This is a genomic window from Pseudomonas sp. Van50 (assembly GCF_055390755.1).
Map to the genome: position 1 here is coordinate 4013465 of NZ_AP024343.1, position 115343 is coordinate 4128807.

The window sequence follows — 115343 nt, forward strand, 5'->3', positions numbered from 1 at the left end:
GTTGTTGCTCGAGTGGGTGCAACCGGCTCGAGCCGGATTGTTGGTGGCGGCGATAGCCTGGAGCCTGTGGCTGGGTTGGAAACGCCTGGAACAGACGTCTGCATCGCCCGTTCAGCGACTGCCCGCCATGGCCTGCCTGATAGTGGCCAGCGGTCTGGTGGGTTATGGGTGGTGGTTGCAGTTTTGGGGGTGGTAACACACTAAATCCGGTGGGAGCGAGCTTGCTCGCGATGACGTTGCACAGCCAACATCACTGCAGCTGACCCACCGCTATCGCGAGCAAGCTCGCTCCCACAGGGGTTTGGCAGGCAGGCACTCAAACCTGCAATCCCTCAACTACGCAACACGAACGAAGGAAACAACTCGCGCATCGTGGCCCACAGCTCCGGCTGCGAGGCCTGCGCCGAGACACTGGAAAGATGCGGGTCGAGCATCCGCGCGGTGCGCACCAGTTGCACGGCAAACCGGTTGACACCGCGTTCGCTCAAGCGTCTGGCCAGGGTCAACAGGCGTTCGGGGTCGAACAGATGCCAGTGCACCGTCGTGCGACATTCATAATCAACGCCGCTGTCCAGCAGGTGGTCGAGGCTGCGCCAGTTGGCGGCGCCGCTGCCTTCGACCCGGGTCACCTCCAGGGCATCTTCGGGCAAGGCCTTGATGTCGAACCCCACCCAGTCGGCAAGCCCGACCACTTTGGCGAAGGCCGCCGGCTTGATGCCGGCGCTGTGCAGGCCGATGCGAAAACCCATCTGCCGCACTTGCTCCATGGCCGGCGCCAGGCCGTCCTGCAAGGTCGGCTCGCCGCCGCTGAACACCACGGCGTCGAGCAGGTCCTGACGGCGTTGCAGGAACGCCAACACCCGACACCAATCCACCTCCTCGCTGCCGCGTGGCGGGATCAGTTGCGGGTTATGGCAATAACGACAACGCCAGGCACACCCCTGGCAAAACAGCACACAGGCCAGTTGGCCCGGATAATCGAGGGTGGTCAGGGGCACCATGCCCCCAACCCGTAGCACTCGACTCATGGACGCCCGGCCGCGCGTTCGGTGAAGTGCACCCGCTCACGATGCTCGGATTGCTTACCGGGGTTGAAGGCCGCCACCGGGCGGTGATACCCCATCACCCGGGTCCAGACTTCACAACGTTGACGCTGTGCTTGTGGAAGGCTTTGTGATGCATTCATGGGTGAAGCTCCTTGCGGTCGATGGATCGGATCAGTGAACGCTGCCTGCCAACTGCTGTTGCAGCAGCAAGGCCTCGTCGCATTTGGGGCAGAACTCGTGTTCGCCGGCCAGGTAGCCGTGCACCGGGCAGATGGAAAAGGTCGGTGTGATGGTCAGGTACGGCAGGCGGAAACGTCCCAGGGCCTTGCGCACCAGTTGCTTGCAGGCCTGTGTCGAGGAAATCTGCTCGGCCATGTACAGGTGCAACACGGTCCCGCCGGTGTATTTGCACTGCAGTTCGTCTTGCAACTCCAGGGCTTCGAACGGATCGTCGGTGAAGCCCACCGGCAGTTGCGACGAGTTGGTGTAGTACGGCGCGACCGGGCTGCCAGCCTGCAGGATATCCGGGTAGCGCTTGAGGTCTTCCTTGGCGAAGCGGTACGTGGTGCCTTCGGCGGGCGTGGCTTCGAGGTTGTAGAGGTGGCCGGTTTCCTCCTGGAAACGCAGCAACGTGGCCCGCACGTGATCCAGCAGTTTCAGGGCGAATGCCCGGCCCTGCTCGGTGTGCAGGCCTTGCTGGTCGTCGGTGAAATTGCGCAGCATTTCATGCAGGCCGTTCACGCCGATGGTGGAGAAGTGGTTGCGCAACGTGCCGAGGTAGCGCTTGGTGTAGGGGTACAAACCGGCATCCATGTGATGCTGGATGACCTTGCGCTTGACCTCCAGGCTCTCTTTCGCCAGTTCCATCAGGGTATCGATGCGTTGCAGTAACCCGCTGGTGTTGCCTTTGTACAGGTAGCCCAGGCGCGCGCAGTTGATCGTCACCACGCCCAGGGACCCGGTCTGCTCCGCCGAGCCGAACAGGCCGCCGCCGCGCTTGAGCAGCTCGCGCACGTCCAGTTGCAGGCGGCAGCACATCGACCGCACTTGGTTGGGTTGCATGTCCGAGTTGAGGAAGTTCTGGAAATACGGCAAGCCGTAGCGGGCGGTCATTTCGAACAGCCGGTCGGCGTTCTCGCTGTCCCACGGGAAGTCATGGGTGATGTTGTAGGTCGGGATCGGGAAGGTGAACACCCGCCCTTTCGCATCGCCAGCCTGCATCACCTCGATGTAGGCGCGGTTGATCAGTTCCATTTCCGCTTGCAGGTCACCGTAGGCGAACGGCATCTCTTCACCGCCGATGACCGGGACCTGTTCGCGCAGGTCCTGGGGGCAGACCCAGTCGAACGTCAGGTTGGTGAAAGGGGTTTGCGTGCCCCAGCGCGACGGCACGTTGAGGTTGTAGATGAACTCCTGCAACGACTGGCGAACCTGGTCGTAGCTGAGCCGATCCTTGCGCACATAGGGCGCCAGGTAGGTGTCGAACGAGCTGAACGCCTGGGCGCCGGCCCATTCGTTTTGCAGGGTGCCGAGGAAATTCACCATCTGCCCCAGGGCGCTGCTCAGGTGCTTGGGCGGCCCGGCCTCGACCCGCCCTGGCACGCCGTTGAGGCCTTCATGCAAGAGCGTGCGCAAGGACCAGCCGGCACAGTAGCCGGCGAGCATGTCCAGGTCGTGGATATGCAGGTCCGCCTCGCGATGCGCCTCGCCGATGGCCTGGCTGTAGACTTCGTCGAGCCAGTAATTGGCGGTGACCTTGCCCGATACGTTGAGGATCAGCCCGCCGAGGGAATAGCCCTGGTTGGCGTTGGCCTGCACGCGCCAGTCTTCGCGATCCAGGTATTCGTTCATCGAAGTGGCGACTTCCACCAGCGTACGACGATCCCGACGCAGGCGTCCGTGTTGCTCGCGATAGACGATGTAGGCGCGCATGGACAGGAAATACCCGGCGTCCATCAGAACGCGCTCGACGCGGTCCTGGATCTGCTCGACGTTCAACCGCGACTGCCCTTCCAGCCGTGCCAATACCGCCTCGAGCAACCCTTCGGCCTCGGCTTCGGCATACTCACCGGTGGCCTTGCCGGCGGCGATCAGCGCCTGGCGGATCTTGTCCGCATCAAAGGCGACCACACTGCCATCGCGCTTGTGCAAGCGGTTACACCCTACTGAGATCAACGTGCTCTGCATTTTGGCTCCAGACACTACATATAGGCTTTTTAATTTGTAAAAACACAATATGCAGTGGAGAGTACGGCCAAATGATCGAGTTGCAATTGATCGATATCAAGAATCGGGGGCGACGACCAACCCGCTTGGAAAGGAGCAATGCGCCTCGCACAAGGGGATGGGAGTATGGCTGGGAGAACCAGGTTGGCTGGCAGGCCGCCTTCGCGAGCAAGCTCGCTCCCACAGTTGGATCGGGGTATGACCGTGAGAACCAGGTTGGCTGGCAGGCCGCCTTCGCGAGCAGGCTCGCTCCCACAGTTGGATCGGGGTATGACCGTGAGAACCAGGTTGGCTGGCAGGCCGCCTTCGCGAGCAGGCTCGCTCCCACAGTTGGATCGGGGTATGACCATGAGAGTCAGGTCGGCTATAAGGCCGCCTTCGCGAGCAAGCTCGCTCCCACAGTTGGATCGGGGTATGACCGTGAGAACCAGGTCGGCTGGCAGGTCGCCTTCGCGAGCAGGCTCGCTCCCACAGTTGGATCGGGGTATGACCGTGAGAGTCAGGTCGGCTGGCAGGCCGCCTTCGCGAGCGAGCTCGCTCCCACAGTTGGATCGGGGTATGACCGTGAGAATCAGGTCGGCTGGCAGGCCGCCTTCGCGAGCAGGCTCGCTCCCACAGTTGGATCGGGGTATGACTGTGAGAGTCAGGTCGGCTATAAGGCCGCCTCGCGGTGGTCGTTGATTTCGGCGCCCCGTTAACCACGATGGCCGAACGCAGGCATTGTGGAGTGGGCATCCCGGCATGGATGCCGGGATAGCCGCGCTGGGCCATGGATGGCCCTTCGCGGCGGCCCACGGAGCAATGCCGGAGTGAGGGCACACCGAGCCTAGGCGAGGTGCCGAGTGGTGGGGCATGAGCGCTTTGGTTACTTTCGCGCTTTTCGAAAGTGACCCGCCGTCAGGGCGGAACCCTAAGTGGCCGTTACCGCAGAAACGGATATGTCCCCAACACCCCAACACCCCAGCACCCCAGCACCCAGAACAGGACTGCTACGCAACCCAGCGTGAGCAAGCTCCCTCGCCACGGGGTCCGCGTAAACCCTTACCCCCCACTCATATTCATGAACCGCACAATCTGCACCTCCCCACCCGGGTTGAAGTCATGCCGCAATGGCTTGCCGCGCAACGCCTGCTGCACCGCCTGGATCACCGGTTGATCGTCCAGCGGATAACGTCGCAGCAAGCCACGCAGGTCAAGAGAGTCTTCTTGCCCCAGGCACAACAGCAAGCGCCCTTCGACAGTCATGCGCACGCGGTTGCAACTGGCGCAGAAGTTATGGGTGTTGGGCGAAATGAAACCGATCCGGGTATCCGGATGACGCTCCAGGCGCACATAGCGCGCCGGCCCGCCGCTGCTCTCGGCGCTGTCGAGCAGGCGATAATGGCGAGCGATCTCCGCCCGGACCTCATCGCTGGAACAGAACGACTCACCCCGGGAACGCCCCACCTCCCCCAACGGCATCTCCTCGATAAAACTGATGTCGATGCGTTGATCGATGGCGTACTGCACCAGCGCCGGGACCTCATCGAAGTTGCGTCCTTTCATCACCACGCAATTCAACTTGACCCGCTCGAACCCGGCGACCTTCGCCGCTTCAATCCCTGCCAGCACTTGATCGAGGTTGCCGTTACGGGTGATTGCCCGAAAACGCTCCCCGTCCAGGCTGTCGAGGCTGATGTTCATGCGCTTGACCCCGGCCTCGACCAGCGGCTGGGCCAGTCGCCCCAACTGCGAGCCATTGCTGGTCATCACCAGCTCCCGCAGGCCGGGCAGCGCCGCGATCTCGCGACATAACCCAACGATGCCCGGGCGAATCAGTGGCTCGCCACCGGTCAGGCGGATTTTCTTCACCCCCAGGCCGACGAACAGCCGCGCCAGGCGCTGCAATTCTTCCAGGGTCAAGACTTGCTGACGCGGCAGGAAGGTCATGTTTTTCGCCATGCAATACACACAACGAAAATCACAACGATCGGTCACCGACATCCGCAAATAATCGATCTGGCGCCCAAATCCGTCCTGCAACACCGCGTTCATGAAAATCTCCCGATTGAACCTGTGCTCACTGCACCAGCGGCGAGTCGGCGCCCTGAAGGTGAATACCGCGAATATCCGCCGCACCGATCAGGGTTTGCAGGTATTGCACCAGCGCCTTTTGCCAAACGCCCTGCTGCAACTGCGTACGAATCGCTGTCGCCACGGCCTCATACGGCAACGGCTGGCCATCGATGCGCTGGTCGATGCTGATCACATGCCAGCCGTAGCGACTTTCCAGCGGCTTGCCCGCCAGGCCCGCCGGCAGGGTGAACAATTGGCGCTCCAGTTCAGGCACGGTCTGGCCCTTGCTGATCTGCCCCAGCGACCCGCCCTGCTCCTTGGACGGACACGCCGAATACTTCAGCGCCAGCTCGGCGAAGCTGCCCGGGAACTGGTCCAGCCGCTCCAGCAGCAACTCGGCCTGGACATGGGCCAGGCTGCGGGCCTCGGCATCGTCCGGCGCGCATTCGAGCAGGATGTGCCGCACCGCCAGCAACGGCGCGCTGTGGAAGCGCGCCCGGTTGCTTTCGTAGTAACGCAGGCAGGTGGCCTCGTCACACTGCGGCACCTGCACCTCGCGTTCGAGCAACAGCCGCGTGGCTGCCTCTTCTTCGTTTTCACCGGCACCGACCTGCAACGCCAGGCCCAGCTCGGCGATACGCTGCTGGAGCAATTGGCGGATCACCAGGGCCCGAGCGGCCTGGTACACCGCGTCCTCGCGACTGTCGGCCGGGTGATATTGCAGCTCCTGGGCCATCGCCTGCGGGGTGATCGACACCCCGTTGACGCTGATGATCGGCCACTCCTGCTCACTGCTGGCAATCAACTCTGGCGCTTGATCTTCCACCACCGGCCCGGCCTGGGCCGGCTCGAACTGCACCGCCCCTAGGGGCTCCACATCGACCACCGGCGGCACTTTTGCCGAGGAACCGCAACCACCGCCACCGCTACCACCGCCACATCCGCATCCACTCGCCATGATCTTCTCCTCAGAACTTCTGCCGAACGATTTGATAACGACGTCCCAGGTACCAGACCGGCGCACTGACGATGTGCACGAGACGGGTGAACGGGAATAGCACGAACAGGGTCAGGCCCAGCACCACGTGGAGCTTGTAGACCAGGCCCACCGGCGCTATCGCGGTAGCGGCTTCCACCGGCCGCAACAGCACAGTGTTCTGGGCCCAGTCGGCCAGCATCACCATCACCGAGCCATCCATATGGGCGGTGGATGCGACGATGGTCATCAGCCCCAGCACCAGTTGCACCAGCAACACCACCAGCACGAGGATGTCCGAGACATTGGAGGTGGCGCGCACCCGTGGGTCGGTCAGGCGGCGGTTGAGCAGCATCACCAGGCCGATCAGGCCCAGCACGCCGAAGAACCCACCGGAAACCATCGCCAGCAACTGCTTGTTCTCAGTGCTCAGCACATGGTGGTAGATCGCCGCCGGCGTCAGCAGGCCGACGAAGTGCCCGGCCAACACGAACAGCACGCCAACGTGAAACAGGTTGCTCGCCACGCGCATGCCGCGCTTGTTCAGCATCTGGCTGGAACCGGCTTTCCAGGTGTACTGGGACAGGTCGAACCGTGCCCAGCTGCCGAGCAGGCAAATCGCCAAAGCGACATAGGGGTAGACCCCGAACAACAACAGATCCCATTTAGACATTGCCCACCTCCCCGGCTGGCGCTGCGGCCCGCCCTTCATGCTGAAAATCCACCCAGTGCAACGGCACTGCACTTTCGTCCCGCGCCTTGCCTGGCGCGCTGGGCAGTGAACTGCAACGGTCCTGCTGTTCGGCCTTCATGAAATCCACCTGCTCTTCTTCCCAGATCTTGTCCAGGGCTTCGAGGGAGTCGTCCCGGGGCTCGGCCTTCACTTGCTCACGCAACTCGGCCACCGCCACCTGGGGTTCGGCCCCGGCGATTTGCAACAAGGCCCGGAAGCAACTGGCGTAGACGCTTTCACGCTCGTCCAGGCGCGCCGCGAGCAAGGCCAGCAGGTGCGCCACATCCGCCAGGCCCTCGCGGGCCTCGAGGTCTTCGCGGGTGGAGAGAAACTCCAGGTACAGCGGGATGTAGTCAGGCAACTCTTTGACGCCGATGGCGAAACCAGCCTCTTCGTACTGGGCCATCATGTCCACCATGGCCTGGCCCCGATCACGGGACTCACCGTGGACATGTTCGAACAGCAGCAGCGACAGCGAACGGCCCCGGCCGAACAGCGCGCCGTAGTGTTCCTGGCCGTCCATCAAGTCCTTGCCGCAGATCACTTCCAGCAATTCGAACAGCCCGGCGCGCTGCTGGGGACTGATTTCCCGTGCTTGCGCAATGGCCTGCTCCAGCTCGTCGCGAGCGGCCACCAGGGTCTCGGTCGGATAATCGAGCAGCAACGAAATCACCTTGAGAATGCGCATGTTCATTCCTCCCACAACTGCACGGTTTTGATCACGTCGCGACGATTGGCCTTCTTGCCGCCGAACATGTTGGTGTCGGAGCTGCCGCTGCAGCCGCTGCCGAAGCTGAAACCACAACCGGAGCGTTCGGCGAACGCATCGCTCATGGCGTCTTCACGGTGGGCGCTCGGTACGACGAAACGGTCTTCGTAGTTGGCGATGGCCAGGTAGCGGTACATCTCTTCCACCTGGTTCACGCTCAAGCCGACGTCGGCCAGCACTTGCAGGTCCTGCACGCCATCGACCTGTTCGGAGCGCTTGTAGGCCCGCATCGCCAACAGACGCTTGAGGGCGCGTTTGACCGGTTTTTCGTCGCCGGCAGTGAGCATGTTCGCCAGGTAACGCAGCGGAATGCGCAGGCTGTCGACATCGGGGATCACCCCGTTCATGCCCACGGTACCGGCGGCGGCAGCGTTCTGGATCGGCGACAGTGGCGGCACATACCAGACCATTGGCAAGGTGCGGTATTCCGGGTGCAGCGGCAGCGCAAGTTTCCAATCCACGGCCATTTTGTAGACCGGCGAGCGTTGCGCCGAGTCGATCACCGACTGTGGCACGCCATCGGCCAAGGCCTGGCGAATCACCGCCGGGTCGTTGGGGTCGAGGAAAATCTCCAGTTGCTTCTCGTACAAGTCCTTCTCATCGGCGGTGCTCGCCACTTCGCTGATGCGGTCGGCGTCATACAGCAGCACGCCGAGGTAACGGATCCGGCCGACGCAGGTTTCAGCGCAGACCGTCGGCATCCCGGCTTCGATGCGCGGGTAGCAGAAGATGCATTTTTCCGACTTGCCGCTTTTCCAGTTGAAATAGATCTTCTTGTACGGGCAGCCGCTGATGCACATGCGCCAGCCGCGGCACTTCTCCTGGTCGATCAGGACGATGCCGTCCTCCTCGCGCTTGTAGATCGCGCCGCTCGGGCACGATGCCGCGCACGCCGGGTTCAGGCAGTGCTCGCACAGGCGCGGCAGGTACATCATGAAAGTGTTTTCGTACTCGCCGTAGATGTCCGCCTGGATCTTGTCGAAGTTCTTGTCCTTGCGCCGCTTGGCGAACTCGGTACCGAGGATTTCCTCCCAGTTCGGGCCCCATTCGATTTTCTGCATGCGCTTGCCAGACACCAGCGAACGCGGGCGCGCGGTGGGTTGATGCTCGCCCAGTGGCGCGGTGTGCAGGTGCTGGTAGTCGAAGTCGAACGGTTCGTAGTAATCGTCCAGGCTGGGCAGGTCCGGGTTGGCGAAGATGTTCGCCAGCACGCGGAACTTGCCGCCGATGCGCGGGTTGATCGAACCGTCGGCGTTGCGGACCCAGCCGCCCTTCCACTTGTCCTGGTTTTCCCACTCCTTGGGATAGCCGATGCCCGGCTTGGATTCGACGTTGTTGAACCAGGCGTATTCCATGCCTTCGCGGCTGGTCCAGACGTTCTTGCAGGTGATCGAGCAGGTGTGGCAGCCGATGCATTTGTCCAGGTTCAGGACCATGCCGATTTGTGAGCGAATCTTCATCTCAGTTCTCCTCGATATCAGTCGGCAGTGGACGCGGCAGATCATCGCCACTGGAACCGTCGAGCCAATCGACCTTGGACATCTTGCGCACCACGACGAACTCGTCGCGGTTGCATCCGACCGTGCCGTAATAGTTGAAGCCATAGGCCTGCTGGGCGTAGCCACCGATCATGTGGGTGGGCTTGAGCACCACGCGGGTCACCGAGTTGTGGTGGCCGCCACGGGTCTTGGTGGTTTCGGAACCGGGTACGTTCACGATTCGTTCCTGGGCGTGATACATCATCACCATGCCTTCCTTGACCCGCTGGCTGACCACCGCACGGGCGGTCAATGCGCCGTTGACGTTGAAGCACTCGATCCAGTCGTTGTCCTCGATACCGGCGCGCTTGGCGTCGATTTCCGAGAGCCAGACAATCGGCCCGCCACGGCTCAAGGTGAGCATCAGCAGGTTGTCGCTGTAGGTGCTGTGGATGCCCCACTTCTGGTGCGGGGTGATCCAGTTCAGGACGATCTCGGTCTCGCCATTGCTGCGCTTGCCCTTGACGCCGGCGATGGTGCGGGTGTTGACCGGTGGCCGGTAGCTCATCAGCTGTTCGCCGAACGCCTGCATCCACGGGTGATCCTGATAGAACTGCTGGCGACCGGTGATGGTGCGCCATGGGATCGACTCATGGACGTTGGTGTAGCCGGCGTTGTAGCTGACGTGATCGTCTTCCAGGCCGGACCAGGTCGGGCTGGAAATGATCTTGCGCGGTTGGGCCTGGATGTCGCGGAAACGAATGGCCTCGTGCTCCTTGGAGACGGCCAGGTGGCTGTGGTCGATACCGGTGAATTCCGACAGCGCTGCCCAGGCTTTCACCGCGACATGGCCGTTGGTTTCCGGGGCCAGGGACAGGATCACTTCGGCGGCGTCGATGGCGCTGTCGATTTTTGGCCGCCCTTGGCTGATGCCGGCCTCGACTTCCTTGTGGTTCAGTTCGCCGAGGAATTTCACTTCAGTCTCGGTGTTCCAGTTGATGCCCTTGCCGCCATTGCCGAGCTTCTCGAGCATTGGGCCCAGGGAGGTGAACTGCTTGTAGATGTTCGGGTAGTCGCGCTCCACCACCTGCAGGTTCGGTGCGTTCTTGCCCGGTACCGGCGCCACACCGGCGCTTTTCCAGTCGGTGCCGCCAAAGGGTTGGGCCAGCTCGCCGACGCTGTCGTGCATCAACGGTACGGTGACCAGGTCTTTTTCCACGCCCAGGTGGCCGACCGACATGGCGGAAAACGCCTTGGCGATGCCTTTGTAGATTTCCCAGTCCGAACGCGACTCCCAGGCCGGATCGATGGCGGCCGACAGCGGGTGGATGAACGGGTGCATGTCCGAGGTGTTCATGTCGTCTTTTTCGTACCAGGTCGCGGTCGGCAAGACGATGTCGGAATACACACAGGTCGAGGACATGCGGAAGTCCAGGGTGGTCACCAGGTCGAGCTTGCCGATGGCGCCTTCGTCGACCCACTCGGCTTCGGTGGGCTTGCACTCGGTGCTATGGCCGATGTCTTCGTTCATCACGCCGTTCTTGGTGCCCAGCAAGTACTTGAGCATGTACTCGTGGCCCTTGCCCGAGGAGCCCAGCAAGTTGGAACGCCAGATGAACATGTTGCGCGGGAAGTTCACCGGGCTGTCCGGCTGTTCGCAGGCAAAGCGCAGGGAACCGTCCTGCAGCGACTTGACCACGTAGTCCTTGGGTTCCAGGCCCGCGGCGGCGGCCTCGCGGCAGATGTGCAGCGGGTTGGTGTTGAGTTGCGGCGCGCTCGGCAACCAGCCAGCCCGTTCGGCGCGGATGTTGTAGTCCAGGGCGTGCTCGGGGAACTGCGATTTGTCGGCCAGGGGCGAGAGCACGTCGTGCATGCTCATCTTCTCGTGGCGCCATTGCGAACTGTGGCCATAGAAGAAGCTGGTGCCGTTCATCTGCCGTGGCGGACGGTTCCAGTCCAGGCCGAAGGCCAGGGGCAGCCAGCCGCATTGCGGACGGAGTTTTTCCTGGCCCACATAGTGGGCCCAGCCACCGCCGGTCTGACCGACGCAACCGCAGAGCATGAGCATGTTGATCAGCCCGCGGTAGTTCATGTCCATGTGGTACCAGTGGTTCATCGCCGCACCGACGATGATCATCGAGCGTCCACGGGTCTTGTCGGCGTTGTCGGCGAACTCGCGGGCGATCTGGATCGCCTTCTCGCGGCTCACACCGGTGATCTGCTCCTGCCAGGCCGGGGTGCCGGGCACCGAGGCGTCGTCGTAGTCCTTGGCGACGTTGGCGCCACCCAGGCCACGGTCGATGGCCAGGTTGGCCGCCGACAGGTCGAACACGGTGGCGACTTTCGCCACGCTGCCGTCGGCCAGCACCACGCTGTGCACCGGTACCCGCCGGAACTGCACCGCGTCACCGGCCACATGCTGGAAGTACTCCTGGGCTTCGCCGGCGAAGTACGGGAAGGCCACCTCGGCGACGTCGCCGCCGATCAGGCTCAGCTTGAAGTCGATCTCACGCCCCTCGCCGCCTTCGCGGGGAAGGATGTTCCACTTGCCCTTCTCGCCCCAGCGATAGCCGATGGAGCCTTGGGGCGAGACCAGTTCGCCACTGGCATCCAGGGCGATGGTTTTCCATTCCGGGTTGTTCTCCTGGCCGAGGTTGTCGGTCAAGTCACTGGCCCGCAGGAAACGGTCTGGCTGGTAACCCGCGCCCGGCGCCGCGCCAAGCATCGGCTTGAGCATCACCAGCACTGGCAGGTCGGTGTAGCGCTTGGCGTACTCGGTGAAATAGGCGCTGGGCTTGTCCAGGTGGAATTCTTTGAAGATCACATGGTTGAAGGCCTGGGCCAGCGCGGCGTCGGTGCCCTGCTTGGGGTTGAGCCACAGGTCGGTGAGCTTGGCGACTTCCGAGTAGTCCGGGGTGATCGCCACGGTCTTGGTGCCCTTGTAGCGCACCTCGGTGAAGAAGTGGGCGTCGGGGGTACGGGTCTGCGGGACGTTGGAGCCCCAGGCAATGATGTAGTTGGAGTTGTACCAGTCGGCCGATTCCGGCACGTCGGTCTGCTCGCCCCACACCATTGGCGAAGCGGGCGGCAAGTCGCAGTACCAGTCATAGAAGCTCAGGCACACGCCACCGATCAGCGACAGGTAACGCGAGCCGGCGGCATAACTGACCATCGACATGGCCGGGATCGGCGAGAAGCCCACCACCCGGTCCGGGCCGTGCGTCTTGACGGTGTAGACGTTGGCGGCGGCAATGATCTCGTTGACTTCTTCCCAGTTGGAACGGATGAAGCCACCCATGCCGCGCTTGCTCTTGTACGAGTCAGCCTTGGCCTTGTTCTCGACGATGCTGGCCCAGGCTTCCACTGGCGGCAAGGTCTGCCGGGCTTCGCGCCACAGCTTGAGCAATGGCTTGCGGATCTTCGGGTACTTGAGCCGGTTGGCGCTGTAGATGTACCAGCTGTAGCTCGCGCCACGCGGGCAGCCCCGTGGTTCGTGGTTGGGCAGGTCATTGCGGGTGCGCGGGTAGTCGGTCTGCTGGGTTTCCCAGGTGATCAGGCCGTTCTTGACGTAGATTTTCCATGAGCACGAACCGGTGCAGTTCACCCCATGGGTGGAGCGCACGATCTTGTCGTACTGCCAGCGGGAACGGTAGACGTTTTCCCAGTCGCGGGACTCCTTGCGGGTCTCGCCATGGCCGTCTGAAAACTCGCCTTGCTTGCGGTTGAAGAACCGCAGTTGATCCAGTAAATGACTCACAGTGTCTTCCTCTCAGGCTTGCTCCGCGGGGTCTGCGCCCCGCCCACGCAATAGTTGAATTCGTCTTAGCAGGGTGTCGCCGCGCCTTTGCGGGCGTACCACCACCAGGTCACCACGATGCAGCTCAGGTAGAAGCCGACGAACATGTAGAAGGCCATCTCCGGGCCGCCGGTCAGGGCCATCGAAGAGCCGAATGATTTAGGAATGAAGAACGCACCGAAGGCGCCCATGGCCGAGCTGAAACCCAGCACCGCCGCCGACTCCTTGCCCGCGTCCTTGATGGCTTGCTCGCGCACCTCGGGCTTTTTCCCCAGGGCGGCTTTTTCATGCAGGGTGCGGAAGATCACCGGGATCATGCGGAATGTGGAACCGTTGCCCACGCCGGTGGTGATGAACAGCAACATGAACATGCCCAGGAAGCCGTAAAAGTTGCCGCCCTGGCCACCTTGGGGCAGGAAGTGCAAGACGCCGAACACCATCACGATCATCAGCACGAAGTTCCACAGGGTAACCTTCGCACCGCCGAGCTTGTCCGCCAGCCAACCGCCCAGCGGCCGTACCAGCGCGCCCACCAGCGGGCCAAGGAAGGCGAATTTCAGGGCGATGACGTCCGGGAACGAGGTCTTGATCAACAGCGGGAACGCGGCGGAGAAACCGATGAACGAACCGAAGGTCGCCAGGTACAACCAGCACATCAGCCAGTTGTGCTTGCGCTTGAAGATCACCGCCTGCTCGCTGAACGACGCGCGAGCGCTGGACAAATCGTTCATGCCGAACCAGGCAATCAAGGTGACGGCGAGGATGAACGGTACCCAGATGAAACCGGCGTTCTGCAGCCACAGCGAGCTGCCATCGGCCAGCACCTGAGGCTGGCCGCCCATGAAGCCGAACACACCGAAAGAGATCACCAGGGGCACGCTGAACTGCATCACCGACACGCCCAGATTACCCAGCCCGGCGTTCAGGCCCAGGGCGGTGCCCTGTTGAGACTTGGGGTAGAAGAAGCTGATGTTGGACATGCTCGAGGCGAAGTTGCCGCCACCAAAACCGCAGAGCAGCGCGATCAGCACGAACACGCTGTAGGGCGTGGCCGGGTTCTGCACCGCGAAGCCCATCCACAGCGCCGGCAGCAGCAACGACGCGGTGCTCAGGGCCGTCCAGCGACGGCCACCGAAGATCGGCACCATGAACGAATAGAAGATGCGCAAGGTCGCGCCGGACAGCCCCGGCAGCGCCGCCAGCCAGAATAACTGGTCAGTGGTGAAGCTGAAGCCGATGGCGTTGAGGCGCACGATCACCGTGCTCCAGACCATCCAGACCGCGAAGGCCAAGAGCAGCGCAGGAATCGAGATCCACAGGTTGCGCCGGGCGGTCAGCTTGCCGCTACTGCCCCAGAAAGCAGGGTCTTCCGGACGCCAGTCATGAATGACCGGGCCTTTTTCAGGCGTTTGCAGAACGGACATGTTCTTCTCCTTGGGCAATGCTGGAAAACGGGGATTGGCTGGCCGGCGACTGTTTACCCAGCAGCGGGCGCTTGCGCATTTCGCTGAAGTACATCCAGGTCAGGGAGACCCAGACCACGCCGTACATCAACATGAAGCAGGACGAGCGCACGCCGGTGAGGTCCACCAGGGCGCCGAACATGATGGGTAGCACGAACCCGCCCAAGCCGCCGGCCAGGCCGACGATGCCGGACACTGCGCCCATGTTTTTCGGGTAATCATTGGCGATGTACTTGAAGACCGAGGCCTTGCCGAACGCGAAGGCGATGCCCATCACGAACAGCAGCACGGTGAACAGCGTGGCGTTAAGGCCGATATGGAAGTCGACGATGCCGTTGACGGTTTGCACTTGCAGCTGGGTCTGGGGGTAGGACAGCAGGAACAGACAGATCCAGCTCACCCACAACACCCACCAGGTCACGCTCTGGGCGCCCCAGCGGTCGGACATCCAGCCACCGACCGCCCGCAGCACGCCGCCAGGCAGGGAGAAACAGGCCGCCAACAGCGCGGCGCTTTGCAGGCTGAAGCCGTATTCCTGCACGTAGTACTTGGTCATCCACAAGGCCAGGGCCACGTAGCCGCCGAACACGATCGAGTAGTACTGGCAGTAGCGCCACACGGCCGGCTCTTTCAGGGTTTTCAACTGCTCGCGCAAGGTGGCGCCGCCGGTGCCGCTGTGTTCCTTTTTCTCGGTGGTGAGAAACCAGAACAACAGCGCGGTGATGAACAGGATGGCGCTGAACACCTTGGGCACCAGGTGCCAGGAGCCGAACGCGATCAGGGCCGGGGCGAGGAACTTGGTCACCGCCGCACCAGCGTTGCCGGCACCGAAGACGCCCATGGCGAAGCCCTGGTTCTGCTTGTCGAACCACTTGGCGACGTAGGCGATGCCCACCGAGAACGACCCGCCGGCCAGGCCGACGAACAGGCCCAGCACCAGGAATTGCCAGAAGGCCGTGGCTAGAGTGATCAAGTACAGCGGCAACACACAGGCCAGCATCAGCAGGAAGAACACGATCCGTCCGCCGAAGCGGTCGGTCAGAAGCCCCAGGGGCAAGCGCACCAGCGAACCGGTCAGCACCGGCGTGGCGGCCAGCAGGCCGAATTGGGTTTCGTTGAGGGCCAGCAGTTCCTTGATCGGAACGCCGAGCACGGCAAACATCATCCAGACCATGAAGCACACGGTGAAGGCCAGGGTACTCATCCCTAGTACCAGCCCTTGTTGCACTTGCGCTCGCATCACGATGCACTCCGTCAGTTCGATTGAGCGCAGCCTAGTGACAGGAACCCCGCGAAAACTTGACCTGGGTCAACGTGCCTCGGGGCGGTACAGGCCTATGCTTGGCCCGTCTACCTCCAAGGAGGTAGACCTGGATATCGATGAAACCCCTTGTTTATCAATATCTTGATCCAGTTGGCCGAGGCTTTTATGGAAACGGAACGGCCAGCAACTCTTTAGAGGTAGTGCGCCCAGGATCGGCTGCTACACCCCCCGGTCCAGGGCGCCCCCTATGTTCGGTTCACCGTTTTGCCTTCCCGGCCCACGTCGATGATGGGTTGGCTGCGCAGTTCCCTGCCCGCTCGCGCCGGGCTGGCGGTGATCCTGATCGCCATCCTGGCCCTGGCCAGTTCCTTGAGCGCCGGGTTGATCGCCTGGTTCAGCCAGGGCGACGCCGCCGCCATCAACACCGCCGGCTCCGTGCGCATGGAGACCTACCACCTGAGCTGGAAACTGGCGGCAGGGGCCAACGACGACATCCCGGCGATCATCGACAGCCTGCAACAACGCCTCGACAGCCCGGCCCTGCGCGCCGTGCTGGAAGATGGGCCGGAAACCTCCCTGCACAAGAGCTATCGCGACCTCATCCAGCGCTGGAACCAGACCTTGCGCCCGGCCATCGAGCGCGGCGATTCGGCGTTTTTCCAAAGCAGCGCCCCTTCTTTCGTTGAGCAACTGGACCAGTTCGTCACCCTGCTGCAACGCCAGAGCGAACACAAACAAGGCTGGCAACAGACGATCCAGGGCATGGCGCTGTTCAGCACCATGATCATCCTGCTGATCGGCCTGTATGAATTGCAGTACGGCGTGGTCACGCCCTTGCAGGAACTGGTGGACGCCACCCAGCGCTTTCGCCGTGGCGAATTCCAGGTGCGGGTCAACCATCAGTCCGAGGATGAACTGGGGCAGTTGGCGACCAGTTTCAACACCATGGCCGAGACCATCGAGCAATCCCACCGCACCCTGGAAAACCAGGTCCAGCAAAAGACCCTGAACCTGCAACAGGCCAACGCTGCCCTCGAACTGCTGTACCAGAGCAGTCGCAGCCTGGCGACGCGACAGGCCAATGCCGAAGGCCTGGATGAGCTGATCCGCCGATTCCAGCAGCGCTTGCCGGGGTTGCGCCTGACGCTGTGCCTGCAAGGGCAATTGCAGGCCCCGGCCAGGCACCTGCTGGCCCTGCATGGCGCCGCCAGCCGCCAGGTCTGCGCCAGCAGCGATTGCGCCAGTTGCCACCGGCATAACGCCGCCCGCCCGCAGGCCTTCAGCATCAGCAACCAGGGCACCGAACTGGGTGAGCTCAAGGCGCATTTCGTCGATGGCCACGCGGCGCAACCCTGGGAAACCGCATTGATCCAGGCCCTGGCCAACCTGATCGGCACGTCGCTGTCCCTCAAGCGCCAGCGCGAACAGGACCATCGCCTGCTGCTGCTCGACGAACGCACGATCATTGCCCGCGAGCTGCACGACTCCCTGGCCCAGGCCTTGTCGTACATGAAGCTGCAAGTCAGCCGCATGCAGACCCTGATGCGCCGGGGCGAACCGGTGCAAACCCTGGAGACCGTCACCGGCGAGCTGCGCGAGGGGCTGAACAATGCCTATCGGCAACTGCGTGAGCTGCTCACCACCTTCCGCCTGCAAATCCACGACGACGGCCTGGTCGAGGAACTCAAGGACACCGCCGAAGAGTTCTCCAACCGCGGGGACTTCCAGGTGCACCTGTTCGTCGACACCCTGGCCTTCGAGCTGTCGGCCAGCGAGCAGATCCACATCCTGCAGATCACCCGCGAAGCCCTGTCCAACTGCCTGCGCCACGCCCATGCCGAGAACACCTGGCTCGAATTGCGCCAGGAAGGCGAGACCGTACGCCTGTCGATCGAAGACGATGGCCGGGGCTTCAGTGGCGAGGTCGACCAGCGCGAACACCATGGCCTGAACATCATGAACGAGCGGGCCCGTAGCCTGCACGGCCAACTGCAGATTCACTCCCGTACACCCCAGGGCACCCGTATCCAGGTGCATTTCCAACCGGAATTCCTGGGCCAACCCACCGAAGGCATCGCAACATGAACGCCCCCCCTGCGTCACACCCTGCTACTGGTCGACGATCACCCGATGATGCGTCGCGGGATCCGCCAGATGCTCGAGCTCGAAGACGACTTGCAGATCGTTGGCGAAGCCAGCCACGGCGAAGAAGCCCTGAGCCTGATCGAACCGCTCAAGCCCGACCTGGTGTTGCTGGACAACAACATGCCGCAGATGAACGGCATCGAGACCCTGCGCCGGCTGCGCGCCATGCACTACACCGGCAAGGTGTTGTTGTTCACCGTGTCCGATGCCGAGGACGACATCCGCGATGCCCTGCGCCTGGACGCCAACGGTTACCTGCTCAAGGATATGGAGCCGGAGCTGCTGATCCAGTACATCCGCGACGCCCTCAACGGTGCCCTGGTGATCAGCCCCGGGCTGACCCGCGTCATGGCCCAGGCCCTGCGCTCGCCACCGCGCCAGGCCGATGTGGAACTGACCGAACGCGAACGCCAGGTGCTCAAGACCATCGCCGGCGGCTACAGCAACAAGGTCATCGGCCACAAGCTGGGCATCACCGAAGGCACGGTCAAGGTCCATGTGAAGAACCTGCTGCACAAGCTCGGCCTGCGCTCGCGGGTGGAGGCGGCGGTGTGGGCGATGGAACATTTACGCGGGGCCGGTTAGATCAACTCAACACATTTCCCCCTGTGGGAGCGAGCTTGCTCGCGATAGCGGTGGGTCAGCCTACGGCGATGTCGTCTGTGCCGTCTTCATCGCGAGCAAGCTCGCTCCCACAGGGGTTTGTGCCTTGATCGAGAGGCCCTCCCTCTTCCGAGGTAGGCCTGCGGAGGCATAGGCCGGCGGCGTATTGGGCCCTACCATGACGGCACGCGGAGGTACGCCATGCTGACCCACCCTTCCATCGTTTTACTGTTGCGTCGTCATCACCTGTTCAGCCAGTTGCCGGAGCGGGTCTTTGAAGATGTCTGCAACCTCGCCGTGCTCAAGCGCCTGGCCTGCAACAGCACACTCATGCACCAAGGCGATCCGGCCAAGCGGTTTTTCTTGCTGGTCAGCGGCCAGATCAAGCTGTTCCGGGTCACTGGCGAGGGCCAGGAGAACCTGGTGGAAATCATCCAGCCCGGGCAGACCTTCGCCGAGGCCCTGCTGTTCAGCCAGGCCCGTTGCTACCCGGTCAGCGCATCGGCGATCAAGGAGAGTGTGCTGGTGAGTATCGAAGGCACCCATTACCGCAAGGCCCTGGAGGACCAGCCCAAGGTCTGCCTGGCGATCCTGGCGAGCATGAGCATCCACCTGCACCAGCGTCTCAAGGACATCGATAACCTCACACTGGCCAGCGCCAGTCGGCGGGTCATCAACTTTTTGCTCCAGGAGCGCGACCCACGGGACGGCCAGGTGGTCCTGCAGGTTTCCAAACGCCTGGTGGCCTCCAAACTGGGGATCCAGCCGGAAACCTTTTCGCGGATTCTTCATCGTCTGGTGGACGGCGGCCTGATCGCCATGGAGCGGCGCAACATTCGCATCCTGGCCGAAGAGGCGCTGGAGGCTTACCAGCAGTAGGAGCTGTCGAGTGCAACGAGGCTGCGATCTTTCCCCAGACACTTGAGTCTCAAGCAAAAGATCGCAGGCTTCGCCAGCTCCTACAGGACCCAGCGGGAGCAAGCTCCCTCGCCACGGGATCGGTGTTTGGCTCAGGGGCTTTGATCACCCCCTATCATCGCTATCAACCGCTCGAACAACACATCCCCCTCCTCTTGCGAGCAATCGACCCCAAAACGCTTGCGCCAGCCCAACTGACTCAAAATCACATGCACATCCGCCTCCAGGTCATGCTGCTGCAAACACGCCTGCACGCACTGTAACGGGCAACCATCCAGGGCAATGATCCGTCGCCCCGACCGCGCCTTGTTGACCAGTGGCGCCACATGCCCACCCACGCCAACGATGCAGGACATCTCGGCCAGGCCGGCGCGGTCCAGGCGCAGGGCGACGGTGTTGGCCAGTTGCGCCACGTTGGAACAACCGGAACAGGAGTACACCAAGGGCAATACGCTTGGGGCTTTCATCACACTGCTGCCAACCCCTTGCCCGCCCGTTCCAGATTGCGCCATAACCACGGCGGCAAAACGTCCGGGTCGAGGCTGTCGATCAGGTTCTTCAAAGCCAGCCCCAGTTCGGTGTCGCCCTCGATCACCAACCGCCGCCGGAAGAACAGCGTATCGGGGTCCTCCTGACGGCTGGCCAGCAACAGAAACTCACGCCAGTTGCCACTGATGGTGACCTGGGCCTCGGCGCGCTCGGCGATGCGCAATCCATCCCGCGCCAGGGTCAGGTACCAGCACAACTTCAAGTCGGGCACCCGCAGGCACAACCAGCGCCCGCGTAGCACATCGAACCCGCCATCGCGCAGCGGCTCGGCCAGGCAGCGATTGAGCGCCTGCTGCAACGCCAAGCGCTGCACCACGAACGGCACCTTGCCCACCAGGGGCAGCAAGCGGTCAGCGCCCTTGAGCACCCACTTCTTCGGACTCAACACAGGCCTGCCTCCTCTACCTTCAACATGCCGGCATGGCCGTGCCAGTAACCGTTGCACCCTTCGACGAACAGCGGCGGTGCCTCGCCCTGGCGAACCTTGTCGAAGGCCGCGACCACCTCGGCCATGCCCTGGGCGCGCGGGCTCAGCCGCAGCAGGTCGGCACCGCAGGCCAGCAGCGCGTGGTAATCGGCCAGCAGGTTGGTCACCTCGCCGGACATCGTCTGGATGCCGTTGAGGGTGAACAACTGTTGGCCTTCCTGACTGCTCAACGCCAGGCCGTCGGGGTAGTTGATGCAACAGAACTGACAGTCGTCCTTGGGTCGGTTTTCGGCCCGGGCGGTAAAGCAGCGCGCCGAGTACGCCAAGGGCAGATGACCATAGGAAAAAATCTCCACTTCAGGCACCTCGCGGTCCATCTCCCGCACCTGCTCCAGCACGTCGCCGATCAGCGCCGCCGAGCACTCCACCGGTGGCACCCAACGGATCATGCCGCTGTCGAGCAATTGCCCCAGGGCGTGACCGTTGTACAAATTCAACGCCGGCCCGCCGACAAAGGGCAGCTTGCGTTCGGCCAGAAACTGCACCGCACCCATGTCGTTGGCTTCCACCAACAATTGGCCGTTGTCACACAGGCGTCGCAGCGAAGACAGCTCCGAAGCCGCCTCGATCAACGTCAGGCTCGACAACACAATCTGCGCCTGGCTACACGTTTGCAGCTCGCGCCCCAGGCCCAGCCATTGATCCAGGGAAAACGCCCGGCGCTTCGAGCACACGGTTTCCCCCAGGTAAATCACGTCCAGCGGCAAGGCCGACATCTCGGCATAGAAATTCCCCAGTTGCGCTTTGTCCCAATAAAACAGGACCGGTCCCAGGCTGAGTTTCATCTGGCCTCCTTCATTGCCATGATCGATGGTAGGCGCCCAGGGTGGTCTGGCTGCCTTCGGACAGACCAGCCAGCACCTGGCGCCATTCTTCCCGCACCCGGAACCGCTGCGGCGCGGCCTGGTGGGCATCCAGCGCGGCGCGCCAGACCCGGGTCACCTGTTCAACGTAGGCCGGGCTGCGTTGACGGCCTTCGATTTTCACCGCTTCAACGCCGATGGCGGTCAGTTCCGGCAGCAGGTCGAGGGTGTCGAGGCTGGTGGGTTCTTCCAGCGCATGGAAGCGTTTGCCACCCACCAGGAAGCGGCCCTTGCACAGGGTCGGGTAACCGGCCGGTTCTTCGGGGGTGTAGCGGTCGATCAGCACCTCGCTCAAGCGTGCGCTGAGGCCTTGGGCGTCCTCGCTCCAGCGCACCGCCTTGGCGGGCGAGCAGACGCCGCACAGGTTCGGCGATTCGCCGGTGATGTAGGAAGACAAGTGGCAACGGCCCTCGGCCATGATGCACAGGCTGCCGAAACCGAAGACTTCGATAGGCACCGGGCTGCCCGCCGCCACCTGCCGCACCTGGGCCAGGGACAGTACCCGCGGCAGCACCGCGCGACGGATGTCATAGCGCTGGGCGTAAAAAGCCAGGGCCGCGGCGTGGGTCGCCGAGCCTTGTACCGACAGGTGCAGCGCCAGTTTCGGATGGCGCTGGCTGGCGTAGCCGAGCACGCCGGGGTCGGCGGCGATCAGGGCGTCCACGCCGAAATCGGCGGCACGGTCCACGGCCCGTTGCCAGCGCTCCCAGCCCTTGGGTTGCGGGTAAGTATTGACCGCCACGTACAGTTTGCGTTGGTGCTGACGGATATGCGCGACTGCGGCGTCGAACTGTTTGTCGTCCATATTCAGCCCGGCGAAGTGCCGGGCATTGGTGTCATCGCGAAAGCCGACATAGACGGCATCGGCGCCTTGGCGCACCGCCGCTTTGAGGGCAGGCAGATTCCCTGCCGGGCAAACCAGTTGCATGGGGCATCCTCGTGAGAAAACTAAGGCCGCCGCCAGTCTAGCCAGCCCTCGGCCGGCGACCTTGACGGCAATCAATTGCCGTCAATGCATCAGGTCAGTGAATGGCAGGTACAGCACCTTGTCGTGCTTGTGCAACTGCGCCTCGCACTCCACCACCGCCAGCCCATCGGCCCAGCACGCGGCCGTCAGCATCGCCGAACTTTGCTGCGGGTGCAGCGTCACGCACAGGTGACCGTTGGCATCCGCCACCAACCTGGCGCGCAAGTACTGTCGACGCCGGTTGCGCTTGAGCCAGTCGAACCCCGCCGGCAGTTGCAACGGCACCGGCAGGACATTCCCCATGCCCTGGGCCCGAAACAGGAACGGCCGTACGACGATCAGCGCGGTAATCAACGCCGCCGACGGATTGCCCGGCAGCCCGAGCCAAGGCTTGCCTTCCACATCGCCAAAGGCCAGGGGCTTGCCCGGCTGGATCGCCAGGCGCCAGAGGTCGATGCTGCCCAAGGCTTCGATGGCTTGCTTGAGGTGGTCCTCTTCACCCACCGAAACACCGCCCGATGTGATCAGCACATCGCATTCGGCCGCGGCCAGGCGCAACGCTTGCCGACTGGCCAATAACTGGTCGGGCATGACCCCGAAGTCATGCACCTCGACGCCCCAGCCGCGCAACAGCGCGGCGAGGCTATGGCGATTGCTGTTGTAGATCTGCCCCGGCGCCAGTGGCTCGCCCGGCTCGCGCAGCTCATCGCCGCTGCTGAGCAAGCCCACTTGCAAGGGGCGATAGACGTCCACCTGAGGGACTCCGGCACCGGCGAGCAAACCCAACTCCTGGGCGCGCAGGCGCGTGCCGGCTTCAAGCAGCCGGTCTCCTCGACGCAGCTCCTCCCCTTCCTTTCGCACATGCTCACCGCCGTTGACCGACGGCAACCAGACCCGCTCGCCATCGACCTGGCAGCGCTCCTGTGGCACCACCGTGTCGGCCCCCGGTGGCAGCGGCGCACCGGTAAAAATCCGCACGACCTGCCCGTCCTGCAACGGTTCGCCCGGCTCGTCACCGGCGGCGATGCGCCCGGCCAACGCCAGGTAGCCGCCGTCAACCGGCAGGTCAGCGGCCCGCAGGGCATAGCCGTCCATCGCGCTGTTGTCCCAGGCCGGCAGATTCATCGGGCACAGGATATCGGCAGCCAACACACGCGCCAGGGCCTGGTCCAGGCCGACCCGTTGCACGGGCGGTGGCGGCGGTGCCTGGTCGAGCAAATGCCGGATCGCCTCATCCACCGGCATCAGCACGCCGCTGTCGCACACCCGACCGCTCACGAGCGCGTCTCGCATGCGGCAGGGGCGATGCCGTCCTGGGGCTTGAGGTGCGGAGTGAAATTGCACGGGCCGGTGCGACTGTCCAGTTGCCCGGCCAGGATCTGCTCCCAACCGGTCCGACAAGCCCCCGGCGAGCCTGGCAAGCAACACACCAGCACGCCATTGCTCATGCCCGCCAATGCCCGCGATTGCAGGGTGGACATGCCGATCTGCGCCAGCGACACCTGGCGGAACAGCTCGCCGAAACCGTCCACCTGCTTGTCCAGCAACGGCGCCACGGCTTGGGGGGTGTTGTCGCGCGGGGTGAAACCAGTGCCGCCGGTCATCAACACCACCTGCACCTTGGGGTCGGCGATCCATTGGGAGACCTGGGCGCGGATCTGGTAGATATCGTCCTTCACCAGCCCGCGGTCGATGAGCACGTGCCCAGCTGTTTGCAGCAGGTCCGCCAGGGTCTGGCCCGAGGTGTCGGTGTCGAAGGTTCGTGTATCGCTGATGGTAAGGACCGCGATGTTCAGCGGTTGAAAGAGGCGTTGCGTCAGATGGGCCATGATCAGCCGTCCTGTCAGAAAAGATGGCCCAGCCTGAACCGCAATCGTTGCCGGGCCTATTCCTCCTTGGAGGTACCTCCCTTGGCGTCAGGGTGCCAGGCGGCTACGCTGCCAGGCGCCATCGCGCAGGCGGTAGTCGAGGCGATCGTGCAAACGGTCGGCGCGGCCCTGCCAGAACTCCAGGCGTTCGGGCCGCAGGCAATAACCGCCCCAATGGTCGGGACGCGGCACGGGGTGATCGGCGAAGCGTTGTTCCGTCTGCGCCAGCAAGGTTTCCAGCGCGGCCCGATCTGCCAGTGGGCGACTTTGTGGCGACGCCCAGGCACCCAGGCGACTGCCTGCGGAACGGGACTCGAAATAGGCATCCGACAGCGCCGGATCGAGTTTTTCGACCGGCCCTTCGATGCGTACTTGCCGCTCCAGCCCCGGCCAGAAAAACGTCATGGCCGCCCAGGGATTCGTCGCCAGGTCCTGTCCCTTGGCGCTTTCATAGTTGCCGAAAAACGAAAAACCCTGGGCGTCGAAACCCTTGAGCAACAGCACCCGACAATGGGGCCGGCCCTGCTCGTCCACCGTCGCCAGGGCCATGCTGTTGGCTTCCACCGGCGGGCTTTCGGTCTCGCGGGCTTGTTGCATCCAGAGCCCGAACAGGATCAGGGGATCGTCCGGTGCCTGGGCTTCATCCAGGCCGTCGAGGGTGTACTGGCGGCGCATTTTGGCCAGGGAAAGGGGCATGAGGGTGATCTCCACTATGGGTTTGGGCCAGTGTGGAGTCGACTGCGTTGGCGGGCCTTGATCGTTGTCAATGCCGGTTCTTGTGGTGAGTTGTAGGGCGCTATCGCGAGCAAGCTCGCTCCCACAGGTGATCTGCTGTGTTCACAAGATCCCTGTGGGAGCGAGCTTGCTCGCGATGAAGACAACGCGGTCCAACAGATCAACGGCTACTTGAGCCCCAACCGCCGCGCCAGCTTATGCAAGTTGCTCGGATCCACTTCCAACAGCCGCGCCGCCCCCGCCCAGTTCTGCCCGCAACGCTCCAGGGCGTTGAGGATCGCCTGTCGCTGGCAACCATCGACCGCTTCGCTCAACGGCTGGATCGGTGCATCGGGCGCCTCCAGGGGTGCCTCCAGCAGTGCATGGACCGTGGCGGTATTGGCGTTGACATCCAGGTCCAGCACCTGCGGCTCCAGGGTCATGATCAGGCTGCGACTGGCACCACGACTCAGTTGCTTCAACGCGGCGCGACTGATCACGTGTTCCAGTTCCCGCACATTACCCGGCCAGCTGTACGCCAATAGCGCCTGTTCGGCCGCCGGTGACAGGCGCAAGCCGCGCAGGCCCAGTCGCGTGCGGTTCAGTTCGAGAAAGTGCCCGGCCAACATCAACACATCGTGGCCGCGCTCGCGCAACGGCGGGATCGGCACCGGGTAGACCGAAAGCCGGTGGTACAGGTCGGCGCGAAACAGCCCGTCGCGAATGCTGTCGGGCAAGTGCCGGTTGGTGGCGGCGATGATCCGCACATCGACGTGCAGCGGCTTGTCCGCCCCCAGGCGCTGGATCTCGCCGTTCTGCAGAGTGCGCAGCAACTTGGCCTGTACGCTCAACGGCAATTCACCGACCTCATCGAGAAACAGCGTGCCACCGTTGGCCGCATCGAAACGCCCGGCGCGGTCGGTGGTCGCCCCGGAGAACGCGCCTTTGACGTGGCCGAACAACTCGCTTTCGGCCAGGGACTCGGGCAACGCCGCGCAGTTGACCTGGACCAGCGGCTTGTGACCGCGCCGGGACAGGCGATGCAAGCGGCGGGCAAACAGCTCCTTGCCCACACCGGTTTCCCCCAGCAACAACACCGGCAGTTCGGAGTCGGCCAGCACATCCAGCTCGTTGAGCAGTTGCTGCAAACCTTCACTGCGCCCAAGGATCTCGCCCTCCTCGGCTGGCAAGCGCAGGTCCGTCTGGTCGCTGCGCGATGCCCGCAGGCTACGGTTTTCCTGTTCAAGTCGAGTGACCCGCACCGCCGCCTCAATCTGCAAGGTACAGCGCTTGAGTTCCTCCCGGGCGCGGCTGTCGAAGGTGCCGGCATGCAGCGCATCCAGGGTGATCGCGCCCCACAGCCGGCCTTCCACGTACAGGCTTACGCCCATGCAGTCATGCACCGGCAGCGGTTCACCAACGTGGTTGTCGAGCAAGCCGTCATAAGGGTCCGGCAAGCGACTGTCAGGCTCGAACCAGGTGGGCTCGCGCGAGGCCATGATCGCTGCCAGGCGCGGGTGCTGGGCAATCACGAAGCGCCGTCCCAGCGCCTCGTGGACCAGGCCCACGGTCGCCACGGGCCTGAGGCTGTCATCGTCCAGGCGCAGCAACCCCACGGCGCCACTGTTGAAGTATTCGCGCAGGGTCTGCACCAGGCGCTGCAATCGCACCGCATTGGGCAGCTCGACGATCAGGTCGGCGGCCAGGCTTTCACGCAGCATGGTTGTGATGACCCTCCAGGGTTCGTTTGACCCTTCGCAGTCAGGGTGACAATCACCCTGAAAAAAATTATTCGTTTATTTTCAGCCAGTTAAATCTGGCACGCCGGCTGCAAAGTCCACTCGTCTGTCCCTCCCGGGATTCAACCCAAGGAAACATGATGAGCCTCGAATTGCTGGACCAAAGCCTCGGCCAACTGGCCTGCGACATTCCCGGTGCCACCCGTACCTTCCATCATTACAACCTCGACTTCTGTTGCGGCGGGCAAAAATCCCTGCGCGAAGCCGCCCTGGTCAAAGGCCTGAACCCGCTGCTGATCGCCGACGCCCTGCGCACCCTGCAAGCCGCCGGCGAACTGGGCCATGACTGGCGCGACGAACCCCAGGCACTGTTGATTGCCCACATCCTGGAACGCTACCACGCCCGCCATCGCGACCAACTGCCGGAACTGATCCGCCTGGCCCGTCGCGTCGAGCAGGTCCATGGTGCGCGGCCCAGTTGCCCCAACGGCCTGGCCGATCACTTGCAGGACATGTATCAGGAACTCGAAGGCCACATGCTCAAGGAAGAACAGGTGCTGTTCCCGATGCTGCAACAGGGCCTGGGCGAACGGGCCTCGGCGCCGATCCAGGTGCTGCGCTACGAACACGACCAGCACGGTGAAGCCCTGGAAACCATGCTCGCCCTGACCGACCAGATCACCCCGCCCGCCGACGCCTGCAACACCTGGCGCGCCCTGTATCGCGGGCTGGTGGAGTTTCGCGACGACCTGATGCAGCACATCCACCTGGAAAACAATGTGCTGTTCGTCAATGCGATGAAGCCCACTCGCTAACCCTCAAACATTGCCCATTACGCCTGTGGGAGCAAAGCTTGCTCGCGATAGCGATGGATCAGTCAACATTGATATCGACTGACACTGCGCCATCGCGAGCAAGCTTTGCTCCCACAGGCATTCGTTGCTCTCATCCCTACTCAAAACTGCCAATAGAACATCGCCTTGGCCAGCACCACGATCAACACCATGTGCCCCAGGATACTGCGGCGCAACCAGCAGGCTCGGTTCGGCGTCAGGCGGCCGCTCTTGAGCCAGTACGCCAGCCACAAATAGTGACCGATGATGCTCAGCGCCAGCAGGATCTTCAGGCTCAGCAGCAGGCCGAAGCTGTTGCTCAGCGGCTGGCTCAATGCGCCGCGATGCTGCCAGGCCAGGGCCATGCCGGCGCCGTACAGCAACAGCACCACGCCGTGCAGGACGTGTCGCGAGCGCTTGGCGATGGCCTGGTCGGCGGCGTCCTTGACACCTTGGGCCAGGGGCCGGCGGGCGGCATGCCAGATAAAAACCTCGAAAAACAACGTGCCAATGAAGGCGATGGCCGCCAACAGGTGCGTGACCAGCAAGACGCCGTACATCATCGATCCCCTGCGCCCCCACGACTCATCCCGGATGCCCATCCACCCGGGCCTTCAGCAGCATCGGCCCGTAGCGCCAGGCGTATAGACCGAACGCCAATGTCCAGCACAGCCCCGCGAGCCACAGCCCGGCCAACGGCAACAGCAGCACCAACAGCACGCGGCTCAGGCATGCCAGGTTCAGCAGGATGAACGCCAGGGTCATGCCCGTCGGTGGCTCCAGGGCTCGCCCGGTATGGCCCAGGCTGACGCGGGCAATCATCGCCAGGATCAACCCGGCCATGGCGCCGATGGTCAGGCCGTGCACCGCCAGGCTCGGGTTCACCGGCACGCCGAAGTGCCACAGCGCCATGCCCAGGCAGGCCACCGCCAGCCAAGCGTAGGCCAGGTGCAACGACCACAGCAGCGGCACCCGCCACAAGTCCCGATCATGCCAACGCACCAGTCGAACCCCATGCCCCACCGCCAATGCAGCGAACAACAGGCCGACCCAGGCGCTAGCCACCAGTGCCGGGCCGAAGGCATACAACAACGCCACCAGCGCCGACCCCGCCAGTAACAGGCGATCGAGCCACGGCCAAGGGGCCACGCCCTCGACCCGACCGAGGCCACGCTGGGTAAAGAATGGAATCACGCGCCCGCCGATCAACCCCATCATGGCGGCCACCAGCCACAGGCCGGTGAGCACGCTCTGGCGCTGCAAGCCCTCGTTGTGCTGCACCAGGCCGTACACGGATAAACCATCAGCGCCGGCCAACAGCAGCAATACCAGGACAATCGGGTAATTGCGCTTCTGCCGCACACGCCACAACGTCAGCCCCATCAACGCGGCGACCGCCAGGGCAAACCCCAGTTCCAGCAGCGTCAGCAACGGCCAGGGTGCATCGACCAGCCAAGCCAACCGCGCGCCCAGCCACAGCAGCGCCAGCGTGGCCAAGCGCTTGCCGCTGAGCCCCGGGGTGCCGGTCCAGGTCTGCACCGCCGTCAGCAGGAACCCGGCGATGATCGCCAGGCCGAAACCGAACAACAGTTCATGGCGGTGCCAGGCCAACCAACCGCCGGCTGGCTGCCAGGCCGACAAGCGCCCGGTAAACGCGGCGAGCCAAAAGGGAATGGCCAGCAGCGCCAGCACGCAACCGGCCAGAAAGAACGGCCGAAACGCCAGGCGCCACAGCGGCGCGATGGCCATGGCCTTGCGACGGTCAAGCACTTGCATACACCACTCCTTTGCCTCGCTGAACCGTCAGCGAGGTACGACAAACCAGGGTTCGAATGATCGGCTATCGACGCTGGCAGGCCTTGTCTCAGATCAAGCCAACCAGGTGCCTCGACCAGACACTTGCAAGGGGCTTGCCGAACCGGGTCGAGCCGCTCGCCAAATACCTCTGCCCCCCCTGTGGGAGCGAGCTTGCTCGCGATGGCGGTGGCTCAGTTGCACTGATGTTGGATGTGCGGCCGTCATCGCGAGCAAGCTCGCTCCCACAAGGACTGTAGCTGAATAGGGTATTTATGACCCTTTCATGGTTGTTTTTACCCTGTCGCGCCAGGGTCATTTTTACCCTCTCCGCCCCAACGCCCCACCAATCAAAGCCTCCAGCCCTGGCCCGGCTCTTGCTCAGCCACGGCATCACCTTTCTTGCCGGGGCCATCCATGAAATCCGTCGTTCTGCCGCTTACCTGGTTCGTCATGCTCTCCTGCGTCGTGGCGCTTGCCAGCGGCCTGTCCCTGAGTCTGGTCTGACCCCGCCCCCTCTTTAGCCATTACAAGGATCCATGCCATGGTGCTCCACCGTGTCCATCACCAGATTCTGCGCAGCCATCATCTGTTCGAGCCCTTGAACGAAGAACAGCTCGACGAGTTGATGAGCAACAGCCAACTGCTGAGCATCGACAAGGGCGACCCGTTGTTCCGTCAGGGGGAGCCGGCGCAGGCGTTTTATTTCGTGATTTCCGGGGCGGTGAAAATCTACCGGCTGACCCCGGACGGCCAGGAAAAAGTCTTCGAGGTCATCGGCGAGCGCCAGACCTTCGCCGAAGCGATGATGCTGATGGACACGCCCAACTACGTCGCGTCCGCCGAAGCCGTGGGCCCGACCCAGCTGTATCGGCTGTCCAACGCCACCTACATGCGCCTGTTGCAAAGCAATAGCCGGCTGACCTTCGCCCTGCTCGGCAAGCTCTGCGTACGCCTGCACCAGCGGGTCAACGAGATTGAAACCCTGTCGCTGAAAAACGCCACCCATCGTGTGGTGCGCTACCTGCTGACGCAACTGGTGCGCCTGCAAACCGTGGACAGTCAGTTCGAACTGCCGATGGCCAAGCAACTGATCGCCGGGCACTTGTCGATCCAGCCGGAAACCTTTTCGCGGATCATCCGGCGCCTGATCGATGAAAAAATCATCACCCAGGACGGTCGCCAGATCGCCATTCTCGATCGCCTGCGCCTGGAGCAATTCGAATGAGCGCGCAGCCCACTTGCCTGTATTGCCAACTGGCCAACCCTGTCGATACCACCGAATGCCGCCAGTGCGGCATGCCGTTGCCAGCCGAGGCGGCAAGGGCCGACGAGCGCCGGCTACGGCGCTTCGGTTGGTTCTGTGGCGGGCTGACGATCTTCTGCATCGTCATGTTCTTCTGGCTGCCTCGCAGCATCGTCTGAACCCTCAATCCTGAGTCAATTGCCGGTACAACTGCGGTAGACGCAGCGGCAGTTGCTCGGGCTGGCGAATCAAGGTGTAGCCGTTGGCCCCGAACATGTACGGCAGGTAATCCCCCGCTTCGCGGTCGATGGTGATACAGAACGGTGTCAACCCTTGGCGCCGCGCCTCGAGCACCGCCTGGCGGGTGTCTTCCACGCCGTAGCGTCCCTCGTAGAGGTCCAGGTCATTGGGCTTGCCGTCACTGAGCAGCAACAACAATTTGCGCCGGCGTTTGCAGCCAGCCAACTGTTGCGTGGCCTGGCGGATCGCTGCGCCCATGCGCGTGTAGTAACCAGGCTTGAGGCCCTGGATGCGTCCGCGGGTGTGATCGTCGTAACGCTGGTTGAAAGCCTTGAGCTCATGCATGCGCACCTGCTGGCGGCGCAGGGAAGAGAACCCGTACAGAGCGAAATCATCCCCCAGCACCGACAGGGTTTCGCCGAACAGCAACAGGCTGTCGCGGATCACATCGATCACCCGGTGCTCGTCATTGAGGTGGGCATCGGTGGACATCGACAGGTCGGCCAGCAGCAGGCAGGCCAGGTCGCGACGGGTTTGGCGCTGGTCCATGAACAGCCCGCGTTCGCTGCACTGGCCATGCTGGCGCTCGACATGAAAATCCAGCCAGGCTTGCAGGTCCAGCTCCAAACCTTGGGTTTGCTGGCGCAACCACTGGCGATCGTTGCGCAAGTGTTCGAACTGGCGACGCAGGCGCTGGGCCGAGCTTCGCAGGCGTGCGGGCAACGGCAGGGGCTGGCAATCGCGGGGGTGAAGGTTTGCAGGCTGACGAAGTCGTCCTGCAGGCGTTGCTTGCGGTAATCCCATTCCGGCAACAGGATGCCTGCGCCCAACGGGATGTCGTCCACATCGGCCGGGGGCAGGTCCAGGTGCAGTTTCAAACCACCGCCCTTGCGTATGCGGGTGCGTGACAAGGTCAACTGGTCCAGGTCCTCGGCGACGCGAGCGGCGTCCGGGTCTTCGCTGTCATCGGCCCAGCGATCCAGGTCCACGTGTTCGGTCCAACTGAACAGGTTTTCCAGGCGCACGATCAGCAGCCCACCGTCACGGGTGGTGTCATCGATTCGCTCGGCGCGCTTGCGCCCACCTTGCTGTTCACCGGGTGGCGTCGCCAGGTATTGCTCGGACTCTTCGAGATTGGCGGCCTGGGGATTGGCCAGGTGTTGGGGTGGGTAGAGCCACAGCGGCAACGGCCAGGCGGCCCGCTCGCTGCGGGGAAAATGTTCGACACTGCCCGGTTCGCGCAAGGCTTGGCACAACGCCCGCTCCAGGGCGGCTTCGACCGGGTTGAGCGTGGCGGGATCGGGGCGCAGGGACAGGTGCGCGTCCACCAGCCGCCGGTAGCGAGGGCGCAGCGCCGGGTAGCGCGTCAACACCGCTTGGGTCCAGCGCTGATTGTCTCGCCCCCAGTGCATCATCGGTCCCGACTGCGCGGCCAGCAAGGCGAGCCAGCGATACAGCTCTTGGTTGAGCCCGATATCGGGGAACGCCGCCAGGCTCGCTGGCAGACGCAGGTTGTCGCCGTCGCAGCAGGCCAGGGGCACTTGCTTGCAGGTGCCGGCGATCTGCTGCAACAGGTTGCGACGCAGCAGCAGGTCGCGGTCGCTGACCGCTTCCACCCCCAGGTGAGGCGCACCGCCGGTGGCGCGGAACAGTACCTGGAGGGCGCGTTGCCGGGGAATCAGTTCGACCCGTGCTTCAGGAAAATCGGCGCTGGCCCGACGGGTGATGAAACGGTGCCAGACACTGCCGACCCATTCTTCCAGCTCGAGGGTGAATGCCATGGTTGTTCTCCTCTTAAGCCGAACCCATTGTGGCGAGGGGATTTATGTGGGAGCAAGGCTTGCTCGCGAAACAGGCGCCTTGATCTCTGGAAGACCGCATCGCCCCCATCGCGGGCAAGCCTTGCTCCCACATAAATCCCCTCACCACAAATGAGTTCGGCTTAGTCGTTGTGGCGACTCATGAAGGCACCACCGCCGCCGGTGCGCGAAGGGCCGCACGACCACGTTGACGGAAGCTGAACAGGTAGCAGAGCAACCCGGCCAGGAACCCGACGCCGCTGACCAGTCGCGCCCAGAACAGCGGCTTCAAATGGTCCATCGTCGCCATGAACGGCAAGGCACTGCCATCCGGCATCCACCGCTGCAACCACACCTGGACCACACCGGCGGCGGTGAGGAACAAGGTGATCATCACCATCGACAGGGTCATCAACCAGAAGCCCCAGATCTCCAGGCGCTGGGAGCGTTCGTCCGCCGCTTCACCCAAGCCCCGCAAGCGCGGCATGGCGTAGCTGATCAGCGTCATCACGATCATCGCGTAGGCCCCGTAGAAAGCCAGGTGACCGTGGGCCGCGGTCAGTTGCGAACCGTGGGTGTAGTAGTTGACCGGTGCCAGGGTGTGCAGGAAACCCCAGACACCCGCGCCGAAGAACGCGGTGACCGTGGTGCCCTTGGCCCACAACGTGGCGGCACGGTTCGGATGCTGCCGACGGCGGTTTTTCACCATGCTGAAGGCGAAGACCACCATCGCCAGGAACGGCAGCGGTTCCATCGCCGAGAAGATCGAGCCGACCCACAACCAGACCTCGGGCGCGCCGATCCAGAAGAAGTGGTGACCGGTGCCGATGATCCCGGTGATCAACGCCATGGCGATAATCACATAGAGCCATTTTTCTACCACTTCCCGGTCCACGCCGGTGATCTTGATCAGGACGAAGGCGAGCATCGAACCCATGATCAGTTCCCAGACGCCTTCCACCCAAAGATGCACCACCCACCACCAGTAGAACTTGTCGCGTGCGAGGTTTTCCGGGTTGTAGAAGGAGAACAGGAAGAACACCGCCAGGCCGATCAGCCCGGTCATCATCACCATGCTGACCGTGGTCTTGCGCCCCTTGAGCAGGGTCATGCCGATGTTGTAGAGGAACCCCAGGCATACCACGACGATGCCCATCTTGGTGATGGTCGGCTGTTCCAGGAACTCGCGGCCCATGGTCGGTAGCAGGTCGTTGCCGGTGAATTTCGCCAGCGTGGCATAAGGCACCGAGAGGTAACCCAGGATCGTCGCCACGCCTGCGGCGGCGAATACCCAGAACAACACGAGCGCCAGTTTCGGGCTGTGCAGTTCGCGGTCGGCCTCCTCCGGTATCAGGTAATACGCCGCGCCCATGAAGCCGAACAGCAGCCAGACGATCAGCAGGTTGGTGTGGACCATGCGGGCCACGTTGAAGGGGATCAGCGGGAACAGGAAGTCGCCGACCACGTATTGCAGGCCCATGATCAAACCGAACAGCACCTGCCCGAGGAACAGCATCAGGGCAAACACGAAATAGGGTTTGGCGACAGCCTGCGAGGCGAATTTCAGATGCGGATTAGCCATGCTCATCTCTCAGCCCTCCTTGTTTGGCGGCCAGCCATTGGTATTGATTTTCGAGCTCCACTTGAGGAACTCGGCGATGTCGTCGACCTCCTGCTCGCTCAGGTTGAATTGCGGCATGGCCCGACGTCCCGGAACGTTCAGCGGCTGCATTTTCATCCACGCCTGCAGGAACGGCTTGAAGGCCTCGTCGCCACCACGCCGGTTCACGACGTTGCCCAGCTCCGGCGCAAAATATGCGCCCTCGCCCAACAGCGTATGACAGCCGATGCAGTTGTTGCGCTCCCAGACGCCCTTGCCGCGTATCACCGACTCCGTCAATTGCGCCTGGTTGCTGCGTTCGGGAAAGGTCTGTTCCGTGTGGTAGGTCAGGGCCAGGAATATCAGGAAGAAGAAGATGCTTCCCCCGAAGTAAATATTCCTGGCCATGCCTTTGGTGAAGGTATCTGACATGGTCACTTCCTCATTGCTTGGCGTGACCATTTTAGGAACCGAGGGGGCTGAAACCGCTTGATGGCGATCAAGAATCTCCGATGGTTTTGGTAGGTTGTTCCAACACAGCCCGAAAGGCAGATGAGCTTTTGTGGCGAGGGAGCTTGCTCCCGCCGGGGCGCGAAGCGGCCCCAGGCAAGTTGATCGCGGTCAGCCTGATACACCGGGATGCCTGGCCTTGGGGCTGCTGCGCAGCCCAGCGGGAGCAAGCTCCCTCGCCACGGTTATGTGCCAGACATGAGTGTCGAGGCAATCAGCACGGCCAATAGTGCGGCCCAACTCAATATCAACCGCCGCCACAGGCGCGGCGCATGGCGCAGTTCCATGAAGCCGTCGGCGATCAGCCAGGCCTTGGTCACCGCGACCGCCAGGATGGCGATGGACACCAGTGCGCTGGCGGCGACCTGGCCCAGGGCGACGGTGCCGGTGCTCAGCACGGCCAGCGCCATCCAGCAGGTGATCAAGACACGGGAAGCCGACATGAGCATCTCCGCTCAACCGAGAATGTAGACAACCGGGAACAGCAACACCCAGACCAGATCGACCATGTGCCAATACAGCACGCCGGACTCCAACCCGCTGTGTTCCTGCGCACCATAGCGCCGACGCCGGCAACCCTCGGCCAGCCAGGCGAGGATCACCATGCCCAGCAGCACATGGAGAAAATGAAACGCGGTGAGGATCCAGTACAAGGTGAAGAACGTGTCGTGCTCCATCCCCAAGCCGTTCGCCAGCAGATGGGCATACTCAGTGAGCTTGATCGCCACATAACCGCAGGCGAGCAACAACGCCCCGCACAACAACAGCGCGGCGCGACGCGGCCGGTCCCGCCTGACTTGCTCCTGGGCCAGGGCGGCGAACAGCCCGGCGGTGATCAGGCTCAGGGTCATGGCCAGGCCCGTGGAGCGGTCCAGCAACTGCCGGCCCTCGCTGAACATCTGCGGGTGCAACGCCTGGGCGACGGTGAATGCCAGGATCAACAGCGCGAACACCGACAACTCGGCGAGGATGAAAAACCACATCGCCAGATCCCCGGGCAACCGCCGGGGCACGCCAGCGGTTTCAGCCGAAGTGGACATCGACCACATCCATCAAAGCGGCAACGGTCTGCGGGTCGTCACTCAACGGCTCGGCCAGGCAGGCCAGACAGGCTTGGCGCGGGTCCATGCCGGAGCCGATCATGCGCGCGGCGAAAATCAACAGGCGCGTTGAGGCGACTTCCTCCAGGTCATGTTGATCGAGCCGGCGCAGCGCCTGCCCCAGCCGCACCACCTGGGCCGCCAGGGCCAGGTCCACACCCGCCTCGCGGGCGACGATGCGCTCTTCATCGGCCACCGCCGGATAGCCAAAGCGCATCGCCACGAAACGCTGGCGCGTGCTGGGCTTCATACCCTTGAGCAGGTTCTGGTAACCGGGGTTGTACGACACCACCAGCATGAAGGACGGCGGCGCCTGCAGCACTTCGCCGGTGCGTTCCAGGTACAGCTGCCGACGATCATCGGCCAGCGGGTGCAGCACCACCGCCGTGTCCTGGCGCGCTTCGACCACCTCATCCAGATAGCAGATGCCGCCCTCACGCACCGCCCGGGTCAAGGGACCGTCCTGCCACCAGGTGCCCTGGGCGCCAATCAGGTGACGGCCCACCAGGTCAGCCGCGCTCAAGTCATCGTGGCAGGCGACGGTGTACAGCGGCAGTTTCAGGCGGTGAGCCATGTGCTGGACGAAACGGGTCTTGCCGCAGCCGGTGGGGCCTTTGATCAGCACCGGCATGCCGTGATGCCAGGCCTGTTCGAACAGCGCCTGCTCGTTGTCCTGGGGTTGATAAAAGGGTTCGTCGGGGTGCTGCAAAGTGTGGATAGCGTTCATGGCGAGGGCCTGATCAGACAACACGATTGCCGGCCACGCTACGGCGCCCTGCGACAACCTGGCAAGGCCGGCGGCCAGCAAACTTGATCGCCGTCAAGCGGCTCACCACCGCCCTGGGCATAGCCTTGCATCGCACCAAGAACCTGCGCGCCGAACGTCAATTACAGCGCAGCGCGGGTCATGCCTGAGGAGAAATGGAATGCTGATCAGCCACAAAAAAACGTGGGCCCTGAGGGTGACGGCGCTGTGTACAGCGCTGGTTGCTCCCTACGCCTTCGCCGACCAACCCACCACGCCGGAACCGTCCCGCGTGGTCAAGACCGAAGGCGCGCCGGACCTGAGCCAGGCCGATTTCGACTCGGCCAAGGAAATCTATTTCCAGCGCTGCGCCGGCTGCCACGGGGTCCTGCGCAAAGGCGCCACCGGCAAACCGCTGACACCCGACATCACCCAGTCCCGCGGCCAGGCCTACCTGGAGGCGCTGATCACCTACGGCTCGGCCGCCGGCATGCCGAACTGGGGCACCTCCAACGCCCTGACCAAAGACCAGATCACGGTGATGGCCAAGTTCATCCAGCACACCCCGCCGACACCGCCGGAATGGGGCATGGCCGAAACCCTAAAGACCTGGAAGGTCCTGGTCAAACCCGAAGACCGTCCGACCCGGCAGCTGAACAACCTCAATCTGCAAAACCTGTTTTCAGTCACTCTGCGCGACGATGGCAAGATCGCCTTGATCGACGGCGATACCAAGAAGATCGTCAAGCTGATCGACACCGGTTATGCGGTGCACATCTCGCGCATCTCCGCATCGGGGCGCTACCTGCTGGTGATCGGCCGCGATGCCAAGATCGACATGATCGACCTGTGGCCGAAAGAGCCGACCAAGGTGGCGGAAATCAAGGTGGGCATCGAAGCCCGCTCGGTGGAGACCTCCAAGTTCAAGGGCTACGAGGACAAGTACACCATCGCTGGTTCCTACTGGCCGCCGCAGTTCACCATCATGGACGGCGAGACCCTGGAGCCCAGGCAGATCGTCTCGACCCGGGGCATGACCGTCGACACCCAGCAATACCATCCCGAGCCACGGGTCGCGGCCATCATCGCCTCCCACGAATGGCCGGAGTTCATCGTCAACGTCAAGGAAACCGGCAAGGTGATGCTGGTCAACTACCAGGACATCAAGAACCTCACCATCACCAGCATCGACGCCGCGCCGTTCCTCCATGACGGCGGTTGGGACAGCAGCCATCGCTACTTCATGACGGCCGCCAACAACTCCAACAAGGTCGCAGTGATCGACTCCAAGGAACGCAAGCTCACCGCCCTGGTGGATGTCGGCAAGACCCCGCACCCGGGGCGCGGCGCCAACTTCAACCACCCACTCTACGGGCCGGTCTGGGCCACCAGCCACTTGGGCGACGCCGGGGTTTCCATGATCGGCACCGACCCGATCAAGCATCCGCAATACGCCTGGAAGCAGGTCGGTTCGCTCCAGGGCCAGGGTGGCGGCTCGCTGTTCATCAAGACCCACCCCGCCTCGCGCCACCTGTATGTCGACACCACCCTCAGCCCGGACGCCAAGCTCAGCCAGTCGGTGGCGGTGTTCAACATCGACAAGCTCGACGCCGGCTACACCGTGCTGCCGATCGCCGAATACGCCGGCATCGAGAAAGGCGCGCTGCGCGTGGTGCAACCGGAATACAACAAGGCCGGCGACGAGGTCTGGTTCTCGGTCTGGAGTGGTCAGGAAGACGAGTCGGCGCTGGTGGTGATCGACGACAAGACCCTCAAGGTCAAGAACGTGATCAAGGACAAGCGCCTGATCACCCCGACCGGGAAATTCAACGTCTACAACACCCAACACGACATCTATTGAGCCCCATCAATAAGAGGAAAAACCATGAAGCCTATTCTGATTGCCCTGGCCTTGACTGCCGCCTACAGCCTGCCGGCGTTGGCGCAAGACGGCCCGACGCTGTTCAAGAGCAAACCCTGCGCCGCCTGCCATTCCATCGACACCAAGGTGGTGGGCCCGGCGCTCAAGGAGGTCGCGGCGAAAAACGCTGGCGTCGCCGGGGCCCAGGACGTGCTTGCCAAGCACATCAAGGAAGGCACGCAAGGCAATTGGGGACCGATGCCGATGCCGGCCAACCCTGTGACGGAAGAGGAAGCCAAGATCCTGGCTGCGTGGGTCTTGACCCTTAAATAACCACACACCCGTGGCGAGGGAGCTTGCTCCCGCTGGGCTGCGAAGCAGCCCCTTGGGTTTGCCTGACACACTGAGTCGTCAGGTTGCTATTGGGGCTGCTGCGCAGCCCAGCGGGAGCAAGCTCCCTCGCCACAAAAAGCTATAGCCGATGTTTTGTCTTGATCAGGAGGACGTCATGGAACGACACAACACCGCAATCTCGATGACCACCCTCCTCTTCGCTTTCTCTTCCTGCGTGCTGGCCGCTCCCGACAGCCAGCGCCAGGCCCAATTGCAACATCTGCTGGACCAGGACTGTGGCGCCTGCCACGGCCTGTACCTGACCGGCGGCCTCGGTCCGCCCCTGACCCACGAAGCCCTGGCCGGAAAATCCCGCGACAGCCTCATCGCCACCGTCACCCTCGGACGGCCCGGCAGCGCCATGCCCGGTTGGGCAGCGTTGCTTGCGCCCGACGACATTCGCTGGCTGGTGGACCGGCTCCTTCAAGGAAAACCCGCCTCATGATCCGTTCCTTCCTGTCCTCCACCGCCATCGCCCTGCTGCTCTGCGGTTGCGCCCAGACACCGTTGCGCGGTACCGGCGATTTGGGCGTGGTGGTGGAGCGCGCCAGCGGCAGCCTGCAAATCATCGAAAGCGACACCCGCACCGCCCTGGGCCGCGTCGAAGGCCTGGGCGACTTGTCCCACGCCTCGGTGGTGTTTTCCCGCGACCAGCGCTACGCCTATGTCTTCGGCCGTGATGGCGGCCTGAGCAAGGTCGACCTGCTGAGTGCGCGCGTCGAACGCCGGATCATCCAGGGCGGCAACAGCATCGGCGGCGCGATCAGCCAGGACGGCAAACTGATCGCCGTTTCCAACTACGAGCCCGGCGGCGTCAAGGTGTTCGATGCCCGGACCCTGGAACAGATCGCCGACATCCCGGCCACGCCGTTGCCGGGCGGCCAAAAGCGCTCACGGGTGGTGGGCTTGGTGGATGCGCCGGGACAACGCTTCGTGTTCAGTCTGTTCGACACCGGCGAAATCTGGAGCGCCGATTTCAGCCTGGGCCTCACCCCGCGCATCGAGCGTTTCACCGCCATTGGCCAGCAACCCTACGACGCCCTGATCACCCCGGACGGGCGTTATTACATGGCCGGACTGTTCGGTGAAGACGGCATGGCCCAACTCGATCTCTGGCACCCGGAACGCGGGGTGAAACGGGTACTGGGGCATTACGGGCGCGGCCAGGAGCGGCTCCCGGTGTACAAGATGCCGCACCTGGAAGGCTGGGCCATCGCCGACCGGCAAGCCTTCGTGCCCGCCGTCGGGCATCACCAAGTGTTGGTGATGAACGCCCAGGACTGGCAACAGACCGACGCCATCGCCGTGGCCGGTCAACCGGTGTTCGTCACAGCGCGACCGGATGGCCGACAGTTGTGGGTCAACTTCGCCTACCCGGACAACGACCGCGTCCAGGTCATCGACACCCAGACCCACGCCATCGTTGCCGACCTGCGGCCGGGTCCGGCAGTGCTGCACATGGAGTTCACCGCCCGAGGCGACCAACTGTGGCTGTCCGCCCGGGATGGCGGTCAGGTGCAGGTCTGGGACCCTTATCGCCTCGAACGCCTGGGCAGCTTGCCGGCCCTGAGCCCCAGCGGCATTTTCTTCAGCAGCCGCGCCCACAAGCCGGGGTACTGACCATGACACTCAACTCACTGGCCCGGCGCCTGATCGATCGATTCCAGCATGGCCTGCCGCTGTGCGCCGAGCCCTATCAAGCCATGGCCGAGGCCTTGGGCTGCAGCGAAGCCCAGGTCATCGACTGCCTGCACCATCTGCAAGTGGCCGGGACCTTATCGCGCGTCGGCCCGGTGTTCGAACACACCCGGGCCGGGGCCAGCACCCTCGCCGCCCTGGCCGTGCCCGAAGACCGCTTGCACCAGGTGGCGGCACGCGTCAGCCAATACCCGGAAGTCAATCACAACTATGCCCGGGAGCATCGCTACAACCTCTGGTTCGTACTGACCGGCCCCAACCGGGCCCACCTGGACAACATCCTCCAGGAACTGGAACACGACACCGGTCTCACGCCACTGGACCTGCCCATGCTCACCGCCTACCGCATCGACCTGGGCTTTGCCCTGGAGGCCACCCCATGAAAAACGCCCTGAGCGAGCAACAGTCACTGGCACTGCGCCGTCTGCTGGAAACCGGCCTGCCCCTGACATCGCGGCCTTTCCAGGCCCTGGCCGAGCAGATCGAGGCCAGCGAGCCCCAGGTGCTCGAGCAGGTGCAGCGCTGGCACGAACAGGGCCTGTTCCGGCGCGTCGGCCTGGTGGTCAACCATCGCGCCCTGGGGTTTGCCGCCAACGCCATGCTGGTGCTGGACGTGCCGGATGCCCTGGTCGATGAAGTCGGTCGGCGCCTCGGCCAGGCCCCCGGCATCAACCTTTGCTACCAGCGCCCGCGGCGCCTGCCACAGTGGCAATACAACCTGTTCTGCATGATCCACGGTCGCCAGCGCGACCGCGTCGAAGCCCAGGTCCAGGCGCTGCTGGAAGAACACTTGCTGGACGACCTGCCCCATCAATTGCTGTTCAGCACGCACCTGTTCAAGCAATGCGGCGCACGTTACGCCGCACCGGTCGGAGCCCGTATCGATGGATGACCTCGACCGCCGCCTGATCAATCGCCTGCAACTGGGCCTGCCGCTGGTCCGCCATCCTTGGCAAGCCCTGGCCCAGGAACTGGACAGCAGCAGCACTGAATTGCTCGACCGCCTGCACGAACTGCTCAACGACGGCGTACTCACCCGCTTCGGCCCGATGTTCGACATCGACCGCCTGGGCGGCGCGTTCACCCTGGCGGCGCTGGCGGTGCCCGAACCGCGCTTCGAAGCCATTGCCGAGCTGCTCGCCGACATGCCCGAAGTGGCCCACAACTACCGCCGCGAGCACACCTGGAACATGTGGTTCGTGCTCGCCTGCCCCAGCGAACAGGCGATCGACGACACCCTGCGGCGCATCGAACACCTGACCGGCCTGGTGCCACTGAACCTGCCCAAAGAGGAGACCTACCATGTCGGCCTGTATTTCCCCGTCTGAGGCTGCGTGGCAAGCGTCGCCACGGCTGGATGAAACGCCCTTGGCGTTGCGCCTGGTGGAACTGACCCAGGCCGGCCTGCCCTTGCTCGAAGACCCCTGGGCCTGGCTGGCCGAGCAACTGGGCTTGAGCGTGGAATCCACCCTCGACCTGCTCAAGCGCCTGCAGGTCGAAGGGGCGATCCGGCGCATCGCCGCCGTGCCCAATCACTACCGCCTGGGTTATCGCCACAACGGCATGACGGTCTGGGACGTGGCCGACGCCGACATCTCGCGCCTCGGCGCGCTGCTGGGGGCGCAGCCCTTCGTCAGCCACTGCTACCGGCGGCCGCGCCGGCCCGGCTGGCGCTACAACCTGTTCGCCATGGTCCACGGCCGCAGCCGCGAAGAAATCGACAGCTACCGCGAACACCTGCGCTACCTGCTGGGGGACGCCTGCGCCGCCGACGACATGCTGGTGAGCAGCCGCATCCTGAAAAAAACCGGCCTGCGTCTGACGCCTGTGGGAGCAAAGCTTGCTCGCGAAACAGGGGCGTCGGTTTTATGAAGGAGCGCATCGGCTTCATCGCGGGCAAGCCTTGCTCCCACCAAAGCCTTGCTCCCACAACGCGGGGATAAGCCGCGCTGAACCCGCACGTCGATCGAAATCGAAGGAGCGCTTTATGTTGAGGATCAGCCACTATCTGCGAGCCCTGGCCGGGCAATGCCCCGCCCCACGCGTCGCGCCACCGGGCAAGCACCGCCCGCCGGTGGTGATCTGGAACCTGCTCAGGCGTTGCAACCTGACCTGCAAGCACTGCTATGCGACATCGGCCGACAGCGTGTTTCGCGACGAACTGGACACCGCGGCGGCGCTCAAGGTCATCGATGACTTGCATGACGCCGGGGTGCGTGTGCTGATCCTGTCCGGCGGCGAACCGCTGCTGCGCGACGACCTGTTCCAACTCAGTGCCTATGCCCGCAGCAAGGACTTTTTCCTGGCCCTATCCACCAACGGCACACTGATCGACGCCTCCAATATCCAACAGATTGCCGCGGCGAACTTCGATTACGTCGGCATCAGCATCGACGGCCTGGAAGCGACCCACGATGAGTTCCGCCAGCTCAAGGGCAGCTTCGCCAGCTCCATGGCGGCCATCCGGCTTTGCCGCGAGCAAGGCATCCGGGTCGGATTGCGCACCACCCTCACCCAGCACAACCACGCCCAGTTGCCGCGCTTGCTGGACTTGATGGATGAGTACGACGTACAGAAATTCTATCTGTCGCATCTGAACTACAGCGGCCGGGGCAAGCGCAGTCGCAAGCTCGATGCCCATCAGCAGATGAGTCGCGAGGCCATGACCCTGATCTTCGAGCAAGCCTGGCACGACATCGAACAGGGCCGCGACAGTGACTTCGTCAGCGGCAACAACGACGCCGATGCGATCCTGTTGCTGCAGTGGGTATCCCGGCGCATGCCCCAGCACTACGCCGCACTGGAGCAGATGCTGCGGGCCTGGGGCGGCAATGCGTCGGGCAGCGGCATCGCCAACATCGACAATACCGGCGAGGTCCACCCCGACACGTACTGGTGGCAGCATTCGGTGGGCAACGTGCGCCAGACGCCGTTCAAGACACTCTGGTCAGACCGCCCCGATACCCTGTTGCTGAAGCTGCGCGAACATCCACGGGCCGTGGGCGGCCGTTGTGGGCAATGCCGCTGGCTGGACATCTGCAACGGCAATACCCGCACCCGCGCCTGGGCCGACGGCGACCTGTGGGGCCAGGACCCCGGCTGCCACCTCAGCGATGACGAAATTGGCCTGCACGCGATTCCCAGCGTTGCGATGCCCTGCGCCTGATAAACCGACGGCGAACCTGATGACGAACCAAGGAAGTCCCATGCCTGCCTCCATCGTTTTGCCCGCTGCCCTGCAATCACCCTTCAGACCGGGTGAGGTCGCCCTGGTCGGCGCCGGCCCCGGTGATCCGGGCCTGCTGACCTTGCGCGCCTGGAGCCTGTTGATGCAGGCCGACGCGGTGGTCTACGACCGCTTGATCAGCCCGCAACTGCTCAACCTGATCCCCCTGCCCTGCGCCCGGCACTACGTCGGCAAGGCCGCCGGCTGCCACAGCCTGCCCCAGCCACAAATCAACGAACTGCTCGCCGACCTGGCCGACCTGGGCCAACGGGTGGTGCGGCTCAAAGGCGGTGATCCGTTCATCTTCGGTCGCGGTGCCGAAGAGCTGGAGTATCTGCTGGCCCGGGGTATCGATTGCCAGGTGGTGCCCGGCATCACCGCCGCGGCCGGTTGCAGCACCTATGCCGGGATTCCCCTGACCCATCGCGACATGGTCAATTCCTGTCGTTTCATCACCGGTCATCTGCAACGCGAAGGCGACTTGAACCTGCCCTGGCAAAGCCTGGCGGATGACAGCCAGACCCTGGTGTTCTACATGGGCTTGTCGAACCTCGGCACCATCGCCACGCAGCTGATCGCGGCGGGCCTGGCGGCCGACACGCCAGCGGCCTTGATCAGCAACGGCACGCGACCCGACCAGCAGGTCCTGCGTGGCACCCTCCAGCAATTGCCGGAGATGGCACTGACGTGCGCCGAAGGCCTGCCGACCTTGACGGTGATCGGCAAGGTGGTCGGCTTGTTTGCCCATCAACTGCTGGAGCATCCAGCGCGCCTGCACCCGGGCATACCGCTCCAGCCCGGTATCGCGAGGGTGGCATCATGAGAATCGGCTGGCTTGCCCCGTTGCTGTGGATCAGTGCCGTCCACGCTGCCACGGCGCCTGAATCGGACCTGGCATTGGCCGAACGCAACTACCAGCAACACTGCCAGCAGTGCCACGGGGTCAATCGCATCGGCGCTGCCGGGCCGGCGTTGTTGCCCCAGAGCCTGAGCCGGATCAAGCCCGACGAGATTCGCCAGGTGATCGAGCATGGACGCCCGGCCAGTCAGATGGCGGCATTCGGCGCGGTGCTGGAGCCCGTGCAGATCGATGGCCTGACCCACTATCTCCAACGTCCGCCCGCCGTCGAACCGACCTGGAGCGAGGACGACACTCGCCGCAGCCATCGCCTGCTGGCGGATGTCGCCACCCTGCCCGATAAACCCCAGCACCACGCCGATCCGCTGAACCTGTTCGTGGTGGTGGAGGCTGGCGACCATCACGTCGATATCATCGACGGGGATCGCTTCGAGGTCCTGGCGCGCTTCGCCTCACACTTTGCGCTACATGGCGGACCGAAATTTTCGCCGGACGGACGCTTCGTCTATTTCGCCTCCCGGGATGGCTGGATCAGTCTGTATGACTTGCACAACCTCACGCTCATCGCCGAGGTGCGGGCCGGGCTCAATACCCGCAACCTGGCGGTGAGCAAGGACGGGCGCTGGGTGCTGGTGGGCAACACCCTGCCGGGCAACGTGGTGGTGCTGGATGCCCGCGACCTGTCGCTGGTCAAGACGGTTGCAACGGTGGGGCTGGACGGCCAGGCCTCGCGGGTCAGTGCGGTCTATACCGCGCCGCCGCGCAACAGCTTCATCGTGGCCTTGAAGGACGTGAAGGAGGTCTGGGAGCTGTCCACCGGGCCGAACCCGGACTTCGTGCCCAGGCGGATCGAGGCCGAGGATTATCTCGACGACTTTTCCTTCTCGCCCGACTACCGGCAGTTGCTCGCCACCTCGCGCAAGGCCCAGGGCGGCCAGGTGATCGACCTCGACACAGGGCGGATCGTCACCGACATCGCGCTGCCGGGCATGCCGCACCTGGGCTCGGGGACCTATTGGAAACGCGATGGGCACTGGGTGTTCGCCACGCCCAACATCAGCAAGGGGCTGATCTCGGTGATCGACTTCGACACCTGGAAAGTCATCAAGCAGATCCCCACCCTGGGGCCGGGTTTCTTCCTGCGCAGCCATGCCAACTCTCGCTACGCCTGGACCGATGTGTTCTTCGGCCCCGACAACGACGCCATCCACCTGATCGACAAACAGACCCTGGAAATCGCCCACACCCTGCGGCCCATGCCCGGCAAGACCGCCGCCCACGTCGAGTTCACCCGCGACGGGCGCTACTTGCTGCTGAGTATCTGGGACACCGATGGCGCGCTGATCGTCTACGACAGCAACACCCTCAAGGAAATCAAGCGCCTGCCCATGAACAAGCCTTCGGGCAAGTACAACGTCGGCAACAAGATCGAGTTCGCCGAGGGGACATCCCACTGAAAAAAGGGGGCTGATGCGCAGCCCCCGGGAGCAAACTTCCCCGCCACAAAAGACTGCGACGGTGTCCAGTTGGAATGACTATTGTGGCGAGGGGATTTATCTGTGGGAGCAAGGCTGCCCGCGATGAACGATAACGCGGTTCATCTGTTCGAATGCGGCGCGGCTATCGCGGGCAAGCCTTGCTCCCACAGACGGCGTCGGACCCAAAGGATCCAACTCTTACCAGGTGAGCACCGCGCCCACCGCAAAGGTGTCGGTGTCTTCGTTCTGCGCACTGGTGTCGTGGCCGTTGATTTCGAACTGGTTGTACTCGGCCACGAGCTTGAGGTTGTCGTTGATATCGTGGAACAGCGCGATGCCCCGGGTTTCGTAATCGGCGCCACTGCCTACCACGCCGTTGCCGTCGTCATCGGTCTTGCCGTAGGACAGCGCCAGACGGTTCTTGCCCAGCTTGTACGAGCCCTGCAACAGGTAGCCCTTGCTGTCGACATTGCGCAGGGTGGCTTCGCCGGCGTTGTTGGTGAAGAACGGGTTGATGCCCTTGGCCTGGAACCCCGAACCGGTGAGCGACAACCCACCCATCTTCGCCTGCACGCCATACCCCAGGCCTTTGGAAGTTACCGACTCGACGGTGGAATCGGTGTTGTCCGAGGTCTGGTAGCTGCCGTTGAGCCAGCTGTAGATCTTCGCCCCGCCCAGGTCGAACTGGTAGGTGATCTCGCTCTCGGTGCGCGGGTTTTCCTGATAGGCCTTGCCGGTAGCGCTGTTGTCGTTGGTGTCCACCGGGTCCATGATCCCCACCGCCACCCGCAGCCCGTCCATCACGGGTGTGCGGTAGGTGATCTGCGAGGTCGGGAACGGGTACGGGTAACCGCTGCCGATGTTGCCGAACGACACGCCACCGCCGTCCACCAGCCCCAGGGTATCGCTGACCTGACCATAACCGGCGAGCAGTTCGTCCAGCAGGATGTTGGAGCGGGCAAACAGGCCGAAGTCCTTGCCGATCAGCACTTCGCCCCACTCCGGGTTGGCCACGGTGCCGTAGAACTGGCGCACGTCGATGGCGGTGTCGGTGCCATTGGTTTCACTGTCGTTGATGGTCACCCAGAACGAAGCCCGGGCGCCGAGCTTGAGGTCATCGACCTGCTTGCCCATGTTGAAGCCCAGGTAGTTGGGCAAAAAGCCCATCTTGACCCGCGCCTGCCGACGGTCGTACTGCTCACCCGCGCGGTCCACGTCGCTGTTGACGTAAAAGGCGTTGATGTAGCCGTCGGTGGAAAAAGTGGTCTGGTCCTTGTCGTACAGCATGATTTCAGCGTTGGCCCAAGACGTCAGGCCCAGACTGGAAAGACCGGCGATGACCGCAGGCAAAAAACGCAGGCAGGTATTTTTATTGTTGTGCATGGCGCGCTCCGCAACAGGGGACGGGATGTCGGAGGCGATTATCGAAAGGTGCCAGGGCGCGTCATACGCTGCCTTGGAGGCAATTGGCGAATGCTTTGGCAGCGCCGGCCCGGCGCGGCAGTTTGGGTGTAAGACGGCGAGGTCGAGGGGCGCGACAGCTTGGGTGTAAGACTGCCTTGCCGACGGGTGCGATACTTTGGGTGTGGGCCGCTGGGTGGGCTGGGAGGATGTTGGGTTGGTGCTAAATACCACTGACCTTGTGGCGAGGGGTATCTAAGGGAGCAAGACCTGTAGGAAGCCTGTGGGAATATCTGTGGGAGCAAGGCTTGCCCGCGATGAACGATAACGCGGTTCAGCTATTCGACCGCGGCGCGGCTATCGCGGGCAAGCCTTGCTCCCACAGACCTTGCTCCCACAGGACCCTCTGCGATGTATCAGAACCTCGGCTTGACGGTCTTCCACTCCGGCCGGTAGCGCTGCATCTGCCGCACATCGTCGCGCTGACGGATACCGCAACTGAGAAACTGGTCATGCAGCTTGCCCAGCTGATCCCGGTCCAGTTCCAAGCCAAGGCCAGGCGCCCGGGTGATCTTCACGCAGCCGTCGACAATCGGCAGTTTGCCGCCCTTGATCACTTCTTCATCCGGCTCCTGCCACGGGTAATGGGTGTCGCAGGCGTAGTCCAGGTTCGGCACCGCGGCCGCCACGTGGGCCATGGCCATGAGGCTGATGCCCAAGTGCGAGTTCGAATGCATCGACACACCCAGGCCGAAGGTACTGCACATTTTCGCCAGGGCCTGGGTGTCCCGCAGACCACCCCAATAATGGTGGTCGGCCAAGACGATCTGCACGCTGTCCAGGGCCACGCTACGGCGGAACTCATCGAAATCGGTGACCACCATATTGGTCGCCAGCGGCAGCCCCGTGCGCTTGTGCAGCTCGGCCATGCCTTCCAGCCCTGGCGTCGGGTCTTCGTAATACTGCAGGTCATCCCCCAGCAGCTCGGCCATGCGAATCGAGGTCTCCAGGGACCAGTTGGCATTGGGATCGATGCGCAACGGGTAGCCGGGAAAGGCCTGTTTCAGCGCCTTGATGCACGCCACTTCATGTTCCGGATCGAGGGCGCCGGCCTTGAGCTTGATGCTCTTGAAGCCATAGTCCTGGATCATCCGCCGGGCCTGGGCGACGATCTGCTGCTCGTTGAGCGCCTCGCCCCAACTGTCGGGCGGGTACGGCGAATCGATGTGCTCGGCGTACTTGAAAAACAGGTAGGCACTGAACGGGATCTCGTCGCGAATCGCGCCGCCCAGCAGGTCCACCAGTGGCACGTTCAGGGAGTGGGCCTGCAAATCCAGGCAGGCCACTTCGAACGCCGAGTAGGCATTGCTCACCGCCTTGCTCGCATGGGAGCCCGGTGCCAGTTCGGCACCGGCAACGCTGGCCGGTTTCTGCGCGGCGACGGTCGCCTGGACGATGGCCCGCAACTGATTGAGGTTGAACGGGTCCAGGCCGATCAACTGGCTCTGCAACTGCTGCTGGATCGCCAGGGCCGGGGCATCGCCGTAGCTCTCCCCCAGGCCTATGTAACCGTTGTCGCTCTCGATCTCGATGATCGAGCGCAGCGCGAACGGCTCATGGATACCGCTGGCGTTGAGCAAGGGTGGATCGCGAAAAGCGATGGGTGTCACGGTGACGCGTTTGATCTTCATACAGCGGCTCCCGATGGGCCAGGTTTCAAGGCTTGCGATTTTTCCGGCTGATTCGCTTCGGCAACGGTTTCGGGCCGGCCGGACAGTGAGTTCGGGGTGTCGCGCTTCGGCGCGGTGCGGGCGAAAAAAATCACCACGGCGGCGACAAGCGAGGTCGCGGCCAGCCCATACAGGCCGCCCTCGATGGAGCCCGTGGTCTGTTCCAGGAAACCGAAAGCCGTGGGCGCGACGAAGCCGCCGAGGTTGCCGATGGAGTTAATCAAGGCGATCACCGCCGCCGCGACACGGGCATCCAGGTAACTTTGGGGAATCGGCCAGAACAACGCCGACGCGGCCTTGAAACCGATGGCCGCGAAACAGATCGCCACGAAGGCAAAGATCGGCCCGCCGGTGGTGGACATGAACATGCCGAACGCAGCGATCACCAGCGTCACCGCGACCCAGGCCTGCTGGAATTTCCATTTACCGGCCAGGGCGGCAAAGCCGTACATCGCGACGATGGAAATGATCCACGGACTGGAATTGAGCAAACCGACCTGGAAGTCCCCCAGCCCCCCCATTTTCTTGATCATGCTCGGTAGCCAGAACGTGGCGCCGTAGATGGTCAGGGCGATGGAGAAATAGATGAAGCAGAACAGCGCGATCTGTCGGTCGGCCAGCAACTTGAACATCGACGGCTTGATCACTTGCGCGGCTTCCCGGGCCCGCTGCTCTTCGGCGATGGCGGCGATCAATACGGCTTTCTCTTCAGCCGTCAGCCATTTGGCCTGGCTCGGGTGCGATTGCAGCCAGAACCAGACAAACCCGCACAGCACGATGGAGGCAAAACCTTCGATCAGGAACATCCATTGCCAGCCATGCAGGCCCATCCCGCTGATGTGCAGCAAGGCGCCAGACACCGGGCCGGAAATCACCGAGGCGATGGCCGAACCGCTGAGAAAGATCGCCATCGCCTTGCCGCGCTCGTTGGCAGGCAACCACTGGGTGAAGTAGTAGATGATGCCGGGAAAGAAGCCCGCCTCCGCGGCGCCGAGAATGAAGCGCAGCACATAGAAGCTGGTCTCACCTTGCACAAAGGCCATGGCCATCGCCGCCGCGCCCCAGGTGAACATGATGCGCGTCAGCCAGGCCCGTGCGCCGTAGCGTTGCAACAGCATGTTGGACGGGACTTCGAACAGCGCGTAGCCGACGAAGAACAACCCGGCCCCGAGCCCGTAGGCCGCGGCACCGATGCCCAGGTCGGTTTCCAGGTGACTGCGCACGAAACCGATGTTGACCCGGTCGATGTAGTTGACGATGAACATCACCACCACCAACGGCAGTACATGACGTTTGACCTTGGCCGCCGCGAGCGCCAGGGTGCTGTCATGGGTGGAGTCCGTTACGTTATTCAAGGGGTGCCTCCCGATCATTGTTTTTGTGGGGAACGGGACGATGATGGACGCGGTGGATTGTTCCCGTCTAATCTAACTTGGCACTTGATTGATACCTGGATTGAATCAATGTTTGAACTGGCCCAGTTGCGCTGCTTCACCACCGTGGCGACCGAACTCAACTTCCGTCGCGCCGCCGAACGCCTGAACATGACCCAGCCACCGCTGAGCCGGCAGATCCAATTGCTGGAACATCACCTGGGCGTCGAACTGTTCACCCGCAGCACCCGCAGCGTGGCACTCACCGCCGCCGGCCGGGCGTTTTTCATCGAAGCGCAGAACCTGTTGGAACAGGCACAACAAGCCGCCGTGGCGGCCCGGCGTTTCGCCCAGGGCGACATCGGTTCGGTGACCATCAGCTTCGTCGGCAGCGCGGTGTACGAGTTCTTGCCCAAAGTGATTGCCGAGGCCCGGCTGAAACAGCCCCAGGTCAAAATCGTCCTGGCGGAGATGAACACCTACCAGCAGCACGAAGCCCTGCGTGCCCGGCGCATCGACCTGGGCATCGTCCGCTCGCCGCTGCTGGAAACCGGCTATGCCACCGAGTGCCTGGTGCGCGAGCCCTTCGTGCTGGCGGTACCCGCCGGACATCCCCTGGCGACTGCCGACACGGTGAGCGTCCAGGACCTGGACGCCCAGCCGTTCCTCATGTACTCGCACTCCGCCTACCCGCCCTTCAACGAACTGCTCACCGGCATGCTCCGCTCGGCCCGGGTCGCGCCACAATTCGTCCAATGGTTGGGGTCGTCGCTGACGATCTTGGCCCTGGTCAACGCCGGCATGGGCCTGGCCCTGGTACCGCGATGCGCCACCAGCGTGGTGTTCAAGCAGGTGGTGTTTCGTGAGATCGACCTGGGCGAAGGGGTCCAGAGCGAGTTGCACCTGGTGTGGCGCGAGGACAACGATAATCCGGCGTTTACCATGTTGCTGGAGGGGATTCGTGGGGCGGTGCGCGAAGGGTTGTGAATGCGCCATCACGGCTAAAGAGTCTCCTGTGGCGAGGGAGCTTGCTCCCGCTGGGCTGCGAAGCAGCCCCTGGAATGGGTGCCGAGGCGTGTCAGGTTCATTGAGTTGTTTTTTTGGGGCTGCTGCGCAGCCCAGCGGGAGCAAGCTCCCTCGCCACATTGTTGTCGATCCCCCGAGGTGCTTTTGACCAGGCCAGGTTGATTTCGCACATTGCCCAACGACTCGGCTATTCCCGTTATCTTCGACAAGTTGTACGATGACAGACGAGAGCGACCAAGCCCTCATACGCTCCGGATACCTACAACAACAAGGAAATCCCCATGAAAAAAGCGACATTGATCGTCAGCTTCTTGTGCCTGTTCAGCGGTTACGCAGCGGCAGCCACGTCATCGGCCGAGCAGGAAGTGGCCCAGGCCGTCGACCACCTGACCCAGGCCATGCTGCATAAAGACATCCCCCAACTCCAGGCACTGGCCGCCGAAAACCTCACCTACGGGCACTCCAGCGGCAACATCCAGGATAAGAAAGCCTTCATCGCCGACATCGAAACGGGCAAGAGCGCATTCAAGACCCTGGAAATGCAAAACCAGAAGATCACCTTGTCCGGGGACACTGCGCTGGTGCGCAATCACTTCTCGGCACAGGCGCTCAAAGGCACGGAAGTGGTGCCAACGGAAATCGAGAACTTCCAGATCTGGCAGAAGCAGAAAGACGGCAAGTGGTTGCTGATCGGTCGTCAGGCGTTTCGGTTCTGATCGCTGGCTGAACGCAAAACTGATGTGATTCATTGTGGGGAGGAGGTTTTGTCAGGCTCCGGACCAGTGCTGCCGGTACTCCAACAGGAAGTCCACGAAGGCACGCACCCGTTGCGGCACATACCGGCCATGGGGATACAGCAAGGTAAACGGACGCGAGCGCCCCGCAAAAGGCGCAAGTACCTCCACCAATTGCCCATTGGCCAGCTCCTGCTCCACGATGAATTTGTAGGTCTGGAACAAGCCGGCGCCATGTTTGGCCAGCGTCACACCGCCGAGCACGTCGTCGGAACAGCAATACCCTCCTTCGCCGAACACCTCCTTTTCCTTGCCCTCGACATTGAACAACCAGGATATCCGTCGCCCGCTGCTGGGCAATTCGAACTGGATGCACTCGTGGTCGTCCAGGTCTTCAAGAACCTGCGGCGTGCCGGCCTTGCGCAGGTAATCCGGGGACGCGACCACCACCAGTTTCGCGTCTTCCAGCAGACGGGCGATCATCGACGAGTCCGGCTGGGCCCGCACCCGGATGGCGAGGTCATAACCTTCGGCGACGAAATCGATGTTTCGATTGCTCAGGTGCAGGTCCACGCTGACTTGCGGGTACAACGCCCGAAAGGCCGGCAGCAAGGGCAGGATCCGATGATGCCCGTAGGTGGTGGGCAAGCTGATGCGCAGTTGCCCGGACGGCACCGATTGCGCGCCCATCATTTCCTGTTGCGCCTCGACCAACTGCGTCAGCGCTTGCCGGCATTGTTCGAAATAGGTCTTGCCGGCTTCGGTCAGGCGGATGCTGCGGGTGGTGCGCACGAAAAGCCGTGAGCCCAGGCGCTCTTCCAGGCGAAAGATCGAGCGGCTCACCGCCGCCGGGGTAACCCCCGCCAACTGCGCCGCGGCCGTGAAACTGCCCGCCTCCGCCGCGAGGCAGAACAGTTCTATGCTACCCAACTGCAGGTCTTCGAAATGCCGCTTCATGATTCGTTACACCGCGTATCAACTGAAGTTTCCAAAGGCCTGTTTATCAGCCCGTGGCGTATAAATACAGTGGCCTTGCAACACGCGGGCGTTGTCCTGCGTCCATTTCCCATCAGCTGGAGTGCAACATGCCTTTCGTCAATGTGCGAATTACCCGAGATGGCGTCACCCGTGAACAGAAAGCCCAGGTGATTGCCGAAATCACCGAAACCCTCCAGCGCGTGCTGGGCAAGGACCCTCACTTGACCCATATCGTGATCGAGGAAGTGGATACGGATAACTGGGGTTATGCGGGGATGACGACCACCGAGTATCGAAGTCTTCCCAAGGAATAATCTCCCACCCTTGCGAGCCCGGTCCGATTGACCGGGCTTTTTTCTGCCTGCCAATCCGACAACCCAACAACACTGTGGGAGCGAGCTTGCTCGCGATGGCGGCGTGTCAGTCAACATCACTCCCGACCGACCTGACGCTATCGCGAGCAAGCTCGCTCCCACAGGGGTTATGTGCTGCCCCTGCCATTGATTACATGACGTATCAACTCAAGTACCAGAAGCCTTATTTATCAAACCCTGAGGCATCAATACCCTGATCTCAACCACCGCCATACAGGCGCATCGGTTCCATTCAATGCGATCAGGAGTCAATCATGAGCCTCAACAAAACCGTCATCATCACCGGCGCTTCCAGCGGGATCGGCCTGGGTTTGGTCAAGGCGTTCCTGGCCCGGGGATACAACGTGGTGGGCAATGCCCGCTCTCAGTCCGGGCTGGACGCTGCCGCCGCCCAGCTCGGCCACCCGGCCGGTTTCATGGCCGTGGCCGGCGACATCGCTGACCCGGCCACTTCAACCGCCCTCATCGCCCAAGCTGTCGAGGCGTTTGGCGCCGTTGACGGGCTGGTGAACAACGCCGGTTTCTTCCTGCCGAAACCCTTCGTCGAATACAGCCCCCAGGACCTGGACGCGCTGCTGGACACCAACCTCAAAGGCCTCGTCTACGCCAGCCAGGCCGCAGCGGCGCACATGATCGGGCGCCAGCGCGGCTTCATCATCAACATTTCAGCCGCCGTGGCGCTGCAACCGAACATCCAGGTGCCGGCTGCGCTGCCCGTGTTGATCAAGGGCGGCGTCAACCAGATGACCCGTGCGCTGGCCCTGGAACTGTCGCCCCACAACATCAAGGTCAACGCGGTCGCCCCCGGCATCATCGACACACCCATGCATGACCCGGCGCACCGCGACTTCCTCGACAACCTGGCCCCGGCCGGTCGCGTGGGCACCATCGAGGAAATTGCCGAGGCCGTGTTGTACCTGGCGGGCGCTGATTTCACGACTGGCGCGATACTGCCGGTGGACGGCGGGATGAGCACCGGTAAGTGGTAGGAAAAAACTGTGGGAGCGAGCTTGCTCGCGATGGCGTCAGGTCAGTCGGGATTGATGTTGACTGACACACCGCCATCGCGAGCAAGCTCGCTCCCACCTGGACTGCGACTGCCCGCGGCCTCAAAGGGTGTAGGAAATCCCAGCCTGTACCGTCCGCGGTGCACCTGGATAAGCATAGACGCCACCGAATGCACCCTCTTCGTAGTCGGCGTCAAACAGGTTCTTCAGGTCCAGGTTGAGGCGGATTCGCTCGTTGACCTTGTAGTAGCCGAGCAGGTCCACGACGGTGTAGCTGTCCATGGTAAAGGTGCTGGCCGCGGTATTGCCGGCCCGCTCATCGACGTACTTGGCACCTACGCCAAGACCGAGGCCCTTGAGGCCACCGTCCTGGAACTCGTAGACGTTCAACAGGCTGAAGGAGTTCTTGGGCACGTTGAGCAAGCGGGTGCCGGACGGGATGCTGATGTCCTTGGTCACTTCGGCATCTACATAGGCATAGCCACCGATCACCCGCCATTGCGGCGTCAAATTGCCCGCCACGTTCAAGTCAAATCCGCGACTGCGCACTTCGCCAGCGGCCACGTTGAATGTTGCATCCTGTGGGTCGGGCGTGAGGACGTTGCGCTTTTCAATCTGGTAGATCGCCGCGTCGACGCTCAACTGGCGATCCAGCGCTTCCCACTTGACACCCATTTCGTAGGACTTGCCTTCTTCCGGCTTGAACCCTCCACCCTGGAGTCTGGCACCAGTGTTGGGCTTGAACGAGCGTGCGGTATTGGCATAGACCGCCACGGTGTCGGTCAGGTCGTAGATCATACCCAGGCGTGGGGTGACAGCACTGTCGGTGACGTCCCAGTTCCGGCTACCAGGCGGGTTCTGGGGGACGAAACTCTCATACTGATGCTCGAATCGCTCAAACCGCGCTCCGGCCAACAACTTCAAGCGCTCCGTCAGCGCCACCTGATCCTGGACGAACACGCCAAACGTCTTGAGGTTCTCCTGGTCATCGGTGGGCTTGCGCGTCAGTGCCGGGCGTGGCTGGCCATGCACCGGGTCGAAGATATCGATCGGGTAGGCACCGACAGCGCCGGAGGAACGCTGGATGATGGACTGGTAGTCGTAGTCTTCATACTCGATGCCCGTCAACAACGTGTGCTCAAACCCGCCGGTGGAAAAATGCCCGGTGAGGTTGAGTTGGGTGTCACGGTCGGTCCACTCCAATTTGCGGTAGTTGAAGTTGCGCCCCAGGGTGCGGCCATCGGCGGCGATGCCGTTGCCTTCGACGGCATTGCCCTGCAGGGTGCCGTCGAGCCACTGGGTACCGCCAGCCAGGGTCCAGTCGTCGTTGAGCATGTGCTCGAAGCGCACCTGCAGCATGTTGTTGTCGTTGTGAAGCTTGCCGGCGTCTTTTTCGCCGAAGAACGTATCGCGCGAGGCGGTGCCACGCTGGCCGGCGTAATGGGTCAAGCCACGGTCCAGCGGATGGTTGTTGCGCATGAAATCGCCTTCGAAGGTCAGGCGCGTGGTGTCGTTGACCTGCCAGGAGACCACCGGCGCGACGCCGTAGCGTTCGGTCTCGACGTGGTCGCGGAACGTATCGCCGCCCTCGCCGATCACGTTCAGGCGATAAGCCAGGCGCCCTTCTTCGTCCAATGGGCCGGACGCATCCAGCGTACCGCGACGCATCCCCTGGTCGCTGACCTGGCTGCCCAGGGTCACCGTGCGCTCGGCCAACGGCTGCTTGGACACCACGTTGAAGGTACCGCCCGGATCGCCACGGCCATAGAGCATGGTGGCCGGGCCACGCAGGACTTCCAGCCGCTCGATGGTGTTGGCGTCCGGCATGTTCGGGTAGCCACGGTTGATCGGGAAACCGTTGCGGTAGAACTCCCCGGTGGTGAAACCGCGAACAGTAAAAGTGGTCAGGCCCTGGCCGCCAAAGTTGTTGGCCCGGCCTACGCCGCCGGCGTAATCGAGGGCATCTTGCAGGCGCGTGGCGCCAAGGTCTTCGACCACGTCGCGGGACACCACGGAAATGGATTGCGGGGTTTCATGGATCGCCGTGTCGGTACGGGTGGCACTGGCCGAACGGGTGGCGTGATAGCCCTTCACCGGTCCCTGTGCTGATTCATAGTCGGCGTTACCGACGATATCCGTGGCTTGCAACTCAAGGGAGGCCGGCTTGGCTGGGACTGGCTGTTCGGCCCAGGTGGAAACGGAGTAAGCCTGGAGCACACACAGTGAAACGAGAATCCGACGCATCGATGCACAATCCTAATGGAAAAAAGCCTCCACATCGGGAGGCTGACAAGAATGTGTCGCGAAAGATACAGCAACTCATTGCTGTTTGATATTTATTCCCATTAACGCCGGATATTTCGTAACTATTTAGTCAGCCATCGCGAGCAAGCTTTGCTCCCACAGGGATCTTCAGCGTACAAGTCTTATGATTGGCCGCTACTCTCCCTCAGTGGGAGCAAAGCTTGCTCGCGATAGCGCCAGAACAATCTCCCCACACTCTACTGGCCCGCCCCAATCGATTCCTGTGCGACCCGCTGGAAAAACGTCTGCGCCCGAACATCCTGGGTATACGCCACATTCAACCGCAACCAATCGCACGCCTCCCCCTGGGGCAGGAACGTCGAGCCCTGGGACAGTTGGATCTGCAACTCCCGGGCGATCTGCTGCACCCGTTGTGCCACCAGGCACCGAGGCCTGGCCCAGACGAACATCCCCCCATCGGCTCGGCAAACACCTCCCAGTGGGCCGGGTCCAGTTGGCGCAGCGTACTTGCCATCTGCTTGTTCAGGCGTTGGCGCAAGCGTTGGATCAGCTTGCGATAAGCACCGTTGGCCAGCAACGTCGCTACCACGTTTTCCGCCAGCAGCGAACAACCGATGCCGGTAATCATCTTGACTTCGGCCAGGCGCCGGATGATGTCGGGCTGGGCGACGACATAACCGATGCGCAGCGAACTGGACAAGGTCTTGGAAAAACTCGCCAGGTAGATCACCCGGTCCAAGGCATCCAGGGAAGCCAGGCGGGACGTCGGGCCATTCTGGAAATCGGCGTAGATGTCGTCCTCGATGAGGCGAAAGTCGTGGACCGTCGCCAGTTGCAGCAGACGATAGGCCACGCTCGGCGCCAGGCTGGTGCCGGTGGGATTCTGGTACATGCTGTTGATGAAGAAATACGAGGGTTTGTGCTCGCCGAGAAGCTGTTCCAGGCGGGCGATGTCCGGGCCCAGGGCAGTCCTCGGCACCGCCACGGTCTTGACCCCCTGCAGCCTCAGCAGATTGAACAGGTTGTAGTAGCCGGGGCTTTCCACCAGCACCAGGTCACCGGGCTTGAGCAGGGTTCGCACCAGCAGGTCGAGGCCCTGGCTGGCGCCTTGGGTGGTGATGATCTGTGCCGGGTCGACGTGAATGTCGATCAGGCCCAGGCGTTTTTGAAGGTGCAGGCGCAGATGAGGCGAACCCAACGGGGTGCTGTAGTTGAACAACGCGTGGTTGTCGCTGCGCACCACCTGGCGGATCGCCTGGCCCAGGTCGGTGTCGTCGCGCCAGGCGTCGGGCAGCCAGCCGCAACCGAGCTTGAGCTGCGTCGACTCATTGTCGAACAACCGCCACGACGGGTTATCCGTTTCAGCTATCGGCTCAACCGGCAGGGCCACCTGTTGCGCGACAAAAAAGCCCGCGCCATGGCGAGACTCCAGCACCCCGCTGGCAACCAGTTGGTCATAGGCCTTGATCACGCTCGACAGGCTCAGGCCATTTTCCCGGGCCAGCTGGCGAATGGACGGCATTCGCGCGCCGGGGCGAATGCCATGGGCGTTGATCCAGCCCGTGAGGTGCGTCACGAGCTGCCGGATCATGGGCTCGGCAGTGTTGCGATCAATCTTCAGGTCCACGGCGGGCACTCTTGGCTAAGTGTTCTCGATTTTCTAGAAAACAGTTAAACACAAATGACCGGCGTCTGTTCCTTGTTTGCGTTGTGCCCGGCGGCGATAGTCCCCGGGACTTCATGCGCACCCTTTAAGGAACACTCTTGAACCCACAGCATCGACATGCCTGGGGGCTGGCTTTCGGCCTCTGCCTGATCACCCTCGCGGTCAACCTGCAGGCGCCGCTGTACACCACCTACGCGCAATTGTCCGGCTCCGGGGCCGGGGCCACGGCGGTGGCGTTTTCCGGTTATGTGCTGGGCGTGCTGCCGGTCCTGCTGGCGTTCGGTGGGTTGGCCGACCGGGTGGGCCGCAAGCCGTTGATCCTGGTGGCGCTCGGGCTGTCGATGTTGGCGACGCTGGTGACGTTGCTCTGGCCGAGCCTGGTGGCGCTGGGTGTCGCGCGCTTGATGATGGGGGTCGGCACCGGGCTGGCCTCGGCCACGTCGACCGCCTATATGACAGAGCTCATGGCAACTCGCGATACCCGCTCGCCGGCCAACCGGGTCACCGCCAGCACCTCCCTGGGTTTTGGCCTGGGCGCGGCGTTGACCAGTCTGTTCCTGTTCGTCCATCCCAGCGCCACGCCCGGCAGCTTCTGGCTGCAGCTGCTGTTGGCCGCCCTGGCGATTGTCGTGGTCTGGCGGCTGCCGGACCCGGCGCTGAAAATCAAAGACGCGCCGCTGCTGCGCCTGCCTTTGTTTCCCGCCGGCAGCCTGCCCTACAGCTTTTCCATGCTATTGGCCTGGGCGACTTCGGGCCTGGTCATCGCCATATTGCCGTCGGTGCTGGCAACCCACGACTTGCAGCGTTGGTCGGGCCTGTCGACCTTCACGGTCATCAGTTGCGGCTTGCTCTTCCAGCCTTGGGTGCGGCGCATGTCGCCGGCCAGGGCCACGGGCCTGGGGCTGTTGATCCTGCCGGTGAGCTATGCCTTGCTGGCCTGGGGCGCGAGCGCCGGCTCCCTGCTCGCCGTGTTGCTGGGAGCGCTGGGCGCCAGCAGCGCTTGCTACGGTTTCCTGTACCTGGGTGGGTTGTCGGCCGTCACGGCCATGGCCGGCGCGGAAAAGGCTCGGGTCAGTGCCGGTTTTTTCCTGTTCGCCTATGTCGGGTTCAGCATCCCGGTGGTGGTGACCGGGTTGCTGGCCGATCATTTCGGCGCGGACGTGGCGTTGATCGTATTCGGCCTGGCGTTGTTGGCTGGGGTGTCTGTTACCGGATGGCGCATCGTCCGGACTGAGGCTTATGTGAGCCACCTGTCCCACGGCTGAACACACCAACCTGTGGCGAGGGAGCTTGCTCCCTCGCCACAGGGGGCTGGCTGAAGGATTGGGGGAAGCCTTGGACAGCTCGACACTGCGCTCGGCAAAGTCGTATACCATATCCCCACCTAAGCCGAACGACCCGCCGCCGTGACTTTATCCAAGTTCAACCTGCCTGACCTGGGCAACACCCCTTCCACCTCGGAAATCATCACCCGCCACCTGCGCGATGCCATCGTGGCTGGGCATTTTGCCGAGGACGAGCCGATTCGCCAGGATGACATCGCCCGCCAGTTCAACGTCAGCAAGATCCCCGTGCGCGAGGCCCTCAAGCGCCTGGAGGCCGAGGGCCTGGTGATGTTCCAGCGCAATCGCGGGGCGATGGTGACGCGCATTTCCGAGGCGGAGCTGGCGCAGATGTTCGAAGTGCGCATGCTGCTGGAAGACAAAGTGCTGCGCCTGGCGATTCCCAACATGACCGAAGACACCTTCGCCCGCGCCGAAAGCATCTGCCGGGAGTTCGTCGGTGAAGACGACGTCGGGCGTTGGGCCGAACTGAACTGGCAACTGCACGCCTGTCTCTACGAACCGGCGCAACGGCCGTTCATGGTGAGCCTGATTCGCTCGGTCCACGACAAGCTGGAGCGTTACTTGCGCATGCAGATGAGCCTTTCGGCCGGTAAGGACCGTGCCGATCACGAGCACCGGGAAATCATCAAGGCCTGCCGCGCCGGTGATGTCGAGCGGGCCGTGGCGCTGCTGGACGAGCACATCGCCGGGGTCTGCGAGACCTTGTTCAAGTTCCTGCCTTCCAGCCATTGATGGGCCAACGTTGTGCCGATTTCGTCATCGGCGACAGATAAAACCATCAAGCCTTCAGCCCTGGGCGCGAGCCACGCTTACCGTCACTCACCTGAACGGACGTGGCCCTCCCATGAAACGCATCACCGTGATCGATTCCCATACCGGCGGCGAACCGACCCGACTGGTCACCGACGGTTTTCCTGACCTGGGCCAGGGCAGCATGGCCGAGCGCAAGCAACGCCTGGCCGCCGAGCATGACGCCTGGCGCACCGCCTGCGTGCTGGAACCCCGGGGCAGCGATGTACTGGTGGGGGCGCTGCTCTGCGAGCCGGTGGACCCGAGCGCCTGTGCCGGCGTGATCTTTTTCAACAACAGCGGCTACCTGGGCATGTGCGGCCACGGCACCATCGGCCTGGTGGCGTCATTGGCCCACCTGGGCAGGATCGGCCCCGGCGTGCACAGCATCGAAACCCCGGTGGGCACGGTACAGGCAACCTTGCACGAAGACCGCTCGGTCAGCGTGCGCAACGTGCCGGCCTATCGTTACCGCAAGGCACTGGCCCTGGAAGTGCCCGGCATCGGCCAGGTGGTGGGCGATGTGGCCTGGGGCGGCAACTGGTTTTTCCTGATCGCCGAACATGGCCAGCGCGTGGCCGGCGATAACCTCGACGCATTGACCGCCTACACCTACGCCGTACAGCAAGCCTTGGAGCAACAGGGCTTTCGCGGCGAGGACGGCGGCCTGATCGACCATATCGAACTGTTTGCCGATGACCCGCAAGCCGACAGCCGCAACTTCGTGCTCTGCCCGGGCAAGGCCTATGACCGCTCCCCTTGCGGCACCGGCACCAGCGCCAAACTGGCGTGCCTGGCGGCCGATGGAAAACTGCAGCCTGGGCAGATCTGGCGCCAGGCCAGTGTCATTGGCAGCGAGTTCGAAGGCTCCTACGAACACTCGGGCGAGCGCATCGTGCCAACCATTCGCGGTCGCGCCTACATCAGTGCCGAAACCACCCTGATCATCGAAACCGACGACCCGTTCGCCTGGGGCATTCGCCCGTGAGCAAGGGCCATGTCGCCGACGTGATCGTCATCGGCGCGGGCATCATTGGCGCGGCCTGTGCCCAGGCATTGGCCCGGCGCAACGTCAACGTGTTGGTGCTGGACGCCGGTTGGCACGGCGCCACGGCGGCCGGCATGGGGCATCTGCTGGTGCTGGATGACAACCCGGCGGAACTGGCCCTCAGTCAATACTCCCTGCAACGCTGGCGCGAACTGGCACCGGCCCTGCCCGAGGGTTGTGCCTGGCGCAACAACGGCACCTTGTGGCTGGCGGCCAATGCCGAAGAAATGGCCGTGGCCCAGAGCAAATACCTGAACCTGCTGGCCCATGGCGAAGCCTGCGAATTGATCGGCCAAGCCGCTCTGCATCAGCGGGAACCCGAGCTACGCCCAGGGTTGGAAGGCGGGCTGCTGATCAAGGGCGACGGCATCCTCTACGCTCCGGCAGCCGCCCGCTGGATGCTGGACGCGCCTAACATTCGCCAGCAGCGGGCACAGGTCAGCGAAGTCGACGGTCACCGCGTGCGCCTCGACGACGGTCGCTGGCTGAGCGCCGACGCGGTGGTCCTCGCCAATGGCATCCAGGCCACCGAGTTATGCCCGGAACTGCCGATCGAGCCGAAGAAGGGCCACCTGCTGATCACCGACCGCTACCCCGCCACCGTCACTCACACCCTGGTGGAACTGGGCTACGTCACCAGCGCCCATAACGCCAACGGGCCGTCGGTGGCGTGCAATATCCAACCACGCCCGACCGGACAATTGTTCATCGGCGCCTCACGGCAGTTCGGCAGCGTCGATCCGCAGGTGGAAGGCTGGATGCTGGCGAAGATGCTCAAGCGCGCCGTCGAATACATGCCAGGGTTGGCGCATCTGAACGGCATCAGGGCCTGGACCGGTTTTCGCGCGGCGAGCCCCGACGGCTTGCCGCTGGTGGGACAACATCCACAGCGCAAGGGGCTGTGGCTGGCGGTCGGTCACGAAGGCCTGGGCGTCACCACTGCGCCCGCGACGGCCGACTTGCTGGTGGCGCAGCTGTTCGACGAAACCTCGCCGCTGGCGCCTCAAGCTTACCTGCCGCAGCGTTTCCTTGGAGAGCCGGCCCATGCCTGAAGCCCGACACAAGTTCTTGTGGCGAGGGAGCTTGCTCCCGCTGGATGGCGCAGCAGTCCCCTGGATTGGCCCGACACACCGAGTTGTCAGATCGTTGTCGGGGCCGCTGCGCGCCCCAGCGGGAGCAAGCTCCCTCGCCACGGAATGGGCGTTTGGCGCTGATATCCATTTACCCCAGGGGAATTGTTCCTATGCCTGATCTATTTCTCGACGGCCACCCCTTGTCAGTGGCCAACGGCACCAGCGTCGCGGCGGCATTGGCGCTGGGCGCGGACGGTTGCAGCCGCACCTCGGTCAGCGGCCAGCGACGGGCGCCCTTGTGCGGCATGGGCATCTGCCAGGAGTGCCGGGTGTTGATCGATGGCCGGCGCCGCCTGGCCTGCCAGACCTTGTGCCTCGATGGCATGCATGTGCAGACCCGACCATGAACGAAACCACCGACCTGCTGATCATCGGCGCCGGCCCCGCGGGCATGGCCGCTGCCCTCGCCGCGGCAAGCAGCGGTGCACGCATCGTGCTGCTGGACGACAACCCGCTGCCCGGCGGGCAGATCTGGCGCGACGGCCCCCAGGCCAACCTGCCCGCCGCCGCCCGACGCCTGCGCGATCAACTGCACACCTGCGCCAACGTACGCTGCCATGCCGGTACTCGCGTAATCGCCTGCGCGGCGGATAAAACCTTGTTGGTGGAAGATGCCGAGCGCGGCTGGCAGATCAGCTACGAGCGCTTGATCCTCTGCACGGGTGCCCGTGAGCTGCTGCTGCCGTTTCCCGGCTGGACACTGCCCGGCGTGACCGGCGCCGGCGGGTTGCAGGCGTTGATCAAGGGCGGCTTGCCAGTGCGCGGCGAACGGTTGGTCATCGCCGGTAGCGGCCCCTTGCTGCTGGCCAGCGCCGCCACGGCAAAACATCAGGGCGCACAGGTGGTACGCATCGCCGAGCAGGCCCGTCGCGGCGCTGTCGTCGGTTTCGCCGCGCAATTGCCACGCTGGCCGGGGAAGCTTTTCCAATCGTTCAGTCTGTTCGACCGGCACTACCGCACCGACACCCATGTGGTGGAAGCCCTCGGCCGGGACCGGCTGGAGGGCGTGCGCCTGCAACAGCAAGGCAAGACGATTGAATTGGCCTGCGATCGGCTCGCCTGCGGTTTCGGGCTCATTCCCAACACCCAATTGGGCCAGGCCCTGGGCTGCGCGGTCGAAGACCAGGCGCTGGCGGTGGACGCCTGGCAAGCCACCTCTCGCCGCGAACATTACGCCGCCGGAGAGTGCACCGGTTTCGGCGGCAGCGAACTGGCGCTGGTGGAAGGCGCCATCGCCGGCCATGCCGCCGTCGGCAATAGCACCGCCGCCCAACAGCTGTGGCCCCGTCGCGCACGTTGGCAGGGGTTCGCCCGGGCCTTGAACACGGCCTTCGCCCTCGATCCACGACTCAAGACCCTGGCCACGGCAGACACACTGGTCTGCCGCTGCGAGGACGTGCCGTATGGCGAACTGGCCGGCCATGCCAACTGGCGCGAAGCGAAACTGGCCAGCCGCTGCGGCATGGGCGCCTGCCAGGGTCGAGTGTGCGGCGCCGCCCTGGAACACCTGTTCGGCTGGACTGCGCCCCTGCCGCGCCCGCCCTTCAGCCCGGCGCGGATCGAGACCTTGCTGAACCTGGCAGAAACCCCGCCCACCTGAGCCGGACTGAGATTCTATTGTGGGAGCGGGCTTGCTCGCGAAAGCGGTGGCTCAGCTTGCAACGATTTTGAATGTGCCAACGCCTTCGCGAGCAAGCCCGCTCCCACAGTAGACCGAGTCGGTTTCAGACCTTCCTGCCTCAATGGCTTTGGCTCTATGATCTCTGCGTCCTCTCAGAATCCAGACCATGTACCCCTCGCTCACCGCCCTAGCCCCTTGCGACCTCGACACCCTGCTGCGCAGCCTGCAGCCCATCGCCCCGCTGCTGGACACCCTCGCGGACGTGGTGTTTTTCATCAAGGACCCGCAGGCCCGCTACGCCTTCGTCAACCAGACCCTGGCCCGGCGTTGCGGCTTCAAACACCGTGGCGACCTGCTCGGCCTCACCGCCGACCAGGTGTTCCCCGAACGCTTCGGCCCGCTGTACACCGAACAGGATCGCCGGGTGCTGGCCAGCGGGCGGGAGTTGGCCGACCAGCTCGAACTGCATTTGTATTACGGCAACCAGCCCGTATGGTGCCTGACCCACAAGCTCGCCCTGCACGATCCGGAGGGCCGGATCGTCGGCCTGGCCGGCATTTCCCGCGACCTGCAACTGCCGCAATCGAGCCATCCGGCGTTTCACAAACTGGCGGCGGTGGACGCCCATATCAAACAGCACTTCGCCCGCCCCATCAGCCTTGCCGAGCTGACCGCCATCGCCGAATTGTCGGTGGCGCAACTGGAACGGCACTGCAAGCGCATCTTCCAACTCACACCACGGCAGATGATTCACAAGGCCAGGCTGGAGGAAGCCTCGCGGCTGTTGCTCGACCAGGACCTGCCGATCACCGAAATCGCCCTGCGCTGCGGTTACACCGATCACAGCGCCTTCAGTCGCCAGTTCCGCGCCCTGACCAGCCTGTCGCCCAGCCAATATCGCGAGAATCAGCGCTGATCCATGTTCCCTGATGGGGCGTCGGATCCCGTGGCTGCTCCCATCTGTAACACCACAGGCCAACGTAGCACCCTGCCCTCATACGCCACCGCCCGCCTGGAAAGCCTCTAGGTCAGTCCTCCCACACAATTACTGCGACTCAACCCGAAACAGGCATGCCGATTGCTTATCTAATATCGTATACGAAATCCTCAATACGATATCTCACCGCATTTATTCGACAGCGAGGCATTTATGAAAAACCCTGCATTGGCCGTAGCCCTCAGCGTTGTCCTCACCCCGCTTTTCATCGCCCCGGCCCACGCCGACAAACTCGACGACATCATCGGTTCCGGCAAACTGCGCTGCGCCGTGACCCTGGACTTCCCGCCCATGGGCTTTCGCGACGAAAGCAACAAACCGGCGGGATTCGACGTGGACTATTGCCAAGACCTGGCGAAGGTCCTCGGCGTAGACGCCGAAGTGGTGGAAACGCCGTTCTCCGATCGAATCCCCGCGCTGCTGTCCGGTCGCGCCGACGTCATCGTCGCCTCTACGTCGGACACCTTGGAGCGAGCCAAGACCGTCGGCCTGACCGTGCCCTACTTCGCCTTCCAGATGGTGGTGCTGACCCGCGACAACACCGGCATCAACAGCTACGCCGACCTCAAGGGCAAGGCCTTGGGCAACACCAGTAGCACCTACGAAGCCATCGCCCTGGAGAAGGACCAGAAGAGCTGGGGCAGCGGCAGCTTCCGCGCCTACCAGTCGCAGAACGACACCCTGCTGGCCGTCGCCCAGGGGCACATCGATGCCACCGTGGTGACCAACACCGTGGCCGCCGCGACCATCAAGTCGGGCAAGTACAAGGGCCTGAAGATCGCCGGTGACGCGCCTTACGTCATCGACTACGTGTCCCTCGGCGCCAAGCGCAGCGAGTACGGCCTGCTCAACTACCTCAACCTGTTCGTCAACCAGCAGGTGCGCACCGGCCGCTACAAGGAGTTGTTCGTCAAATGGGTCGGCACCGACATCCCGCCGGCCAACCTGACCGTTCCCCAGGTCTACTACTGAGGATCGGCGCATGCCAAGCACGCCTGTCCGTGTGAAAGGCCGCAGCCTGGTGGAGGGTGCCGCCCAGGGCGCCCTGCTGTTCGCCGAGGTGGGGCTGAGTTTCTGGGGCGGCGTCGATCCAGCCAGTGGCGAGGTCATCGACCGGCACCATCCCTTGAGTGGCCAACGCCTGGCCGGGCGCGTATTGGCGATTCCCAGCGGACGCGGCTCCTGTACCGGCAGCAGCGTCTTGATGGAGCTGATCAGCAACGGCCACGCCCCCGCAGCCCTGGTGCTGGCCGAAGCCGATGAAATCCTGACCCTGGGCGTGCTGGTGGCGCAGGTGATTTTCCAGCGTTCGTTGCCGGTGTTGTGCGTGGGACACGAGGCCTTCAATGGGCTGCGCGGCCAGGGTTTTGTCCGTCTGGAAAGCGATGTCCTGACATTGTCTGGCCGGCCCCTGGACGACGGCTGGCAAGGTTCGTCCGCGGCGTCGCAGCCGCCCACGCTCTCAACCCTGGAACTGACCGGACAAGACCGGGCATTGCTCGACGGCAGCCATGGCAAAGCTGCCCAAGTGGCGATGCACATCGTGCTGCGCATGGCCGAGATCCAGGGCGCCACGCAATTGCTGGACGTGGCCCAGGCCCACATCGACGGCTGCATCTACACCGGTCCCGCCAGCCTGCGCTTTGCCGAACAACTGGTGCAGTGGGGCGCGAAGGTGCGCGTGCCCACCACCCTCAATTCCATCTCCGTGGACCAGCGTCGCTGGCGCGAGCTGGGTGTCGACCCGGCGCTGGGCGAGCCGGCCAGTGCCTTGGGCGACGCCTACATGGCCATGGGCGCCCAGCTGAGTTTCACTTGTGCGCCCTACCTGCTGGACACCGCGCCAAAAGCCGGCGAGCAAATCGTCTGGGCCGAATCCAATGCGGTGGTCTATGCCAACAGCGTGTTGGGCGCGCGCACGCAAAAGTACCCGGACTTCCTCGACATCTGCATCGCCCTGTGCGGGCGGGCACCGTTGACCGGCTGCCATCTCGACGACCCGCGCAAGGCCCGGCTGATCGTCGACGTGCCGGCACTGGGCAAGGTCGATGACAGTTTCTATCCGCTGCTGGGTTATCACATCGGTAGTCTGGCCGGCCGGCGTATTCCGCTGATACGCGGCCTGGAACACGCCGCACCGAGCCTGGACGACCTCAAGGCCTTCGGCGCCGCGTTCGCCACCACCAGCGCCGCGCCGCTGTTCCACATCGCCGGGGTGACACCAGAAGCCCTCGACCCGGCCGATGTCCTGGAGCGCGATGTCGCGTTGCCACAGGAAAGCGTCGATGCCACCGGCCTGCTTGCCAGTTGGCGCGAACTCAACAGCGCCCGAGATAACTGGGTGGACGTGGTGTCCCTGGGCAATCCGCATTTCTCCCTCAGCGAATTCGCCGCCCTCGCGACCTTGTGCGCGGGCCGGGTCAAGCATCCCTATGTGGTGCTGGCAATCACCTGCGGTCGGGCGGTGCTGGAGCAGGCCCGCAAAGCCGGGTATCTGACCGCCATCGAGGCCTTCGGCGCGGTGCTGGTGACCGACACCTGTTGGTGCATGTTGGGTGAGCCGGTGATCCCGCCCCACGCCACCACGCTGATGACCAACTCCGGTAAATACGCCCACTACGCACCCGGCCTGGTCGGTCGCGGGGTGCACTTTGCCGCCCTCGCCGATTGCGTCGAGGCCGCGTGCACCGCCGCCACTCGCGGCCAGCCGCCAACGTGGCTACAACCGAACCGCACCGGGAGCCCGACCCATGTTTGACTACAGCTTCCAATGGCGCCCGGCCTTGCGCGCCCTGCCCGACATGCTCGCCGGGGCCTGGGTGACCTTCGAGACCGCCGCGCTGTCGATGATTTTCGGCGTGCTGATCGCCCTGGTGCTGACCGTGATGCGCCAGGCCCCGAATCGCTTGCTGCGGGGCGCGGGCAATGGCTGGGTGTCCATCGCCCGCAACACGCCCTCGCTGTTCCAGATCTACATCCTCTACTTCGGCCTCGGCTCCCTCGGGCTGCACGTCAGTTCCTGGCTGGCCTTGCTGGCCGGGATCACCTTCAACAACGCCGGCTACCTGGCGGAAAACTTTCGCGGCGGCCTCAAGGCCGTGCCCGGTACGCAAATGCGCGCCGCCCGTTCGTTGGGGATGAGTGCCTTCCAGGCCTACCGGATGATCATCGTCCCGCAACTGTTGCGCATCGTCTTCTACCCGCTGACCAACCAGATGGTCTGGGCGGTGCTGATGACGTCCCTGGGGGTGGTGGTCGGCCTGAACAACGACCTCACCGGTGTCACCCAGGAATACAACGTCAAGACCTTCCGCACCTTCGAATACTTCGCCCTCGCGGCGGTGCTGTATTACCTGATCGCCAAGCTGATCGTCGGGTTGGCCCGGCTGTTGTCCTGGCGGCTGTTTCGTTACTGAGGAGGGTGGGTCATGTTTTCTACAAGCCTCAGCGTCAACGACCTGCTGTATTTGCTCGAGGGGGCCTGGGTCACGCTGCAACTGACCGTGTGGTCGATCCTGCTGGGCACCTTCGCCGGGTTGCTGTTCGGTCTGTTGCGGGCGCTGTTGCCGCGGGCCAGCCTGCCGCTGGCCTGGCTGCTGGACGTGTTTCGCAGTGTGCCGCTGCTGATCCAGTTCGTGCTGTTCAACTCCCTCAAGAGCATCGCCGGCCTGAACCTCAGCGCCTTTGCCGTCGGCTGCATCGTCCTCGGGATCTACGCCGCGGCGTACTTCACCGAGATCGTCCGCGGTGGCGTGCTGGCGGTGCCGTTGAGCACCCGCCGGGCCAGCCGATCGCTGGGCCTGAGCTATGTGCAGGACCTGCGCTTCATCGTCCTGCCGATTGCCACGCGGGTGGCCTTTCCCGGCTGGCTGAACCTGGTGCTGGGCGTGATGAAGGACACCGCGCTGGTGATGTGGATCGGCATCGTCGAATTGCTGCGGGCGTCGCAAACCATCGTCACGCGCATTCAGGAACCCCTGCTGGTGCTGTGCATCGCGGGCCTCATTTACTACGTCATGAGCCTGGTGGTCGCCCGCCTCGGCGCACGCCTGGAAAGAAGGTGGCAGGAAAATGATTGAGATCGAAAACGTACACAAATCCTTCGGTGACCTGGAAGTGGTCAAGGGTGTGAGCCTGACGGTGGACAAGGGCGAAGTGGTGTCGATCATCGGCGGTTCCGGCTCTGGCAAATCGACCCTGCTGATGTGCATCAACGGCCTGGAGCCCATTCAGAAAGGCAGCATCCGCGTGGACGGCATCGAGGTTCATGACCGGGCCACTGATCTCAATCGCCTGCGGCAGAAAATCGGCATCGTCTTCCAGCAATGGAACGCCTTCCCTCACCTGACCGTGTTGGAGAACGTCATGCTGGCGCCGCGCAAGGTGCTCGGCAAGAGCCGGCAGGACGCCGAGGCCCTGGCGGTGAAGCAGCTTGAACATGTGGGCCTGGGGGACAAGCTCAAGGCCTTCCCCGGCAAGCTTTCCGGCGGCCAGCAACAACGCATGGCGATCGCCCGGGCGCTGGCGATGTCGCCGGACTACATGCTCTTCGACGAAGCCACCTCGGCCCTGGACCCGCAACTGGTGGGCGAAGTGCTGGACACCATGCGCATGCTCGCCGAAGACGGCATGACCATGGTGCTGGTGACCCACGAGATCCGCTTCGCCCGGGACGTGTCCGACCGCGTGGCGTTCTTTTGCAATGGGCGGGTCCATGAAATCGGCCCGCCGGACCAGGTGATCGGCAACCCGGTGCAGCCGGAGACGGCGGCGTTTCTCAAGTCGGTGAAATAGCGGATGGCCCTATCGCGAGCAAGCGCGCTCCCACAGGGGAACGCATTTCAATGTGGGAGCGAGCTTGCTCGCGATGAGGCCCGAACAGACAACCCAAGGATTTGACTCATGCGCTCATCCAAAATCATCCATGTAGTCAGTTGCCACGCCGAAGGCGAAGTCGGCGATGTGATCGTCGGCGGTGTCGCGCCACCACCCGGTGCCACGGTGTGGGAGCAGTCACGCTGGATCGCCCAGGACCAGACCCTGCGCAACTTTGTCCTCAACGAGCCCCGTGGCGGTGTGTTCCGTCACGTCAACCTGCTGGTGCCGGCCAAGGACCCACGGGCGCAAATGGCCTGGATCATCATGGAACCGGCCGACACCCCGCCGATGTCCGGCTCCAACTCGCTGTGCGTGGCCACCGTGTTGCTGGACAGCGGCATCCTGCCGATGACCGAACCCCAGACCCGCCTGGTGCTGGAAGCGCCGGGCGGCCTGATCGAAGCGGTGGCCGACTGCCGCGACGGCAAGGTGCAACGGGTCGAGATCAAGAACGTGCCCTCCTTCGCCGACCGCCTCGATGCCTGGATCGAAGTCGAAGGCCTGGGCTCCCTGCAGGTGGACACCGCTTATGGCGGCGACAGCTTTGTCATCGTCGACGCCCAACGCCTGGGCTTTGCCATTCGCCCCGACGAGGCCGCCGAGCTGGTGGCCGTGGGCTTGAAGATCACCCGCGCCGCCAACGAACAACTGGGCTTCGTGCACCCGTTGAATCCTGATTGGTCGCACATCTCGTTCTGCCAGATCGCCGCGCCCATCGTCCAGGAGAATGGGATCGCCACTGGCGCCAACGCCGTGGTGATCCAGCCCGGCAAGATCGACCGCTCCCCCACCGGCACCGGCTGCTCGGCACGCATGGCGGTGTTGCAGGCCAAGGGCTTGATGCAGGTGGGCGAGCGGTTTATCGGCCGCTCGATCATCGGCTCCGAATTCCACTGCCGCATCGACTCACTGACCGACGTGGCCGGACGCCCGGCGATTTACCCGTGCATCGCCGGACGGGCGTGGATCACCGGGACTCATCAGCTGTTGCTCGACCCGGCCGACCCGTGGCCCCAGGGCTATCGGCTTTCCGACACCTGGCCTGGCGCATGAATTTTTTGAACTGGCTTCGCCCCCCTCTGTGGGAGCAAGGCTTGCCCGCGATGAAGATATCGCGGTCTTCCAGGGGAACCGAGCGTCCGCATCGCGAGCAAGCTTTGCTCCCACAAATCCCCTCGCCACATACCGTTAACCACCGGAGACAACCATGAGCAAACGCATCAACTGGAGCGGCGTTTTCCCCGCCGTCACCACGCAATTCAACGATGACTTTTCCATCAACCTGGAAAAAACCCACCAAGTGATTTCCAACGTCATCCGTGACGGTGTTTCCGGCCTGGTGGTCTGCGGTTCGGTGGGGGAAAACACCTCCCTGAGCGCCGAGGAAAAAATCGCCGTGACCGAAGTCGCGGTGGACGCCTCCCGTGGCCGCGTGCCAGTGATTTGCGGCGTGGCCGAGTTCACCAGCGTGCAGGCCGCCAAGGTCGCCAACGCGGTGCGCAAGGTGGGCGTCGATGGGGTGATGCTGATGCCGGCGCTGGTCTACGGCTCCAAACCCTTCGAGACCGCCGAGCATTTCCGCTACGTGGCCCGCCACGCCGATGTGCCGCTGATGGTCTACAACAACCCGCCGATCTACAAGAATGACGTGACGCCGGACATCCTGATTTCCCTGGCCGATTGCGACAACGTGGTGTGTTTCAAGGACTCCTCCGGCGACACCCGGCGCTTCATCGACGTGCGCAACGAAGTCGGCGATCGCTTTGTGTTGTTCGCCGGTCTCGATGACGTGGTGCTGGAGAGCCTCGCCGTGGGCGCCGAAGGCTGGGTCTCGGGCATGTCCAACGTGTTCCCGAAGGAAGGCGAGACCATTTTCCGCCTGGCCCGCGCCGGACGGTTCGCCGAAGCGATGCCGATCTACGAATGGTTGATGCCGATCCTGCACCTGGACGCCCGCGCCGATCTGGTGCAATGCATCAAGCTGTGCGAAGCCATCGCCGGCCGCGGCAGCGCCCTCACCCGCCCACCGCGCCTGGCCTTGCCTGAGGAAGACCGAGTGTATGTGGAGCAGATCATGGCCAAGGCCATGGCCAATCGGCCGGCGTTGCCGGATGTGGGGCTTTGACCCCAGGGCATGGCGCCAACTGGCGGTGACTGGGACGCCGCCATCGCGAGCAAGCTCGCTCCCACAGGGATTTGTGGTGAATACGCGATAGTGAGCCCATGGGATTCAAACGGTGGGAGCGAGCTTGCTCGCGATAGCGGTCTGCCTGAAGCGACTATGCTGAATGTGCCGCCTTCATCGCGAGCAAGCTCGCTCCCACACTGTCGGTGGCGGCCATGACAGGGAGGCTTCCCATGAACTATTTCCTGGCCCAGGCCCTGAACAACCGATGGGCCAACCACAGGCTGCTCAACGCCTGCGCGCAGTTGAGCGAGGCTGACTACGCCGCGCCGCGCACGGGATTCTTCCCGTCCATCCAAGCCACGCTTTGCCACATCCTGGAAGTGGACCGCTATTACCTCACCGCCCTGGAAGGTGACCGGGACGGCCAGATAAAGGATTTCTCCGAGATCCTGCCCTTTGCCCAGCTCATGCAGAGCCAGGCTCAAACCGACCAGCGGCTGGTGGCTTTCTGCGAATCACTGCGAGAAAAAGACCTCGCCCGCTCCGTCGACCTGGTGCGTGCCGACGGGGTGGTGCTCGAACGAATCGACCGACTGCTGTTGCACCTGTTCGAACATCAGATCCATCACCGCGGCCAGGTGCATTCGATGCTCAGCGGCGCGGGTGTCAAGCCACCGCAGCTCGATGAGTTTTTCCTCGACTGCGACCGTAGGTTTCGGCAGCAAGAAGAACAAACACTGCAACTCAACGAAGCAACTGTCTGGCGAGACTATCGGCCCGACTGAAGCGCTACGCCGAAAAAAAGGCGACGACCGCTGCCGGCCATCGCCAAATCGCCCACCCGGGCGCTCTCAGATCCGTGCGGGAGAGACGATGATCTTCACGTTGTGCTCCTTGTTGTTCACCAGTTCCTCGAAGCCCTGCCCGACGATCTCCTCCAACTGGATGCGCCCGGTCACCAGCGGCGAGATGTCCAGGCGTCCGTCGGCGATGAAGGCAATCACATCGGCGAACTCACCGTTGTAAGCCAGCGCGCCGAGCACTTGTTTCTCGGTGGAGACCAGTTCAAAGAAGTTGAACTCGCTCGGTTCCTCGAAAATGCCCACCAACACGCATTTGCCGGCCTTGCGGATCAGGTCGATGGCGAACTTGGCGGTGTGCTTGTTGCCAATGCATTCGAAACTGACATCGGCCCCCAGGCCAGCGGTCAGGCGGCGGACTTCGGCCAGGGCGTCGCACTCGTTCGGATCGATCACATGGCTGGCGCCGACTTCCAGGGCCTTGGCCTTGCGGGCGCCAGACATTTCCAGGGCAATCACCTGGGCCGCACCGGCCGCCTTGGCGCACATGATGGTGCACAGGCCGATGGTCCCGGCGCCGACCACCACCACGTTCTGACCCAACAGGCTGCCGGCCTTTTTCACCGCATGCATGCCCACCGCCAGCGGCTCGATCAACGCACCGGCCTCGGTCGGAAAGTCGGCAGGCAGTTTGTAGAGCAGGTTCGCCGGCACGTTGACCAGCTCCGCGAACGCGCCGTTGTTCATCAGCCCGGTGAAGGCCAGGTTCTCGCAGATGTTGTAGAGCCCGTGGGTGCAGTAATAGCAAGTGCCGCAGTGCTGGCAGGCATCGGCCGCCACCGGTTCGCCGACACTGAAACCCTCGACGCCGGCGCCCAGTTCGACGATCTCACCGCAGAACTCATGGCCGAGGATGCATTGGCCCTTGATCCCGGTCAGCGGGTGCGGCGCGTCCACCGGGATGAATACCGGCCCGGCCACGTATTCATGCAGGTCCGAGCCGCAGATGCCGCACCATTGCACGCGGATCTGCACCCAACCGGCCGGCGGCGAAACCGGCAGTGGCACGTCTTCGACGCGAATGTCGTTGCGGCCATGCCAGACGGCGGCGCGCATGCTGCGGGTCGGCTTGATTGAAACGTTCATAGTTGCCTCCAGAGTATTTTATGGGGCGGCGATTCATCGCCGCCCGCTGGGTCAGTGCTGTGCGATGAACTCGAGAATCGATCGATTGACCTGCTCGGCCGCTTCCATCTGCACCATGTGGCCCTGGCCGGGGAGCACTTCGACCTGGGCAGCCAGCCCTTCGCCGTGGGCCGCCGGGATGATTGCGTCGTCGCTGCCCCAGATCACCAGGGTCGGTACGTGACCGGCCTGCACCACCTCGCGCAGGTCCACCTGCTGGCGGCCGTCGGCGAACAGCGTCGCCGACAGTTGCCGCAGGGCGGCGTCCACGCCTTCCAGGCGCTTGTACTTGAGCATGTCGTCGAGCATCTGCCGCGTGACCAGCTCGGCATTGGAGAACAGTTGCACCAGTGGCGGCTTGAGGGCGTTGCGGTTGGCCGCTTCGACGAAACCTTGCAGGTAGCCGCCGTTGATCTGCGCGCCCAGCCCGGCGCTGCCGATCAAAGTCAGCGACCGTACACGCTGGGGCATCAGGCGCGCGGCATTCAGCGAAACCGCCCCACCCATGGAATGCCCCACCAGATGCACAGCGTTGATGTCCAGGTGATCGAGCAAGGCCAGCACCACGCCGCTCAGCTCGTCCAGGTCGCCGCGTTGCAGGGTTTTCGAAGATTCGCCATGGCCCGGCAGGTCCAGGGCAATGACCCGACGCCCGACGGCCAGTGCTTCATGGTTGAACAGCCAATTGTTCAGGTCGCCGCCGAAACCGTGCACCAGCACCAACGGCGTACCGCCCTCGCCGCGCTCGAAATAGCGAATCACCCGCCCGTCCAACTCGACTTTCTGTGGTGTCGGGCCGCTGTCTTCATCGGCTGAATCACCGGGTACGAAGTTGGATTGGAACTGCTCGATGACCGCGTCGATCTCGGCGTCGCTGGCCTCGCCGTCGACGACGATGCCGAGCAAGGCGCCGACCGCCAGGGTTTCGTCCTGCCGGGCAACCTGCCGACGCAGGATTCCGGAGAACGGCGCCTCGACGCTGCTGGAGATCTTGTCCGTCTCGACGTCCATCACTTCATCGCCCTTGGCGATGGCCTGGCCCTCCTCCTTGAGCCAGGCATCGACCCGGCCCTCGGTCATCGACAGGCCCCACTTGGGCATGGTCAAGGTATGAATCTGGCTCATCAGCGCTTGCTCCACTCGATCACGTTGAGCACGGCTTGCTCGATCTTCGCCGCGTCAGGGATGTACAGGTCTTCCAGGGCATCGGAGAACGGCACCGGCGTGTGCGGCGCGGTGACCATTTCGATCGGGGCCTTGAGCGCGCCGAAGGCCTTTTGCGCCACCAGCGCGGAAACATCGGTGGCCATGGAACAGCGCGGGTTGGCCTCGTCGATGACCACCAGGCGCCCGGTCTTCTCCACGCTTTCGAGGATGCTGTCCTCGTCCATCGGGCTGGTGGTGCGCAGGTCGATGACTTCGCAGTCGATACCGCGTCCGGCCAGGCTGCGGGCGGCGTCCATCGCGGTGTTGACCATGCGTCCATAGGACACCAGGGTCACGTCCTTGCCGTCGCGCAGGAAATTGGCCTCGCCAAAGGGGATGGTGTAGAGCTCTTCCGGCACTTCGCCCTGCATGCTGTAGAGCAACTTGTGCTCGCAGAAGATCACTGGGTCGTTGTCGCGGATCGCCTGGATCAGCAGGCCCTTGGCGTCGTAAGGCGATGACGGGCAGACCACTTTCAGCCCCGGAATGTGCGTCCACAAGGACGTGAGCATCTGCGAATGCTGGGCGGCGGCGCGCAGGCCGGCGCCGACCATGGTGCGGATCACCAGGGGCGTGGAGGCCTTGCCGCCGAACATGTAGCGAAACTTCGCCGCCTGGTTGAGGATCTGGTCCAGGCAGCACCCGGCAAAGTCGACGAACATCAGTTCGCACACCGGACGTACGCCGCAGGTGGCGGCCCCGACCGCCGCACCGACGTAACCGATTTCCGAGAGCGGCGTGTCCAGCACGCGCCCGGGGAACTGGTCGTAAAGGCCCTTGGTCACCCCAAGTACACCGCCCCAGGCGTCGTTTTCACCGGGTGCGCCAGCGCCACCGGCCACGTCCTCACCCATGATGAACACGCTTGAGTCCCGGCGCATCTCCTGGGCCAGCGCTTCGTTGATTGCCTGCTGATAGCTGATTTTTCTCGCCATGATGGAGTTCTCTATTCTTGTTGTTCAGGAGGGCGTTCAGGGATAGCTGACGTAGACGTCGGTCAGCAGGTCCGCCGAGGAAGGCTTGGGATCGGACTTGGCCTTGTACACGGCGTTTTCAATCAGCAGGTCCACTTCCTTGTCGATCTGGTCCAGTTGCTCGACGGTGAGCAAGCCGGCCCGGGTCGTGCGCTCGCGGAACTGCATCAGGCAGTCCTGGTTTTCACGGAAGTGCTTGACCTCGTCGGGGGCCCGGTAGGTCTGGGCGTCGCCCTCGAAGTGACCGTAGTAGCGGGTCAGCTTGACCTCGATCAGCGATGGCCCCTCCCCGGCACGGGCGCGTTCGACGGCGGCCCCGGCGGCTTCATGCACGGCAAAGAAGTCGAAGCCGTCGACAGTCACGCCGGGCATGCCGAACCCGGCCGCGCGGTCGGCGATGTGATCGCAGGCCACCGACCAATTGGACGCGGTGGCTTCGGCGTAGCCGTTGTTTTCCGCGACGAACAGGCACGGCAGGTTCCACACCGAGGCCATGTTCATGGCTTCGAACACCGCGCCCTCGTTGGAGCCGCCGTCGCCGAAAAACACCACGGCGACGCTGTCGGTGCCCTTGAGCCGGGCCGCCAAAGCCGCGCCGACCACCAAGGGCGCGCCGGCGCCGACAATGCCATTGGCGCCGAGCATGCCTTTCTCGAAGTCGGCGATGTGCATCGAGCCGCCCTTGCCTTGGCAAACGCCGGTTTTCTTGCCGTAGATCTCGGCCATCATCCCGTAGACATCCACGCCCTTGGCGATGCAATGGCCATGGCCACGGTGGTTGGAGGCAATGCAATCGTCATCGCCCAGGTGGGCCATGACGCCTGCGGCCGAGGCTTCTTCGCCGGCATACAGGTGGACGAACCCGGGGATTTCACCCGTGGCGAACTCCACGTGCAGGCGCTCTTCGAAGGCGCGGATGGTGCGCATCACCTGATAGGCGTGCAGCAGTTGATCGTGGGTGAGCGGTGTCGACATTTTTATTCTCCTGGGGTGTCTTCTTGAAAATTCAGAGGGTGTTGCGGGTGTTCGCGGCCGATGGCCAGCAAACGTTGTTGCGCGGCGTAGGCCAGCACCGCGTTGACGTCGATGCTCAGTGGACCGCCGGCATCGAGGGTGACCGTGGGCCGGTCATGAACGTTGAATTCGATTTCCCGCTCGCCGTCCAAGGCCAGGGTGCCGCTGGAGAGCGACAGGCCGTGGGCGACACCGGGTTCCAGGGGGCCGGCGGCGAGCACGCCACAGCCTTGCAACAGGCCCGGCGCGAGCGGTACCAGCAGCGCTTCGGGAGATTGCGGGTCCAGGCGCATCCAGGCACCACCCGGTGCCTGGCGTGACACCGGAAACCACAAGCCGCATAGCGCCGACAGGCCGATGGACTGCGGCTCGGCGAAGGTCACGAACACTTCGGCCAAGTCCTGTGCCCGACTGATGGCCCGGGCGCCGACAAACCGCAGGGGCGACACGGCGACGTCCACCAAGGCGACTTCGCGCAGGCCACGTCCGGCGTCGCAAACCAGCAAACGCTTGTTGCGGCGCAAACCGATCTGGGCCGGGACCCGGCCGCTGGCGTACAAGCCACCGGCCAGTCCGGCACTGGTGGCTTCGCGCAGTTCGGGAAAGGCGTTGTTGGTGCCGGTGGACAGGGTCAGCAACGGGATGTCCCCCACTTCGGCGGCCACCGCCTTGTGGGTACCGTCGCCACCGAGCACGGCGATCAGCGCCACCTCGCGCTCGGCCATCAGGCGCGCGGCCTGGCGGGTGTCTTCGACGGTCTGGCGCAGGGTCAGGTCGAGGAACTCCAGGGCCGGCCAGTGGCTGCTGCGGGCCTGGCGGCTGTGGCTGTTCTTCAGCACGGCGGCGGCCATGCCAATCATGTCGGTGGGCATCAACACCCGCTCGATGCCGGTGGCACCGAAAGCGGCCAGCAGGCGCTGGATCACCGAGACCTTGTCGGTGCTGGAAAACAGCCCGGCATTGGCGGTCAGGCGCCGCACGTCGCGGCCCGATGCGGGGTTGGCGATGATGCCCACGGTCAGTGGCCGGCGGCTCATGGTGCCACCGCGGGAGAAACAGGCGAACGGCCTGGGCAGGAGAACATAGGCACCTCGTTGTTATTATTGGATGACCCGTCAGGCGGGCTCCAGGGGTAGAGCAAGGGCGGTGCCAGCTACGGGAAAAAACCAGGAGACAGCCGGACCAGAGCGGTCCAGGCGGGATGTTCGATGCGGCCAAGCGAGCCTCGCTGAGACGCTCCATGTCAGCCTGCACGAGGTAACCGCGAGACGCTGAGACGTGGCGTCTCACATCTGCCCGCACAACCCGTCGTGCTTGTCTGCACCCGGCGAACGGCGCTTAATGTGCGCACAACGACAAGAAGCTGAATCGGAGGCCCCTATGCTTTCCGCTCACTCCCGGGCGCACGTGGATTGCGTCAGCCGCGTGGTGAAAAACGCGGCGCAATTGCCTCAACTGCCGGTCCCGGACCTGATCCTCGACTCCTGGCGTCGCTCCCTGGAGCAACATCACCTGGACCCCGGTTCGCTGCAGGGCCCGCGCATCCTGTCCCAGGACGTGCTCAAGCAATGCCGCGAGCGCTCCGAGCTGTTCCTCAATATCGCCAGTGAAGAAGTGGCCCGCCTCCATGGCCGGGTACGTGATGCCGACTACTGCGTGCTCTTGACCGATGCCCAGGGCCAGACCATCGACTATCGGGTGGAAACCACGATCCGCAATGACTGCCGCAAGGCTGGGCTGTACCTGGGCACATGTTGGTCGGAGGGTGAAGAAGGCACCTGTGGCGTGGCGGCGGTGCTCATGGGCAAAGCCCCGGTGACGGTGCACAAGCGCGACCATTTCCGCGCGGCGTTCATTGGCCTGACCTGCTCCGCCGCACCGGTCTTCGACCCCCAGGGCGAATTGCTCGGGGTGCTGGACGTCTCGGCAGTGCGCTCGCCGGATGATCGACGCTCGCAGCACCTGATCCGGCAAATGGTCGTGCAGAGCGCCCGGGAGATCGAGCAGGCGTTTTTCATGAGCAGTGCCCAGGGCTACTGGGTGCTGCGGGCCCATCGCAACGCCGGCTACGTCGACAGCCAGCCAGACTTCCTGTTCGCCTGGGATGACGACGGTTGCCTGCAAGCCCTGAACCCGGCCGCCCGCCAATACCTGCTGCAGCATTACGGGCAGTTGCCGCAACACATCGGCCAGGTGTTCGACCAGCAACGGCTGCACCGGGCCCGGGACGAAAGCCTCTGCCTCCTCGATCACGCTTTGCATGGCCGCTTGAGTGCGCCCCGCCAGCGGGCCAATCCGCGTCCGCGGGTGGCGATGACCCCGGCCGAGATCGATCCGCGCCTGGCCGACAGCCTGCGCCTGGCGGTACGGGTCAAGGATCGCAACCTGCCGGTGCTGATCCAGGGCGAAACCGGTTCCGGCAAGGAAGTGTTCGCCCGGCAGTTGCACCAGGCCAGCCAACGCCGTGATCGCCCTTTCGTGGCGTTGAATTGCGCCGCCATTCCCGAAAGCCTGATCGAAAGCGAATTGTTCGGCTACGTCGCCGGCGCCTTCACCGGTGCCTCGGCCAAAGGCATGCAAGGCCTGCTGCAACAGGCCGATGGCGGCACCTTGTTCCTGGATGAGATCGGTGACATGCCGCTGGCCTTGCAGACCCGCCTGCTGCGGGTGCTGGCCGAGGGTGAAGTGGCGCCGCTGGGGGCATCCCGCCGCAAGGCCGTGGACATCCAGGTGATCTGCGCCACCCACCGCGACCTGGAGACCCTGGTGGCCGCTGGCGAGTTTCGTGAGGATTTGTATTTCCGCCTCGGTGGCGCGCGTTTCCAGCTACCACCGTTGCGCGAACGCAGCGACCGGCTGGCGCTGATCAATCGAATGCTTGCCGAGGAGTCGGCGCTCTGCGGGGGGACGGTGCAATTGAGCGGCGCGGCGCTGGAATGCCTGCTCGGTTATCACTGGCCGGGCAATATCCGCCAGTTGCGCCATGTGCTGCGCTATGCCTGCGCGGTGTGCGAAGCCAGTGTGGTTCAGCTCAGCCACCTGCCCGAGTCATTGCACCGCGCGGACGCCGCCGATCATGGACCGCAGCCGAGCGCCAGCCCGGAACGCCAGGCGCTGCTCGATGCCCTGGTGCGCCACCGCTGGAAACCCACCGCCGCCGCCCGGGCCCTGGGCATTTCCCGGGCGACCCTGTATCGGCGGGTGCACCAGCACGGTATCGAGATGCCAGGCAGGAGCCCGGCCTGAGGCCTATCGGCGTGCCAGCTCATGACGGACACATTGTTCGTAGTAGGTCTGCTTGACCGCAGCAGGCTTCAGGCGCGAAGCGCTGTTGTAAGTCTGCTCGGTAATGCCCAGGGCGGTCATGCGCATCCAGGGCCGGGGGAACTTGCGCACTTGCAGCTTCTTGCGCGCGCCGTACAGGCTGACGCCGGAAAGCTTCGACGCCTGCGCGCCCGCCGCAATGTCCGAACCCCAGCGGCACACCGACTGCTGGTTCTGCGTCAGCGCCTTGGCCTGGGCCCCAAGCGAGACGGCGGCCAGGAGAAACGTCGTTACGACCCACATAGAAATACGCATAGGTTTGTCGCCCAACTTTCTGAAAGGAAAGAAGTTTGACTGGATGCAAATGAGCAAGGGGCCAGCACCACTACATCGACTTGTGGCGAGGGAATCTGTGGGAGCAAGGCTTGCCCGCGATGAAGTTCGCGCGGTCTATCTGAAACCGAGTCGTCTGCTTCGCGGGCAAGCCTTGCTCCCACAGATTCCCCTCGCACAAGCAAGCTCGCTCTAGTCATCAACCCGCCTTCGCCTCCTGCAACAACTGCTGGATCACCTGCTCCTGCTCGCCGTAGCGCCCTTCGCCAAAGTGGCTGTAGCGCACCTGCCCCTTGGCATCGATGAAGTAATGGGCCGGCCAGTACTGATTGTTGAAGGCGCGCCAGATCGCATACTGATTGTCGATCGCCACCGGGTAGTGGATGTCCAGTTTGCGTACCTGCTCGCGTACGTTGTCGATGATCTTCTCGTAGCCATATTCCGGGGTGTGGACACCGATCACCACCAGCCCGTCCTTTTCATACTTCTTCGCCCAACCGTTCACATAGGGCAAGGTGTGCTGGCAGTTGATGCAGTCGTAGGTCCAGAAGTCCACCAGCACCACCTTGCCCCGCAGTGACTCGCTGCTCAGTGGCGGCGAGTTCAGCCATTGCACCGCGCCGTCCAGCGCAGGCATGGCGCCCTGGGATTCGAGGGCCGGCATAGAGCTTGCGCCAGCCTTGCTCACCACATAGTCAATGACCTTGGGCACGTTCTTCAGCAAGCCTTGTTCCAAGGTGGCCGAGGGTTGGGAGGAAGTCGCCGCCAACAACCGATCGTCCGCCCCGGTGCCAATCGCCACGGCGGCCAGCAACACCACCGCCCCCGTCCCCCGGCGCAACCAGGTGGTGATCGGCAGCGAGAGCTTCAGGCGCCCGACCAGACCACGCCCGGCCAGGATCAATGTACCCAAGGACAAGGCACTGCCCAGGCCGTAGGCGAGCAACAACAGGCTGGTTTGTGCGCTGGCGCCTTGCAGCATCGCGCCGGTCAGGATCACCCCGAGTATCGGCCCGGCACACGGTGCCCAGAGCAGCCCGGTGGCGACCCCGATCAGCACCGAGGCCACCGGCCCGGCCATCCGCCCGGCCCCGGCGTCCAGGCGATTGCCCAGGCTGACCAGCGGCCGCGCCAGCCAGATGCCGACCCGGCTGAAGATCAATGACAAGGCGAACACCACCATCACCACCAAGGCGACTTGCCGGCCGACGCTGCTGGCGCGCACCACCCATTCGCTACTGACCACCGCCAGGCTGGAGACCAGGGCGAACGTCAGCACCATGCCGCCGAGGGTCAGCAGCACCGAGCCACGGGAGCGATCGGCCCGGGCGAACAGAAACGGCACCACCGGAAGAATACAGGGGCTGAGGATCGTCAGGATCCCGCCGAGAAAAGCGATCAGAAGCATGGCAACACCTCAATCTAAAAGGCTGACATAGACCCTGTGGCGAGGGAGCTTGCTCCCGCTGGGCTGCGCAGCAGCCCCCGAAATCGACCTGACAACTGGGTACGTCAGGAAAATAAAGAGGCCGCTTCGCGCCCCAGCGGGAGCAAGCTCCCTCGCCACAAAGCAGGTCAGTTCTGGTTGCTGCAGTTATCGGAAAACTTGCGATAGTCCAGCGCTTGCTCGTGGCCTGCCGAATCCAGGTAGGTCATGTGGGCGTTGACCACGCCGCAGGTCGGCTCGGCATCTTCGGTAAGGGAAAGCACCTTCTGGATGTCCAGGTGGGTGCCGTAGGTGTAGCTGTGCGTTTGCACGTTGCTTTCAGCTCGGGCCGACAGGGTGCAGATGTTCAGCGCGGCGAAAAGGCAGGCGGCGTAGAGGGCTTTGGTGTTCATGGCGATTCCTCGATTCAATGGGGTTTATCTGCCGAGGCTGCGTTGTGTTGCCTCGATGGGTGCCATTGAATGCCGCGCAGGTATCGCGTCTGTATCGAGCCCAGTGGCTTTTTGCATCGCTGTGTATCCGTCGCGCGCCAGATACACTGCAATACAAACCGCCGCGAGCCGGGCCGGCCGGCGCCTGTAGACTGCTCACAACGAAACGCCGAGGAGCTGGACACCATGGATCATGTCGATCACGTGTTGATAGTGGATGACGATCGCGAGATCAGAGAGCTGGTTGGCAACTACCTGAAGAAGAATGGCCTGCGCACCACCGTCGTCGCCGACGGCCGGCAGATGCGCGCTTTCCTGGAAACCACACCGGTGGACCTGATCGTGCTGGACATCATGATGCCCGGCGACGACGGCCTGGTGCTGTGCCGGGAGCTGCGTGCCGGCAAGCACAAGGCCACGCCGGTGCTGATGCTCACCGCCCGCAACGACGAAACCGACCGCATCATCGGCCTGGAGATGGGCGCCGATGATTACCTGGTCAAGCCGTTCGCCGCCCGCGAACTGCTGGCGCGGATCAACGCCGTGCTGCGCCGCACCCGCATGCTGCCGCCCAACCTGGTGGTCACTGAAAGTGGTCGCCTGCTGGCGTTCGGGCGCTGGCGCCTGGACACCACCGCCCGCCACCTGCTGGACACCGACGGCACCATGGTTGCCTTGAGCGGCGCCGAATATCGTTTGTTGCGGGTATTCCTCGACCATCCGCAACGGGTGCTCAACCGCGACCAGTTGCTTAACCTCACCCAGGGCCGGGACGCCGACCTGTTCGATCGTTCCATTGATTTGCTGGTCAGTCGCCTGCGCCAGCGCCTGCTGGACGACGCCCGGGAACCGGCCTACATCAAGACCGTGCGCAGCGAAGGCTACGTGTTCTCGCTGCCGGTGGAGATCCTCGAGGCCTCGGTATGAGTCTGCCGCTGCGTTGGCCACGGACCCTGGCCTCGAGGTTGTCGCTGATCTTCCTGATCGGCCTGATCCTGGCCCAGGGCCTGTCCTTCGGTGTCCAATACTACGAGCGCTATCAGAGTGCCAAGTCGACCATGCTCGGCAACCTGGAAACCGATGTCTCGACCTCCGTCGCCATTCTCGACCGCCTGCCTGCCGCCGAACGCCCGGCCTGGCTGCCGAAACTCGCCCGGCGCAACTATGGCTACCTGCTCGACGAAGGCCAGCCCGGGCAACCGATGGATCTTGCCGATGCGCCGATCTCGGTCAGTTCGATCCAGGAAGCCATCGGCCAGGCCTATGGCCTGACCTTCAAGCAGATTCCCGGGCCGAAAATGCACTATCAGGCGCTCCTGCGCCTGGGGGACGGCAGCCCGCTGACCATCGACGTCCGCCCGGCGATGATGCCCCTCTCCCCCTGGCTGCCGATGGTGTTGCTGGGGCAGTTGGCGCTGTTGATCGGCTGCACCTGGCTGGCCGTGCGCATCGCCGTCGGCCCCCTGACCCGGCTGGCCCAGGCGGTGGAAACCCTCGACCCGAACGCCCACAGCGTCCGCTTGGACGAAAAGGGCCCGACCGAAGTGGTGCATGCGGCCAAGGCCTTCAATGCCATGCAGGACCGCATCGCCGCCTACCTCAAGGAGCGCATGCAGTTGCTGGCGGCGATTTCCCATGACTTGCAGACGCCCATCACACGCATGAAGCTGCGCGCCGAGTTCATGGACGAAGGGATCGAACGGGACAAATTGTGGAGCGACTTGAGCGAAATGGAACACTTGGTGCGTGAAGGCGTGGCCTATGCCCGCAGCATCCACGGTGCCACCGAGGCCAGTTGTCGGATCAGCCTGGATGCGTTTCTCGACAGCCTGGTGTTCGACTACCAGGACACAGGCAAGGACGTGCAACTGTGCGGGAAAAACGCCGCCGTCATCGACACCCGCCCCCATGCCCTGCGGCGGGTGCTGGTCAATCTGGTGGACAACGCCTTGAAATTCGGCGGCGCGGCGCAGATCCAGGTGCAACCGGCCGCCAACGGGCAACTGGTGATCCAGGTGCTGGACCGTGGCCCCGGATCAGCGAGCTGGAACTGGCCGAGGTGCTCAAACCGTTCTATCGGGTGGAAAGCTCGCGCAACCGGGAAACCGGTGGCACTGGCCTGGGCCTGGCCATCGCCCAGCAACTGGCGATCGCCATGGGCGGCTCACTGACCCTGAGCAACCGCGACGGCGGCGGCCTATGCGCCGAGCTGCGCCTGGCCTTCGCAAGCTGACACAACCACCCTCTGTGGGAGCGAGCTTGCTCGCGATAGCGGTGTATCAGCCGGCATCCGTTCAACTGACCTGACGCCATCGCGAGCAAGCTCGCTCCCACACTGTTCCGAGGCGCGACACAGCTTGATGCCTTACCAATCCCCCTGTGGGAGCGAGCTTGCTCGCGATAGCGGTGTATCTGCCGGCACCTGTTCAACTGACCTGACGCCATCGCGAGCAGGCTCGCTCCCACACTGTTCCGAGGCGCGACACAGCTTGATGCCTTACCAATCCCCCTGTGGGAGCGAGCTTGCTCGCGATAGCGGTGTATCTGCCGGCATCCGTTCAACTGACCTGACGCCATCGCGAGCAAGCTCGCTCCCACACTGTTCCGAGGCGCTACACAGCTTGATGCCTTACCAATCCCCCTGTGGGGTATTGGATTTGGATGGGGGTTTGTATGTCAGTGTGTCTGCGGATGATGGGCATACACAAACTTGCACGATACGGCGTTGTGGACACACCCCGCTTACACCGGCTTGAAAGACTCCTCATGCCCCGGCGGCCATCACCACCGGGCCTCGACTTCCAAGGAGCCTTTACATGCCTACCGCAACTGCATCTCCCCTTCGTTTCCAGGGCTGGTCGCTGTTCAGCCTGCTCGCCGCCCTGGTGCTGTTGATGACCGGGTTGATCCTGGTGCTCAACCCGGACCTCACCGAAGGCGTGCGCAGCGCCATTCGCGCCACGGCTCGTTCGTCCTTCCTCCTCTTCTTGCTGGCCTTCACCGCCTCGGCATTCGCGGTGCTGGTGCCCTCGCCCCTGAGCCGGTCGCTGGTGCGTGAACGACGCTTCATCGGGCTGGCGTTTGCCTTCTCCCATCTGGTCCACGCAGTGCTGATCTACAGCTACGGCCAGCTCAACACCGAGTTCTGGCCCGGCCGCACCACCCTCGGCAACGTGCCTGGCACCGTGGGCTACGTATTCATCCTGCTGCTGGCCCTGACCTCGTTCAAAAGCACCACGCGCCTGATCGGCTTCAAGGCCTGGAAGCGCCTGCATGTCACCGGTATGTGGGTGCTGGCGGCGATCTTTGCCTACTCCAATTTCAAGCGCATTCCCATGAGCGACTGGTACGTGCTGCCGTTCGGCCTGATCTGCGCCGCCACCGCCATCCGCCTGGTGGGCAAACTGGCCCAAGCCACTCAGCGCCGCCAACGGCCGCAACACGCTTGAGCCCAGGGAGGCCGATCATGTATTCAAACGTGCTGAAAACACTGCATCTTCATCTCGATCAGGCAGGCGCCTGGCTCGCGCCGCTGGGCCTGCGCCTGTTCCTGGCCTGGGAGTTTTTCGAATCCGGCCTGGAAAAATGGAATGGCGAGAACTGGTTCGCCGAGATCCAGTCGGCCTTCCCGTTCCCCTTCGACCATGTACCGGCCCAGTGGAACTGGGAACTGGCGATGTGGGCCGAACTGATCGGCGCCATCGCCCTGTTGATCGGCTTGGGCACGCGCCTGTCGGCGCTGGTGCTGATCGTCGTCACCGTGGTGGCGACCGCGGCCGTACACTGGCCGGCGGACTGGTCGAGCTTGAGCGAACTGGCCCAGGGTTATGCGATTACCAACAAGGGACATGGCAACTTCAAGCTGCCGTTGATCTACCTGGTGGCGTTGCTGCCGTTGGTGCTGCAAGGGGCTGGGAAGCTGAGCGTGGATGCACTGCTGAAGAGCGGCCTGCCTCACCCAGGTAAAGCCTGACAAAAACCCCTTGTGGGAGCGAGCTTGCTCGCGATAGCAGTGGGTCAGTCGACCTCACAGTGACTGACATACCGCCATCGCGAGCAAGCTCGCTCCCACAGGGGTTGGGTTTAATTGACGGGATGTGGCTGCACGCCAACAACCCCTTGCTCCTGCATCCGCCGCAACAGCGCCACGGCGCTGTCCATGAACTCGAACGAAGCCACCCCCGCCTCCTGCGCCAACGCCAGCAACTGCCCTCGCCCCGCCAACCCGGGATATTCCTCGATGCGCTGCAAAAGGCGCCAGGCCAACGGGCTGAGTTCGGCAAAGCGCACCTCAAACCCAGGCGTGCGCCGCACCAGCAACAGCGTCGGCTGGGCCGGTGGCGTCGAGGGCTGGTAGCCCGGGGCCAGGCGATGCACCGGCCACTGGTACGCCAGCGGCCAGGCCAGGGGCGAGACACGCAGCGGCAGATCGAGCAAGGCGGCCTCATCATGACTCGGCAACGGCTCGGCCTCGGATTGCAGCAGCGCCATCTCGACCCACTCATAGTGCGCCAGCTCCGCCACGAACGGCGGCCAGTCCGGCGATGGATGGGCCGCGAGGTAGGTCACAAACTCCTCGGCGATTTTACCGAACATGGGCGTGACGCAGCGGTGTTCACGCAGGAACCGGCGCACGCAGGCACGCCAGGGGGCCTGCCCCAGCACGCTCACCAGCACGGGGAAGGTGCCGCTGAGCAGCGAACGCATGTTCTCGAAGATCAGGTCGCGGTACACCTGCGCCCGCGCCGCATCCATGCCGGCCGGAACCGGGCAGTGTTCCGGGTCGCGCAGGTAACGGGTCAGCGCCTGTTGCTGCTGGTGCAGCGTCTGCCGGGCCTCAGCCATGGCTCACCGCCTGCCGGGGGACGGCCGGGTATTGCAACTGGCGAATCGTCTGCAATTCGGCCACCAGCGCGGCATAGGGCGGGAAGTTGAAGTCCCGTTCGAGCAAGGTCGGCCGCACGCCGAAACGCCCGTAGGCCTGGGCCAGCAACGCCCAGACCTGCGGTTTGACCGGTGCGCCATGGCTGTCGATTTTCAACGTGTCGGACTCATCGTAATGCCCGGCCACATGCATCGCGACCACCCGCTCCGGCTCGAGGCCCGCCAGGAATGCCTGGGGATCGAAACCGTGATTGATCGAGTTGACGTAGACGTTGTTGACGTCCAGCAACAGGTCGCAATCGGCTTCGCGCAACACCGCCCGGGTGAATTCCAGCTCACTCATGTCTTGTCGGGGGGCGGCGTAATAGGAGACGTTTTCCACCGCCAGGCGCCGCCCCAGCACATCCTGGGCCTGACGGATCCGCGCCGCCACGTGATGCACCGCTTCTTCGGTAAAGGGCAGCGGCAACAGGTCATACAGATGCCCGTCATCGCCGCAGTAGCTCAAGTGCTCGCTGTAAAGCGGCACGTTGAAACGCTCGAGAAAAGCACGCACCTGGCCGAGAAATGCCAGGTCCAGCGGCGCCGGCCCACCGAGGGACAACGACAGGCCATGGCACGTCAACGGATAACGTTCGGCCAGCGAATGCAAGACGGCCCCATGGGGGCCGCCGATTCCGATCCAGTTTTCCGGGGCCACTTCGAGAAAATCGAAATCCCCGGCCGGTGCCTGGCGCAGCTCATCGAGCAAGGCCCGACGCAGGCCGAGGCCTGCCGAGGGTTGAGGTAAATTCAACATGACACATCTCTCCTGGGGGAAACGAGATGTGGAGAGCCTCATGGAACGAACACCCACCCCACGATGGAAACCCAACACCCGTGGCGAGGGAGCGGGCATCAACCCATCAGGCTCGCCACCCGGGGCGAATCAGGACTCGATAGCCGCCCCGCACTTGCCTTCGCCACATTTGCCTTCCGCGGTCTTCGCCTGGGCCGACAGGTATTGCTTCGCTTCCGGCAACGAGATGCCGCCGTCGTGGTTGGCGTCGATCTTGTCGAACTCCGCCGCGCGCTCCGGTGCCGCGGCGATGAACTCGTCCCGCGACACCTGGCCATCGTGGTTTTTATCGGTCTTGGCGAACTTGTCTTCGCCGCACTTGCCTTCGGCGGGTTTCTTCACGGTATCGGCTGCCGCCAGGGTGTAGCCCTGGGCCAGGTCGTTCATGGTCAAGGCCGAAGCCGCCGTGGAGAGACCCAGGCCGCCGACCAGGGCCAGGCCGAGTGCAAGGGACGAATTGCGGGAGAAGTTGAGCATGGGGTATTCCTCTGACGATTGACGATTAAGGCGCCAGTCACCCGCACCGAGGCTCGGTGTCGGCTGGCTGGCGTAGTTAATCGCCGGTGTGTATCCGGCCTGTGTCGCCGGCCTGGGCCTTCGTCAAGCAGGTGTATCCGGGCCTGTGCGGTACACACTGCGATACATGCCCGCCCCAACGGGATGTCGCCCTCGAGTGGGCATCACGCTTCAAGGTCCGCACATGACGAAGACAACGCAGCCCGTCGGCCCATTCGTTAACACGACTAAGTAAATCAGCCCATCCGCCGATACAAAACAGGTGCGGGTGAAATCGCTTTTTGGCTGATGACTTATCTTTATGATTGAAAATGCTGGCAACGACTCGACTGTCCTTTCCCCGGGCTCGCCAACCCGTAGCTTCACCCGTCGCACTTTTCCGGCCATCATGCTCCTGCTGTTTGTCATGTCCGCATTGGCGATCGCCGTGTTGCTCAACATCACCGGTACCCAGGACCGACGCGCCCGTGAGCAGAGCCTGTTTTTCGCCCAACGGGCCATCGAGGGGATCCGCACCGGCATCGGCCGGGACCTGAGCGACTATTCCAAATGGAGCGACGCCTACCGGCACCTGCACGTCAAGGTCGACAAGGAATGGGCCTATGACCAGGAAAACGTCGGCAGCAGCGTGTATTCGCTCTACGGTTACCAGGCGGTGTTTGTCATTTCCCCGACCGGCAAGACCGTCTATTCGGTGATCGATGGCCAAATGAGCGACGTCGATGCCGATACCTGGCTGACCGGCGATCTGCGCGCCCTGTGGAACAAAGCCAGCACCGAGGAAAATCACGACGAAGTGGTCGTCGAGATGCTGCATCACGAAGATGCCCCTGCATTCGTCGCCGTGTCCGCCATCACCACCGGCACGGACAACAGCGTGGCGCAAATTCCCGGCCCGCCCAGCCTGATGCTCTTCGTCAAGGTCCTGGACCCCGGAGCCCTGAAAAACCTGGCGCGGGACTTCGCCCTGCCCGATGCCCATATCGCCAGGACACCAGGCCCAGCCGATACCGCCCAACTGCTGCTCGACAACCTGACCCTGGAGGCCCTGGCCTGGCGACCCCAAACCCCGGGGCAGGATCTGCGCAAGGGGCTGCTGCCTTTGCTGGCCCTGGCGCTACTGGCGCTGGGAATCCTGGCGCTGGCCGTCCTGCGCCATGCCTTGGTGATGCTTCGCGCCCAGGAAAGCCAATACGCCAGCCTGCTGGCCCACCGCAAGGCACTGGAACGCAGTGAAGAACGTTTCCGCGACATTGCCGAAGTCTCATCCGACTGGTTGTGGGAGGTCGATTCGACCGGGACGCTGACCTACCTGTCGGAGCGCTTCGAACAAGTGACCGGGTTCAGCCCCACCGAATGGCTGGGCAAGCCCCTGCAACGGCTGCTTCATCCCCATGGCGGCTCGATCTCGATTGCCCAATGGCTGCTCGGCGGCGCCAACAGCCTCTCTTCGGCGCCGCTGCTGTGCGAGTACACCGCACGCAACCAGCGCATCCGCACCTGCAAACTGTCGGTACGGGCCATCGAGGCCGGCACCCTGGGTTTTCGCGGCACCGCCACCGACATCACCGACGAGCTGCGGGCGCTGGCCCAGATCAAGCACCTTTCCTTGCATGATCCGCTGACCGGGCTGGCCAACCGCAACCGCTTGTTCGATTGCCTGCGCGAACACCTGGACCGACCTGATCGCCCGCCTCTGGCGCTGCTGAACCTGGACATGGACCGGTTCAAGCCGGTCAACGACTCCCTGGGCCATGCCGTGGGCGATAAAGTGCTCAGGGAAGTGGCGCATATCCTCCAGCAAAACGTCCGTGACACCGATCTGGTGGCGCGCCTGGGCGGTGATGAATTTGTCATTGTCATGCCCGACCCCGGCGACGCCGACGATCTCGATCAACTGTGTGAACGGCTGATCGATTGCATGCAACGGCCCATGCACCTGGACGGCAATACGCTGTACCTGGGAGTGAGCATCGGCGTTGCCTGGGCGCAGCCCGGTGACGAACGCGCCGATGAACTGTTGCGCCACGCCGATATCGCCTTGTATGCGGCCAAGGCAGGAGGCCGCAACACCTGGCGCGTGTATGTGGAAGCCATGGGCAACCTGGCCCGCGACCGACGGCGATACGAGCAGCAACTGCGCGACGCCATGCAGCGGGACCAACTGGAACTGCGCTACTTGCCTCGCTTCGATGTGAGCGCCGAGCAACTGCACGGTTTCGAAGCCCAGACCTTTTGGCACCATCCCGAGAAAGGTGAACTGGGTGGGGCCGACTTCATACCGGTGGCCGAAACCTCGGGCCAACTGGAAGAGCTGGGTACCTGGATGTTGATCAATGTCTGTGAGGAGGCCGCGACCTGGCCGAGCGCCGTCAATGTCTCCATCGCGGTTTCACCCCGGTGGTTCAACAGCAGCTTCCTGCTCGACCAGGTGCAAGAGGCCCTCCAAGCGAGTGGCCTGGCGCCTCACCGGCTGACCCTGGAAGTGGCCGAAGGGGTCCTGCTGGCCGACCACAAGACCGTCGCCAGCACCCTCCATGCGCTCAAGGACCTCGGCGTGCGGATCAACATCGACAAATTCGGCACCAGCATCGCCTCCCTGCGTGAGGTGCTGGACCAGCCGTTCGATGGCATCCGCTTCGATCGCAACATCCTGTCGCAGCTGGGCCTGGAGGACGACAAGGAAGGCGTCCTGGCGATGATCCGGTTGAGCCGCAGCGTAGGGCTTATGGTCACCGCCGAGGGCATCGAAAACGCCCGGCAATTCAGCCAACTGCGCAACGTGGCCTGCGACCATGTCCAGGGCCCGTACTTCGGCGCGGCACTGGCCCGCTCGGAAATGGCCTCGTTCTTCACCACGCCGCGGTGGCTGTAACCCACGTCCCACCTCTATCGCGAGCAAGCTCGCTCCCACAATGAGACCTGCGGTGCATGCAAAGCTCCTAAACCCCTAGCTCCCACAATGGGCTCTGTGGTGCAGGCAAAAGCTCATGGACACCCCAGCTCCCTGTGGGAGCGAGCTTGCTCGCGATGACGCCAGCACAGCCCACCTCACACTGCAGCTCAATCCCCTACAAACTCAACCGCCCCCGCTCCTCCTCGGTCAGCCGCTGGCGGTTCTGCTCGTCCAAAGGCCCCGCGCCCAGTACCTGCACCGGGCTGGCCGGGTCGTAGGCGCGAGGCGCGTCGCGGTTGGCGCCATCGCGTGACGGGGCCAGTTGCTCGGAGCCAAAACTCACCACCTGCACCGTAAACACCGACGCCTGGTTCTGCCGCGCCGCGTTCTGTTGCTGACGGGCCACGTCTTCAGCCGCCTGCGTCGTCGAAGACGCCGCCGAACTGGCCGAGGTGATGGCCCCGGTGTTCACCGAGGCCGCCAGCGGCACGCCGGTGGATTTGCCCTGGGTCTGGATGTTGGCCGCGTTCACCACGGTCAACGCCGCGATGTTGACGTTGCCCGACACCCGGATCCCCGCCTCGCCCGCATCGATGGTGCCCAACGGCGCAATCAGGTCGATATCCCCCGGCGCCACTTCGGCAATGGGGTTGAGGGTGGCGATACCGGCCCCGGTGCTCGGCACCGAAGGCGACAGCATCACGTTGCCCCAGGTGTCATACAAACGCTTGGGCGGCGTGTACACCACGGTGGTCTTCGAACCCCGGCCGGCGTTGATATCGCCCTGGGCCGACCAGCCGAGGATCGAGCCGCCAAAGGTGGTCATGATTCGGCTCTGCCCCAGCAGGATGCTGTTCTGCGCATACAACTGGATATCGCCCTCGCCCTGGGTAATGACACCGGCGGTGGACGGCGGTGCGTTACCCTCGATGCCGAACGTCTGTCCACCACCCGGCGTCAGCATCTGGATACTGCCGCCGAAATCGGTGTGCACCCCCGCCCCGCCGAACATCGTGATGTCGCCCTTGTAGGTGATCGCATTGCCCGCCACATCCTTGCTTGGGAACAACAAGTCGATAGCCTCCCGGCCCCGCAGGTAGCTGCCCTGGCGCACGCCGCCCACTTCGTTGTACTCACGACCACCGGCCTTGAGCTCGGCGAAGTACACGTCGCGGGCAAACACCCGCTGCTGCTCGGCCGGCAACGCCGCGAAGTAGCTGCGGGCCTGTTCGCTGTCACCGCTGAAGCCGAAGCGCTTCTCCAGCCAATCCACCAATTCGGTTTCATAGGTCTTGGCGACCTTGCCGTCCTGGTTCGCCAGCGGCACACCGGCCAAGGCCTGGTTCGCCGGGTCCAGGTACGCCTTGACGAAGCGCTCGTAATCCGCGCCGTTGAGACCCGCGCCGGCTTGCAGCACCAGGCTCGCGCCAGGGCGCGAATCCCCTGGCACCACGGCGCCGAGGCTGGTGATGCTGACCTTGTCGTCCATCAGGATGTTGCGCCCGGCGGTGATTTCCAGCAGGCCGGGACCGGCGACGTTGAAGTTGCTGTAGAGGATGTCGCGCCCGGCGGAGACGATGGAGATGTCGGTGGGGTTGTTGTGGATGAAGAGGTTGCCGGTGCTGGTGTACTCCCCCGTGACCGACTCACCGCCCCTGCCGCCACTCAGCGGGGTGCCGCTGCTGACGATGTCCCGTCCGGCCATCATCCACACCGACCCGGTTCCTTCGTAATAGGTCTGGCCGAATCGGCTGTCACTCGGGGTGGTGAACGTCATCGCCCGCCCGCTATTGACGGCCAGCAAGTCGCCCTTGAGCGCATAGAAACGGGCAGGATCGGTGTTGGTCGCCCATTCGTCGGCAGCGCTGCTGCTGTCAAAAGCAAACAACGGCAATGTATTCGCGCCTATGGAGACACTATTGGCATCGGCAGAGAGGTTACTGACCACCACACTTCCATTGACAAGCCCCATGAAAGCCGGCCGCAGCGGGGTGGCCATGGCCGCAGACGAGGCCCCGGAACGACTGACCGTCAGGTCGCCGCCATAGATGGAGTCGCCGGCCAGGACCTGCAGCTCGCTGTTGATACCGGGTGCGAGTAGCAGCGCCCTGCGATAACTGCCATCGTAGCCTGCGGTACCAAAAACCTTGGCCTGGCCATAATAAAGACTGCCACTGGCGGCCACAGCCCGCAGGATGGAGGGATAGACCACCGACAGGTCGGTCTCGATTTCTGACACCAGGGGCGTCATATTGCCCCCCGACGACCAAAGGTCCACTGCCGTATTGGCCGTCCACAGCGTAAACCAGCTCACACCCGCCCCATTGATCTCGCCATTCTTGAAGGGCGAAACGCTCATTATCGGCGCTCTCCCCGGGTCTACGACCTCCTGCACCACCAGGTCGCCCAGGGTCGAAAGATTGAACGTCGCGTCGCCTGGCATCAGGGTCAAGCCACCGGTTGCCTGGCCGCGTGTGGAGCGGAAGGAATCGTAAGCCCGCGTTTCCCCCGGGGACTGGTCCGTGCCCTGATTACCGTAGCGCAGGTCGATTCGCCCGATCGCGCTGCTGTCGAGCTGCGCATGCCCACGCAGATTGATCACTGCGCCACTGAGACGCCCGTCCGTGAGCCGGCTATCGGAATTCAGAACGCCCCCCACCCGCAGCCTCAGGTCACCACCGCCGGTCAATTGCAGGCTGCCATCAGCGCCCACACGTCCAGTGCTGCCCACCGCCAACAGCAGCCCCTGGCTACGAGGGCTGATGTTTGAGTTGAAGTCGCCACCGGCGAGCCGGTTCAACACGCCCGCGTCACCCTTCACCTGTACATCCAGATCACCGCCACCCAAAGTTCCGAACCCGGTGAAGGCGGCCATTTGATCAGCGCCACCCGATACCGTCGACGCGGTATAACTACCGAAGTTGATCCACCAGGCGGTCGGCTGGCTGCTCACTGAATCACCATTGCCCTGGCGCCAGAGCCAATTGCCCACATTGGCCGAGTCCTGGCCAATGTCGGCGGGATTCGGTCGTCCGTTCGGGGTTGCTGCAGGCGCGGTCAGGTTACCGCTGAGGTCGCCGCCGACCTTGAGCAACAGATTACCGCCCGCGTCCGGATACCAGGCGCGATAGAGACTTTCAGCGCCGCCATCGACCAGCTTTTCGTTGCTGCCATCCTCGTCGTTGAGCACCTTGCCGTTGGCGCCCAGGGCCTTGGGCTGGTTGTAGGGATCGCCCGGGAACGTTGGTGCTGACGAGGTGCCGGCGGTGTAGATGCCGAACAACGAATCCATGCGCAGGCTGCCACCGCTAAGCAGTTCCAGGTCCCCGGTACCGGTGCGGATGACGCTCGGACGGACACTGCCGGCAACCGCTTCATACTCCACGTCTGCGGGGGCACAGACGCTCGGCGCCGCGTCGCAGAGTGACTGAACCGAATCGAACTGGAAAAACTGCGCAGCAGCCTGGCTGATCAGCTCGCCGGCCTTGACCTCAAAGCCGGAACCTGCCAATTCCTCCTCCGCGGCCTTGGTCCATCTGTAAGAAGCTTGAAGCGCGCAAATACCGGCGAAATCCGCACAGAAGGCGTCAACCGAGTCGTAGCCAAAATTGCTCACGATGTCCAGGTCAACGGTTTGGCCTAGCTCTACCGTGAACCCCGCGCCCGCCAGCTCATCGACCCCTTGTTGAGTCCACCGATAGGTGCCCTTGGCCGGCACGGATTTGCCAAACATGCCGTAGTGACTATCGGCAAGACGCAAGTCGCCTTGTACCGGATCGGGCTGGACGATCCGGCTGTCCGCCGCCGTCGTATCGGCCCCGGCCACCAACCGCAACGACCAGGATTGCGAACCCTCGGCGAGCATCGGCGCGACGGCCCACATCCGCCCCTGGCTGCCAGCGACTTCCGGACGTAGCTGGATCGACTCGACGCCATCCGGCAACTTCACATCGGTCCCGGACGGGATCAGCGAACCACGGTTCAGCGCCAGGCTGCCGTCCAGCCTGAGGATATTGCTCTGGACATTGCCCGCGTTGGCCACATTGGGCAGCGCCACGCCCTTGGGCCAGGTGAAACCGAGCAATGCGGCGGCGCCGCTCAACACGCTGCCAGCGCCCAACTGCGAGCCGGCTTCGAGGGTCTGGGCCCGGCTCAGCAAAGTGCCCGCGGCAAACAGCAGGTTGCCGGAGGCGTCGTGCACCGCCGCCAATACCGTGCCGGCCGGCAGTTCCAAGGGTTGTTCCAGGATCGCCGCCACTGGCAACCGGGTGCCGGCCGCCAGGGTCACGTTTTTGATGGGTAAGTCGTAGTTGAGCGTGGTTCCCGCCGGGAACGCCGTACCGTCGGCCAGGGTCACGCCGGCACCGGGGACAACGATGTCGCCACCGGTGAAATCGATGCCGGGCAGCAACACCCAGCCTTTGTCATCCTGAGTGGCGGGCGGCGGAGCGAATCCGTCGTTGATGCTGCCGTAGATACTCAGGTCGCCCCCGGCGCGCAGGGTCAGCGCGCCGGCCTCGCCGGAACCGTACACGGCGGTTTGCCGGGTGTGCGGGTTGACACTGGCGTAGCGATAACCGGACAGGTCCAGGTCCCCCTGCACCACCAGGTCACCGTCGGCCGTCGCACTGACGATCTCGACGCCGGGCCGCAGGTGGAACGCATCGGCATAACGGGCGTTGTTCAGACCAGCGAGTTTGCGTTGCATCAAATCGCTGTTGGCCAGCGCCGCGTTGATGAAGGCGAGGCTGTCCTGATGCTTGCCATCCAGATAGGCCTGGTCGATGACCTGATACGGACGGCCACTGGCCGCCGGATCGCTGCCAAAGGCGGCGTCGTTGTATTGCCACATACCATTGACGGCGATGGACCGTGCGCCCTGGATATCCAGGCTGCCGCTGGCGTCGATGGCAATGTCACCGTGGGTGGCATCCGGGCCGGCGCGCCGGGCATTGAGCTCCAGGGTGCCGCGAGCGCGACCATCATGCTGCCCCGCAGGCGCCGCGGTGCCATGACGCAGATCGATGCGCGCACCATCGGCCAATGTCAGCACGCCGCCCCGGGAGGTCAGGTCGACCATGGCGCGGTTCGGTGAGTCGATGATCTTGCCGTAGCTGTCTACACGCAGGCGATTGCCGTGGGCATCGAGCACCGCGTTGCTGCCCAGGGTCAGAGAGCGCCCGGCGGCGAGCCGGATGCTGCCGACCCGTTCGCCGCTGGCGTCTACCTTGCCATTGACCAACAGGTTTCCGTTGTCGACCGACACGCTGATGGTCGAGGCCTTGAGTTCGTTGCCGATCACCAGGTCGCCCTGTTTGAGCTGGAAGCCACGGGAGCCGTAGACCTGCCCATCGTTCAAACGTTGGTTCAGGGCCGCGAACTGCTCGCTGAGATCGCCGCTGTCGCCCAGGCGCTGGGCCTGGATTTCCACGCCGCCGGCCAGGTACGGCGTGGCGGTGCCGCCGGCGTCATACTCGCCACTGCTGCTGCCGAGGATTCGTCCTTGCAGGTCGACCAGCCCGGCCGCCTCGTCCAACGCCACCGCACTGAGCCGGCCAGCCTGATTATTGCGAGCCGAGAGGTCGATGCTCGACCCACCGGCCTGGCGGATGTTGCCGTTGCGGCTTTGCAGGATCACCTCGCCACCGGCGCTGTAGCGCGTGACATCGTTGAAGGTGATCGCGCGACCGGCTACATCGATCAACGCTTCGTCGGCGAGGGTCAGGTCATCCGTCGCGCTGAGGGTGAGCTTGCCGCTGGGCAGCACCACGGCACTGGCGAGATTGAGACGTTGGCCCTTGAGGGACAACTCACCCCCAAGCCCGGAGACAGTGCCCGGCTTAGCGGTCGTGCCTGCTACATTGACCGCCCCGCCCGCAGTAATGCGGTTGACCGAACCGGCCTCACCGGTGAGCAACGGGGTAAGGATATTCAGGTTGCCGCCACTGTAGGCGTAGCCCGTTTTCGCGTCATAGGCCCCCTGGCTCTGATACACCGCCAGGCTGCCCTTGTGGTTGGCGGTCAGGCGTTCGCTGGCGCTGAGGTTGACGTTGGCGAATCCCAGCGCCAGGCGATCCAGGGTGGTGATCGAGCTGGGCTGGGTAAAGGCACCGTAACCGAACTCGATGCGCTGGGCCTGGATGTCCAGGCGACCGGCGCCGGTGCCAGCCCCGCCGGCAATCACCGAACCCGGCGCGCCGACGGCACCGTTCCAGATCAGGTTGGCGGTGCGGATGGTCGCCACGTCATTGGCGCTGCCGGCACCATAGATGGCCGGGGTGCTGAGCATCAGGTTGCTCAGGCGCGATTTGCCGGTGACCGGGTCATACGTGTCGAGGCTGACGGTTGCGTAGAAATTCAACGCCTCGCGGGCCGACAGCTCTAGGGTTTCCAGGGCCGGTGCGCCATATTCGGTGTCGCCACGCAACAGGCGATCAAGCACGGTCTGGCTCAGGGTCAGCCCCCCTGGCAAGACCTGGCGCATCGCCGCATCGCTGAGTGCCTGGGCGGTGCCGACGTTGATATTACTCAGGGCCAGGGTCAGGTGACGGGTGCCGTAGCGCACTTGGTCACTCAGGGCCACGCTGCCGCCCGAAGCGGCGACGATACTGCCCTCGGAATGAATCCGTGTGACGCCACTGCACGCTATCAGGCTGCAACCGCCGATGTTGATGGAGCCGTTGGAACCCGACTCGGGCGCAAGCACATTGAGCAAACCGTTGGAGGCAGCCAGCATGCTGTAGTTGAGCGATTTCCCGCTCAGGTTATAGATAAAACCATCACGGGCGTCATAGGCGGCCTTGCCCCGGCCAATGGTATTGATGGCGGCGCCTTGCTCCACCAGCACTTCCCCGCCACTGGACAGAAGGAATACTTCGGGAGCTGCCAAGGTCGCGCCTTCGCGCAAGATCACGCTGCTCGACACCTTCTGCGGGCTGATGTAATTGCCGCCTTGTCCATAGATCACTGAAAACTGGCCACCGATCACTTGGCGCGAGGCATTCAACGCATTCAGGCTCTCGGCATTGAGGGTCACGCCTTCGAAGCCGGCCGTCGCCCCACTTCCTTCGGCTACCACCTCCAACGCCTTATTCGCGATAGCAGTCACAGCGACAGTACCACCATACCCCCCCGTTTGAGGCGCGAACTTGCCGATGCCCTTGAAGGAAAACGCCTGATCTCCCGCGCCAGGCGACAGGCTCAACTTCAAGGTCTTGGCATCGACCGGCAAGACGGCCCGAGGCACGCCCAGGCGAGCGGCATCGGCCACGGCAAACTGGGCGTAGCTGGTTTCGTTATATTGCGAGTAGCGACGCAGCACATCCCCCGACGTCAGGATGACCTGGCTGGACAAACTGTCTCGCTGTCCGGTATTGGCGACCGAGAGCACGCCAGCGGTGGTCCAGGAGCCGTTGCGCATCTGTTGCGCGCCCGTTGTGAGGCCTTGCCCCGCCAGGCCGTTGACCTCGACTCGGAACGCTCCTGGCATCAACGCATACGTGGACGGCATCAGGGTATAGGTACCGGCGGCGAGCCCTGGCACACCGGCGCCAATGGTAATTTGCTGGCCTACTCGCGGATCCACCGCGCCGCCTTCGGGGGCGACCGGCGCATACTGGCTCTGATTGCCCGGCACGATAGCGTAGACCGGATTGCTGGACAGCCCCGGCAGGGTGAAGCCGCCGTTCGCGCCAATTTGTACCAACGGGTTGAAGCGTGCGTCGGTGGAACCGCCACGGCCGGAAATGAAACCAGCACCGAGCAAGTCACCGCCACCCGAAAGGTCGAGTACCGAGCCTTCCTGGCCCTCCACCGACTTGCCGCCCAGAATCACACCGATATTAATGTCGCCGTTTTCGGAAGGAACCGCGCCTTGCCCCAGCAGCACAACCTTCTTGCCGGCATACTGGTAACTCTGACCATCGACAGTGCCGCCATACGGCATGACCAGACCCAGGCCACTGACCGAGGTCAAGCTGCCCGGCAACAGGTTGATCCGATCGGTGATGGCTTCCCCGGGACCACCATTGGTGCCGATTTCAATCAAACCCAGCGGTGCCCGTACCACCCCGCCCTGTTCAATCCTTGCGCTACCCAATTGCAAGCGCCCGAATGCCGAGTAAGGCATCTGGGACGTGGTTTGGGTCGTTCGCCCGATGACCAGGCTGCGCAAAGGATCATATTGCGGCGTTCCCTCCGCGGTCATGCTCCAACCCGCCAAAACCCGGGCGCCAACGCCCGTCGCTGGATACAGCTGAGCGGCTTGCAACATCATGTCCGAAGGCGTCAGGAGTTGGGTGGTAAAGCCTGTAGGCAATCCATCGTTCGAGAACCCGGCCAGGAATCGCACATCCCCCGACTGCTTAACTGAACCCGGTCAAAACCGGCGCGCTCCAACTCGACCGTGCTGCCGTCGGCCTGTCGCACGGTACCCTTGCTACTGAAGGTCACGTTACCCTGCACATCCAGCAGGTCTGCGTTGACAGAAAACACGGCCTTGTTCGTCTGCAACGATACGCCGCCATCGACCACCGGTCGGACGTAGTTATCCCTGTTTGGAAGGTTGGCCGCGGGGCCCGACAGCAGTACATGGGAAGCATTGAGTTGAGCCCGGGTATTTGGCGCCGCTGCACGGGTTACAAAACTGCGGGCATACAGGCTCAGGCTTTGGCCAAGGGACAACGACACGTCGCCATCGATGCTCAACAGCCCGTTGCTCAACAGAGCCAGGCTGTCGAAGCCACCCGACTGGACCTGATCCACACCCAATCGGCCGTGACCGTAGACCAGTGAATCCGCCGAGGTTTCGGCCGCGTCGCCCGGCAGGGTCGCTTGGGCGTTTTGCCCGAGCACCAGCTCACGCACTTGCAACACCCGGTCACTGACCGCATCGTTGCGGTAATACGGCGTTTCCAGGGCCACCGACAAACTGCCCCCTGCCGCCCCCGTGCCCCCCGAACGAGCGCTGAAATCGCCATCCAGGTACAAACCATTGGCCGACGCCAGGGAAATACTGCCGCCATCGCTCGCCACCGACGTGCGTCCCTGGCCGGGAATATCCAGCACGGCCTGGCTGCCATCCGCTTGCAGACGCGCGCCGTCGCGCACCACGACAAACAGTTCGGATGCGGAAGCCGAACCCTTTGTGGCATCGATCTGGCCGCCGATGACAATCTGCCCGCCATCACGTACCAAGCCATAGGTCTGCCCGCGCATATCCTGGGCGGTCACGGCCCGACTGGAGACGTCGATCAGCGCTTGCTCGCCCAGCCAGATGGAACGACCGTGGCCCTGGGCGTTGACGGCTTCACCCTGCGCACCGATGACGCTCAACCCGGTGAGGCTGACCCGCCCACCCCACGCATTAAGGGTGCCGTTGGCGGTCAGTTGACCGATGCTGCGCACATCGATGCCCTGCCCCGGATCGACGCTGATCACGCTGCCCTTGCCCAGGTTCAACATCGTGCTGGCCATGTCGGCCGCGCTGGAGTTCGCGGTACCGGCAGTGAGGCTCAGGCTTGCGCCGCGACGCTGGGTCAGGACGCCTTTGATCGCATCTTCCTGGTACAGCTGCGGCGTCCAGCGCTGCAACGCATCGGCCGGTTCTGCGCCGCTGCCGGTGCTCAACGCCTGCTCGCCGAAACGGTACACCGGCATCGTCACATCGACGCGGGTGCCTTCGGCCACGGTCAGGCCTTGGTTACCGGTGATGTCATAGGCCGAGAAGCCTTTGTCGAAGAAGTCACCGCCCAGTTGCAAGGTGCCGGGTTCGAGGGGCGAACCGCTGTCGCCGATCAGCACTTTGTTGGCCGCCAGTTTCAAGGTCCCGCCGCCATTCACGCCGGTGCCGCGCAATTCGCCGCCCAGGTTCAAGGCACCGTTACTGGACGACGTGCCGGTACTGGCGGTCAGGGTCAGGTCACCGCCCTTGCCGCCACGGGTCTTGCCATCGGCCATGACCGCAGCACCGGAGCTGACGTCGATCAGGCTGCCCTGGCGCACGTCGATGTCGCCGCTGCTGCGTACAGACACAGCGCCGCCATTGAGGAACGGCAGGCCCTGGTGATCGTTGCCGTCGAGTAGCAGGTTGCTCCACCGACCAGCGGTGTTCAATGTCAGGCCCTCGCCCAGCGTGACCGCGGCGCGCTGACCGGTGGCGGGCGAAAGCACAACGTCTTCCATCTGGAAATTATCGGTTCGGACCTGTTTAAGCACGTTACCCAAGGCAATGCGCCCACTACGGGCGGTCAGGTCGGCGTTCACCTCCACCTGCGGCGCATAAAGCGTGATATCCCCGCCATCGGCCACCTTGAGCGTGCCATCGACGTTGATGCCTTGCGCCGCTGCCACCTTGACCGCGCCGAGCTGGAAGCCATTGAGCAGCGCGTTATCCAGCACCAACTTGCCTTGCCGGTCGCTGCCGACCACCGAGGTCAGGTCCAGGCCCGCGGCAATCTTGTCGGTCACCTTGCCGACGGTGACCTGATCGAAGATGGGGTTCAGGCCGCTATTGATCACGCCACTGGTCTTGTCATAGATCGGTGTGTAGCTGCCTACCCACAACTGAGCCCGTCGGGCCACGGCGTTTTGCGATTGCTGGTAACCATCAAGGTTGAGGTTCGGCGCCTGGGTCTGGCGTTCACCCTGGTAGACCTCGCCAACGATCTGGCCTTCCAGCACCGCGTTGCGGGTCGATACCACCAGCTTGCCGGCATCGCGGCCAACGGTGTAGCCGGCCTCAAAACGCTCGCGCGGGGCGATCAGCGGGTTGTAGTAGTAATCGGTCTGGCCCCAGCGCTGGCTGTGGTCTTCGTAGCCTTTGTAGATGCCGGTATAGAGGATGTCCCCCGGCGCCTTGGACAATTCGTACAAGCGTCCATCGGCGCCCTTGAGCCAGGACTGGCGCAGGTAGCCGCTCTGCACATCCAAGGTGCCGCCAGACAGGTTCAACTGCGCCGCCTGCTGGGTCACCACATCGTTGCCGGTGAACGTCAGGGTACCGCCTTGTGCGGCCCATTCGCCGACACTGTGGCCGCGAGTGCCCAGGTAACCGCCGACCTCCAACAATCCACCCGCCGTGTACCAACGATCGGTGGCGTAACCGTTAGTGCCCGCCGGCACGTAGATCAAGTCACGCACGTCCACCCACACATCGTTGTTGGTCAGTTTACCGCCGTCGCGGTTGACCGGAGCGTCGCGCTGTTCATTGCCCTGCACGTTGACCTTGATGGAATTGGATTCCATCGCCACCTTGACGCCGATGGCGCCGGACACATCGATCACCGCGCCATCGCGCACCAGGCTGCGCCCGGCGGCGCTGACCGCGACCTGGCCGCCGGTGGCCAGGGTGATGGAACCGTTCTGGAAGTCGACGCTGCCGCCACTGACGATCTCGACCCGGGACTGGTCGCTGCGGTCCACCACGCTGCTGAGGTTGTTGAACTGGCCGGTGATCAGGTTGTTCGGCGTGCCATCCAGGCTGGCCGGTCCGGCATTGCGCTGACTGTCCAGGGCGCTGCCGCCGGCAGCATCGAGCAACACCGCCGTGGCGCTGCCCTGCCCCAGGGTCACGCTGCCGCTGCTGTCGCTCGCGGCGTTGAGCAGGTGCACGGTGCCGCGGGTGTCCACCGAACTGCTGACCACCGCCACGCCGTTCTGCTGCACGTTGTGCCCGGTGAGGGTGATGTCGCCGGTGCTGGCCTGGATCAGGCCGCTGTTGATCACCGTGCCGGCGCTGCTGCCGGGCTTGAGGGACGTCGCGACCTCGTTGCCACGGGTGGTGGAACGCAGGTTGCCGCTGGTGCCCTGGCCGCGCCGGATGTAGAAGCTGTCACCCGCCGCCAGGGTGGTCTGGCCCTTGGCAGTGATGATGGAACCGGCGTTCTCCACTTCGGACCCCAGCAGCAAGGCATAACCACCACCGGCCGTGGAGGTGGCAGCGCGATGGGTTTCGATCAGTGCGCCCTGCTGCACTTCAATCTTGCCCGCCGCGTCGGTGAAGGTCGGTTGGCTGCCGGTGGCATCGACGTACAAGCCGCGCTTGCTGAATTGTTCATCGCTGACGTTGGCCGCCACCGCCGCCAGATTGCGCACGTTAACCTGGCTGCTGCCGCTGAAAATGATGCCGTTGCGGTTGACCAGCATCACCGTGCCATTGCCCTTGATCTGGCCCTGGATCTGGCTCGGTCGCGCCTGGGGGTCGTTGACCCGGTTGAGCACGGCCCAGTCCGACTGCTGCTGGAAATCCACCGTGGTATTGCGGCCGACGTTGAAGGTTTCCCAGTTGAGAATCGCCTTGTCGGCGGTCTGCTCGATCTTCACCGTGGTCTTGCCGCCCGCCTGGGTCTGCTGCGGTCCCTTGGCGTTGAGCCAGCCCTGGGTCAGGCTGTTGTCGACCTTGAGCCCGCCCTCGCCCAAACCGTCGGGCACGGTCTGGATTTGCCCGAACGCGGCCTGCCTTCCTGCCGCTTGCGCCGCCTGCTGGGCTGCGATGGCGGCCACGGTGTTGTTGAGGTTGGTCAGCGACCGCTGCAACTGCGCATTGGCCCGTTGCTGCTGCGCCAGGGGTGGTGGCATGCCCGGCTGCGCCGTCGTGGGCCGCCCCGTACCACCAGCCTGGGACGCACCCTTGGCGGCAAACCAGGCCGAACTGAACGCGGTCGCCGCCTGGGCATTGCCAGCCACCATCAGCAGGGCAATGGCCTGGGCCAGCGGCTTGAGCCGCAACATCGACAACTCATCGCGACGGGAAGCATTCAGGTTCGTCTGGGGTTTGCAGCGCAGCATCCTACTCATCCTTTCGGGTTCGCTCTAAGGGGGCGCAACGCAGTGCTATCAAGCTGCCAGCGTTGGTTATAGGGGTTAGGCGGTTACAACCGCTCGGGACCGAACGGATGTCATGAAAATTTCATGTGGCTGTGTTGGTACGGCTATGACGCAAAAAGTCAGCAACGGCTTTCACCGTTGCTGACCGGGTATTGCGGGTCGCTCAAGCGTGGGCTTACAACGGACGACCGATGGCGTTGCAGACGCTGGTGTTGCCGATGCTCAGGCCGCTGGAGGCGGTGACGAAAGAGTCACGAATAGCGGTTTTCCAGGCCGAAGGCAGCGGCACGAAACGGTTGGCGGTGATGGCCGAGTCGTTGTTGGTCAACGAACCGTAGTGGCGGCTGAAGAAGTTGCGAACCTGAGTGGTCTGGGTCGCATCGGCGTAGCACTGGCTGAAGATCACGTTGGTGAAGCCCAGGATCGGGTAGCCGGTGGATGGGTAGGCTACGACGCTAGGGTCGCTTGGGTTGGTGGTAGCGGCGAACACCGGTACCCAGGCGTTCGGGTTGGAGCGGTTGGCGACGGCAGGTACCGCGACAGCGGCGATGGCGGCCGATACGTTGGCTGGGGCTGGGGAAACACCGGCAACGCGGGCGACCTTGGTGGCGTCGTCCAGACCGGCCAAGGTGGTAGCCGCGTAGTCCGGGCTCATGTAGCTGATACGGCCTTGGGCGGCGTTCACTGCAGTCATCACAGCCTGGCTGCCAGTGGCGGAAACGGCGCCGGCTGGCAGGCCGCCGCTGTAGCTGGAGGCGAAGTTGGTGGTGATGGCGAAGGTGCCGGTTTCAGCGCACTTGGCATTCAGGAAGCGGGTGAACAGCTCGGTGGTGCCACTGCTTTCTGCACGGTAGACCACGGTGATCGCGCCGGTACGGCCCGAACCGGTGATCTGGCTCCAGTCGGTCAGACGACCGGAGAACACGCCGCACAATTGGTTGACGCTCAGGTCAACGTTGGCGGTGCCGGTCTTGTTGAACGGAATGGCAACCGAGGTGGCGACCGATGGCACCTGGATCAATGGACCCCAGGCAGCACCATGGGCGCTGACGTAGGTGCTCAGTTCGGTGGCGCTCAGCTTGGAGTCACTACCAGCCCAGTGCACTTTCTTGCCGCTGGTGTCGCCTGGCACGAACTTGGTGTAGTCGTTGGTCAGGAAAGCCGACTTGCCGGCACCACTGCCCACGCCGATGTAAGGGGCGAAACCGGCAGTCAGGACGCCGGAAGTCTGGTACAGCGGCTGAGGCAAGGTAGCACCACCGCCATTGACATCAGCCATGGCGGCCTGAGCGGCGCAGAGGCCGGCGAGGGTCAGGGATACCGCGAGAACGTTGCGCTTAAACATGAAGAATCTCCTTTCATCGTGTTCGTACGTAGGTTGGGTGACGCGTGCTTGCCGTCATGGCGCTCGGTCCTGTGCCGATGGCGATGGGGTGAGGCCATGGGTTAGAAATTCGCAGTTTCCGGTGACAGATAAAGGAAAAAACCTCGGGAGCCGAGGGCTGTTTTTTAGGCTTTTTCCTCGGGTGTTCGAGGGCTCTGGGCTGAGGGTTCGGCTGGTTCTTGCGGGGATGCGGCAAGGGTTCACCGTGAAGGTGGCGGCAGGCGGTGGGCAGGCGCGTAAACATGACAGAACGAGGAACCCGAGTTTGGCGATGGAGAGGCTCGGGAGGTGTTGCATCACTGCAAAACAACGGGCTGCTTTTGTGGCGAGGGAGCTTGCTCCCGCTGGGTTGCGAAGCGACCCCAGACGGGCTGATTGCGATCTGTCTGTTGTACTGGAAAGTCAGGTTTTGGGTCTGCTGCGCAGCCCAGCGGGAGCAAGCTCCCTCGCCACGGTTTTTGCGCGGAGGGCTATTGCACCAACTGGTTGATCTCGATGATCGGCAACAGCACCGCCATGACGATCACCAGCACCACGCCGCCCATAACCACGATCATCAACGGTTCCAGCAACGCAGTCATGCCCATGGCGCGACGTTCGATGTCGCGGGACAGGGTTTGCGCGGCGCGTTCGAGCATCGGTGGCAGGCAGCCGGTTTTCTCACCGCTGGCGATCAGGTGGATCAGCACCGGTGGGAAGACTTTTTCCACCCGCAGCGCCGCCGCCAGGTTGACCCCTTCGCGGACCTTGGCCGTGGCCTCGCTGACGCTCTGGCTCAGGCGGTCGTTGGACAGGGTCTGGCGGGCGGCTTCGAGTGCTCGCAGCAACGGCACCCCGGCTCCGCCGAGAATCGCCAGGGTCGAGGCAAAGCGCGCGGTGTTGAGGCCCAGTACAAAACGCCCGATCAGCGGCAGGCGCAACACCCGCGCGTGCCAGTTCAACCGCGCCGCCGGTTTGCGCAAGTACATGCGCCAACTCCAGAACCCGCCGGCCAGCACGCCAAAACACAACCAGCCCCAGGCCCGAATGAAATCGCTGGCGGTGAGCATCGCCACGGTCAGCGCCGGCAGGTCCTGGCGGGCCTGGGAAAATGCACTGACCACCTGGGGCACCACGTAGCTGAGCAGGAAAATCACGATGGCGACCGACACCAGCCCCACTACCCCGGGGTAGATGAACGCCGTGAGAATCTTGCCCCGCAGGTTATTGCGCTCCTCGATGTAGTCCGCCAATCGCTCCATCACCTGGGCCAGGTCGCCGGACTCTTCACCGGCGGCAATCAACGCCCGATAGATTTCCGGAAAATCCCGGGGACGTGCCGCCAGGGCTTCGGCCAGGCGCATGCCGCTGCGCACATCGGCGCGCACCGCGCTCAAGGTCTGGGCGATGTGCTTGCGCTCGGCCTGTTCCACCGTGGCACTCAACGCGGCTTCCAACGGCAGGCTCGCGCCCAGCAGGCTCGCCAGTTGCCGGGTGGCCCAGGCCAGGTCGTTGTCCGAGAGTTTGGCGCTGAACAAGCCACCGCCGTTGGCCGGTGTCGTGTTGCGCTCGACCTGCACCTGCAATGCCGTCAGCCCGCGACTGCGCAACAGGTTGAAGGCCGCCCCCTGGCTGTCGGCTTCCAAGTGTCCGGATTCGATCTTGCCCTGGGCGTCGGCGGCCTCGAAACGGTAGCGATTCATCAGGCGTCCCGTGTCACGCGCAGGATTTCTTCAGGGGCCGTGGTGCCACTGCGCACCCAGCGCTCGCCATCCTCGCGCATGCTGAACATGCCGGCCTGGCGGGCGGCGGCGCGCAGTGCTTGCTCCCCTGCCCCCTGGTGGATCAGCGTGCGGATGTCATCGTCGATGCAGAACAGTTCATGGATCCCGGTGCGGCCGCTGTAGCCGGTCTGGTTACAGCTCGGGCAACCTACCGGGCGCCAGGTGCCGGGCGTGGCGGGATCTGGTTGCTTGCACTGCGGGCACAACCTGCGCACCAGTCGCTGGGCCAGCACGCCGAGCATCGACGAGGCCAGCAGGAACGGCTCGACCCCCATGTCGATCAGGCGGTTGATGGCCGACACCGCGTCGTTGGTGTGCAGCGTCGCCAGCACCAGGTGACCGGTGAGGGACGCCTGCACGGCGATTTGTGCGGTTTCCAGGTCGCGGATTTCGCCGATCATGATGATGTCCGGGTCCTGGCGCAGGATCGCCCGCAACGCCAGGGCAAAGGTCATGTCGATCTTGGCGTTGACCTGGATCTGGCTGATGCCCGGCAGGTCGTACTCCACCGGGTCCTCCACCGTGAGGATGTTGTGGACACTGGCGTCCAGCCGGGCCAGGGCGGCGTAGAGGCTGGTGGTCTTGCCGCTGCCCGTGGGGCCGGTGACCAGGACGATGCCGTGGGGCTGGCGGATCAGGTGATCGAGCTTGTCCAGTACGTCCGGATCCATCCCCAACGTTTCCAGTTGCAGGCGGCCGGCCTGTTTGTCCAGCAACCGCATCACCACCCGTTCGCCGTGGCCGGTGGGCACCGTCGAGACGCGGATATCGATCGGTCGACCGGCGACGCGCAAAGCGATGCGGCCGTCCTGGGGCAAGCGTTTTTCGGCGATGTCGAGCTGGGCCATGATCTTGATCCGCGACACCAGCGCACCGTGCAGGGCCTTGCGCGGCGAAACCACATCGCGCAGGGTGCCGTCGACGCGATAGCGCACCACGGAATGGCTCTCGTAGGGTTCGATGTGGATGTCGCTGGCCTCATCCCGTGCGGCCTGGGTCAGCAAGGCATTGATCATGCGAATCACCGGCGCGCCGTCCTGGGTGTCCAGCAGGTCGGTGATCTCGGGGATGTCCTGCATCAGCCGGTCGAGGTCGACTTCGTTTTCCGCCGCGCCCACCACTGCGGCGGCACTGCCGGTGTCGGCATAGGCACTGTTGAGCAGCCCGTCGAGCTCCTCGTCGCGCACCCGCTCCAGCCGCACGTCGCCGAACTGACGGCGCACTTCACTGATGGACCAGCCCGGCGTGGACGGGCACACCATCAGCACCGCCCCCTCTTCGGACTGGCGCAACACCAGGCGCTGGGCCTTGGCCCAGGCGTATGGGAGGGTGTTCATGGGCACACTTCCTCTACTACTGACCCACCCACTGTGGCGAGGGAGCTTGCTCCCACTGGGCTGCGCAGCAGCCCCAAAGCCAGGCACCTCGGTGTGCCAGGCAGATGGCATGCAATCTTTTTGGGGTCGCTTCGCAACCCAGCGGGAGCAAGCTCCCTCGCCACGGAATTCATTGTCCAATCGGCTCCGTTACCGGCACCGCCTTGATCACCGCCCTGGGCATCTGCGGCCCGGCAGGCGGCGTCCCCGGGATCGCCCTCGCCGAGGCCGGCAGTTGCGGGGCCTGCATGTCCGGCATTGCCCAGCTGCGATCCGGTTGCAGCAGGCCCTGGGCGCGGCGCATGAAGTCGTAGCGGTTGAGGGTAATGCCGCGTCCCGCCGCCGTGTCGCGGATGATATAGGGCCGCAGGAACACCATCAGGTTGGTCTTGGTGATCTGCCGCCGCTCGTTGCGAAACAGCGCGCCGATCCCGGGAATCGTCGACAGCCACGGCACCGCGTCGTTGCTCTGGCTGTAGCCATCCTGCAGCAGCCCGCCAAGGACCATGATCTGCCCGTCGTCGAGCAGGATGCTGGTGTCGATGGCGCGCTTGTTGGTGACGATACCCGTGGTGCTCGAGGCGCGATTATCGACGCTGCTGACCTCCTGGTAGATGTCGAGCTTGACCGTCCCGCCTTCGGAAATCTGCGGCCGGACATTGAGCTTCAAACCCACCTCCTCGCGGGTCACGGTCTGGAACGGGTTGTTGCTGGTGCCGCCCCCGCCCGTGACGTAGCTGCCGCTGACAAAGGGAATGGTCTGGCCGACGAAAATGCTCGCCGCTTCGTTGTCCAGGGTCAGCAGGTTCGGCGTCGACAGCACGTTGGTGCCGCCCTTTCTCTTCAAGGCCCGGGCCAGGACCTTGAGGTCGAGGATCTTGCCGATGCCGGGAATGTCCACGGTGCCGTTGACCACGCCGAGGTTCAGGCCCTGGGGCAAGACATCGATGCTGGTCTTGCCGTTGAGGTTGAGCCCGGTGCCGCCGAGATTGACCCCGCCGATCACCCCGCTGCCACCGAGGTTGCCGGTCTGCCATTGCACGCCGAATTCGCTGGCGTCGTCCTCGCCGACCTCGACGATCAGGCTCTCGATCACCACTTGGGCCCGGCGCTGGTCCAGCAGGTCGATGACTTCCCGCAGGTTGCGGTACAGCGGGTCCGGCGCAGAGATCAGCAAGGTGTTGGTGGTAGCGTCGGCCTGGATGGTGACACCGCCGGCGCTGAAAGCGGTGCTCTGTTCGTTTTTCGTCGAAGCGGAGGTTGCCCCGTTGCTGCCCTGGGCGTAGCCGTTGCCGCTGGTCGACGCACTGCCGCTGGTGGTGCTGCCGGTGCCATCGCCACTGCTGCCCTGTCCACTCTGTCCGTTGGTATTGGCGCCCATGCCACTGAGGACCGAGCGCGAGTTGTCGTTGCCCTCGCCTTCGCTTTCCCCGGTGAGCAAGCCGCGCAGGGCCTGGGCCAGCTTGCCGGCCTGGGCATTGCGCAGGTACACCACGTGCAGGTTGCTCGGGTTGTTCTGAGCGTTATCGAGCTTGTAGATCAGGTTGCGCGCCAGCTCCGTGCGCTCGGGGCTGCCGGCGCGGATGATGATGGAATTGGAGCGCGGATCGCCGATCACGTTGATCTTCTGGGTCTGGTCGCCGCCCTGGGTTTCCAGCAGGTCAGAGACCATTTGCGCGATGTCGACGGCGATGCCGTTGTGGATCGGCACCACATCGGTGTCGATGGCACTCGGGGTGTCGATGCCTTCGATGAGCTGCGCCACCCGCGACAGGTTTTCGGCGTAATCGGTGACGACAATGGTGTTGTTGCCCGGGTAGGCATTGATCGGGTTGTTCGGCGACACGATCGGGCGCAGCACCGGAATCAGGTTCACCGCGTTTTCGTATTGCAGGCGGAAGGTGCGCGTCAGCATGCCGTTGCCGGCCGGTTTGTCGGCGCTGTAGATCGGCCCACCCAACAGCTTGGCATCGGCCTCCGGCACCACCTGGGCCACGCCGCCCACGTCTACCACGCTGAAGCCTTGCATGCGCAGCGCGGCCAGCAGCATGTCGTAGGCCTGGTGAGCCGGGACCTGGCCTTCGGACACCAGCGTCAGGTTGCCCTTGACCCGCGGGTCCACCAGGAACTGTTGGCCAGTGGAACGGGACAAGGCCCGCACCACCGCCTGGATATCCGCCTCGACGAAATTCAGCGTCACCGGTTGATCCCCCAGGGGCGTGCGCGCCGGCGCATTGCTGCGGGGCTCTCGGGCACGGGCGGTGAGATCGACCTGATGCCGCACCGCGGGCTTGCGCTCACGCAGGTCCTGGGCCCGCTGGCGATCGAGCAATGCATCGCCGCTGCGCTGGGTACTCCCCAATGGAATACCCAGCTCGCTATCCACCAGCAACGGTGGCTGCGACGCGGGCGGCGTGCTGTTGCACGCACTCAACGCCAGCAACAACAGCGGCGCGGCCTTGCGCCAATGACGTGGGTATCGGGCCCCTTTCATGAAGCTTCCTTAGCGCTTTGCGCCTGATCCATGCGAACGGTTCCGGACAGTGTGCCGGCGCTGTTGTCGAGGTTGTCGTGGTTATCGGGATTGGCAAGGGCAGTGCGCTGTAAACGGGCTTCGATCACCTCCAGGGAAAATTGCCGTGGATTGCCCAGCAGCCAGCTGATGACCGCCTCCGCCGGGGCCTGGTCGAACGTGAGCTGCCAGGCGCCGGGGCGCTCGGTACCGGGCGCTTGCAATTGGTAGTGCTGGCTCAAGCCGCTGGCGTCCAGGCTCTGGCGCAAGGCGGCTTCAAGGGGCAGGCCTTGCGCCGGCCCGGCGACGTCACGCAACAGCACTTCGAGGGCCTCGGTCTGGGATCGCAGCTTCGGGGTTTCGGCTTGCCAGTAGGCGATGGTCTTGAGCGGTGGCTGGATCAGCGCGAGCCAGACCAGACAGCCGCCCAACACCAGCGCAGCCAGGGCCACGGCGGCTTGTTCGCGCACGGCAAGCCCCTGCCAGAACGTGCGCAAGCGCGTGCGAAAGGTTTGCCAACGGACCCGCGCCAGTGCCAGGGAGTGCTTATTCATCGTCGGTGTCCGGGGTTTCGTCGGAGGCGTCCTGCGTACCCTGGCCGGCCGGGGCCACCCGCAGGCGCCAGCCCTGTTCGATGGCGGCGACGTCGATGCCGGCCTGGGCCAGGGGGATTTTCCAATCCTCTTCGGCGGCGGTTTTCTGCGCCTCGGCCACGACAGTCAGGCGCAACTCACCGTTCTCGAACACCAACGCCTGGACATTGCCGCTCATGAACGGCATGGCGCTGCCCGCCTGCTGCACCAGGCTGGCAAAGCGTTGGGCCGGATCGGTCGCCGCACCGCTCTGGCGCGCAGCGATCTGCTGGCGAGCCTGTTGCAACGGGTTGAGGATCACCGGCAACTCAGGGAACGCCTGTTTCACCCGCTGGCTCATCTGCGCCTTGAGCCGTTGGCCCTGGGCCGCTTCGCGGGCTGCATAGAGGTTCAACCCGACCACCCACACCGCCAGCGCTGTCGCGCAGATCGCCACCGCCCGGCCCCAACCACCGCGCTCGACGGCGTTGCGTGCCAGACCGGCATGCAAACCCCAGCCCGGTGCCGGGCCAGTCCAGCGCTGGCTTTCAGCCAAGGTGTCGAGGGAAGATTTGGGCGGCGCGGCGCCGATCCAATGCAGCCCAGCCCCCGTTTCCAGTAGCCACTCGTCCAGCGCCTCCTCCTGCAACGGTTGCACCACAGCGTGTTGCAGGCCATGGCGCACCAGCAGATGGTCGTCCTCGATGCAGGCCACCGGCCCGGACAGCACCGGCAAGGCGTAGGCCGCCGGGTAGAGGCCACGCAGTTTCATGCCGGCCTGGTGCACTAGCCGTCCGAGATTGGCGAGGGATTCACGGTCCAGCCAGGCGATCTGCACCTGCCCGTCAATGTCGCGCGGGCCATGGGCCACCTGCATGTGTTCGCTGGCGCCGAGCATCAGGGCCTGGGCCGCGCACGTCACCGCTGCGCTGATCTTGGCCGCCGGCAACAGCGGTAACTCCAGGCGGGTCAACACGCTGTCGCGGGGATGAAGAAAACACTCCACCGAAAGGTTTTTACCACTCTGGCCCAGCGCCCGAAGGTTGCTGCGGCCTTGCTCGCGGACCTGGCCCTGGCGATCCAGCCAGGCAAACGCCAGCGGGCTGTCGAGGTCCAGGCTGCCCAGCGGCGCCAGGGCGATACGCAAGCGCGTCATACCCCCACCCTTGACCAGATCACCTGGGGCAAGCGGTCCTCGGTGCGTTGCAGCAAAGCTTCCAGTTCGACCCGCCGCTGACCACTGCGCGCCTGGCCCCGCAGGCGGAACCAGTCGCTGGTGATGCCGACCTTGACGCTGGCGGTCTCCAGCTCCGGCATGCGCAGGCGATTGACGAAATCCCCGCGGTTGATAAACCAGTGGCCGCCGTCACGCTCCCTGACCAGTGCCTCGGCCCGTTGCAGCGACAGCCCCGGCACGTAGGCGGCCAGCACCGGGGCACTGGCGGTGTTGCCATTGAGCCAGGTGTTGGTGGGCAGGATCGTCACGTAAGGCGCCAGTGTGTCCAGTAACCGCGTGGTGACGCCTTTGACGCTGCGCAAGTCTTGCAAGGTGCGCAGCATCGGCCGCGTCGGGGCCAGTGGCGTATCGGCCTGGGGCGACGTTTCGCGACCACTGTTGAACGTATTGGTCTTTGGCGCCTGGTCCACCCGCTGCGGATTCAACAGGCGCGGATAGGCCTCGACCACCCTTTCGACGATACGCGTGCGGACCGTCGCGGCCACGCCCAACTGCTGGCACAGGCGTTCGAAGGCGCGCACTTGCTCCTCGTCCACGCGCTCATTGGCGACGAGGTTGCGCAGGTTGAACTTGCCTTGCTCATCTTCCAACTGGCCTTCGAACGGTGTGTCGATCTGGCCTGAACCCGGTATCACGATGGGTTTGGCCCAGGGTTGGCCTAAGCGCGTCAGTGGATCGCGCTGGCGGGCATCCCGGAGCAACTGGCGACTCAGTTGCAGACCGCCCTGCAACCGCGCCGTGCCCTGGACGCGCAACTGCTCGGCCTCCAGGCTGCGAGTGAACAGGGTCTGGCGGGTCAGCATGCCGCCGGCGATGACCGCCACCACGGCGGCGATCAACAAGGCACTGATCACCGCCATGCCGCGCTGCTTCGCCGCGAGGGGCGAATCCGTTCGCATCACGGCCCTTACAACTGCCAGGAGCCAATGTCGGCATTCACGCCGTCGCCATCAGGCTGGCCGTCGGCCCCCAGGGAAAAGATATCGACTTCGCCGTTGGCACCGGGGTTGAGGTAGTTGTAGGGGCGGCCCCAAGGGTCGTTGGGCAGGCGCTCGAGGTAGGAGCGCCAGGTGCCGTTTTTCGCATCGGCCGGTTTCTCCACCAGCACCTTGAGACCCTGGTTCATGCTCGGGTAACTGCCGTGGTCCAGGCGATACAGCTTCAAGGCTTGCATCAGGCCGCCAATGTCCTGTTTCGCCGCCGTTGCCCGCGCCTGGTCGGGGCGGTCGAGGACCTTGGGCACCACCATCGCCGCCAGGATGCCGAGGATCACCACCACGACCATGATTTCGATCAGGGTGAAACCCCGCTGCCCGCGAGGGCCTTGGGAACGGGCGTTGTAACGGGCGAT

Annotated in this window: 92 protein-coding genes and 4 pseudogenes (2 of these 96 running past the window's edge); 43 read left to right on the forward strand and 53 right to left on the reverse strand. The window is 63.8% G+C overall.

The window, feature by feature from the left end; genetic code table 11:
• Positions 1-196, forward strand: partial view of a 4Fe-4S binding protein gene (locus tag ACZ5M5_RS16960; protein ID WP_060742106.1) — the end only. Its footprint begins 1172 nt before the window's first position; only the last 196 of its 1368 coding nucleotides appear in the window; its start codon lies beyond the left edge, outside the window; the stop codon is at positions 194-196.
• A gap of 136 nt (positions 197-332) precedes the next feature.
• Here ACZ5M5_RS16960 and ACZ5M5_RS16965 read toward each other — a convergent pair whose 3' ends face one another.
• The 11 genes from ACZ5M5_RS16965 to ACZ5M5_RS17015 form a co-directional block, all read right to left on the reverse strand.
• A complete protein-coding gene (locus ACZ5M5_RS16965; RefSeq protein WP_060742105.1) occupies positions 333-1028 on the reverse strand; it encodes an anaerobic ribonucleoside-triphosphate reductase activating protein in 696 nt (231 codons plus the stop codon).
• A complete protein-coding gene (gene nrdD / locus ACZ5M5_RS16970) occupies positions 1025-1186 on the reverse strand; it encodes an anaerobic ribonucleoside-triphosphate reductase (protein ID WP_003202433.1) in 162 nt (53 codons plus the stop codon). Before nrdD ends, ACZ5M5_RS16965 begins: the two co-directional genes overlap by 4 nt.
• Positions 1187-1217: 31 nt before the next feature.
• The gene (locus tag ACZ5M5_RS16975) at positions 1218-3233 is read right to left on the reverse strand and encodes a ribonucleoside triphosphate reductase (RefSeq protein WP_464737657.1); all 2016 of its coding nucleotides are present in this window, start codon (positions 3231-3233) and stop codon (positions 1218-1220) included.
• A 1080-nt stretch (positions 3234-4313) separates the two neighbouring features.
• Complete coding sequence (gene moaA / locus ACZ5M5_RS16980) at positions 4314-5306, reverse strand: GTP 3',8-cyclase MoaA (protein ID WP_464737658.1); 993 nt, start codon at positions 5304-5306, stop codon at positions 4314-4316.
• A gap of 25 nt (positions 5307-5331) precedes the next feature.
• Positions 5332-6285 carry a peptidylprolyl isomerase gene (locus ACZ5M5_RS16985; protein WP_464737659.1) on the reverse strand — a complete coding sequence of 318 codons (954 nt, stop codon included), beginning with the start codon at positions 6283-6285 and terminating at the stop codon, positions 5332-5334.
• 10 nt (positions 6286-6295) lie between these two features.
• Positions 6296-6976, reverse strand: a complete 681-nt coding sequence (gene narI / locus ACZ5M5_RS16990; protein ID WP_060742101.1) for a respiratory nitrate reductase subunit gamma — start codon at positions 6974-6976, stop codon at positions 6296-6298.
• Positions 6969-7724 (reverse strand): nitrate reductase molybdenum cofactor assembly chaperone, encoded by a 756-nt coding sequence (gene narJ / locus ACZ5M5_RS16995; protein WP_464737660.1) that lies wholly within the window; start codon positions 7722-7724, stop codon positions 6969-6971. Before narJ ends, narI begins: the two co-directional genes overlap by 8 nt.
• Positions 7725-7726: 2 nt before the next feature.
• A complete protein-coding gene (narH, locus tag ACZ5M5_RS17000) occupies positions 7727-9265 on the reverse strand; it encodes a nitrate reductase subunit beta (RefSeq protein WP_060742099.1) in 1539 nt (512 codons plus the stop codon).
• 1 nt (position 9266) lies between these two features.
• On the reverse strand, positions 9267-13040 hold the full coding sequence (locus tag ACZ5M5_RS17005; RefSeq protein WP_464737661.1) for a nitrate reductase subunit alpha: 3774 nt from the start codon (positions 13038-13040) through the stop codon (positions 9267-9269).
• A gap of 65 nt (positions 13041-13105) precedes the next feature.
• Positions 13106-14503 (reverse strand): NarK family nitrate/nitrite MFS transporter, encoded by a 1398-nt coding sequence (locus ACZ5M5_RS17010; RefSeq protein WP_103310814.1) that lies wholly within the window; start codon positions 14501-14503, stop codon positions 13106-13108.
• A complete protein-coding gene (locus tag ACZ5M5_RS17015) occupies positions 14481-15782 on the reverse strand; it encodes an MFS transporter (protein WP_219734580.1) in 1302 nt (433 codons plus the stop codon). Before ACZ5M5_RS17015 ends, ACZ5M5_RS17010 begins: the two co-directional genes overlap by 23 nt.
• Positions 15783-16091: 309 nt before the next feature.
• On the opposite strand from ACZ5M5_RS17015, the gene ACZ5M5_RS17020 reads away from it, so the two are divergent.
• The 3 genes from ACZ5M5_RS17020 (at position 16092) to ACZ5M5_RS17030 (ending at position 19433) form a co-directional block, all read left to right on the forward strand.
• Positions 16092-17891 (forward strand): HAMP domain-containing protein, encoded by a 1800-nt coding sequence (locus ACZ5M5_RS17020; RefSeq protein WP_464737662.1) that lies wholly within the window; start codon positions 16092-16094, stop codon positions 17889-17891.
• Positions 17892-17900: 9 nt separating this feature from the next.
• Positions 17901-18536, forward strand: a complete 636-nt coding sequence (gene narL / locus ACZ5M5_RS17025; protein WP_464739409.1) for a two-component system response regulator NarL — start codon at positions 17901-17903, stop codon at positions 18534-18536.
• Positions 18537-18755: 219 nt separating this feature from the next.
• Complete coding sequence (locus ACZ5M5_RS17030) at positions 18756-19433, forward strand: Crp/Fnr family transcriptional regulator (protein ID WP_060742093.1); 678 nt, start codon at positions 18756-18758, stop codon at positions 19431-19433.
• Positions 19434-19564: 131 nt separating this feature from the next.
• Here the strand turns inward: ACZ5M5_RS17030 and ACZ5M5_RS17035 are convergent, their stop codons facing one another.
• The 8 genes from ACZ5M5_RS17035 to norR form a co-directional block, all read right to left on the reverse strand.
• Positions 19565-19939 (reverse strand): putative zinc-binding protein, encoded by a 375-nt coding sequence (locus ACZ5M5_RS17035; protein WP_060742092.1) that lies wholly within the window; start codon positions 19937-19939, stop codon positions 19565-19567.
• A complete protein-coding gene (ubiT, locus tag ACZ5M5_RS17040) occupies positions 19939-20409 on the reverse strand; it encodes a ubiquinone anaerobic biosynthesis accessory factor UbiT (RefSeq protein WP_060742091.1) in 471 nt (156 codons plus the stop codon). The genes ACZ5M5_RS17035 and ubiT overlap by 1 nt, the downstream gene beginning before the upstream one ends.
• Entirely contained in the window at positions 20403-21293 is an 891-nt protein-coding gene (locus ACZ5M5_RS17045; protein WP_464737663.1) for a U32 family peptidase, read from the reverse strand. The genes ubiT and ACZ5M5_RS17045 overlap by 7 nt, the downstream gene beginning before the upstream one ends.
• Positions 21294-21303: 10 nt before the next feature.
• The gene (gene ubiU / locus ACZ5M5_RS17050) at positions 21304-22299 is read right to left on the reverse strand and encodes a ubiquinone anaerobic biosynthesis protein UbiU (RefSeq protein WP_060742089.1); all 996 of its coding nucleotides are present in this window, start codon (positions 22297-22299) and stop codon (positions 21304-21306) included.
• 81 nt (positions 22300-22380) lie between these two features.
• Entirely contained in the window at positions 22381-23616 is a 1236-nt protein-coding gene (locus ACZ5M5_RS17055) for a molybdopterin molybdotransferase MoeA (protein ID WP_060743199.1), read from the reverse strand.
• Positions 23613-24167 carry a molybdenum cofactor biosynthesis protein B gene (gene moaB / locus ACZ5M5_RS17060; RefSeq protein ID WP_060742088.1) on the reverse strand — a complete coding sequence of 185 codons (555 nt, stop codon included), beginning with the start codon at positions 24165-24167 and terminating at the stop codon, positions 23613-23615. Before moaB ends, ACZ5M5_RS17055 begins: the two co-directional genes overlap by 4 nt.
• An 87-nt stretch (positions 24168-24254) precedes the next feature.
• Entirely contained in the window at positions 24255-24902 is a 648-nt protein-coding gene (gene pdxH / locus ACZ5M5_RS17065; protein WP_060742087.1) for a pyridoxamine 5'-phosphate oxidase, read from the reverse strand.
• A 206-nt stretch (positions 24903-25108) separates the two neighbouring features.
• Positions 25109-26641: a nitric oxide reductase transcriptional regulator NorR gene (gene norR, locus ACZ5M5_RS17070; RefSeq protein WP_060742086.1), complete on the reverse strand. Its 1533-nt coding sequence runs from the start codon at positions 26639-26641 to the stop codon at positions 25109-25111.
• Positions 26642-26799: 158 nt separating this feature from the next.
• Here norR and ytfE point away from each other — a divergent pair, with 158 nt between their 5' ends.
• Positions 26800-27474, forward strand: a complete 675-nt coding sequence (ytfE, locus tag ACZ5M5_RS17075; RefSeq protein ID WP_060742085.1) for an iron-sulfur cluster repair protein YtfE — start codon at positions 26800-26802, stop codon at positions 27472-27474.
• 140 nt (positions 27475-27614) lie between these two features.
• Here the strand turns inward: ytfE and ACZ5M5_RS17080 are convergent, their stop codons facing one another.
• Together ACZ5M5_RS17080 and ACZ5M5_RS17085 are read right to left on the reverse strand one after the other, a co-directional pair.
• Entirely contained in the window at positions 27615-28052 is a 438-nt protein-coding gene (locus ACZ5M5_RS17080) for a hypothetical protein (RefSeq protein ID WP_170866790.1), read from the reverse strand.
• A gap of 25 nt (positions 28053-28077) precedes the next feature.
• Positions 28078-29268, reverse strand: a complete 1191-nt coding sequence (locus tag ACZ5M5_RS17085) for an NnrS family protein (RefSeq protein ID WP_464737664.1) — start codon at positions 29266-29268, stop codon at positions 28078-28080.
• Between the two features lie 562 nt (positions 29269-29830).
• On the opposite strand from ACZ5M5_RS17085, the gene ACZ5M5_RS17090 reads away from it, so the two are divergent.
• Both ACZ5M5_RS17090 and ACZ5M5_RS17095 read left to right on the forward strand, forming a co-directional pair.
• Positions 29831-30514 (forward strand): Crp/Fnr family transcriptional regulator, encoded by a 684-nt coding sequence (locus tag ACZ5M5_RS17090; protein WP_060742081.1) that lies wholly within the window; start codon positions 29831-29833, stop codon positions 30512-30514.
• A complete protein-coding gene (locus ACZ5M5_RS17095; RefSeq protein ID WP_060742080.1) occupies positions 30511-30711 on the forward strand; it encodes a hypothetical protein in 201 nt (66 codons plus the stop codon). The genes ACZ5M5_RS17090 and ACZ5M5_RS17095 overlap by 4 nt, the downstream gene beginning before the upstream one ends.
• Positions 30712-30715: 4 nt before the next feature.
• On the opposite strand, the pseudogene ACZ5M5_RS17100 reads toward ACZ5M5_RS17095, so the two are convergent.
• The 6 genes and pseudogenes from ACZ5M5_RS17100 to ACZ5M5_RS17125 all read right to left on the reverse strand — a co-directional run bounded on the left by ACZ5M5_RS17100 (position 30716) and on the right by ACZ5M5_RS17125 (position 36508).
• A pseudogene (locus ACZ5M5_RS17100) lies at positions 30716-32553 on the reverse strand (nitric oxide reductase activation protein NorD).
• Between the two features lie 178 nt (positions 32554-32731).
• A complete protein-coding gene (locus ACZ5M5_RS17105; protein WP_060742078.1) occupies positions 32732-34159 on the reverse strand; it encodes a cbb3-type cytochrome c oxidase subunit I in 1428 nt (475 codons plus the stop codon).
• A gap of 3 nt (positions 34160-34162) precedes the next feature.
• Complete coding sequence (locus ACZ5M5_RS17110) at positions 34163-34603, reverse strand: c-type cytochrome (RefSeq protein ID WP_003202495.1); 441 nt, start codon at positions 34601-34603, stop codon at positions 34163-34165.
• Between the two features lie 263 nt (positions 34604-34866).
• Positions 34867-35124 carry a cytochrome C oxidase subunit IV family protein gene (locus tag ACZ5M5_RS17115; protein ID WP_060742077.1) on the reverse strand — a complete coding sequence of 86 codons (258 nt, stop codon included), beginning with the start codon at positions 35122-35124 and terminating at the stop codon, positions 34867-34869.
• Between the two features lie 12 nt (positions 35125-35136).
• Positions 35137-35721: a cytochrome c oxidase subunit 3 family protein gene (locus ACZ5M5_RS17120; RefSeq protein WP_103309368.1), complete on the reverse strand. Its 585-nt coding sequence runs from the start codon at positions 35719-35721 to the stop codon at positions 35137-35139.
• Positions 35705-36508 carry a CbbQ/NirQ/NorQ/GpvN family protein gene (locus ACZ5M5_RS17125; RefSeq protein ID WP_018613485.1) on the reverse strand — a complete coding sequence of 268 codons (804 nt, stop codon included), beginning with the start codon at positions 36506-36508 and terminating at the stop codon, positions 35705-35707. The genes ACZ5M5_RS17120 and ACZ5M5_RS17125 overlap by 17 nt, the downstream gene beginning before the upstream one ends.
• Before the next feature lie 199 nt (positions 36509-36707).
• Here ACZ5M5_RS17125 and nirS point away from each other — a divergent pair, with 199 nt between their 5' ends.
• The 11 genes from nirS (at position 36708) to ACZ5M5_RS17180 (ending at position 46020) form a co-directional block, all read left to right on the forward strand.
• Complete coding sequence (nirS, locus tag ACZ5M5_RS17130; RefSeq protein ID WP_103309370.1) at positions 36708-38387, forward strand: nitrite reductase; 1680 nt, start codon at positions 36708-36710, stop codon at positions 38385-38387.
• Positions 38388-38411: 24 nt separating this feature from the next.
• Complete coding sequence (locus ACZ5M5_RS17135; protein ID WP_053119574.1) at positions 38412-38720, forward strand: c-type cytochrome; 309 nt, start codon at positions 38412-38414, stop codon at positions 38718-38720.
• 202 nt (positions 38721-38922) lie between these two features.
• On the forward strand, positions 38923-39225 hold the full coding sequence (locus ACZ5M5_RS17140; RefSeq protein ID WP_237140833.1) for a c-type cytochrome: 303 nt from the start codon (positions 38923-38925) through the stop codon (positions 39223-39225).
• A complete protein-coding gene (locus tag ACZ5M5_RS17145; RefSeq protein ID WP_464737665.1) occupies positions 39222-40400 on the forward strand; it encodes a cytochrome D1 domain-containing protein in 1179 nt (392 codons plus the stop codon). The genes ACZ5M5_RS17140 and ACZ5M5_RS17145 overlap by 4 nt, the downstream gene beginning before the upstream one ends.
• Positions 40401-40402: 2 nt before the next feature.
• Positions 40403-40861 (forward strand): Lrp/AsnC family transcriptional regulator, encoded by a 459-nt coding sequence (locus tag ACZ5M5_RS17150; RefSeq protein ID WP_192261293.1) that lies wholly within the window; start codon positions 40403-40405, stop codon positions 40859-40861.
• Positions 40858-41370, forward strand: coding sequence for a siroheme decarboxylase subunit beta (ahbB, locus tag ACZ5M5_RS17155; protein ID WP_464737666.1), 513 nt, complete (start codon positions 40858-40860; stop codon positions 41368-41370). Before ACZ5M5_RS17150 ends, ahbB (ACZ5M5_RS17155) begins: the two co-directional genes overlap by 4 nt.
• Positions 41363-41806 (forward strand): Lrp/AsnC family transcriptional regulator, encoded by a 444-nt coding sequence (locus ACZ5M5_RS17160; protein ID WP_464737667.1) that lies wholly within the window; start codon positions 41363-41365, stop codon positions 41804-41806. Before ahbB (ACZ5M5_RS17155) ends, ACZ5M5_RS17160 begins: the two co-directional genes overlap by 8 nt.
• Positions 41781-42350, forward strand: a complete 570-nt coding sequence (gene ahbB, locus ACZ5M5_RS17165; RefSeq protein WP_464737668.1) for a siroheme decarboxylase subunit beta — start codon at positions 41781-41783, stop codon at positions 42348-42350. Before ACZ5M5_RS17160 ends, ahbB (ACZ5M5_RS17165) begins: the two co-directional genes overlap by 26 nt.
• Positions 42351-42465: 115 nt before the next feature.
• Positions 42466-43644 carry a heme d1 biosynthesis radical SAM protein NirJ gene (nirJ, locus tag ACZ5M5_RS17170; RefSeq protein ID WP_464737669.1) on the forward strand — a complete coding sequence of 393 codons (1179 nt, stop codon included), beginning with the start codon at positions 42466-42468 and terminating at the stop codon, positions 43642-43644.
• A 40-nt stretch (positions 43645-43684) separates the two neighbouring features.
• Positions 43685-44527 (forward strand): uroporphyrinogen-III C-methyltransferase, encoded by an 843-nt coding sequence (gene cobA, locus ACZ5M5_RS17175; RefSeq protein ID WP_464737670.1) that lies wholly within the window; start codon positions 43685-43687, stop codon positions 44525-44527.
• A complete protein-coding gene (locus ACZ5M5_RS17180; protein WP_464737671.1) occupies positions 44524-46020 on the forward strand; it encodes a cytochrome D1 domain-containing protein in 1497 nt (498 codons plus the stop codon). Before cobA ends, ACZ5M5_RS17180 begins: the two co-directional genes overlap by 4 nt.
• 219 nt (positions 46021-46239) lie before the next feature.
• On the opposite strand, the gene ACZ5M5_RS17185 is transcribed toward ACZ5M5_RS17180, so the two are convergent.
• From ACZ5M5_RS17185 to ACZ5M5_RS17195, 3 genes are all read right to left on the reverse strand, one after another.
• Positions 46240-47424 (reverse strand): porin, encoded by a 1185-nt coding sequence (locus ACZ5M5_RS17185; RefSeq protein WP_060742065.1) that lies wholly within the window; start codon positions 47422-47424, stop codon positions 46240-46242.
• 434 nt (positions 47425-47858) lie between these two features.
• Positions 47859-49133: a glucarate dehydratase family protein gene (locus tag ACZ5M5_RS17190; RefSeq protein ID WP_192261299.1), complete on the reverse strand. Its 1275-nt coding sequence runs from the start codon at positions 49131-49133 to the stop codon at positions 47859-47861.
• Entirely contained in the window at positions 49130-50527 is a 1398-nt protein-coding gene (locus ACZ5M5_RS17195; protein WP_464737672.1) for an MFS transporter, read from the reverse strand. The genes ACZ5M5_RS17190 and ACZ5M5_RS17195 overlap by 4 nt, the downstream gene beginning before the upstream one ends.
• A gap of 108 nt (positions 50528-50635) precedes the next feature.
• Here ACZ5M5_RS17195 and ACZ5M5_RS17200 point away from each other — a divergent pair, with 108 nt between their 5' ends.
• Both ACZ5M5_RS17200 and ACZ5M5_RS17205 read left to right on the forward strand, forming a co-directional pair.
• Positions 50636-51532, forward strand: coding sequence for a LysR family transcriptional regulator (locus ACZ5M5_RS17200; RefSeq protein ID WP_060742062.1), 897 nt, complete (start codon positions 50636-50638; stop codon positions 51530-51532).
• Positions 51533-51852: 320 nt separating this feature from the next.
• Complete coding sequence (locus ACZ5M5_RS17205) at positions 51853-52287, forward strand: nuclear transport factor 2 family protein (RefSeq protein ID WP_060742061.1); 435 nt, start codon at positions 51853-51855, stop codon at positions 52285-52287.
• 51 nt (positions 52288-52338) lie between these two features.
• On the opposite strand, the gene ACZ5M5_RS17210 is transcribed toward ACZ5M5_RS17205, so the two are convergent.
• Positions 52339-53262, reverse strand: coding sequence for a LysR family transcriptional regulator (locus ACZ5M5_RS17210; protein WP_407806528.1), 924 nt, complete (start codon positions 53260-53262; stop codon positions 52339-52341).
• Positions 53263-53390: 128 nt separating this feature from the next.
• Here ACZ5M5_RS17210 and ACZ5M5_RS17215 point away from each other — a divergent pair, with 128 nt between their 5' ends.
• Positions 53391-53597, forward strand: a complete 207-nt coding sequence (locus ACZ5M5_RS17215; RefSeq protein ID WP_092172994.1) for a tautomerase family protein — start codon at positions 53391-53393, stop codon at positions 53595-53597.
• A gap of 314 nt (positions 53598-53911) precedes the next feature.
• Complete coding sequence (locus ACZ5M5_RS17220) at positions 53912-54646, forward strand: SDR family NAD(P)-dependent oxidoreductase (protein WP_060742058.1); 735 nt, start codon at positions 53912-53914, stop codon at positions 54644-54646.
• A gap of 120 nt (positions 54647-54766) precedes the next feature.
• Here the strand turns inward: ACZ5M5_RS17220 and ACZ5M5_RS17225 are convergent, their stop codons facing one another.
• Together ACZ5M5_RS17225 and ACZ5M5_RS17230 are read right to left on the reverse strand one after the other, a co-directional pair.
• Entirely contained in the window at positions 54767-56908 is a 2142-nt protein-coding gene (locus ACZ5M5_RS17225) for a TonB-dependent siderophore receptor (RefSeq protein WP_464737673.1), read from the reverse strand.
• 257 nt (positions 56909-57165) lie between these two features.
• A pseudogene (locus ACZ5M5_RS17230) lies at positions 57166-58556 on the reverse strand (aminotransferase-like domain-containing protein).
• A 137-nt stretch (positions 58557-58693) separates the two neighbouring features.
• On the opposite strand from ACZ5M5_RS17230, the gene ACZ5M5_RS17235 reads away from it, so the two are divergent.
• The 15 genes from ACZ5M5_RS17235 (at position 58694) to ACZ5M5_RS17305 (ending at position 73320) form a co-directional block, all read left to right on the forward strand.
• Positions 58694-59860: an MFS transporter gene (locus tag ACZ5M5_RS17235; RefSeq protein WP_464737674.1), complete on the forward strand. Its 1167-nt coding sequence runs from the start codon at positions 58694-58696 to the stop codon at positions 59858-59860.
• Between the two features lie 141 nt (positions 59861-60001).
• Positions 60002-60673 (forward strand): GntR family transcriptional regulator, encoded by a 672-nt coding sequence (locus ACZ5M5_RS17240; RefSeq protein WP_060742054.1) that lies wholly within the window; start codon positions 60002-60004, stop codon positions 60671-60673.
• Between the two features lie 112 nt (positions 60674-60785).
• Positions 60786-61718 carry a 4-hydroxyproline epimerase gene (locus tag ACZ5M5_RS17245; RefSeq protein WP_464737675.1) on the forward strand — a complete coding sequence of 311 codons (933 nt, stop codon included), beginning with the start codon at positions 60786-60788 and terminating at the stop codon, positions 61716-61718.
• Positions 61715-62830, forward strand: a complete 1116-nt coding sequence (locus ACZ5M5_RS17250; RefSeq protein WP_060742052.1) for an NAD(P)/FAD-dependent oxidoreductase — start codon at positions 61715-61717, stop codon at positions 62828-62830. The genes ACZ5M5_RS17245 and ACZ5M5_RS17250 overlap by 4 nt, the downstream gene beginning before the upstream one ends.
• Positions 62831-63021: 191 nt before the next feature.
• Positions 63022-63258, forward strand: a complete 237-nt coding sequence (locus ACZ5M5_RS17255; protein WP_060742051.1) for a 2Fe-2S iron-sulfur cluster-binding protein — start codon at positions 63022-63024, stop codon at positions 63256-63258.
• Positions 63255-64511: an FAD-dependent oxidoreductase gene (locus tag ACZ5M5_RS17260; protein ID WP_464737676.1), complete on the forward strand. Its 1257-nt coding sequence runs from the start codon at positions 63255-63257 to the stop codon at positions 64509-64511. The genes ACZ5M5_RS17255 and ACZ5M5_RS17260 overlap by 4 nt, the downstream gene beginning before the upstream one ends.
• A 187-nt stretch (positions 64512-64698) precedes the next feature.
• Positions 64699-65448, forward strand: coding sequence for an AraC family transcriptional regulator (locus ACZ5M5_RS17265; protein WP_207283203.1), 750 nt, complete (start codon positions 64699-64701; stop codon positions 65446-65448).
• Between the two features lie 234 nt (positions 65449-65682).
• The gene (locus tag ACZ5M5_RS17270; protein WP_072404405.1) at positions 65683-66501 is read left to right on the forward strand and encodes an ABC transporter substrate-binding protein; all 819 of its coding nucleotides are present in this window, start codon (positions 65683-65685) and stop codon (positions 66499-66501) included.
• A gap of 10 nt (positions 66502-66511) precedes the next feature.
• Positions 66512-68287 (forward strand): cis-3-hydroxy-L-proline dehydratase, encoded by a 1776-nt coding sequence (lhpI, locus tag ACZ5M5_RS17275; protein ID WP_464737677.1) that lies wholly within the window; start codon positions 66512-66514, stop codon positions 68285-68287.
• Positions 68280-68945, forward strand: a complete 666-nt coding sequence (locus ACZ5M5_RS17280; RefSeq protein ID WP_464737678.1) for an amino acid ABC transporter permease — start codon at positions 68280-68282, stop codon at positions 68943-68945. Before lhpI ends, ACZ5M5_RS17280 begins: the two co-directional genes overlap by 8 nt.
• 12 nt (positions 68946-68957) lie before the next feature.
• Positions 68958-69608 carry an amino acid ABC transporter permease gene (locus ACZ5M5_RS17285; RefSeq protein ID WP_060742045.1) on the forward strand — a complete coding sequence of 217 codons (651 nt, stop codon included), beginning with the start codon at positions 68958-68960 and terminating at the stop codon, positions 69606-69608.
• A complete protein-coding gene (locus tag ACZ5M5_RS17290) occupies positions 69601-70323 on the forward strand; it encodes an amino acid ABC transporter ATP-binding protein (RefSeq protein ID WP_060742044.1) in 723 nt (240 codons plus the stop codon). Before ACZ5M5_RS17285 ends, ACZ5M5_RS17290 begins: the two co-directional genes overlap by 8 nt.
• 108 nt (positions 70324-70431) lie before the next feature.
• Entirely contained in the window at positions 70432-71460 is a 1029-nt protein-coding gene (locus tag ACZ5M5_RS17295; protein ID WP_464737679.1) for a trans-3-hydroxy-L-proline dehydratase, read from the forward strand.
• A 154-nt stretch (positions 71461-71614) separates the two neighbouring features.
• Positions 71615-72532, forward strand: a complete 918-nt coding sequence (locus ACZ5M5_RS17300) for a dihydrodipicolinate synthase family protein (RefSeq protein ID WP_025213515.1) — start codon at positions 71615-71617, stop codon at positions 72530-72532.
• A 233-nt stretch (positions 72533-72765) separates the two neighbouring features.
• Positions 72766-73320 carry a DinB family protein gene (locus ACZ5M5_RS17305; protein WP_464737680.1) on the forward strand — a complete coding sequence of 185 codons (555 nt, stop codon included), beginning with the start codon at positions 72766-72768 and terminating at the stop codon, positions 73318-73320.
• A 66-nt stretch (positions 73321-73386) separates the two neighbouring features.
• On the opposite strand, the gene ACZ5M5_RS17310 is transcribed toward ACZ5M5_RS17305, so the two are convergent.
• The 5 genes from ACZ5M5_RS17310 to ACZ5M5_RS17330 form a co-directional block, all read right to left on the reverse strand.
• Complete coding sequence (locus tag ACZ5M5_RS17310; protein ID WP_256573690.1) at positions 73387-74451, reverse strand: 2,3-butanediol dehydrogenase; 1065 nt, start codon at positions 74449-74451, stop codon at positions 73387-73389.
• Positions 74452-74532: 81 nt separating this feature from the next.
• Positions 74533-75645 (reverse strand): acetoin dehydrogenase dihydrolipoyllysine-residue acetyltransferase subunit, encoded by a 1113-nt coding sequence (locus tag ACZ5M5_RS17315; RefSeq protein WP_464737681.1) that lies wholly within the window; start codon positions 75643-75645, stop codon positions 74533-74535.
• On the reverse strand, positions 75645-76661 hold the full coding sequence (locus ACZ5M5_RS17320; RefSeq protein WP_060742039.1) for an alpha-ketoacid dehydrogenase subunit beta: 1017 nt from the start codon (positions 76659-76661) through the stop codon (positions 75645-75647). Before ACZ5M5_RS17320 ends, ACZ5M5_RS17315 begins: the two co-directional genes overlap by 1 nt.
• A 36-nt stretch (positions 76662-76697) precedes the next feature.
• Positions 76698-77675: a thiamine pyrophosphate-dependent dehydrogenase E1 component subunit alpha gene (locus ACZ5M5_RS17325; protein WP_192261318.1), complete on the reverse strand. Its 978-nt coding sequence runs from the start codon at positions 77673-77675 to the stop codon at positions 76698-76700.
• A 2-nt stretch (positions 77676-77677) separates the two neighbouring features.
• A complete protein-coding gene (locus ACZ5M5_RS17330) occupies positions 77678-78751 on the reverse strand; it encodes an ATP-NAD kinase family protein (RefSeq protein WP_464737682.1) in 1074 nt (357 codons plus the stop codon).
• A 343-nt stretch (positions 78752-79094) separates the two neighbouring features.
• Here ACZ5M5_RS17330 and ACZ5M5_RS17335 point away from each other — a divergent pair, with 343 nt between their 5' ends.
• A complete protein-coding gene (locus tag ACZ5M5_RS17335; RefSeq protein WP_060742036.1) occupies positions 79095-80960 on the forward strand; it encodes a sigma-54-dependent Fis family transcriptional regulator in 1866 nt (621 codons plus the stop codon).
• 3 nt (positions 80961-80963) lie between these two features.
• Here ACZ5M5_RS17335 and ACZ5M5_RS17340 read toward each other — a convergent pair whose 3' ends face one another.
• The 3 genes from ACZ5M5_RS17340 to ACZ5M5_RS17350 form a co-directional block, all read right to left on the reverse strand.
• Positions 80964-81293, reverse strand: a complete 330-nt coding sequence (locus ACZ5M5_RS17340; protein WP_060743197.1) for a hypothetical protein — start codon at positions 81291-81293, stop codon at positions 80964-80966.
• 217 nt (positions 81294-81510) lie between these two features.
• On the reverse strand, positions 81511-82719 hold the full coding sequence (locus ACZ5M5_RS17345) for a cytochrome c biogenesis protein DipZ (RefSeq protein WP_464737683.1): 1209 nt from the start codon (positions 82717-82719) through the stop codon (positions 81511-81513).
• Positions 82720-82886: 167 nt separating this feature from the next.
• Positions 82887-83150, reverse strand: a complete 264-nt coding sequence (locus tag ACZ5M5_RS17350; protein ID WP_060742034.1) for a DUF2790 domain-containing protein — start codon at positions 83148-83150, stop codon at positions 82887-82889.
• Between the two features lie 225 nt (positions 83151-83375).
• Between ACZ5M5_RS17350 and ACZ5M5_RS17355 the strand changes: the two genes are divergently transcribed.
• The 4 genes and pseudogenes from ACZ5M5_RS17355 (at position 83376) to ACZ5M5_RS17370 (ending at position 87162) form a co-directional block, all read left to right on the forward strand.
• Positions 83376-84116: a response regulator gene (locus ACZ5M5_RS17355; RefSeq protein WP_003202589.1), complete on the forward strand. Its 741-nt coding sequence runs from the start codon at positions 83376-83378 to the stop codon at positions 84114-84116.
• Positions 84113-85422, forward strand: a pseudogene (locus ACZ5M5_RS17360) (ATP-binding protein). Before ACZ5M5_RS17355 ends, ACZ5M5_RS17360 begins: the two are co-directional and overlap by 4 nt.
• 583 nt (positions 85423-86005) lie before the next feature.
• On the forward strand, positions 86006-86638 hold the full coding sequence (locus ACZ5M5_RS17365; RefSeq protein ID WP_060742032.1) for a ferric reductase-like transmembrane domain-containing protein: 633 nt from the start codon (positions 86006-86008) through the stop codon (positions 86636-86638).
• Positions 86639-86655: 17 nt separating this feature from the next.
• Positions 86656-87162, forward strand: a complete 507-nt coding sequence (locus ACZ5M5_RS17370; RefSeq protein WP_060742031.1) for an HvfX family Cu-binding RiPP maturation protein — start codon at positions 86656-86658, stop codon at positions 87160-87162.
• A gap of 110 nt (positions 87163-87272) precedes the next feature.
• Here the strand turns inward: ACZ5M5_RS17370 and ACZ5M5_RS17375 are convergent, their stop codons facing one another.
• From ACZ5M5_RS17375 to ACZ5M5_RS17385, 3 genes are all read right to left on the reverse strand, one after another.
• Entirely contained in the window at positions 87273-88034 is a 762-nt protein-coding gene (locus tag ACZ5M5_RS17375; protein ID WP_464737684.1) for an HvfC family RiPP maturation protein, read from the reverse strand.
• A complete protein-coding gene (locus tag ACZ5M5_RS17380; RefSeq protein WP_464737685.1) occupies positions 88027-88872 on the reverse strand; it encodes an HvfB family MNIO-type RiPP peptide maturase in 846 nt (281 codons plus the stop codon). Before ACZ5M5_RS17380 ends, ACZ5M5_RS17375 begins: the two co-directional genes overlap by 8 nt.
• Before the next feature lie 129 nt (positions 88873-89001).
• A complete protein-coding gene (locus tag ACZ5M5_RS17385; RefSeq protein ID WP_053119671.1) occupies positions 89002-89388 on the reverse strand; it encodes an HvfA family oxazolone/thioamide-modified RiPP metallophore in 387 nt (128 codons plus the stop codon).
• A gap of 340 nt (positions 89389-89728) precedes the next feature.
• On the opposite strand from ACZ5M5_RS17385, the gene ACZ5M5_RS17390 reads away from it, so the two are divergent.
• On the forward strand, positions 89729-92302 hold the full coding sequence (locus ACZ5M5_RS17390) for a bifunctional diguanylate cyclase/phosphodiesterase (RefSeq protein ID WP_103310716.1): 2574 nt from the start codon (positions 89729-89731) through the stop codon (positions 92300-92302).
• 196 nt (positions 92303-92498) lie between these two features.
• Here ACZ5M5_RS17390 and ACZ5M5_RS17395 read toward each other — a convergent pair.
• The 9 genes and pseudogenes from ACZ5M5_RS17395 to gspG all read right to left on the reverse strand — a co-directional run.
• Positions 92499-105109: pseudogene (locus ACZ5M5_RS17395) on the reverse strand (filamentous haemagglutinin family protein).
• 214 nt (positions 105110-105323) lie between these two features.
• Positions 105324-106493, reverse strand: coding sequence for a substrate-binding domain-containing protein (locus tag ACZ5M5_RS17400; RefSeq protein WP_103310410.1), 1170 nt, complete (start codon positions 106491-106493; stop codon positions 105324-105326).
• Positions 106494-107002: 509 nt separating this feature from the next.
• A complete protein-coding gene (gene gspF, locus ACZ5M5_RS17405) occupies positions 107003-108214 on the reverse strand; it encodes a type II secretion system inner membrane protein GspF (RefSeq protein WP_060742025.1) in 1212 nt (403 codons plus the stop codon).
• On the reverse strand, positions 108214-109632 hold the full coding sequence (gspE, locus tag ACZ5M5_RS17410) for a type II secretion system ATPase GspE (protein WP_060742024.1): 1419 nt from the start codon (positions 109630-109632) through the stop codon (positions 108214-108216). Before gspE ends, gspF begins: the two co-directional genes overlap by 1 nt.
• 169 nt (positions 109633-109801) lie before the next feature.
• Entirely contained in the window at positions 109802-112165 is a 2364-nt protein-coding gene (gene gspD, locus ACZ5M5_RS17415; RefSeq protein ID WP_464737686.1) for a type II secretion system secretin GspD, read from the reverse strand.
• A complete protein-coding gene (gene gspM, locus ACZ5M5_RS17420) occupies positions 112162-112737 on the reverse strand; it encodes a type II secretion system protein GspM (protein WP_060742022.1) in 576 nt (191 codons plus the stop codon). Before gspM ends, gspD begins: the two co-directional genes overlap by 4 nt.
• Positions 112730-113911: a type II secretion system protein GspL gene (gene gspL / locus ACZ5M5_RS17425; protein ID WP_464737687.1), complete on the reverse strand. Its 1182-nt coding sequence runs from the start codon at positions 113909-113911 to the stop codon at positions 112730-112732. Before gspL ends, gspM begins: the two co-directional genes overlap by 8 nt.
• A complete protein-coding gene (gene gspK / locus ACZ5M5_RS17430) occupies positions 113908-114891 on the reverse strand; it encodes a type II secretion system minor pseudopilin GspK (RefSeq protein WP_464737688.1) in 984 nt (327 codons plus the stop codon). Before gspK ends, gspL begins: the two co-directional genes overlap by 4 nt.
• Before the next feature lie 8 nt (positions 114892-114899).
• Positions 114900-115343, reverse strand: partial view of a type II secretion system major pseudopilin GspG gene (gspG, locus tag ACZ5M5_RS17435; RefSeq protein ID WP_060742020.1) — the 3' portion only. It continues 6 nt past the right edge of the window; only the last 444 of its 450 coding nucleotides appear in the window; the start codon falls outside the window, past its right edge; its stop codon occupies positions 114900-114902.

Coding starts and splice junctions, on each gene's coding strand:
- ACZ5M5_RS17305 (WP_464737680.1), top strand. CDS start 72,766: ATGAACTATTTCCTGGCCCAGGCCCTGAACAACCGATGGGCCAACCAC.
- ACZ5M5_RS17020 (WP_464737662.1), top strand. CDS start 16,092: ATGATGGGTTGGCTGCGCAGTTCCCTGCCCGCTCGCGCCGGGCTGGCG.
- ytfE (WP_060742085.1), top strand. CDS start 26,800: ATGAGCCTCGAATTGCTGGACCAAAGCCTCGGCCAACTGGCCTGCGAC.
- gspM (WP_060742022.1), bottom strand. CDS start 112,737: ATGAATAAGCACTCCCTGGCACTGGCGCGGGTCCGTTGGCAAACCTTT.
- ACZ5M5_RS17220 (WP_060742058.1), top strand. CDS start 53,912: ATGAGCCTCAACAAAACCGTCATCATCACCGGCGCTTCCAGCGGGATC.
- nrdD (WP_003202433.1), bottom strand. CDS start 1,186: ATGAATGCATCACAAAGCCTTCCACAAGCACAGCGTCAACGTTGTGAA.
- nirJ (WP_464737669.1), top strand. CDS start 42,466: ATGTTGAGGATCAGCCACTATCTGCGAGCCCTGGCCGGGCAATGCCCC.
- ACZ5M5_RS17045 (WP_464737663.1), bottom strand. CDS start 21,293: ATGAAACTCAGCCTGGGACCGGTCCTGTTTTATTGGGACAAAGCGCAA.
- ACZ5M5_RS17315 (WP_464737681.1), bottom strand. CDS start 75,645: ATGAGCCAGATTCATACCTTGACCATGCCCAAGTGGGGCCTGTCGATG.
- ahbB (WP_464737666.1), top strand. CDS start 40,858: ATGAAAAACGCCCTGAGCGAGCAACAGTCACTGGCACTGCGCCGTCTG.
- ACZ5M5_RS17350 (WP_060742034.1), bottom strand. CDS start 83,150: ATGAACACCAAAGCCCTCTACGCCGCCTGCCTTTTCGCCGCGCTGAAC.
- ACZ5M5_RS17260 (WP_464737676.1), top strand. CDS start 63,255: ATGAACGAAACCACCGACCTGCTGATCATCGGCGCCGGCCCCGCGGGC.
- ACZ5M5_RS17160 (WP_464737667.1), top strand. CDS start 41,363: ATGGATGACCTCGACCGCCGCCTGATCAATCGCCTGCAACTGGGCCTG.
- ACZ5M5_RS17320 (WP_060742039.1), bottom strand. CDS start 76,661: ATGGCGAGAAAAATCAGCTATCAGCAGGCAATCAACGAAGCGCTGGCC.
- ACZ5M5_RS17365 (WP_060742032.1), top strand. CDS start 86,006: ATGCCTACCGCAACTGCATCTCCCCTTCGTTTCCAGGGCTGGTCGCTG.
- ACZ5M5_RS17285 (WP_060742045.1), top strand. CDS start 68,958: ATGTTTTCTACAAGCCTCAGCGTCAACGACCTGCTGTATTTGCTCGAG.
- ACZ5M5_RS16965 (WP_060742105.1), bottom strand. CDS start 1,028: ATGAGTCGAGTGCTACGGGTTGGGGGCATGGTGCCCCTGACCACCCTC.
- pdxH (WP_060742087.1), bottom strand. CDS start 24,902: ATGCCCCTTTCCCTGGCCAAAATGCGCCGCCAGTACACCCTCGACGGC.
- moaB (WP_060742088.1), bottom strand. CDS start 24,167: ATGGCCCATCTGACGCAACGCCTCTTTCAACCGCTGAACATCGCGGTC.
- ACZ5M5_RS17265 (WP_207283203.1), top strand. CDS start 64,699: ATGTACCCCTCGCTCACCGCCCTAGCCCCTTGCGACCTCGACACCCTG.
- ACZ5M5_RS17385 (WP_053119671.1), bottom strand. CDS start 89,388: ATGCTCAACTTCTCCCGCAATTCGTCCCTTGCACTCGGCCTGGCCCTG.
- gspF (WP_060742025.1), bottom strand. CDS start 108,214: ATGAATCGCTACCGTTTCGAGGCCGCCGACGCCCAGGGCAAGATCGAA.
- ACZ5M5_RS17015 (WP_219734580.1), bottom strand. CDS start 15,782: ATGCGAGCGCAAGTGCAACAAGGGCTGGTACTAGGGATGAGTACCCTG.
- ACZ5M5_RS16985 (WP_464737659.1), bottom strand. CDS start 6,285: ATGGCGAGTGGATGCGGATGTGGCGGTGGTAGCGGTGGCGGTGGTTGC.
- ACZ5M5_RS17225 (WP_464737673.1), bottom strand. CDS start 56,908: ATGCGTCGGATTCTCGTTTCACTGTGTGTGCTCCAGGCTTACTCCGTT.
- ACZ5M5_RS17145 (WP_464737665.1), top strand. CDS start 39,222: ATGATCCGTTCCTTCCTGTCCTCCACCGCCATCGCCCTGCTGCTCTGC.
- ACZ5M5_RS17400 (WP_103310410.1), bottom strand. CDS start 106,493: ATGTTTAAGCGCAACGTTCTCGCGGTATCCCTGACCCTCGCCGGCCTC.
- ACZ5M5_RS17185 (WP_060742065.1), bottom strand. CDS start 47,424: ATGCACAACAATAAAAATACCTGCCTGCGTTTTTTGCCTGCGGTCATC.
- ACZ5M5_RS17180 (WP_464737671.1), top strand. CDS start 44,524: ATGAGAATCGGCTGGCTTGCCCCGTTGCTGTGGATCAGTGCCGTCCAC.
- nirS (WP_103309370.1), top strand. CDS start 36,708: ATGCTGATCAGCCACAAAAAAACGTGGGCCCTGAGGGTGACGGCGCTG.
- lhpI (WP_464737677.1), top strand. CDS start 66,512: ATGCCAAGCACGCCTGTCCGTGTGAAAGGCCGCAGCCTGGTGGAGGGT.
- ACZ5M5_RS17110 (WP_003202495.1), bottom strand. CDS start 34,603: ATGTCAGATACCTTCACCAAAGGCATGGCCAGGAATATTTACTTCGGG.
- gspE (WP_060742024.1), bottom strand. CDS start 109,632: ATGAACACCCTCCCATACGCCTGGGCCAAGGCCCAGCGCCTGGTGTTG.
- gspL (WP_464737687.1), bottom strand. CDS start 113,911: ATGACGCGCTTGCGTATCGCCCTGGCGCCGCTGGGCAGCCTGGACCTC.
- ACZ5M5_RS17380 (WP_464737685.1), bottom strand. CDS start 88,872: ATGTTGAATTTACCTCAACCCTCGGCAGGCCTCGGCCTGCGTCGGGCC.
- ACZ5M5_RS17140 (WP_237140833.1), top strand. CDS start 38,923: ATGACCACCCTCCTCTTCGCTTTCTCTTCCTGCGTGCTGGCCGCTCCC.
- ACZ5M5_RS17210 (WP_407806528.1), bottom strand. CDS start 53,262: ATGAAGCGGCATTTCGAAGACCTGCAGTTGGGTAGCATAGAACTGTTC.
- ACZ5M5_RS17090 (WP_060742081.1), top strand. CDS start 29,831: ATGGTGCTCCACCGTGTCCATCACCAGATTCTGCGCAGCCATCATCTG.
- ACZ5M5_RS17105 (WP_060742078.1), bottom strand. CDS start 34,159: ATGAGCATGGCTAATCCGCATCTGAAATTCGCCTCGCAGGCTGTCGCC.
- ACZ5M5_RS17375 (WP_464737684.1), bottom strand. CDS start 88,034: ATGGCTGAGGCCCGGCAGACGCTGCACCAGCAGCAACAGGCGCTGACC.
- ACZ5M5_RS17150 (WP_192261293.1), top strand. CDS start 40,403: ATGACACTCAACTCACTGGCCCGGCGCCTGATCGATCGATTCCAGCAT.
- ACZ5M5_RS17080 (WP_170866790.1), bottom strand. CDS start 28,052: ATGTACGGCGTCTTGCTGGTCACGCACCTGTTGGCGGCCATCGCCTTC.
- ACZ5M5_RS17245 (WP_464737675.1), top strand. CDS start 60,786: ATGAAACGCATCACCGTGATCGATTCCCATACCGGCGGCGAACCGACC.
- ACZ5M5_RS17290 (WP_060742044.1), top strand. CDS start 69,601: ATGATTGAGATCGAAAACGTACACAAATCCTTCGGTGACCTGGAAGTG.
- ACZ5M5_RS17205 (WP_060742061.1), top strand. CDS start 51,853: ATGAAAAAAGCGACATTGATCGTCAGCTTCTTGTGCCTGTTCAGCGGT.
- ACZ5M5_RS17135 (WP_053119574.1), top strand. CDS start 38,412: ATGAAGCCTATTCTGATTGCCCTGGCCTTGACTGCCGCCTACAGCCTG.
- ACZ5M5_RS16975 (WP_464737657.1), bottom strand. CDS start 3,233: ATGCAGAGCACGTTGATCTCAGTAGGGTGTAACCGCTTGCACAAGCGC.
- ACZ5M5_RS17390 (WP_103310716.1), top strand. CDS start 89,729: ATGATTGAAAATGCTGGCAACGACTCGACTGTCCTTTCCCCGGGCTCG.
- ACZ5M5_RS17200 (WP_060742062.1), top strand. CDS start 50,636: ATGTTTGAACTGGCCCAGTTGCGCTGCTTCACCACCGTGGCGACCGAA.
- moaA (WP_464737658.1), bottom strand. CDS start 5,306: ATGAACGCGGTGTTGCAGGACGGATTTGGGCGCCAGATCGATTATTTG.
- gspK (WP_464737688.1), bottom strand. CDS start 114,891: ATGCGAACGGATTCGCCCCTCGCGGCGAAGCAGCGCGGCATGGCGGTG.
- ACZ5M5_RS17255 (WP_060742051.1), top strand. CDS start 63,022: ATGCCTGATCTATTTCTCGACGGCCACCCCTTGTCAGTGGCCAACGGC.
- ACZ5M5_RS17340 (WP_060743197.1), bottom strand. CDS start 81,293: ATGCGTATTTCTATGTGGGTCGTAACGACGTTTCTCCTGGCCGCCGTC.
- ACZ5M5_RS17335 (WP_060742036.1), top strand. CDS start 79,095: ATGCTTTCCGCTCACTCCCGGGCGCACGTGGATTGCGTCAGCCGCGTG.
- ACZ5M5_RS17035 (WP_060742092.1), bottom strand. CDS start 19,939: ATGAAAGCCCCAAGCGTATTGCCCTTGGTGTACTCCTGTTCCGGTTGT.
- ubiU (WP_060742089.1), bottom strand. CDS start 22,299: ATGCAACTGGTTTGCCCGGCAGGGAATCTGCCTGCCCTCAAAGCGGCG.
- ACZ5M5_RS17300 (WP_025213515.1), top strand. CDS start 71,615: ATGAGCAAACGCATCAACTGGAGCGGCGTTTTCCCCGCCGTCACCACG.
- ACZ5M5_RS17030 (WP_060742093.1), top strand. CDS start 18,756: ATGCTGACCCACCCTTCCATCGTTTTACTGTTGCGTCGTCATCACCTG.
- ACZ5M5_RS17310 (WP_256573690.1), bottom strand. CDS start 74,451: ATGCGCGCCGCCGTCTGGCATGGCCGCAACGACATTCGCGTCGAAGAC.
- ACZ5M5_RS17190 (WP_192261299.1), bottom strand. CDS start 49,133: ATGAAGATCAAACGCGTCACCGTGACACCCATCGCTTTTCGCGATCCA.
- ACZ5M5_RS17270 (WP_072404405.1), top strand. CDS start 65,683: ATGAAAAACCCTGCATTGGCCGTAGCCCTCAGCGTTGTCCTCACCCCG.
- narI (WP_060742101.1), bottom strand. CDS start 6,976: ATGTCTAAATGGGATCTGTTGTTGTTCGGGGTCTACCCCTATGTCGCT.
- ACZ5M5_RS17125 (WP_018613485.1), bottom strand. CDS start 36,508: ATGAACGCTATCCACACTTTGCAGCACCCCGACGAACCCTTTTATCAA.
- ACZ5M5_RS17215 (WP_092172994.1), top strand. CDS start 53,391: ATGCCTTTCGTCAATGTGCGAATTACCCGAGATGGCGTCACCCGTGAA.
- narH (WP_060742099.1), bottom strand. CDS start 9,265: ATGAAGATTCGCTCACAAATCGGCATGGTCCTGAACCTGGACAAATGC.
- norR (WP_060742086.1), bottom strand. CDS start 26,641: ATGCTGCGTGAAAGCCTGGCCGCCGACCTGATCGTCGAGCTGCCCAAT.
- ACZ5M5_RS17295 (WP_464737679.1), top strand. CDS start 70,432: ATGCGCTCATCCAAAATCATCCATGTAGTCAGTTGCCACGCCGAAGGC.
- ACZ5M5_RS17010 (WP_103310814.1), bottom strand. CDS start 14,503: ATGTCCGTTCTGCAAACGCCTGAAAAAGGCCCGGTCATTCATGACTGG.
- ACZ5M5_RS17370 (WP_060742031.1), top strand. CDS start 86,656: ATGTATTCAAACGTGCTGAAAACACTGCATCTTCATCTCGATCAGGCA.
- narJ (WP_464737660.1), bottom strand. CDS start 7,724: ATGCGCATTCTCAAGGTGATTTCGTTGCTGCTCGATTATCCGACCGAG.
- cobA (WP_464737670.1), top strand. CDS start 43,685: ATGCCTGCCTCCATCGTTTTGCCCGCTGCCCTGCAATCACCCTTCAGA.
- ACZ5M5_RS17280 (WP_464737678.1), top strand. CDS start 68,280: ATGTTTGACTACAGCTTCCAATGGCGCCCGGCCTTGCGCGCCCTGCCC.
- gspD (WP_464737686.1), bottom strand. CDS start 112,165: ATGAAAGGGGCCCGATACCCACGTCATTGGCGCAAGGCCGCGCCGCTG.
- ACZ5M5_RS17330 (WP_464737682.1), bottom strand. CDS start 78,751: ATGAGCCGCCGGCCACTGACCGTGGGCATCATCGCCAACCCCGCATCG.
- ahbB (WP_464737668.1), top strand. CDS start 41,781: ATGTCGGCCTGTATTTCCCCGTCTGAGGCTGCGTGGCAAGCGTCGCCA.
- ACZ5M5_RS17085 (WP_464737664.1), bottom strand. CDS start 29,268: ATGCAAGTGCTTGACCGTCGCAAGGCCATGGCCATCGCGCCGCTGTGG.
- ACZ5M5_RS17325 (WP_192261318.1), bottom strand. CDS start 77,675: ATGTCGACACCGCTCACCCACGATCAACTGCTGCACGCCTATCAGGTG.
- ACZ5M5_RS17115 (WP_060742077.1), bottom strand. CDS start 35,124: ATGTCGGCTTCCCGTGTCTTGATCACCTGCTGGATGGCGCTGGCCGTG.
- ACZ5M5_RS17355 (WP_003202589.1), top strand. CDS start 83,376: ATGGATCATGTCGATCACGTGTTGATAGTGGATGACGATCGCGAGATC.
- ACZ5M5_RS17345 (WP_464737683.1), bottom strand. CDS start 82,719: ATGCTTCTGATCGCTTTTCTCGGCGGGATCCTGACGATCCTCAGCCCC.
- ACZ5M5_RS17120 (WP_103309368.1), bottom strand. CDS start 35,721: ATGTCCACTTCGGCTGAAACCGCTGGCGTGCCCCGGCGGTTGCCCGGG.
- ACZ5M5_RS17095 (WP_060742080.1), top strand. CDS start 30,511: ATGAGCGCGCAGCCCACTTGCCTGTATTGCCAACTGGCCAACCCTGTC.